Below are 114,514 nucleotides of genomic sequence, written 5' to 3'. Positions count from 1 at the left end.
TCCGGTGCTCTTTATGTACCAACGCTACAATTTGAATACGATCAGCTCCAGACTTTCCGGCTTTGTGATTTCTCCTTATAAATACTTCTCAGAGTCACTAAACGAAGTTCAAATTAACTAAAAATTTTTGATAATTTCACCAATTCGCAATATGCTCGGCGCTATGCTGAGCATATTGCTTGCATAAGAGGGGAGGAAATCATGAAGCAGCTCCTTATCCGCAGACTTATCCAAAGCATCCCGACCCTGATCGGCGCCTCTATTCTCGTCTTTCTCGTCTTTACCTTGGCACCTGGCGACTTTGTCACCCAGATGTCGGCTGACGCCAATATGACCCAGGAGCGGCTCGATGAGATACGCGCCCTGCACGGGCTTGACCAACCTCTCTACAAGCAGTATCTCACCTGGATGGGCAATCTGCTCACGGGCAATTTTGGCGAATCTGTCCTGCATCGCCAGCCCGTGACGAGCGTGATAAACACATTTATGTGGAATTCCTTTCTGATTGCCATCATCGTTCTGGTGCTGCAATGGATCATTGCATCCATCGTCGGCATTATGGCCGCGCTGAGACAATATTCGATTTACGATTCTGCAGTCACGCTGATTGTTTTTATGGCGATGTCTTTTCCATCCTTCTTTTTGGGATTGCTTATGCTGAAGTTCTTCGCCGTCGATTATCAGATATTCCCGCTGGGCGGCATGCGGTCGACAGGGAGCACCCTTACCGGCTGGGCCGATTTTTGGGACGTGATGAAACATCTGGCATTGCCGGTCATTGTTTTGACCTTGCTGAATATCGGCTCGCTGACCAGATACTTTCGGACCAATATGCTGGAAGTCATCAGGCAGGATTACGTTCGTACAGCCCGAGCCAAGGGATTGAAGGAGCGCGTCGTCATTTTCAAACACGCGCTGCGAAATGCATTGCTGCCTTTGATTACCCTGTTTGCCCTCGAAATTCCCGGTTTATTTTCCGGGGCGATCATTACCGAACGCATCTTTAACTGGCCAGGCATCGGCCGGGTTGTGCTGGACGGAATCTTCCAAAGGGATTACCCGCTCTTGATGGGCTTTACGATGCTGCTGGTTGTACTGACGATCGTTGCCAATATCCTGGCTGATCTGATGTACGGCGTAGCAGACCCGCGGGTCCGGAACAGGTAGGGGGGATAGAGATGAGCCACAATATTGCTGACGTCCAAGTCGAACTCAAAGCCAAAAAGATCAAACCCGATTCCCCGTGGCGCAGTGCCTTCCGCCGTCTGTTCAAAAACAAGATGGCTTTGGCCGGGATGATTGTCCTTACGCTGATGTTTCTGTTTTCGTTTATCGGTCCCTATTTTTCTTCTCATCTGGACGCGAAGATTTCGGTCAGAAACGCCAATCTTCCGCCGAACGAAACTCATTGGCTCGGGACGGACAAGCTCGGCCGGGATGTGCTTTTGAGGACAATGGAAGCTGGAAGAGTATCCTTGCTGGTGGGGATCGTCGCCGCTTCGATCATCGTCTTGGTCGGCGGGACGCTGGGAGCCATTGCGGGCTATTACGGCCGTTTTGTCGATTCGGTGATCATGCGCCTGGCAGACATTCTTTATGCGATTCCCACGCTGCCCATCCTCGTGGCGCTTGGCGCTATTCTGTCTGATTTGAAGTTTCCGCCGGACAAGCGGATTTATCTGGTCATGTTCATCGTCGGAATGATCGCCTGGATGAGTCTTTCGCGTCTCGTCAGAAGCCAGGTACTCAGCTTGAAGGAGCAGGAATTCATGCTGGCCAACGAAGTGCTCGGGCTGAGGGACAGACGGAAAATTTTCAGGCATTTGCTGCCCAATACGGTACCCATCATCATCGTTGCGGCGACGCTGGGTGTAGCAAACTCGATCCTTCTCGAATCTACGCTTAGCTTTCTCGGTCTTGGCGTAGTACCGCCTACCCCGTCCTGGGGACAGATGATCTCGGCAGCAAACAATATGATTGACTTCCAGAACAGGCCCTGGCTCTGGGTTCCGCCTGGGGTGTGCATATTGCTTACCGTCGTTTCGATCAACTTCATCGGTGACGGATTGAGGGACGCCTTTGATCCCAAACAGAAAAGGTAGGAGAAGCTGCATATGTCGAGTACACTTGTTGAATTTCGCAATTTGAAAACGTATTTCTACACAGAAGCCGGTGTCGTACAAGCTGTGAATGACGTCAGCTTTTCCATCCGAGCTGGAGAGACGGTTTGCATCGTCGGTGAATCCGGGTGCGGAAAAAGCATCACCGCCATGTCATTGATGCGGTTGATCGCTTCCCCTCCAGGGAAGATCGTGGGCGGAGAAATCTTGTTTGAAGGCCGGGACCTCCTGAAGATCAAGGAAAGCGAAATGAGAATGATCCGCGGCAATGAGATCGCCATGATTTTTCAGGAGCCGATGACGTCGCTGAATCCGGTTCTGACAGTAGGGGACCAGATCATGGAACCGCTGATCGAGCATACGCTTCTATCCAAAAGCGAGGCCCGGAAAAAAGCGATCCAGCTCATCGAACAGGTGGGAATTCCCCGTGCCGACCAGATTATTGACAGCTATCCGCATGAACTGAGCGGGGGGATGAGGCAGCGCATCATGATCGCAATCTCTCTTAGCTGCGATCCGAAGCTGCTGATTGCCGACGAGCCGACGACAGCCTTGGACGTCACGATCCAGGCGCAAATTCTCGATTTGCTCCGCCAATTGAAAAAGGACCGGAACATGTCGCTCATGCTCATCACCCACGATCTTGGAGTTGTTGCGGAAATGGCCGATTACGTGGTTGTGATGTACGCGGGCAAGGTCATCGAGGAAGGGCCGGTAAAGGAGATTTTCAAGAATCCGCGTCATCCTTATACAAAGGGCTTGTTGCTCGCCAAACCGGTAATCGGACAAAGAAAAGAGCGCTTGTTCACGATCCCGGGCCAGGTCCCCAATCCGATCGGTCTGGGTGAAAATTGCCACTACAGCGACCGCTGCGAACATGCGATGGACATTTGCCGTGCAAGTCAGCCTGCCTTACAGAAGGATGGGGCTGACAGCAAAGTGGCTTGCTGGCTGTACGAAGGTGAGGGATCGAAATGAGCGATGTCATCCTGGAAGTGAAAGACTTGAAAAAGTATTTCCCGATTCGCTCCGGAGTGTTTCAGCGGACGATCGGGCACGTAAAAGCGGTTGACCAGATCAGTTTTACCATGAAAAGAGGAGAAACCCTGGGGCTTGTCGGTGAGTCCGGTTGCGGAAAAAGCACAGCCGGCCGGACGATTATCAGGCTGTACGACAAGACCGAGGGCCATGTTCTGTATAATGGTCGGGATATCCATCAGCTGCCCCCTAAAGAGCTGCGCAAGTTGCGACCCAAGATGCAATATGTGTTCCAAGACCCGTTCAGCTCGTTAAATCCACGGGTGAAAGTCGGGGAGGCGATCGGCGAGGCTGTCGTCGATCACGGGCTGTGCTCGAAGGCAGAAATTCGCGAGAAGGTGTTGGAGGTGCTGAATATTTGCGGCTTGGCACCGTACCACTACGACCGCTACCCGCATGAATTTTCCGGCGGGCAAAGACAACGGATCGGGATTGCCAGAGCGCTCATCCTGCAGCCGGACTTTATTGTGCTGGACGAGCCTGTTTCTGCTCTCGACGTGTCGATTCAAGCGCAAATCATTAATTTGCTCTCTGATTTGCAGCAGCAGCAAAACCTGACCTACCTGTTTATTTCTCACGATTTAAGCGTGGTAGAGCACATCTGCTCATCGGTGGCCGTCATGTATCTGGGCTCGATAGTGGAGATGGCGCCTCGCGACGAGCTGTTCAAAAATCCTCTCCACCCCTATACCAAAGCGCTGCTGTCGGCTGTACCGATTCCAGACCCTACGATAACGAGAGAGCGAATCTTTCTAAAAGGAGATATTCCAAGCCCGGCTAATCCTCCACAAGGCTGCAAGTTTCATACCCGTTGTCCGGTTGCTGCGGATAGGTGCAGGACGGAAGTGCCGGTTTACCGCGAAGTCGGCCCGGAGCATCATGTGGCATGTCATTTGGTATAACCGAGCGAGACTCGCAGTCTTTTTGAGTCTTTCTGCACGCCCACGGTGAAAAGAAAGCAGGAAGCGCACGATCCAGCAGGGATTGCTGCGCTTTTTTGTCCGTCTGAAGCTTGGGACACTTTTACAATTATTACCCTTTTCGTATAATGTTGTTATTCAAAAATCAGACGGGAGAAGGGGGCATTTCATTGCGGGGAAAAAGGCATGCGGCACTGACTGGGGTACTTGTTCTGTCGCTCATGGTCGGCGGGCTGCCGACAGGAGCCAAGCAACAAGGTGAGCGCAGGGGAGATCTGGAGATTGAAGCGCGGGAAGGCTTTTCTCTGGATTCCCGATCCAAAGCGGGAGGAGAAACAGACCTGGTCGTCATTCAATTCGAGGGGCCCATCGAAGAAGAATGGAAAGAAGAAATAGAGGATATCGGTATAGAGCTGGGCGACTATTTGCCTGACTATTCCTTTATAGCCAAATTATCAGAACAGGGCGATGAGAAAAAATTGAAACGGCTCTCTTTTGTCAAAAGGGTCGTTCCTTTTTATCCGGTTAACAAGGTAGCGCCGACTCTTCGCAAGTCATTGGGAACAACCGATGAGGTAGAAGTAGCTGTGATCGGCTTTGATCAGCAAGTGGACATGAACCGCACCCTGTATCGGGCGGCGAGTGAAGAAAGCATCGGTGATGTGGACTCGCTGCAGAATGCGAGGCACATCTCGCTTGCACGCATGAGCGGAGAAGGATTGGAGGAGGTCATCCAGTCAGAAGATGTCATTGCCGTGATTCCTATGCCGGAGCGAAAACTGCATAATGATCGGGCTGCAAAAATCATCAAGGCAAACAAGCTGGAATCTGCCGGCTTTACCGGGAAAGGACAGATTATTGGCATCGCCGACAGTGGTTTGGATACAGGCGATCCAGACGATCTCCATCCCGATTTTACGGGGAGGATCAAAAGCTTGTATGCAATTGGCCGCAAAGGCGACGCGAGTGATCTGGATGGACACGGAACGCATGTAGCCGGATCGGCACTTGGCAGCGGAGAGGCTTCTGATGGACAGTATCAGGGAATGGCGCCGGAGGCGGAGCTGGTTTTCCATTCGATGCTGACGGAAAAGGGGTATTTGAAAGGAGAGGTCGAGGACATTCTCGGGGAAGCCTACGAGGACGGCGCACGTATTCACTCGGATTCATGGGGGACTGACGATAACGGCGATTACGGACTCGATTCTTTCTTGTTTGACCAGTTTCTCTGGGAACACAAGGATATGACTGCCCTGGTAGCTGCGGGCAATCAGGGAGAGTATGGCTACAAGACGATCGGCAGCCCGGCCACAGCCAAAAATGTCATCGCCGTAGGGGCTACCGAGAACGACCGACCGGATGTAGGCGGGGATGAGGCGGATGATCCGGATTCTGTAGCGGGATTCAGCAGCCGCGGAACGACGAAGGATGGAAGGCTGAAGCCCGATATTGTCGCACCCGGGAGCTATATTCTTTCCGCTCGCTCATCGGTCGCTCCTGAAGAGGAGTTTGAAGAGCTCTTCGACCAATACTATGCATACAACAGCGGGACAAGCATGGCCGCACCAATTCTGGCCGGAGGAGCGGCCCAGCTTCGCCAGTTTTTGCTCGAAGAAAAAGAACTGGATGAACCGAGTGCCGCCCTGATCAAAGCGATGCTGATCAGCGGAGCCGATGATCTCGATGAGGACATGCGCCTTCAGGGATTCGGGCGGGCCAACCTCCTGCAGGCGATCGAGACAGATTTCGTAGATGAAACAGATGGTCTGGTGACAGGAGAAGAGGCGACGTTTGCCGTCGAGGTGTACGACCGCTCCAAGCCGCTTGCCATCACATTGGCTTGGACAGACTATCCGGCTTCTCTGGCAGCGAAAAGAACCTTGGTGAACAACCTTGATCTGACTGTAACCGCTCCCAGCGGAGAGAAGTTCAACGGAAACGACTTTTTCCGTTACCCGTATGACGATGAAGTGGACAATTTGAACAATGTGGAACAAGTATGGATTTCCCGACCGGAAAAAGGCTTGTACACGGTGAGCGTAAAAGGCTTCAATGTCCCAAAAGGTCCACAGCCATTTGCGCTCGCCACAACGGGCAAAATCAAGGAAAAAGGCGGCGGACAGCATATCGAGCAAGGGAAGCTGCATGATGACAAAAGGTCGGACAGGTATGCCGATTACTCATTTCGGGCCAAGAGCGAAGGCCGGTTGAGAGTATATGTTGACTGGAACAATCATGCGTCGTTAAGCTTGACGTTGTATGACTCCCAAGGCGATATACTGGCAATCAAGGAGATAAAAAAGAGGAAAAGCCTCGTTCTGCCGCTCCCGGAGAAGGGGCGATACAAAATACGACTGGAGCTTGAAGACGGCCCGAAGGTATCCTATAAACTCTCGATGAGCTATCCTGAATAAACCGGAATGATCATACGGATGGAAACGGCGCAGCCCATCACGCTAACGTGGCGGACGCGCCGTTTTGTCTTGAGCCTTGTTCGGGGGCGTGTGGTATTTCAACCCGTGCTTCCACTCGTGAGCCCGCAAGGCTATTTCCAGACAGACCCGTTCATTGGGGTGCGTAAAGTCTACCGGGAGATGCTCCTGGATTTTTTCCAGCCGGTGGTACAAGGTCTGGCGGTGGATGAATAAATGATCAGCCGTTTCCTGCTTGGACAAGTTGTGATCCAGGTAGACACGCAATGTCTGGGCCAGTTGGGTCCCGTTCTCCGCATCGTATCGCAGGAGCGGCCCCAGGTAATCATCGATAAAATGCGTGAGCACGGGCTCCTGGGGGACATGAAACAGCAGACGGAACAAGCCCAGCTCGGCAAAATAGGGGCTGTGGGCGTCTTGCTGGAAGATCAGGGCCTGCTCGGATTCTGCCAGGTGCCGGCCCGCCTCTGAAAGCCTCTCGCCAGGCCGGCTTACACCAAACAGGACCTCGGTATCCGGTCCCATGGCCTGGCGGCACATCCGTTTCATCTCGGACATGGCCTTGTCCAGAGTTCGGCGAATATCCGTTTGATTGGTTGGTGCGATCAGGAGAAGGTAAAAGCGGTTTCCTTTGCAGCGGATGAAGGGACGAAAGCCGAGCCTCGTCAGCAAAGAACGGAATACGCCGGTAAGCTCATGCGGTGCGAGTGGCGAGGAAAGGTCCTCCGTGCTCCGATGGAGAGACAATAAGAGCGTGTAGTAGGCCGGTGTTTTGTTCTTGCCGGACAAACCGAGGAGAGAGCGTATTTGTTCCTCCGGCAAAGGTCTGTTGGCGATCAGATCGTCGAACAGCCGATTCTCTGCTGCGAGCATCTGCTCTTCGGCAAACATTTTTCGCATCAGAATTTGGGCCATCGAGCTAACGGTGTAATCGAGCGTCAATAGCAGGTATTCGTCGGCTTCCCGATCATACAGAATCAAGCCGACATAAGCGAGCAGATGTCCCATGACGATAATGGGCTGGTAGACCAGCTTCTTTTTGTCCGAGAGCGCGATGATCCCGCTGCTCGAGACGGAATCGTCCCCTTGCGGCAGGGCCGTACGCATCAAACCGGACAGCTCCGATTGAACAACCTGCGGCAGGGGAGGGACGTAGAGAGGATTTCCATCCAAGGGAAAAAAAAACACCTGTGTGTGTACACTTGCCTGAAAATGCTGCAAGAGTTTCGGAATTCCCTGTGTCTGCAGACTGAGCTGCTGCAAGCTGCGGGAATACGTCTCCAGGTTGCGAAGCGCCTGCATTTGACGGTTGATCAAATGCTCGTGCAGATCCAGTGTAATGTCAACGAAGCGAACAGGCTTATGAAAGACAATCAGTGGAAAGTCGTGATGGTCAGCGAGCTCAAGCATGTCCTGTGGCACTTGCGGGATGTAGTCGCCAAGCTCGATACATAACCCGACCGCCTTCCGTGAAATGAGCTCGGAGAGATAAGCCAGCCGCTTCTCTTTTGCCTCGCCAAATCCGAGTCCGGTCGAAAGGATCAGCTCATCGCCGTTCAGGTATTGAACAGTATGAGCCGCTTCCAATACATGCACCCATCGCACCGAGCGGGACAAGCCCCGACTGCCTGCGACCACTTCCGCGTGCTGAAACAAAGGACGTTTGACGACATCTGCCACGGTCAGGCGCCATTCATTGGTCATTCTTCTCCTCCTATAGACAGTCTGTAACATGAATACTACCGAACTCCTGTCAGTTTGTCTAGTGATGGCGCGTTGAATGTTCAGATAAGATAGAATTATCAATCATGCATGTGCGCAAAGGAGTTGAAAGGATGAGTACAACAACAGTTGGTCCTACTTTGAAAAACTACATCGCCGGAGAATGGGTGGAGTCCCAGACGGAGCGCTATGAGGATATCCCCAACCCGGCAACAGGCGAAGTGCTGTCGCGCGTACCACTCTCGACGAAGGATGACGTGGACAAGGCTGTGCAAGCGGCCAAGGCTGCCTTTCCGGCCTGGAGTCAGACCCCTGCGGTAGATCGTGCCCGGATCATGTTCCGCTTCCAAAACCTGCTCTGGGAGCACCAGGATGAGCTGGCGCAAATGATTACGCTGGAGAACGGGAAAAACCTGCCTGAGGCACACGCGGAATTGCTCCGCGGCATTGAAATGGTGGAGTTTGCGGCAGGAATGCCGACGCTGCTCATGGGTGAGACGCTCCCGAATATCGCCAGGAACATCGACTGCCAGGTAATACGGTTTCCGCTTGGCGTCGTTGGCGGAATTACGCCGTTCAATTTCCCCCTGATGGTGCCGATGTGGATGTACCCGATCGCGATTACGGCAGGCAATACATTTGTCTTGAAGCCGTCCGAGCGCACGCCGCTGTCCTGCATTCGGATCGCCGAGCTGTTAAAGGAAGCGGGATTGCCCGATGGCGTATTCAACGTCGTCAACGGCGCTCACGATGTGGTGAACGGGCTATTGGAGCACCCGGATGTGAAAGCGATCTCCTTCGTCGGTTCGCAGCCAGTCGCCGAGTACGTCTACAAGACAGCCGCAGCGCATGGAAAACGCGTCCAGGCGTTGGCCGGGGCCAAAAACCACCACCTCGTCATGCCGGACACGAATCTGCAGCGAGCAGCCAAAACCATCGTCAGCTCCGCCTTTGGCTGTGCAGGCGAGCGCTGTATGGCGGCGAGCGCGGTCGTGGCAGTAGAGGAGATCGTAGACGAGCTGATCCGCCATCTGATCGAAGAGTCCAACGCCTTGAAAATGGGGAATGGGCTAGAGCCGGGAGTTGACCTGGGACCGGTCATTCGCGCTTCGCATTTGGAAAAAGTGCACGGTTTCATCGAGCAGGGACTTTCCGCAGGCGCCGAGCTCGTTCGGGATGGACGGGAGGATGCGAAAGCAAACCCGGAGGGCTATTTCCTCGGGCCTACGATTTTTGACAAGGCGGATGCCGAGATGGTGATCGTCCGAGACGAGATTTTTGCGCCTGTGCTAAGCGTCATGCGGGTCAAGAATTTCGAGGAAGGACTTGAAACGATCAGCAAATCCCGCTTTGGAAACGGAGCCACCATTTACACAGAAAACGGCAAGTGGGGACGGGAGTTTGTACAGCGCGTGGAAGCCGGCATGGTCGGGGTCAACGTAGGCGTCCCTGCGCCAATGGGCTTCTTCGCCTTCACCGGATGGAAGAACTCGTTTTACGGAGACCTGCATGCCAACGGCAAAGACGGCGTCGACTTTTTCACGAAGAAAAAGACGATTACGTCGCGCTGGTTTGACGACGGCGATACCAGTATCGGTTCCCAAAAAGTATTCGTGAAATAACGAAAGGGAGGATCGAAAATGAGCCAGGAGCAACAAACTCATACGCTGGAAAAGGAATCCCTGCTGGAAAAAGACAGGGCGCACATGTGGCATCACATGTCGCCCTACAATCCCAATCCGATGATCGTCACGGAAGCGAGCGGCTCGTGGGTGACGGACATTGACGGAAACAAATACCTGGACGGCATGTCTGGCCTGTGGTGCGTCAATATCGGCTACGGCCGGCAAGAGCTTGCTGAGGCTGCCTATGAGCAATTGAAAACGATGGCCTACTTCCCGCTGACACAAAGCCATGTGCCAGCGATCAAGCTGTCGGAAAAGGTGAGCGAGTGGCTCGGTGAAGAGTATCGGGTCTTTTTCTCCAACAGCGGTTCGGAAGCGAATGAAGTAGCCTTCAAAATCGCCCGTCAATACCACCATCAGAACGGCGAGCCGGGCCGGTACAAGTTCATTTCCCGTCACCGGGCCTATCACGGCAATACGATGGGAGCTTTGGCTGCTACCGGACAATCGATCCGAAAACAAAAATACGAGCCGCTGGCGCCGGGCTTTCTCCACGTTTCCCCGCCGTATTGCTACCGCTGTCCATTCGGAAAGTCCTACGGGAGCTGCAGCCTCGAGTGTGCCCAGGTATTCGACGAGGTCATCAACTGGGAGGGAGCAAACAGCGTGGCGGCCGTCATTATGGAGCCGACGATCACAGGCGGCGGCGTCATCGTTCCTCCGCCGGAGTACATGCCGAAGGTGCGGGAAATCTGTGACAAGTACGGCGTCCTTTTGATCGTCGACGAAGTGATTTGTGGATTCGGCCGTTCCGGTCAAAAGTTTGGTCATCAAAACTTTGGCATCAAGCCTGACATTGTGACCATGGCCAAAGGGATCACAAGTGCGTACCTGCCGTTGTCGGCTACCGCGGTGCGGGCAGACATTGCCGACAAGTTTAACGAGCAAGGAGTCAACCTGCACTTCCGTCACGTCAATACGTTCGGCGGAAATCCGGCGGCTTGTGCGCTCGCGCTGAAAAACCTTGAGCTGATGGAAGAAGAGCAGATGATCGAGAGGGCTGGCCGTCTGGGAGAGGAGCTGCGGGAGAAGCTGTCGTTCTTAGAGGAGCATCCGCATGTAGGCGACATTCGGAGCTTCGGTTTTCTGATGGGCATCGAGATGGTGGAAAATCGGGAAACGAAGGAACCGGCAGCGCCTGACAAATTGACCAAAGTCATCGGAGCCTGTAAACAGCGCGGCCTGATCATCGGACGAAATGGCGATACGATACCGGGCTTCAATAACGTTCTCACCCTTTCGCCTCCTTTCTCGACTACAAGCGAAGACATTGACTTCATCGCTCGCGTACTGCGTGAAGCGTTTGCGGAATTAGCCTAAGCAATCAAATAACAAAAACGGCTTCCTATTCCTGACCTGCCCTAAGACGAGCAGAAAGGGAAAGGAGGCCGTTTGGTTTCATGGTTTCAGAATCAAGAATCTTTTCTCATGATGAAATAGACAATCAGACCCATGACCGGAAAAAGCAGTGTTCCAATGAGTACAAGCAAAGCGTATTCGTTGCTTTTGCCGCGTTTGCGAGCGTCCCGATAGGCCCAGATACTGGTGAGGATATTTAGCGCGTATAGAACCAGGAGGATCAGAAACGGAAAAAACATGATCAGTTGAATTGGTAAGTCGAAATGACTTTTGTATTCCACAAGTGTCCCTCCCAAAAGTGTATATCGAAAGGCATGACAAATCATGTCTATGTATGGCAAACAAGACTCTATCGGCAGTTGGTCGGCAGATCCAGGAAGATGTCCCAAGCAAAAGCGAAAGGTATTGACGCGGGTTGGGGATCATGATAAGGTACAACGTAATGAATACTAAGTAAATACATAGGAATTCTATGTTTTAATCATTTCGACAGGGGAGGAAAACCATGAACAAAGGACGTACAATCAAACAGGCAGCCGCGGGGGCAGTTTTACTAACCGCTTTAGCGGTGACCGCTGGCACGCAGGTGTATGCAGCGCCCGCATCCACTTCTTCTTTGGCGGTGCAAGCTACTGCGGTGCAAACATCAGCACCTCAGCCAACATCCGTCAAAGATGCCGCCGCCTACATCACAAAGCGGTACGGAATCACTTTGTCCGGGACTATTACCAAACAGCAGTTTGAAAAGGCTTTGGAAACGCTGCTAGCCTCTTCCAGTATAGCGGTTAACAGCGATGGGGCCAATCATTCTTTCTTCCCGAAAGGCTCGACGAGCAATAAGCTTTTGGCATGGGAGGCAATCAGCGCTTCCGTAAAGGCTGCTGACTTAAAGGAACTGGCGCATACGTATTCGGACGAAAAAATCTCCGCAGCCTGGGATGCAGCCGGCTTGACGTATAAAGCAGGCGAAGGGATTGCCAAGGAAGCGGCACAGGAGGTGGCGGTCGCCTTTGACACCGGGTTCCTTTCTGCAAAGGATTTGTCCGGAATAAAGCTGGAAGCAAATGTATCCGCCGAGCTCGCCTATCAGCTCTTGAACAAGGTGGCAGAATTTCACGGAGAGCAGCAAAACTTTCTCGGCACCATCAGCGACGACGACATCTTCGGAAAGCTCGTCCAGGCGTGGAATGAATCCCAGTTGATCAGGACAGAAGAATTGCAAAAGACCGTAGATGAAGGACTGAAACAAAACCTGATCACCGGTTACAATCTCAAGGACACGCAGTTTGATCCCCACTTTGATCCCGCACGGACGATCACCTACGGGCATAGCGATATCGTCCATGCGGTGCAATTGGTCGGCCTGCTCCGCAGCGAAGGCATTGCTGCGAAAGTACAGTTGGAGCCGAAAACGTCTGCTTTTGTTTATTTGAAAGAATGGGGCGAGCCGGTACAAACGGATGATTATCAAGTAGTCCCGATCGACAACGGCAATCACATTGCCTACGCCAAGGAATACGATCTGAGTCTGGAGTTTGCCACGGTCGAAGAAAAAGAGAAATTCCAACCGCTCGTACTGAAATACGCGAAGCGCAATCAAGAGGATATGACCGGTCTTCTCAAATCGTCCTGGTGGCAGCCTCTCTACTATTCCCTGACAAAGCTGGATGAGTATCCGGTGATCACAAACAATGTGCTGAAAAAAGGCCGCTATCTGGCCCAGACTTTTACCCTGAACGAAGATTCGGCCAAAGTCGTATCCGGATTGAAAAAAATCAACCCATCTGCCAGCGTGGAAACGTATCAGTTTTGGGTCGATCAACCGTTTTACAACTATTTAAAAGGGGACTATAAATAAGCTCATCCCCGCTCTTTTTTAGTGGTTGCGGGCTGGTCATCCTGTTCGGCTTGGTATGCGCGAAGTCCGCGAACGAACATTTCCAGGATGACGTCGTGCTGGGTCTTGCTCGCCACCTTCAGGCGTATTTGCTCCAGCTCGTTCACCAGTTCCGAATCCAGATGCAAATTAATCGTTTTTCCCTTGCTTCGCGGGTGAATTTCAAGATGATTGCCATTCTTCTTGACCACCCCTTCGACAACCGCTTCTTTTCCGAGTATGTTGCGATCGGGTACGTACAAGCAAGGGGCTTCCAGGATGATATGGGTCAGCTCTTCACTGAAACGGATAGTGAGGGGCTGCCCCTTTTTTTTATGAAAGTCGCGAATTTGGCGAGAATATTCCTGGTTTTCTACAGTATTGCCGAGCGTGATAACAGCTGTTTCCATAACTCCTCCTTACGACCGGGCAAGAGAAGTGGAGGTCTGATTGGCTTTCTGCAAAGCACCCTCCGTGACCCCGTCTATTACTTCGCCGTTTTCCTCGATCTGTACCTGGTAGACAAACAGGTCATCTGCAGGATCAGCCTTGCTTAAGGCGACAGCCGTGATGACCGCACAAACCCATTTCCCGTTCCGCTCCAGACGAACGCGATCCAGGACGTCAAATTTGGGAACGAGCAAACCTTTTCCGTGCAAAAAGCGCAGTACTTCTTTTCGCGGATACAGAAAACGCTTGTTTCCCTGTTTGCCTGCCAGCAAAGGAAATACCTCGCGCTCATCGATGACCGTGCCAAGCAGCCCATCGTCTGCCCACCTTTTAATCGAGGCCATGCTTCCCGTCCTTCCGCTCCGGGAGGCGAGCAGGTCCAAAATCTCGCGCGATGATACATAGTTTTTTCTCTCCGAGCGTTGTGCTTCAAAAGCAATCCGTTCGGCTTCCAATCTCTCCAACCGGTCCATCGCTTCTGCAATTTGCTGCTTGAGTCTGGCAATCAGCTGATCGTAATCCTTCATGCCATCCCCCTCAATTCTTGTTTTGGTATCAGCCTATTCTGCATTGAAATCAATCATGCCTGGGAAGTCGGTTTCATTTCAGGAACCTCCTATTTAAAAAAGGTGATGAAGGAATCATAAAACGCTTTTTTTCCACATTGATAATAGCAAGGAAGCAATTTTCAGAACGCCTGAGGAGGTTGTTGCATAATGAGCGTTCACCGCGAAGAAACAAAGACCGCATCTATGCTGCAGGCAAACTTTCAAGAAGTAGTTCCTGCCCTGAAGCCGAAAGAAGCGATAGACGAAGCAAACCGGTGCCTTTTCTGTTACGATGCCCCCTGTATCAAGGCCTGTCCCACCTCAATCGACATCCCGTCCTTTATTAAAAAAATTGCGACCGGCAATTTGCTCGGGTCGGCGAGGACGATTATGGAGGCAAACCCGGTCGGAGCTAGCTGTGCCAGGGTCTGTCCGACAGAGGAGCTGTGCGAAGGTGCCTGTGTGCTCAATCACGCCTCCAAGCCGATCATGATCGGGCTGCTTCAGCGTCATGCGACAGACTGGGCAATAAAAAATCAGAAAATTCTGTTTCATGCAGGAGAGCAAAATGGCAAGCGCGTCGCTATCGTCGGCGGCGGTCCAGCCGGTCTTTCGGCAGCGCGAGAGCTTGCCCGTCTCGGTTATGAAGTAACGGTTTTCGAAGCGCGAGAAAAGGCCGGCGGGCTAAACACCTATGGCATCGTTTCCTTCCGTTTGCCGCAGGAGGTTGCACTGTGGGAGGTTGAGCAAATCGAGCAGATGGGCGTGACCATCAAGACTGGAACCCGCGTCGGTGTAGACGTGACACCGGAGGAGCTTCTGCAGAGCTTTGAAGCTGTCTTGCTTGCGGCAGGCATGGGCGCTGTCCCGATGCTGAATATCGAGGGCGAAGACTTGATCGGCGTTCTCGATGCGATTTCCCTCGTGGAGGATACGAAAACGAAACCGCTTACGGATCTGATGCTCGGCAAGAAGGTGGTTGTGATCGGGGCGGGAAACACGGCGATAGACGGAGCCACTGCCTCCAAACGGCTGGGTGCCCAGCTCGTACAGATTCTTTACAGGCGTACAGAGAAAGAGATGACCTGCTACGAGTTCGAGTATGAATTTGCGAAACAAGATGGCGTGGAATTCCGTTGGCTGGTAGCGCCGACCCGGATTATCGGCGAAAACGGACGGGTGACCGGTATTGAGCTTATGCGGATGGAGCTTGGGGAGCCGGATGCAAAAGGACGAAGGCGTCCGGAGCCGGTCCCGGGCAGCGAGTTTGTAATGGAAGTGGATTTCGTTGTAAAGGCAATCGGGCAAACGCGGCACGTGGACTTGATCGAAATGTTCGGGCTTCAGCACAAAAACGGGATCGTGGAGATCGAGGAAGGCACGTATCGAACCTCTCATCCGCGTGTCTACGCCGCGGGCGATGTCATCTTTGGCGGAGGGAATACGGACGCGATGGTCGTGGATGCAGCCAATCACGGAAAGCGGGCGGCTCATGCGATCCACACGGCACTGGAAGCAAAGTCTCAGCCAGTTTTATAAGAAGGAGGCGTAGAAACAATGGCAGATTTACGCATTAATTTGGCGGGAATCGAGTCGCCCAATCCGTTTTGGCTGGCTTCAGCACCGCCTACCAATTCAGGCTATCAGGTGCAGCGGGCGTTTGATGCGGGGTGGGGAGGAGCAGTCTGGAAGACACTGGGGGAACCGATCATAAACGTGACGTCCCGGTTTGCCGGACTTCACTTCGGAGGACAGCGGGTGCTCGGCTTCAACAACATCGAGCTGATCACGGACAGACCGCTCGAGGAAAACCTGAAGGAAATGCTGGAGACCAAAAAGCTGTTTCCGAAGCACACGTTGATCGCTTCGCTCATGGTCGAGCACAAGCGCGAAGCGTGGCATGAAATCGTGAAGAAAGTGGAGGCCATAGGGGTAGACGGACTGGAGCTGAACTTTGGCTGTCCGCACGGCATGGCGGAACGCGGCATGGGCTCGGCAGTAGGTCAGCACCCCGACCTGATCCGGCAGCAGGTAGAGTGGGTCAAGGAAGTCGCCCAGACGCCTGTCATCGTCAAGCTGACGCCAAACATAACAGATATCCGCTTCACAGCCCGTGCAGCGTCAGAGGGGGGAGCCGATGCCGTCAGCATGATCAATACGATCAACAGCCTGATCGGGGTCGATCTGGACTCGTGGCTGCCGATCCCGCATGTGGATGGAAAAGGAGCGCACGGCGGTTATTGCGGACCAGCGGTGAAGCCGATCGCGCTCAACATGGTAGCGGAATGCGCTCGCGATCCGCAGGTGGGGATTCCGATCTCCGGGATTGGCGGCATTTCCACATGGCAGGATGCAGTCGAATTTTTGCTCATGGGAGCGAGCGGCGTCCAGGTATGCACCGCAGCCATGCATCACGGATTTCGGATTGTCGAGGACATGATCGACGGCCTGAACAACTACCTGGATGAACGGGGAATCGCTTCGGTCATGGACATCGTCGGCAAAGCTGTGCACACCTATTCCGATTGGGGCCATCTCAATTTGAATTACAAGGTCGTTGCCCGCATCCACGAGGAAACGTGCATCAATTGCAACAAGTGCCATATTGCATGCGAGGACACCTCTCACCAGTGCATCGATATTGTGACTGACGAAATGACCGGGAAAGAAAGGCTGGTCGTTCGTGAAGAAGACTGTGTCGGCTGCAATCTCTGCTCCATCGTATGTCCGGTCGAAGGGACGATAGAGATGGTAGAAATCCCGTCTGATCAGCCGCCGCTCTCTTGGAACCAGCGGCAAGCGGCACTGGCAGCAGACCGAAGCTGCGAAGCGGCCCAGGAGTAATGTTTTCACCTCTGAACGCATAGCTTGTACTGGCAAGAGACATACCGCCAGAGCATTTGCCCTGACGGGGCCGGGAAAAGAGGAGGGTATAAGATGAAAAAATGGATTCGCGGAGGTACAGTAGTGACGGCAGCCGATACGTATCAGGCTGACGTATTGATCGAGGGCGAACGGGTAGTCGCGATCGGTCATCAGCTGTCAGTTAACGGTGCGGAAGAAATCGACGCCACCGGATGCTATGTCATTCCAGGCGGGATCGATCCGCATACACACCTCGACATGCCGTTTGGAGGCACGGTGACGGCGGACGACTTCTTTACCGGCACCCGGGCAGCGGCATTTGGCGGAACGACCAGCATCGTCGATTTCTGTCTGACCAAAAAAGGAGAGTCGCTGAAATCGGCGATTGCGACCTGGCATGAAAAGGCACGCGGGAAAGCCGTCATTGATTACGGGTTTCACCTGATGATCGCGGAGGCAAACGATCAGGTGCTGGAGGAGCTGGAGAGTGTCATCTCGTCGGAAGGGATTACTTCGCTGAAAGTGTTTATGGCATATAAAAACGTCTTCCAGGCAGACGATGAGACTTTGTTCAAAACCTTGGTCAAGGCCAAGGAGCTGGGGGCGCTCGTACAGGTGCATGCGGAAAACGGCGATGTCCTCGATTATTTGACCAAGAAAGCACTGGCCGAGGGGAACACCGATCCGATCTATCACGCTTATACCAGGCCGCCCGAGGCGGAAGGAGAGGCGACGGGCAGAGCCATTGCTTTGACCGCGTTGGCGGGCTCGCAGCTTTACGTCGTCCATGTCTCTTGTGCATCGGCGGTACAGCGGATAGCGGAGGCGCGGGAGAAAGGCTGGAATGTCTACGGGGAGACATGTCCGCAATATTTGGCTTTGGATGTGAGTATCATGGATCAGCCCGACTTCGAGGGAGCCAAATACGTCTGGTCACCGCCGCTCCGGGAGAAATGGAATCAGGAAGTGCTGTGGAGCGCATTGAAGAACGGCATATTGCAGACCGTCGGCTCCGATCATTGTCCTTTCAACTTTCGGGGTCAAAAAGAACTGGGGAGAGGTGATTTCACCAAGATTCCCAACGGCGGTCCGTTGATAGAAGACCGCTTGACGATCCTCTATTCCGAGGGGGTACGCCAGGGACGCATCAGCCTGAACCAGTTCGTGGACATCTCTTCTACGAAGGCTGCGAAGCTATTTGGGATGTTCCCGAGAAAAGGAACGATTGCGGTAGGCTCGGATGCCGATATCGTCATTTTTGACCCGCATGTAAAGCGTACGCTTTCCGTCGAAACGCACCATATGAACGTTGACTACAACCCATTTGAAGGAATGGAAGTGTACGGCGAGGTCGTCTCGGTTCTATCGAGGGGCTCGTTCGTGGTGCGCGACAAGCAATTCGTCGGGCAGGCAGGAAGCGGCCAGTATATCAAACGCACTACTTTTGAACAGCCATAACCCCAAACCCATTGAAGGGAGGCAGACTTCCACTATGGCAAACAAGGTAACAATCGGCCTGATCCAGGCGAAAAACGACGTTCACGGCGATGAGCCGGTCCACGTCCATAAAGAAAAGGCAATCGAAAAACACGTCCGGCTGGTTCGCGAGGCAGCGGCCAAAGGCGCTCAAATAATCTGTTTGCAAGAAATCTTTTACGGTCCGTACTTCTGCGCCGAACAAAACACCAAATGGTATGAAGCGGCCGAGGAGGTCCCGGATGGGCCGACCGTCCAGCAATTTCAGTCGCTGGCCAAAGAGCTGGGGACGGTGCTCATTCTGCCGGTCTATGAGCGGGTAGGTATTGGTACCTACTACAATACTGCTGCTGTGATCGATGCGGACGGCCGTTACCTCGGCAAATACCGCAAGCAGCACATCCCCCACGTGGGAGTCGGCGACAACGGCTGCGGTTTTTGGGAGAAATACTATTTCAAACCGGGAAATTTTGGCTATCCCGTCTTTGAGACGGCCTTTGCAAAAGTGGGCGTCTACATCTGCTATGATCGTCATTTTCCGGAAGGGGCCAGGCTGCTTGGGCTGAATGGAGCCGAAATCGTCTTCAATCCGTCGGCGACTGTGGCCGGCCTCTCCGAATATCTCTGGAAGCTCGAACAGCCGGCTCATGCTGTAGCCAATGGATACTATGTCGCTGCGATTAACAGAGTGGGAGTGGAAGCGCCGTGGAACATGGGGGAATTTTACGGTCAATCGTATCTGGTAGACCCCCGGGGACAATTCGTAGCAGTCGGCAGCAGAAATCAGGATGAGGTGATCATCGCGGAAATGGATAAAAATCTGATCCATCAGGTGCGGGATACGTGGCAATTCTACCGCGACCGGCGACCTGAGACCTACGATGATATGGTCAAATTGCTCCCTTAAATCGCATGGCAATGGGAATGGCCCAGCAGCGAAAAGCAGGGTGGCGCGGTGTGGCGCCCCCTCTTTTCCCGTTTGGGATACGCCGCTGGAGTTGAATCGTGAAGAGGAGTTTTCTGCATGAAGAAGATCGTCTATCGGGGAGTTGAATACAGGGAAGCCGAGCGAGTCGTCAAGCTGCAAAGATATGAACGGCACGAACGCAGACAATTTGTCAACGGGGCTATCGCCAAAGCTGTGTTCGGTTCTGGCGTGTATCTTGTCAGCAATATGAAGGTAGCGGCTCAGTATGCCATTTGTCATGCGGAAACGACTTGGGACCAGGCGGCCATCCTCAGGCAGGAGTTGAGAACTGCGGGACTTTTTTCTCTGCATGAACAATACGGAGAGAATCAGCTGCGTCTGGATGCCCTGCAATCCCGGCATTCAGAGGACGACCTGAACCGGTTGTCAGCCGAAATGGACGACCAGGAATGGCTGGACTGGACCGGAGAACAAATCAGACTTTACTTGATCGAACAAGGCTACAACGGGATCTGTTATCGGATAAGCGACGAATTGACCTATTACATTTGTTATAGCCCCGACGAGCAAATTTCCAACATTTCATTGTTTTCAGTATTTGATGTAGGAGTTTCGTCGTAAAACTATCGACTTGTCCATCCTCCTTTGGTAGAATTAGACATTATTCGACCATTTTCAGCAATTATGATTATAAAATAAGGAGATGGCCTCAAGACATGAAACTTTTGCGCAACATGCAGACACGGACAAAGCTAATGAGTCTGGTTATTTTGATGAGTGTTTTCTTGGGAGGAGTAGGGGCTACTGGCTACTACAATTTAATGAAAGCGGAAACACGGATGTCCACGATGTACCAGGATCAGCTGTTGCCGATCAAGTGGGTGAACGAGCTCCGCACAGAGACAAGACAGATCGAGGCAATTATGTATAAAATGATGCTGGAAACGAGCCCTTCCAAACAAAGAGATTACAAACAGCAGTACCAGGACCTGGTGGCGGAGTCTGATGCGTTGCTGGCAAAGCTTCAGGAGTCTGCAACTTCAGAACAGGAGACAGAAATTCTGGAAACGCTGAAGACGCTGTTGGAAAAATACCGGGGCGATCAAAAAGTCGTGATCCATTTGGTAGAAGAAAAAAATCCGGACGAAGCCTTTGCTTTCTTCCGTGCGACGGAATCGACGCTGAACGGGATTAACCAAGAGCTAAAATCCTGGGCAGATTACAATTCCGCAAGAGCAGAAGAAACGAATAACGTAAATACCGCAGAGGCGAAAGCCGTAGAAATTACGATGCTCGGAATCGCGGTGCTTGCGATTGTCCTTGCGCTCAGCGTCGGATTTGCCATCGCCCGGATGATCGCCAACCCGCTTCGCGACGTCGCTTCCAAATTGGAAGAGCTCGCTAGCGGAAATTTGGCAGTGAAGTCAGTTGAGTATACAGGGAAAGACGAAGTCGGGACGCTGGGATTGGCCTTCAACCGACTTGTATCTGAGCTGCGTCTCCTGATCGATCAGGTAAAAGTGGCGAGTGAACAGGTAGCGGCTTCCTCCGAGGAGCTCCATGCGAGCGCAGAGCAGACAGCGAGAGCGTCAGAGCAGGCAGCTGCTGCCATCGAGGAGATCGCTTCCGGGTCAGAGGTACATACACTTCGCTCCCAGGAAGGTGTACGCGTCATGGAGGAGATGGCCCTGGCTGTACAACGTATCGCCGAAACCTCGGGCTCCGTCTCCGAATTCTCCGGACAAGCCGCCCAGGAAGCAGAGCAAGGCAATGAACGCATTCAGTCCGCAGTCGATCAGATGACCGCGATCAATGAAGCAGTAAGCCGCGCTGCCGAAATGGTGCAGCTGCTAGGTGTCCGCTCCGAGGCGATCGGAGAGATCGTTCAGGTCATTACGGGAATCGCTTCCCAAACCAACTTGCTCGCGCTGAACGCTGCCATCGAAGCGGCCCGTGCCGGCGAACAAGGCCGCGGCTTTGCCGTTGTGGCTGACGAGGTGCGAAAATTGGCTGAGCAATCGGAAGAGTCTGCCCGCGAGATTGAGAGATTGATCCAGGATATTCAAAATGAAACGGCACAGGTTGTGAATGCAATTAAACAAGGCACCCGGGAAGCGGAAACGGGCAGTGTGATCGTCCGTGAGGCAGGAGAAGCCTTCCAGCGCATCGTCTCTTCATCGCAAACGATCGCTGAACAGATTCAGGAGGTATCCGCGGCGACCGAACAAATGTCGGCAAGCATACAGCAAGTCGCCTCCTCGATGGATGAAATGAACCGGTTGGCGCAGGAGGCTTCCGACCATACGCGCGGTGTTGCCGCGACATCAGAGGAACAGCTGGCGTCCATGCAGGAAATCACCAACTCCAGTGAAAATCTGAGCAAGCTTTCCCATGAGCTGCAATTGTCCATTAGCCGGTTTAAAATGTAAAGATCAGCAAAAGAGAAGCTCCGCCAAATGAACGGCGGAGCTTTTATTACGTCACTTTTTACGCTAGCGCAGCAGTAGAATGCATTTCATCGGGAAGTATGCACATTTAATTAGGAAGCATGCGCCTCTGCCTTGGCGGTAATCTTCTCGTAATCCGCCTGGCTTATCAGGCTGGAGCTTCGTTTCATAAACCAGGTGTAGAAGATCAGGGAGACGAACAATCCGATCGTCCAGGCATTATCCCAGATGAACCCTAATCCGGGAATGAGCCTGCTGACAAAAGGAACAGCAATCCCGAGCAGCATGGCCCAGATGGCATTCCAGTTATAGCCGCCCCTGTACGAGTAAATTCCGTTTGTGCGATACAGCTCCGTCAAGTGAATTCGCTGTTTGCGGACCAGCCAGTAGTCTGCGATCGCGATGCCGTCTATCGGTCCCAGCAGAGCGGCATAAGTTCCGAGCCACAGGAAAATATAATTGCCGAAATTATCCAAAATATACCATGGCTGCATAACGAGTGCGACGACTCCGGTAATGATTGCACCAGCCCCAAAGCTCATTTTGCGCGGGGAAAGGTTTTCGATGGCCCGTGCAGGAGCTACGACGTTCGCGGCAACATTGGTCGTCAGCGTGGCCAGGATGATGCCAATTGTTCCAAAGAAGATGGCAAGCGGAGAGAACTTCGCGAGGACGGCCGCAGGGTCCCAGATCGCTTCCCCAAAAATGACGACGGTAGCAGAGGCAACAGCGACCCCGATAAAGGAGAAGCCTCCCATGGTCGTCGGCAGCGCTACGGATTGACCGACAATTTGAGCTCGCTGGCTCTTGGCGTATCGGCAAAAGTCGGGAATATTCAGCGCCATCGTTGCCCAGAAGGCAATGGCACCGGTAAGGGAAGGAAAGAAGACTTTAAAAAACTCGCCAGCGGTTGTAAATTTGGAGGGAGCCGAGAGCATCGGTCCCCAGCCGCCAGCTTTTGTCAACGCCCAAATGAGCAGGGCGAGGGACATGATGATCAACGTCGGAGCAGCCCAGAACTCCATCTTTTTAATCGCTTCAGGTCCTCTGTAGGCGATCCAGACGTTTAGCGCCCAGAACCCGAAAAAAGCAATCCAGGTATGGCCAGGCACATTGCCCCAACTGCTCATGGACATCAGCAGGGTATCGATAGCGGTCCCGCCAAACCAGCAGTTGATGCCAAACCAGCCCGCGCCGACAAGACCTCTCGCTACGGCAGGAATGTGTGCCCCTTTGGAGCCAAACCAGAGACGGGCGTAGACCGGATACGGAATCCCGAATTTTGTGCCCGCATGGGAATTAAGGAGAATAGGGATAAGGACGATACAGTTGCCCAGGATGATGGTGATGATCGCCTGCCACCAGTTCATGCCGAGGGCGATTAATCCGGCCGCGAGCGAGTAGGCGGGCAAGCAGATCGACATGCCGATCCACAAGCTGGCAAAGTTGTACGAAGTCCAGTTGTGCTCAGCCATCGTGGTTGGCCGCAGCCCATCGTTGAACAGAGGGCTGTCTTTGATCAGATTTTCGCCTTCCTTGGTCAGGGTGACGATGCCGTCCGAATCCACCTGGGTCTTCATGAATAACTCCCTCCTTTATAAAGAAAATAGGAACCGACCAACATAAGCGTTGCTCGGATACAAGATGCTACATTATATTGGACAGTCCGACAAGAAATGACAGAATTTTCTCACATAAAGAAACCAGAAAAGCACCCGGCATGATTGCTCCGGGTGCTGTGGTGCTTGTTATTTCGGAAAGTATTCCTTCCATCTTTGATCGACGAGCTTGGCAATATCCGGGTGAGTCTCTACTTCGTCAGGGTAAAATGGCTTCATTCGCGCATCGACTACCAGCGGACCTTCATAGCGAATCTTGTTGCGGGAAATGGTCGCTTTTGCATATAGATCATGAGCCGGATCAAAGCGGGTGAAGACGGTCCATAAAAACTGGCTTTGGTCATTTGCAATCGAGGCATCATCGACGATGCAGATCATCGGCCACTCTTTGCAATGCTCGTTTACGTACGGCAGAATTTCTTCGCCAAACTGCGGATTCTCCTCAAAGGACGGACCGGAGATGACGAGACATCCGCCGCAGAACGGTTGGATCCGGGAAGTATTCGGGATGCCTTCCCCCTTGTATTCTTTGGGCAGCTCCCGAACAGGGTCTCCGATCCCCAGCATGATCCCTTTTGAACCATGGTTGAATTTCCGGCCGGTATAATCCAGTGTATCGCCGGACGTATCGTTGACGATCAGCAGATCGCGCTCCGGCTGGAAGCGGGCAAGAACGATTTCCATAAAATTCCTAAAATTAGCCAAATCGCAAGGGACATCCGTGACCATCAAAAACTTGGTCAGCGTCAATTGTCCTTCGCCCATGATCCGGAAGGCATGAGCCATCGCTTCCTTATAATAGCTTTCCCGGACGATCGCCCCTGCGAGAGCGTGAACCCCGGTCTCACAGTAAGCCCAGATCGCTTTGACGCCAGGCATGACGACAGGGAACAGCGGAGAGAGCAGGCGCTGCAGGTACTCGCCGATATAGTAGTCCTCCTGACGCGGCTTCCCGACGACTGTAGCCGGGTAGATGGCATCCTTGCGGCGGAACATTTGTTTTACTTGAAATACCGGGAAATCATGCGTCAGCGAGTAATAGCCGAAGTGGTCTCCAAACGGCCCCTCCGGTCTGCGGACATGCGGTGGAACTTCTCCCGCAAAAACAAACTCGGCATCTGCAACGATGCGGTGCGGATGGTTGGGCACCTCCACCATCTTCAATTTATCTCCCATTACTAATGAAGCAAAGACAAGCTCCGGCACCATCTCGGGCAGAGGAGAGATCGCGGACAAAATGAGGGCGGGCGGTCCGCCGATCGTCAGCGAAACAGGCAGCGAGCGATTTTGTTTTTCCGCTTCGTAGTAATGAAAACCGCCGCCCTTGTGGATCTGCCAGTGCATGCCTGTCGTATTTTTGTCGTATATCTGGATGCGGTACATCCCCAGATTGTGCTGCTTTGTCTCTGGATGCTCGGTGTAAACGAGCGGAAGCGTAACGAATGGACCTCCGTCCAGATGCCAGCTTGTCAATGCAGGCAACGCTGTCATATCGACATCTGTTGTACTTACTTGGGTGACGGGAGCCTGTCCTTGGGATACCGTCTTCGTACCGGTACGCATCACTTCCAGCAGAGGCGACCGCAGCTCCCACAATCCGGAGAGCGAAGGCGGCATCAGCTTGTCCAACCCGTGAACCAGGTCTTTTACAATCGTTTCCGGTTTTGGACCGAATGCCATGTCCACACGCTCGGCTGTGCCGAACAGATTGGTCACGACCGGGAATGTTTTTCCTTTTACATTGGTGAACAGGAGTGCAGGTCCTTCCTCCTGGATGACCCTCCGGTGTATCTCAGCCAGCTCCAGATTTGGGTCCACTGGCGCGTCAATCTCGATTAACTGCCCGTGCTGGCGCAGTTGTTCCATAAACGAACGCAGATTTGCGTGCATCTTTCCTAACCTCCACATCCCCTTAATTCCTCTTCTAACTGTACACGAACGCCCCGTTTGAATCTACCTTTTTCCCACTTGGGTTGTGACGAATTCTTTTCTGACCGTGTTCTGCTGTGCCGCCCTTTTATTCTCGCATTCTAGCATCGTCTTGACAAAAGTGAGCGTCGCCATTATCCTTGGAAAAATTTAAAAGGACTGTTCTGTTATACGCAAAAGGCAGAACAGCAAAGGAGCGAGTTTGTATGCTGCAAATTAGTCCAATCACCTTCGAAGGAAAGCAGGTTCGTCTGGAACCGCTGGACACCAGGCATTGCGAAGGTGTATTTCAGGCAGGGAATTACGAGGAGATATGGAGCTATATGTCAACAGTGATACGACAGCCCGAAGACGCCCAGCGTTTTATCGAAACGGCGCTGGAGAACCAGGCGAGCGGAACAGAACTGCCTTTTGCGATCATCAGGAAGGAAGACGGACAAGTAATCGGCAGCACCCGATTTTTGAATATCTCGAAAAAAGACCGCGGGCTGGAGATCGGCTATACGTGGCTGACGCCCTCCGTCTGGAAGACGAAAGTAAATACGGAGTGCAAATGGCTGCTATTGCGTCATTGTTTCGAAGAGCTCGGTTGCATTCGCGTCCAGCTGAAAACGGATGCCCGCAATGCAAATTCCCAGCGGGCCATCAAAAGAATCGGTGGCGTTTACGAGGGAACCCTGCGCAATCATATGATTGTCCGCGACGGGTATATTCGCGATTCGGTCTATTTCAGCATTTTGGACAGGGAATGGCCGCAGGTGGATCAAAAGCTCCAAATGTTGCTGTTTGGTGAATAACGGGCAAAACGGATTGTGGATGGACGAGAGAGATGTGTACAATGAGCGTGTCACCATCTAAATAGGAAGAGTTGAGGATTGTTCATGAAACGGATACACGCTCCGGCCGGTTACGTCCTGCTCGCAGGCGATCTGGCCGCCTTTTTGCTGTTTACGTATTACGGAAAGCTGGCGCACGGACTTCCGGCCACTGCATCAGGGATCATGGAAACGCTGGCTCCGTTTCTCTTGGCCTGGATATTGGTCGCGCTGTTTTTGCATCCGTATCGACGCCGCTCATTGGAGAAGGCGGGCACGCAATTGCTCAACGTCCTGCTCATGTGGACGATTGCGGCACCCATCGGTCTGGTCATTCGTACACTCTGGCTGGGAACACCGCTCACCTGGCTGTTCGCCGCTGTTGCGTATTTTATCATGCTCGCCTTTTTGCTGGGCTGGCGGATTCCGTTTGCCATCGTCTACGCCCTCATTCGCCGGCCGTCCCGGACCCTTTGATTAAGCAAGTCCTGCCTCCTGATAAAAGCGCCTTTGACAGGGGACGCTACCAGTTGATGCTTGTAAAGGGAGGTGGGCACATGGGCAAGAACAACAACAGCAAGGATCTGGGCAAACACCGTGGAAAAACGCTGGATGAGCACGATAAAAACACCAACCTGCGTCAGTCCAACCACAACGACCGCAACAAACCGTAAATGAAAACCGTGCGAGCCGAACGAGTGTAAACGGCTCGCATTTTATTTGCTGAAAAGCGACACCGTGAAATTCTGTCTGACGAAAAGAATGTGCTATAATAACCAGAGTTTCGCTTTGTTTTTATGGAGGGGAAAATCGTGACCGAACCGTTGCAGGATGTACAACCTTTTACGCTGTCCACACAGGCCTTCCTCATTTTGTGCCGGTTGATGGACGGATGCTACGATGATCTGCGCGAGCAGGAAAATACGAGAGACTTGATAGAATCCATCGCCGATATACTGCTGGCCGGGGTGCAAAAGCTGGAAGAGCAGGAACAAAAACCGCGGACCGTGACGTTTCCGCTCAGCTTGCCGCAATCGTTCTTTTTGCGCAGACTGGTTGCCGAGATGGTCGCTCGCATGCCTGGAGAGCAAAATGAAAAAACAGCCAAATGGCTGCAGGAGTGTCTGACGGTGCTGTCTGGAGGCGGACATGGGCAAGCTGCACAAACCTGAGCTGCACGTCATAACGAGCGGACGACAGGAGCTCGAAGAGGTGCTGCGCATGGCCGAAGCCGCATACAGCGGAGGAATGGATCGGCTCCATATTCGGGAAAAGCACCGTACGGCTCGCGAAATCATGGAGTGGGCGGAGGCCTTGGCGGGAGTCATGCCGCGCGAAAGCATCCTGATCAATGACCGCGTCGACGTGGCAGCAGCCGTCCAATGCTGCGGGGCACATCTCGCTTACCACAGCTTGCCGGTCAAAGCGGCCAGAAGAGTACTGTCGCCCGGGCAAAAGGTCGGGTGCTCGGTGCACTCTATGACAGAAGCAATGGAAGCCGCCGAGCAAGGGGCGGACTACGTCTTGTACGGCCATATTTTTCCCAGTCGCTCCAAACCGGGTTTGGCTCCCAGAGGGACGGGGGAATTGAAAACCATCGTCGAAGCGCTCTCTATCCCGGTGATCGGGCTTGGCGGGATCAAGCCCGACAATGCAGGCCAGGTGCTCGCGGCGGGCTGTGCTGGCATTGCGGCGCTTTCAGGAATAACAGATGCAGCAGACGTGAAGCGAGCTGCCCGCTCATACAGGGAAGCGCTTGACAGGTGGAAGGGGGAAACGGGATGAGAAACACAGAGCGATTGCGTGACAAAATGGGTGTCTATTTTGTCGTTGGAACCCAGGATTGCGGATATTCGGCCGCGCGTACGCTGGAAATCGTCGAGCAAGCCCTGAAAGGGGGCGCGGGTACTTTGCAGCTCCGCGATAAAGGAAGCAAATTGACCCGCGAAGAGAAGGCTCGGCTTGGAGCCGAAATGAAGCGACTTGCCCATCAATATCAAGCCATTTTCTTCGTCAATGACGATGTTGACCTGGCGATTGACCTGCAAGCAGACGGCGTTCATGTGGGTCAGGATGACATGCATCTAAAAGACGTACGTGCCCTGGTGGGAGAATCGATGTACATTGGCGTATCTGCGGGTACAGTGGAAGAAGCCAGGGAAGCGATGGCAGGTGGAGCAGACTGTATCGGCGTTGGTGCCATGTATGCCACAGCGTCCAAGGCGGATGCAGGAGAACCGATCGGTCCTGCAGGACTGGGGCAAATACGCGAGGCGGTGGGAGGGTCGCTGCCGATCGTAGGAATTGGCGGGATTACGCTGGAAAATGCTGCTGCTGTTCTGGCTGCCGGAGCGGATGGCGTGGCCGTGATCAGTGCGATCAGCAAGGCCGCATCTCCCGAGCAAGCGGCTCGTGAACTGAATGAAGTCGTCAATCGTACGAGGAACGGACAGCCACGCTGACACATAACGTACCATAGACAGACCGGGAACTTGAACCTGGCGAGGGAGGTGGAACAGATGAAACATCGAATTTACCGGATTGGCTATGAATGGGTAAGCAAACGAGAGTTATTGGAGCGCCTCCAGCTGACGGATTGTGCGCTTGTGGAACATAAGCGGCTTGCCCCTGCCGAAGATCACCCCGATACAGAGAGCGTGACGCCTGAAGAAGAACGGCATGCCGCCCTGGTTCGGTATCAAAAGCGTCCTGGCGAGTGGATCACGTTCAACGGATTGTATGAGATTCTGAATCGAGAGCCTATTCCCTGGATTGATTCACCGCTGGAGTACCATCTGTTCGGCACTGAGCTGATCCCCGGCAATATTCGCAGGGAAAAGGCGCCCCAGGCTCGAATACCGGCAAGGACCAAGCTGCAGGTAGCGGCTATTCGTCAGGAGACGGTTTTTGTCACGGTTCCGGGCCATCCTTCGAGGCGCTATGAGATGTCGCTATCCCATGCCCGATTTGCGAAGGATACGCCCACGGAGCTGGAGCTGAAGCTGCAAGTGTTTGCATTTCCGCCCAGACAGGATATCCTCGTTGACTGGCTGCTGAAGGAAGGGCGAAAGTCGGGTATTATTACCAGACCCAATCAGGAGCGTGTTGAACGATCAGCCTTTCAGGTGTGGGATGAGCTACGCCAGGAATACGGAATCAGCGTAAGCGCGGCTCTGCTGGCGATCAAGCAGGCGCTGGTCGTACTTGATCGAGCAGGTGTCGAAACAGATTTTCCCTATCCGATACACGAGCTGTCCGACCTTTCCTTATCCAATGACGACGAGCGGGATGCATTCTACTCTTATCACGCCGTGCGCTGTTCGATTGCTGCGGTCGCATCGCTTTTGACCACAGATCCCAAGGACCCGCTTCAGGATATTCTTTTGGTCGATATCATGCTGGAGCAACAAATAAACCGCAGGCGCCCGTAAGCTGCCTGCGGCTTTTTGGTTCCTGGAGCGCTTTTTTGTATAATAGGTTTGATCAGGTTGGAAAGGGGTGCAAGTACATGTATGTATCGATGAATCGTTTGACCGTACCGTCCGACTATCGGGCTCACCTGGAAAAAGCCTTCAGTGAGGGCGGCGAGCGGATGAAAAATGTCCCGGGATTCCTGGAGTTCCTGTTTCTGGCGCCTACCCAGGGCGATGAGTATACCGTGTTTACCAAATGGGAAAGCGAGCAGGATTTCCTGAATTGGACACAGAGCGAGGCGTTCAAACGCTCGCATGCAGGCAGCAATCCGAACAGCCCGGTCAAGTCCGAGCTGCGCACCTATCAGGTAAAGGCATCTTCGTAAATGTACAGGCATTCGTTTGCGCATAAAGCAGGCGGATGCCTTTTTTCATTCAGATAAGTTTTGCAATAAACATTCTTTGCACAATTTGTAACCTGATCATGATATGATAAGGTGAGTCGAGAAAACGCTTACATGGTTACTATCCTGATAAAGGGGAAGTGAGTATGAGTCGCGTAGAACCTGATTTTTCTCTCGTTCAAGTACCTATTCACCTGAAGGAATTTGTAGTGGAGCAAGATTACGAACAGTACACGCCAATTGACCACGCTGTATGGCGCTATGTCATGCGGCAAAATCATCATTATCTCGGGCAGACTGCACACAGCGCCTACCTGGAGGGGCTGCGGCTCTCTGGAATCAGCGTAGAGCGAATCCCCAACATCCGTGAGATGAATGAATGCCTGGCAAAGATCGGCTGGGGGGCTGTCACGATTGACGGTTTCATTCCGGCTGTCGCTTTCTTTGATTTTCAAGCACATCGCATCCTGCCGATCGCGTGCGATATTCGGCAATACGATCATATTGCGTATACGCCGGCACCGGACATCATTCATGAGGCGGCAGGTCATGCTCCGATTATTTTGGATGAGACGTACCGTTCCTATTTGAAAATATTCGGGGAAATCGGGTCCCGCGCGCTTTCCTCCAAGGAAGATTACGAGTTGTACGAAGCGATCCGCTACCTTTCCATCGTAAAAGAAGACCCGGAATCCACTGAGGAAGTCATCAGACAAGCCGAAGAGGAGCTGGAGCGCAAAGCAAAGGCGGTCCAGAATGTTTCCGAAGCAAATGAGCTGGCGCGTCTGTACTGGTGGACAGTCGAGTACGGCTTGATTGGCGATTGTGAAAATCCGCGCATATACGGTGCCGGTCTGCTTTCCTCTGTCGGTGAGAGCATCAGCTGCTTGCAGGATGATGTAAAGAAAATTCCGTTTTCGCTGCAGGCGTGCATCGAGACCGATTATGACATCACAAAACCGCAGCCGCAGCTTTTTGTATGCCGCGATTTCCAGGAGCTGATTGACGCGATTTTGGAATATTCCAAGCGCATGGCGCTGAATGTCGGCGGGACGGAAAGCTTGATCAAGGCGAGAAACATGCCGCAAACGACGACGGCCGTTTACAGCTCAGGGCTGCAGGTTAGCGGCATCTTGGCGGAGCTGGAATTTGACAGCCAAGGAGAGGCGGTCTACCTGAAAACAACAGGGCCGTCCGCGTTGGCTGTCGGAAATAAAGAGCTGCCAGGCCACGACAAGCAATACCATGCCGAGGGCTTTGGCTCCCCAATCGGCCGGTTGGCGGGGGAGAGCACACCTTTGGAGTGCTTTACGGATGAACAATTGCAGGAAAAAGGAATCGTGCCCGGAAAACGTTCTATCCTGTCATTTGAGTCCGGTCTCCAAGTGGCGGGAGTAGTCCGTTACATTCTCCGGGAGGGAGGACGGCTTGTGCTCATCGGCTTCGATGAGTGCACTGTGACGTATCAGGACAAAACGCTTTTCCAAGCAGAGTGGGGGACGTTCGACATGGCGGTAGGGGAGCGGATCGTTTCGGTTTTTGCCGGGGCTGCCGACAGGGAAGCCTTTGCTACAGGTACACACAAGCCATCCGTGATATCGGCCAGACAGTCCAGCTACTCACCTGAGCAAATCAGACTGCATCAGCTGTATCAACAGGTCCGAAACATCCGGGAGAAGCAGCAAGCTTTTGATCGCGATACATTGCTCACGATCCTCGATGAGCTCGACGCCGACTATCCGGAAGACTGGCTGATTCGCTTGGAGCTCCTGGAAATCCTTTATCGTCAGGCCGGGACGGAGCATGAACAAAGCAGGCTGCATTCCGTCTTGGAGAAGTTGAAGGATGCAAATCCAGACCAAAAGCAACTCATCATGAACGGGCTTCAACTGCTCGGATTGTAAGAACCAAAAAAAGCGGCGTGAATTGTCCTGATTGGGTGGTCACGCCGCTTTACATTCCTTCATGTTTATGGAATAAATAGGGTATGAATGTTTTCTCAAATATAGAAACAAAAGACAAAGGAGCCGGTAGAGAGTGAAAAACCGGATAAGAAAGCACTTAACGAGACTGGCCCCTGAGTTGGCGGCCAAAACGTATGGGTTTCTGTCTGATCATAACCGAATCTCTGCATTAGTATTAGAAGACCGTTCGTATACGTTGTCTCGGTTGGAAACGTTCATTCTGAGCTTGATCGAATACATACATACAGGCGATCGCGTGAAGGTGGAAAAAGGAGCAAGAGAAATTGCGATCCATCGTTCCAAACAGGGAATTTCTCTGGCATGTGTATTGGAACGGATACGCATGTGCCGGGATACTTTGCTAGATCAAATGGAGCAAGATGCGCATTATTTCATATTTACAGAGGAAGAGCGACTGGAACTGTATCAGATTCGATTGGATCTCTATCAATTTGTAGACAGCTTGATTGATATGTTTATTCACATTTTTGAAACGGAAGAAAGTCAGCGTGAAAAGGAAATGCAGACCGGCACTGCGACGCGCGAGCGGTTTTCCGAAGTGGCGGAACAGGAATTGGTTCAGCTTGTTCTGCAGTCGACCGATATCGCGGTGCTGATTATCGATCGCAACCTAAGAATTGTTGAAGCCAACTACTCCTTTGCGGAATTGCAGCAAGTGGAACGTCAGCAGATTATCGGTACGCACATAGATGAGACGTTTCGTCCCAGAGAAAATGAAAGGTTTGTTCAATGGGTCATCGAACGCGGCCAATCCGGACATTACGTCGCGGAGATTAACGGTACACTGACAACCGTCAGTACAAGTCCGATTTATCACAGGGGTGAGTTGTGGGGAGCGATTTCAGTCCTTAGAAACATCACCGACGCCAAGCGCTACGAGGAGGAGCTGACCAAGCGGGAAGCACTCGCGGCGGTGGGGCAGCTCGCTGCCGGCATGGCCCATGAAATAAGAAATCCCCTGACATCAATCAAAGGGTTTATCCAGTTATTGCGCGAACAGACGGAGACACGGCAGAACACCTCGTATTTTTCGGTGATATTGACTGAAATTGAGCGAATTGACGGATTATTAAACGATGTCTTGGTTCTTGCACGCTACCGGGACGACAAAATTGCGGCTGAGCGATTTCTGATCATGGATGAGGTTCTCGGCGTCATCCGTTTGCTCGAGCCAGAGTCCAACAGACGGGGGATTCGACTGGAGCTGAATTGGTCCGGTGATGAATGGTACATTTACGGGTATAGGGCACGCATCAAGCAAGCGGTCCTCAACATCCTCAAGAACGCGATGGAGGCAATCGCGACCAAGGGGTCTATCGTGGAAGTCTCGGTGTACGCGTCGATTAACCAGGTCGTCTTGACCGTCGAAGATGACGGTCCCGGTCTGGAAGATAAGGTATTAAAAAATTTATTCGTTCCCTTTTACACGACCAAGCCTGACGGGACCGGACTTGGGCTGTCCACCACACAGCGAATCATCCTCGACCACGGAGGAGAAATTTTCGCGGAGAACTCCCTGCGTTTGGGAGGGGCACGCTTTGAAGTAAGGCTTCCAATTTCAAATGGGTAATAAAGACAAATGATTCATGTACAAATGAGGCATTTGTCTTTTTTTCCTTGCATTTGAAAGGGACAGCACTCATAAGGATTTACGCTTGTCAGTATTATATAGAAAACGAGCATGATTCAAACAGTTATTGTTTACGTAACATTTATTATGTAAAAGAAATGGTAACGTTTTAAGACAAAGTGCCCGTTTTGCTTTTGAGCGATGCCAAGTTTCGGTACAATAGAATTACCATTACCCCACGGAGGTATCTATGAGTGGAGATCTTTCCGTCTTTTTAGCATTTGGTGCGGGCTTTCTTTCTTTTGTTTCCCCTTGCTGTCTGCCCTTGTATCCTTCGTTCATTTCCTATATTACCGGCGTTACGATGGATGAGGTGAAAAAGGGAAGAGCTGTTTTCCAACGGCAGGCGCTATTGCACACCCTGTTCTTTATCTTTGGATTTTCGATTGTTTTCGTCGCCTTGGGACTGTCTACTTCCTGGTTGGGCAGCCTTTTTGCCTCCCAAAAGGATTTGATTCGCCAATTAGGGGGCATATTACTTGTGATCATCGGTTTGGTGATGCTTCAAGTCTTTAAGATGGACTGGATGATGAAGACGTGGAAAGTGGACCTGAAATCCCGGCCGATCGGGTATACCGGCTCCGTCCTGGTTGGAATTACGTACGCTGCTGGCTGGACGCCGTGTGTGGGACCGATTCTCTCCGGTATTATCGTTCTCGGCATGAATGATCCGGGGAGCGCCCTGTCTTATACCCTGGCCTATACTGCGGGCTTTGCGATTCCATTCTTTGTCATGACGTTTTTCATCAGCAAGGTCAAGGGAATCATGAAGTACTCTGACCGGCTGATGAAAGTGGGCGGTGCTCTGATGATCTTGTTTGGCGTGTTGCTGTATACGGACAAGATGACAGACATCACGAAAGTCCTGATTAAGATGTACGGAGGCTTCACCGGATTCTAACCCGGGGTGACCACATGAAAAGACTCATACTGGCAATGGTTATCGCTGTGCTTGTAGGCGCAGCAATCTGGCAGCCTTCTCAACAGACGGGTGCAGTGACGGTGGAACAAAGGCCGGAAGCAGGATTCGAAGCGCCGCATTTTTCGCTGCGAGGGCTTGACGATCAGACGTACGAGGTCGCAGGGAAGCGGGAGAAACCGCTTGTCATCAATTTTTGGGCGTCCTGGTGCGGCCCGTGCAAACTGGAAGCGCCGGACTTGCAAAAAGTTGCGGAGAAATACGGGCAGCAGGTGGACTTTTACGGTGTAAACGTAACTTCCAACGACAGTCTGGAGGGAGCGCAAGCATTTGTAAAGCAGTATAAGCTCACTTTCCCGATTCCGATGGACGTTACCGGTGATGTAGCCAACCGCTACTGGATTCAAGCATTTCCTACCACTTATCTGGTGGATAAGCAAGGGATCATCCGAAAGAAAATCATCGGAATGGTAGAGGGACACTATCTGGAAACGGAATTGAAAAGATTGCTGGAAGAAAAAACAGGACCGCTGCGGTAGGGGTGAACTGTGACCTTAAATGTAGACAGTTTAAAAAGTCCATTAGCTAGGCAGTCAAAAGATGGCTTCTGAATTCATCAGGAGTCATCTTTTTTAATGACCATTGGTAGCGACCCGAGTTGTAATATGTGATATAATCGTCGATTTGGTCCCGTAACTCTTGTATCGTCTGGCACTCCTTGTAATCCAGATCATCCTTCATATGACCGAAAAACGATTCCATCGAAGCATTATCCCAGCAGTTTCCCTTACGGGACATCGACTGCTTAAAACCTGCTTTCCTAACAAGGAGACGGAATTTAGGATGTGTATAATGCATGCCTTGATCAGAGTGGAGAATGGCATCTGGATGGATATTTCCATCAAGTCGTTCAAGCAGATTCTCTAGTGTACGCTCTACCAATGAAAGTTCTAAGGAAGAAGAAAGATAGTGAGCTAGGATCTGTTTTGTCGTCCCATCTTTGACTACCGAGAGGTAGGCACATTGACCATTACCGTAGTGCATATAAGTAATATCCGTGAGCAGTACTTTCTCTGGCTCCCCTTGGTCAAACCGGCGATTCAACAGATTAGGGCATGTCTGATGCTGTTGTGTTGCTTTCGCCATTTTGCGATAAGGATTAGCACGTCTAATTGTAGCTGTAAGATTATATTTACGCATTAATCGACGAATCTTTTTATGGTTCATGATTATGCCATCTACACGTTCAATCCGCATTTTAATCACAAGAGCTCCTGCCTTGCCACGCAGAGCATCAAAGTGCTCTTTGATAAGTCGGAAGTCGTGTTGATCAGCATCCTCACGGAGCTGGCGAACCTCTTCGGCAGTACACCAGCGATAATAACCGCTCGCGCTCACGCAAGCAAGCTTACACAGATAACGTGTCATTCGCTGCAAGTTGTGTTGACGGATGGTTTGGTTAATCAATTGGTAGCGCTCGGAAGGCGTCAATGTTTCCTCTGCATCTTCTGCGTTTCGAGCGCATCGAGCTTTTTTAGAAAGTCGTTCTCCGCCTCGAGCAGCTTGATACGAGCTTCGGCACGTTTTAGCTTTTCCTCCATAGACAGCCTTTCTCCTGTTGGTCTGCCAGTACTGCCTTTCCCTCGTTGTTCCTCTAAAAGCCCGTTCTCTCCAAGAGCTGAATACGTGTTGCGCCAACGTTTTAAGCACTGATGGGGTTTGTCATGACCAATGACATCTACGTTAAAACCTGCGTTACGAAAGATCTCCATAGGTGTTCGCCCGCTAATGTATGCTTTAACGGCAGCTAGTTTGAATGCTGGAGCATACGTAATACTTTTATCCGTTACATGCAAGACATTTGGATTCGACTCCAGTTGCTTTATTTCATGCTCCGAAAAAATCTTTGAACTGCTCCTTTTTTTGCCCATAAATTTTCCCCCGCTCTTTTCGAATTAGGTTGATTAAAACACAAAATGACCCACAAGAGGGTCACTTTTTTAAAGTGTCCATCTTATGGGTCACAGTTCAGGGAGGCAGCGGCCCTGTTTTATTTTAGTTCTCCGGATCAGCTTTTCTTTGAACGCTCCCGTCAGGCAAAATTTGCACATCTTTGGATAGCGATTCCATCCGCTGACGAAGCGCCTGGCTGTTTTCCTCATTCATCGGAACAGCTTGTCCCAGCTCGGCATGGTGGGGAAGCATTTTCAGCTGGCAATCGCCCGTTTTTGTACAGGAGGCCTGGAGAACCATTGTCTCCCATGTTTTAGGGTCGTTGGAACGGGTAAAGATAAAATTCCCAAGACTGTAGGCGATCCATTTCTCGTTGTACTGTTCAAAGCCCTGCAGCACATGCGGATGGCCGCCGATCACCAGGTCTGCACCCGCATCTATATATGCCCGGGACAGCTCCATCTGATGATCTACGGGATAGTCTTCCCGCTCTTTTCCCCAATGGGCGATGACAATGACCAGATCTGCTTGTCCTCTGGCCAGTTGAATGGCTTCCACGGCCTTTGCCGGATCATACGAGACCGCGATACCCGGCTTGTTTTTGCCTGCGTACCAGCTTACATTCGGGACGACGCGACTGAAGCCGAAAAACGCCATCCGAATGCCATTGCGCTCGACGTATGCCGGCGCATAGGCACGCTTTGCATCCGGGCCAGCCCCTACATACTCCAGACCGTTGTCTTCCAGCACCTGAAAAGTATCCAAAAGACCGCTTTCCCCCTGATCCATCGAGTGATTGTTGGCCAGATTCACCAGATCGATACCTGCTTCCTTCATAGCTGGAATTGCCTCCGGTGGAGACTTGTAGACGAACTCTTTGTTGGAGGCTGGTGTACCGTTTTTTGTAACAGGCGTCTCCAGATTGGCAACCGTAAAATCATCCTGTTGAAAGTATGGATGTACGTGGACATACGGAAAATCATATCCGTTTTCTTTCAACCTGGTTTCCACATGACCAGTCAAGATCACGTCGCCGACAAAAGTCAGGTTTACGGTAGCGGCTTGTTTGTTTTCACCTGCCTGCTCAGCAGGCTGGTCCGGCTGCTTTTCTTGGGAATGGTTCCAGAAGTTGTGCAGCAAATAAAAAACCAGACAGGCTCCCAGCAGGACAAACGTAAATAGAATCGTTCGCAATACAATCGTCAACAATTTTCTTTTTCTTCTGCGCTTCGCTTTTAAGCGGTCTATCCTTGTTTGATGCATCGCTCTCCCTCATATCAAAGCCTTCTGCCGCAAGGGGCGGCTTTCTTCAAAACATAAAGATAATTATAACATGCTGAAAAGCCAAAAGCCTAATCAAGCGGCCCTGGTTGCGGCTCTAGCAAGGGAGGAGACTGGGCTTCAAAGCCCGGCCCATTTTTGCTACTAGCGGTCTTTTTTTGTACCATTGCCTAAGGAGAACGGATTCCTTTGCCTCATATGATAAACGGACATGAGGCAGAGGAGGGATAGAGGTGTCCAAGCCAAAGAAGGGGAGAGGAAAGAAGGATTCCAAACAGCATCCCAATCAAGTGAATTTAAAGATTGTGACTTCCGGGACCTGCATGGTCTGCAAGGAGCCATGTACACGCGGTATGGAGTATGTAGAGAAGATGGCGCAGCCGGGAGCCGTTGGTTTTGGAGTGCCGTGTATTTTGACCAGGCCCCGTGCCTGATACGAGATCAGTTCCAGAGAAGGGAAACAGAAGTGTGAGGTCGGGGTAATCGCCTGCTTAAAGCTGTCAGGGCCGGGATTATCCCTTTATTTTTTGGTTTGAATATGTTTATTCGTTTGCTTATCAAGATTTTCATAACTGTATGGACTGAAGGAGGTTGACACGCCAAGTGCAATTCTAAGTGGAAAACGAGGAAACAGGGAAGCAGAGTAGAGAACAGAGAAGAATATTCCATAATAATAAAAAAGGGATACCCGATTTGGACATCTCTTAAATGATGGTAATATATGGAAGTTGCGTTTTGGAATCTATTATAAATTCTAATAAATATTGGATAAAAAGTCTATTTCTTTTTTTGGCACTATCAGATAATGACAGTAAGTCGAATCCAAAAAGGGTGCAAATCATGTTTGATCAAGAGCCATTTCTGGTAAAAGTGGAATGGGGAAAACGCGGGGCACGAGAAGCTGCCGAACGGGGGGATATTGCGATTGTCGTCGATGTTCTCAGCTTTTCTTCGACAATCGTTACTGCCATCCATCATCATGCGATTGTTTATCCATACCCCCCGCCGATTAATGAACAGGCTGCCGCCTATGCAGACGAGATCGGGGCAGAATTGCTGCTGGGAAGAGCAGAAGCGGCGAGAGCTGGAAGACCCTCTTTGTCCCCGGTATCGTTTGGGCCCAGGGATGCAGAGAAAAAATATGTCCTCTGCTCACTCAATGGAGCTGCTTGTTCCCGGCTTGCTGCCGGTGCCTCTGCTCTATTGGTCGGCAGTCTGTTGAATGCGACTGCTGCTGCTAAGTATGCGAATAGCCTTCAAAGAAAGACGGGAGCGTCCATCACTGTCGTTCCATGCGGAGAGTATTGGCAAGGCGGACGAGACGGCGAAAATGATCTTCGGCCAGGGATCGAGGATTATTTAGGAGCTGGTGCGATCATATCCGGTTTGGCGGGGAGTAAATCTCCGGAGGCCCTGGTCTGTGAGGGAGCATTTCGCGAGGGCAGGGACCGCATCGCAGATTTAATCTGGGATTGTGGCAGCGGGCGAGAGCTGCGTGAAAAGGGCTTTGCCGAAGACGTTCGCCACTGTGCCCGTCTGGATATGTATCAGGAGGTTCCCATTTTGGACCGGAACCACTTTCGAGATGCTCTTTAATGAAATGTAGTATGGATCATGGAAGACATCGCATCACCGACCTTGCGCGCGGCTCATACCGCGTATCTGGCAAGGCAAGCAGTGCTGTATTATACTAGGTGTACATAACGATGAAGGGAAGTGGTTGTCCATGAGACCACTCGCGATTTCGCCGGAAACGGCTGTGAAGCTGGCGGAAGCATTGCAGGTTCCTTTGGAGCGCCTGATGCACATGCCGCAACATATCTTGCTGCAAAAAATGATGGAGCTGGCAAAAGAAGAAGCGGAGAAAAAAGAGGCCGGGGAGTAAGGAGCTTTCCCTTTGATCTTCCACGAGCAAAGAGGCTTTATCAAAGAAGCTTCTCTTCGTACGACGTTCTCATGCAGATCCAACGCAGCATTTTCCTTTGCCTGCAACCGCCCGTCGATCGAGATGCTGTTGTACCGACAAACATACTCGCCATTGCGGTATCTGCAGCAATCCTCCCGATGTGCAAGCAGGCAAAGGATTTTCATAGGTCCTGGTGAATCATACCTACATAAGAACAAAAATTTGGAGGGGATCATATGGCAGTAAATGTAGCGCATAAATACGGAACTGGTGTAAAACCGCAGGATTTCATCCAGGGAATGACAAAAAATCAGGAAGCGTTCAACGATTGGTTCGAGAAGTTTGCTTGGGCCAGCGAGGAAGACCGCGAGTTTTTCGCATCGCTTCGCCATCGTGACGATCTGCGTTGCCTGATCATCGCAGCCGATTGGTGCGGCGATGTGGTTCGCAATGTGCCGGTTGTGCTCCGGGCTTTGGAAGAAACAGAAATCCCTACAGAAATCATGGTGATGGAAGACCACCTCGACCTCATGGATGAATTCCTCACCATGGGAGGCCGCGCGATTCCTGTCGTCATCTTTGCAGATACTGGCGGACATGTTCTCGCCAAATGGGGCCCGCGCCCGCAGCATGTGCAAGCAGTGATGACTGCTTTTAAACAACAGAATCCGGACCGGAATGCACCCGACTACGAAGAAAAGATTAAAGTCGCTCGTGCCGAGATGCTCGCCCAGTACGGAGAGGGCACCGGCTACCAGCAGGTGATCGTAAAAGAACTGCGGGACGTACTATCGGCTATTTAATTGCAGACAAGGAGCTGGAGCACCACCCGAGACCAGCCGAGATCCAGGGAAGCAGTTCGCTACCCCGGATTCGGGAGAGTGCTCATGTTGACAGAAAATCAGTTGTAAATAGAAGCAGGGATGGGAGCGCGGCTCAACGGTTCGCTCCTGTCCGCTTCTTTTGGAAGGAATGAAAAGCTTGCATTACTACGGAAATGAGACCATCATGTCATTGGAGCAGGTTCTGCGCCTTCGTCCAAATGAAGTCCGGATATTGGAATGGGTTCGTACATACGAGTTTCTTGAAAATCAGTATGGCCTCGATGATGCCGTCCCTCATTTTTTAGAGATAAAATGTGAGGCAGATGCAGTTAGGATCAGACGAAACAGAATCACCGATTTTCCCGAATACATTTGCGAAGAAGAGAAGACGTTTCCTGATGTGGAACAGGCCCTTGCTCTCTTTCATGAGTGGGCAAAGCAAATATTGGATCAGGTAGGGAACGACAAGTAAGAGGGTCTGAAGAAATTGAGTATGTATTGACAATATTAATTCTATTATGTTAGAGTTAAAAGCGTCGATTCGTTTTTCATAAAAGGAAAAACATCGATGTATGCCGGTGTAGCTCAATTGGTAGAGCACCTGACTTGTAATCAGGGGGTTGTGGGTTCAAGTCCTATCGCCGGCACCATTTTTCGGGGAGATAGCGAAGTGGCTAAACGCGGCAGACTGTAAATCTGCTCCCTATGGGTTCGGCGGTTCGAATCCGTCTCTCCCCACCATCTTTTCTGTCAGTTTATAATTCGAGCCGGTGTGGCGGAATTGGCAGACGCGACGGACTCAAAATCCGTTTCCAGCAATGGAGTGGGGGTTCAAGTCCCTTCACCGGCACCATCATAGAGCGACGATATTCTTCGGGTCGAGGCACCTGAAGAATTTTTTTTATGTGGACCATCAGTCCCAACGATTTGCAGACTCTGCGGTCGGTACATCATGGGCATATTTCCTTTTGTTGACAACAGCTCTATAGCTGCTATATACTTTTTTCTTGAGGTGGTAATCATCATGGACATGAATGAGTTGCGCCAAACTCAACTCAGTTATTACTTTTTGGATGCAGTAACAGCATATATGGATTTCGAGAAGACCACCCATTTTTTAAGAACAAAGGATGGCAAACAAATTTATTATGCGGAAATCCATACCGTATCGGCGATTAAAGAAAACGAAGGGATACATATTACCGCGCTGGCTGAAAAGCTCGGTGTGACCCTTGGTGCTGTGTCCCAGATTCTGATCAAGCTGGAAAAGAAAGGATTGATCAAAAAAGAAAGAGACCCTCGCAACCAGTCTCGATTTCTGCTCACGCTCACTTGCGAAGGGGAAATCGCGCATTTGAACCATCTGAGGTTTCACGAAGCGTTTGATGATCTGGTTTACAGCGTTTTGGAGGGAAAATCCGAGGAGCAGGTACGGTTTTTGAAACAATGTTTGATCGACCTGGCGGCAAAACTGCAGACCGCAACTGAGGAAGAGAAGAAGAAGCAAAAATGAGGAAAATTTTTACATAAAGACTATAGTAGCTATAGACATTCAAATTGTGAATTCCACCAGAAATGGTGGAATAAAAAACAACATTAATTGAGAATGATTATCTTGTTCATTCAAAAAACTTGCCGAAACGAGGTGAACATGCCGTGGTGTCCATGATTCGAAGGAGATTGACCGGGCTTGCCGTGGTACTGTTCGGGGTAACCCTCCTCTCTTTCCTGCTGGCCAGCATCTCGCCGGTCGATCCGGCCGAAGCGTATGCGCTCCGGGTCACCCAGCAGCCGACGCCAGAACAGATTGCCGCCATTCGCGTAGAGCTGGGCCTTCATCTGCCGTTACATCAGCAGTATTTCCGTTGGGTCGGCAATCTTCTGCAAGGAGATTTGGGCATCTCTTATTTGACGAAAAAGCCAGTCCTCTCCGACATTGCCGAAAAATTGCCCGTGACGCTGCAACTGGTTGGGCTCGCCCTCGTGTGGGTCGCGTTGGTTACGGTTCCGATCGGCATTCTGACTGCCTTGAAGCCGGGAACTCTATTCGATCAAGCAGTACGATGGGCGACCATCCTCGGCATCTCACTGCCGAGCTTTTGGCTCGGATTTCTCCTGCTGCTGCTGTTCACTTTGATCCTCCCTGTGTTCCAGGTGGTGAATGCGGGCACGCTCGGCAGTCTGATTCTCCCTTCGCTTACGCTGGCGGTACCGGCGGCGTCCGCCTTTATCCGCCTGTTCCGTGCGACACTGTTGTCCAATTTGAATAAAGATTATGTCGTTTACGCCAGAGCAAGAGGAATCCGCCAGAGCCGGATTGTGTGGGTACATGTGGTCAAAAACTCGTTACCGCCACTCATTACGCTCTTTTGTCAATACGTCGGGCTGCTGGTCGCCGGCAGTGTGGTCGTCGAGAGTCTATTCTCGCTGCCAGGCATCGGCATGCATCTGGTTAATGCAAGCATGGCCCGCGATTTGCCGACCGTCAACGGATGCGTGCTTGTCATCGCGCTCATCTTCGTTTTGACCCGAACGGCGGCGGAACTGATCAATGCGCGACTGAACCCGAAGCTGACGGACAAGGAGGAAAGGCTGTATGGGTAAAGCGATCCTGAACAACAAACAGGCCCTTGCCGGCCTTGCGCTGATCGCCATCGTCTCGATCATGGCTGTGCTCGCTCCTGTCATGGCACCCAACGATCCGAACAAGATTGATGTGATGAGCAGGTTTCTGGCTCCCAGCGCCCAATACCCGCTCGGGACCGATCAGTTGGGCCGGTGCGTGCTCTCCCGGCTGCTGTACGGAGCGATCTACTCACTCGGTATTGCCGTGCCGACACTGTTTGTGCTGGGCGGCATCGGGGCGGCGCTCGGAACGGCAGCGGCCTATATCGGCGGGAGATGGGAACGCGGCTTTTTGGTTGTGTGCGATATTGTAATGGCGTTTCCTTCTCTCGTTCTCATGCTGGCGCTGATTGGCATGCTCGGGCAAGGGCTCGTGAGCATTGTCGCGGCGACCGTCAGCACCATGTGGGCGTGGTTCGCCAAAGTAGTCTGGTCGTACGCCAGCCTGGAAAAAGGCAAGGACTACATTGTCGCTTCCTGTATCGCTGGATGCAGCGGCTGGCGAATCGTGTTTGGCCACATCATGCCCAACCTGCTGCCGCAATTTGCTGTATACCTGAGTACCGGCATCGCCGGGTTCATCCTGATGGTGTCCGGCCTATCGTATCTTGGGCTCGGCTTCGAAGCAGGGACGCCGGAGTGGGGGGCGATGCTCAGCGAGGCGAAAGCTCATTTCTTTTCCCATCCGACGCTGGTCGTCTATCCCGGCTTGTGTATCTTGCTCGCGGCGGCCGGGTTCAACCTGTTCGGCGAGGCGCTCCGGGACATTCTCTCTCCAGAGGAGGCAAGCGAATGAGCGAGTTGTTGCAAGTCGAAAGCCTGTGCATCGGGCTGAAGCAAACGGGCAAGCCCATCGTCAAGCAAGTGAGTTTCGCACTTCGCAAAGGGGCCGCGCTGGCCGTGGTCGGGGAGAGCGGCAGTGGGAAGACGCTGACTTGCAAGGCAATCTTGCGGTTGCTTCATGATCGGACATTTACTGTTTCTGGGAGCATCCGCTATCGCGGACAAGAGCTGCTTGCGGCAAGCGAGCGGGATATGCGAGCGCTGCGAGGCAACCGGATTGCGATGATCGTGCAGCATCCGATGATGGCGTTTGATCCGACCGCCACCATCGGCACTCAAATCACGGAGACGATCATGGCCCACCGCTGTATAAGCAAAAGGGACGCTTACTCGTCCGGTGTCCGGGCGCTGGAGCGGATGAATCTGCCCCGCTGCGAGCAACTGATGAACAGCTATCCGTCCGAATTGAGCGGCGGCATGCTGCAACGGATCGTCATCGCCCTGGCAATCATTCACGAGCCGGACGTAATTATTGCCGACGAGCCGACGACCGCTCTGGACGTCCGCAATCAAAGCATGGTCCTGCAGGAACTCAAACAGTTGAAGCAAAGCGGCATCGGGCTGCTGCTCGTCACCCACGACTTCGGCGTCGCCGCGGGTCTGGCGGACGAGATGCTCGTCATGCGGGAAGGGGAGGTGATCGAGCGCGGTACGGTACATGACGTCTTTGCAGCACCCAGAGAAGCATACACAAAGGAGCTTTTGGAGGCCAGAATACTCATGAGGAAGGAAGACCGACATGATCGAGATGAGGGATGTATCCAAACAGTATAGGGGCAAAGGCAGCCGTGGGCGTTCAGTTACGTTCGATGCAGTCAAGCAGGTCTCCCTCACACTTCGTTCGGATGTTCGTTACGCGTTAGTCGGCGAGAGCGGCAGCGGCAAAAGCACGCTCGCCCGACTGTTAATGGCGATTGATCCACCGACGAGCGGAGAGATTTTGTTTGATGGTGCCAGCGTATGGGAGATGCACCCACGGGAGCTTCGCAAGAAACGGGCAGAGTATCAGATGGTGCTGCAAAACGCGAGCGGCTCCCTCGATCCTCGGCGCAGCGTGTACGATTCGATCGCTGAGCCGATCCGCTGCCTAACGAACCTGGACCGGAGCGAAGAGCGCGAGAAAGTGCTGGCGCTGGCCGAACGGATGAAGCTGTCAGCGGCGCAGCTGGAGCGGCTGCCCCACGAACTAAGCGGCGGCCAGCTCAAGCGTGTCTGCATGGCGAGAGCAATGAGCGTGTCGCCGAAATTTATCGTATTCGACGAGGCTGTCAGCGGACTGGACGTGACGGTCCGAAAACAAATTCTCGATCTGATTCTGCAGCTGAAGGACGACGGCTTGGACGGTTACCTGTTCATCACTCACGACATCGATGCGGCGCTCTATTTGGCCGACCATATTTTCGTCATGAAAGACGGGGAAATCGTGGAGCGAATGGAACATGCTGCTTCGTATGCCGATTTCCGACACGACTATTCGCGGCTGCTGATCGAGTCTCTGCCGCCCAAATGGCCGGGTGCCTCCAGCAACGAAACAGGTTTTATCGGGTAATCATTCAGCCTGAGGAGAGGACGCTTCCATGAAAAAAAACATTGGCAGGATCCTGGCTGCATTGATGATGCTTGTAGCTGCCTTGTCCGGTTGCTCCCGCTCATCCGAAGAGCAAGCGCCTGACGAAATAACGCTCAGCGAGAGCTGGGATTTTGCCGGCGGCTTTTATCCGATCGAGACGCTGGTGGTCAATACCAATTTTGGCCCCGAGTTTTACATGTCCAATTTCTACGAAACGCTGGTCAACTACAGAAATGGAGAAATCGTTCCCGGACTCGCGGAATCATGGGACATCTCGGACGACGGGAAAGTGTACACATTCCATTTGCGCCAAAATGTAAAGTTTTCTGACGGGACCCCCTTTGATGCTGAGGCGGTGAAACGGAATCTGGAAGTCATTCCGATCAACCTCGGGAAATACAACGGCTATTTCGGAACGGTATCCACCCGGTTCGAGCAAATTGTCGTTGTCGATGCCAATACAGTCGAAGTACATTTGACCGCTCCTTATTATGGGGGGCTGAAAGATTTTTCGCTGCTCAATCCGATGGCCATGGTGTCGCCGAATGCCTTTCATGAGGATGGTTCCGTCAAGGACACGCTAAAAACTGTCACGCTCGGTACCGGCCCCTACATGTACAGGGGCGACAGGGACGGCAATATCTATACCTTCGTCCGAAACCCCCACTATTGGGGAGAGCCTCCCGAGGTTGAGCGGTTCCATGTGAAAGTGATTCCCGATAATCACGCCAGGCTGCTTGCTTTTCGCAACGGGGAGGTAGATCTCCTCGTGGGGACCCGCCAAATATCTTTTGACGGATTCAATGAGATGAAGGCTGCCGGGTATGGCGCGCTCGTCTCGGAGGGAGAAGCGAATTATTCCCGTTTTCTTGCCTTCGATGTATCCAAAGCGCCATTCGACGACTTGAATGTGCGGCTCGCAGTCAGCTATGCCATTGACAAAATGAGTATTGTTCAAAATATCTTTGCGGGGATTGAAACGAAAGCGGACAGCATTTTGGACCCCGCGTTGCCTTACTGCGACGTCCAACTGGTCCCGCGTATTTACGACAGGCAACAAGCAATAGCGCTGCTGGAAAATGCGGGTTGGGTGGATGCAGATGGCGATGGCGTACGGGAAAAAGACGGCGTTATGCTAAAGGGTGAGATTTTGTATATAAAAGGCGACCCCATGATTGACGATTTGATCCTCGTGCTGGCCGCGCAACTGAAAGAAATCGGCATGGAGATGAAAGGAAACGGCATGGAGAAGATGGCGTTTCATGCCGAGTACGCTAAAGGGGTGGCGATTACCCTTTATCAGACGTACGGCAATCCATGGGACCCGCATACCACGATCTCCAATATGAAACCCGATCTGAAGAACGACTATCCGGCCGCTCAGGCGCTCGCTCTTGTGAAAAACGGAAATGACATCATTCAACGGCTGAACGTCACGACGGATGAAAAGGAAATCCGGAAAACCTATCACTTTGTTTTAAGCGAAATTCACGACAAAGCGACTTTGCTTCCCATTTCCTACACGCGGGAGTTGGCACTGCATAACACCGATAAAATAAAAGGATATACGTTCTACGCCGGGCAGCCGTCCCATTTCAATGTTGCGGGGATCAAGTTAAAGTGAATTTTTTTACCCCTGGCCTATAGCTGCTATAGACTTTTAGGGGTACTCGTCTTCTCTATGGCCAGCCGAGCAGGAAGGTAACAGGCATAGCTGCACACGGCATCAGCCGGCAAAGCTATTCCTTATTTTGATATCCAATGAGGTGAATACAATGGTTGAACGAGATGGGGTAAAACATTCGGCCCACATAGAAGAACAGCACATGATCGGCTTCGGGGCACTCGCCCGGCTGTTGCGTCCAGTACGTCTGCATCTAATCGGCTGCGCCCTGCTCTCAGCGCTCGGGGCAGCGGCCGGACTCGCCCCTTATATCGCCGTCGCGGAGATCGCGCGCCACGTGCTCGTCGCCGCCAGTGCTGCAGACGCAGCCAGGGAAGTCTGGATGTGGGTGGGCATCGGAGCGGCCGGCGCAGCGCTCAGGCTCGTGCTCGTTTTCCTGTCATCGCGACTCGGCCACTATGCAGACGCCGAAACGTTGCACGACATCCGCAAGCGGCTCGTCCGCCATCTGGGTGTAGTGCCGCTTGGCTGGTTTCGGGCAACTGGCTCCGGTGCCATCAAGAAGGCGATGACGACCGATCTGGAAGTGATGCATCAGCTAATCGCCCATGCTCTCGGTGAAATGATCGGCGCTGTCGTAGCAATGACGGTCGGTTTCGCCTATTTGGCGATAATTGATTGGCGGATGACGCTGATCACGGCCGCCGTTCTCGCCGTGATGGCCACTTCCTTTCGCATCGCGATGCGTTCGATCACGACGCATATGGCCCGTCTGCAGGCGGCGGAAGAGCGCATCAGCGCCGCCGGTGTCGAATATGCCGATGGGATCACGGTCGTAAAAACGTTCGGTACGGGAGGGCGCATTCTGCAGCGTTTCGCCGAAGCCGTTCGCGATCATACCGAGGCGATGAGCGCGTGGGTGTCGGAGACCCGGTACAGCTCTGCTGTCTCCCGGCTGTTTTCTTCCGAAATGTCGGTACTGGCCGTGGTGATGGCAGCCGGTCTTGGTTTTGTCGCTAAGGATCAGCTCGCAGTCGCTGACTTGTTGCCCTTCCTGATCGTCGGTATTGGGTTGCCAACGTCGATCACCCCGGCGATTCACGGCTCACAAGGTTTGCGCCAGGGACGGATGGCGGCCAGCCATATCGAGCAGCTGCTGTCGCTTCAAGCGCTGTCCGAAGCGGAGCAGCCGCAGAAGCCGCGGGATCATCGCATCGAATTCGACCGTGTCTCCTTCTCTTACGACGGCAAGACCAACGCGCTTTCAGACATAAGTGCAGTATGCGAGCCCGGGACCGTAACCGCAATCGTAGGTCCTTCGGGTGCCGGGAAGACGACGATCGCGAGCCTGCTGCCGCGCTTTTACGACGTCACCGACGGCGCGATCCGCATCGGCGGCATTGACATCCGGTCCATCCCGACGCCGGAGCTGCTAAAGTTGATGTCGCTCGTATTCCAGGACGTCGTGCTGCTGAGGGACACGGTTAGGGAAAACATCCGCATCGGCCGCCCTGACGCTACGGACGAGGAGGTTCGTCGTGCCGCTGTCGCCGCCCAGATCCATCACGTGATTGAACAGCTTCCGAACGGTTACGATACGGTTTTGGGTGCTGGCACAGGCGGGCTGTCTGGGGGCGAGCGGCAGCGGTTGACGATTGCGAGGGCGATTCTGTCCGGTGCGCCGATCGTCATTTTGGACGAAGCCACGGCTTCGCTTGACCCGGACAGCGAAGCGGCCGTTCAGGACGCGTTGGCCGAGCTCGCCACCGGCAAAACCGTGATCGTCATCGCACACCGGCTGCACACAATCCGAAACGCCGACCAAATTCTCGTTCTGAACGATGGGCGGCTAACCGAACACGGAACCCATGAGGAACTGCTCGCCCACAAGGGGCTGTATGCCCGCATGTGGAAAGCTCAACAGCAGGGAGAATCTGTATGAGTCGCAGCGTCGGCTCCGACAAACTCCGGCACGGCACCGGCATCAGCTGAGTTGACGCCGTTCGGCTCACGCAGGCTGCCAGCGTTGCAGCGAGAGATCAGTTGCATCGGGGTGGCTGGCCTCGCCGGAGCCTTCGTACACAAGGCTGAATGACTGACTGCCTATCTGCCTGCAAACGAATGAACAAAAACAAACCTAGCCCAACGGATAAACGTGCCAGGAAGCCATGCCTTCACATGTTAAACCTTGTAAAAAGGAGAATGTCTATGATTCCTATGATCCGCAACCTGTATCGGTTATGGCCGGACCCGAAGCTGCTTTTGCGTCTCGGTTCGTTGCAAGTGATTCTGGCAGTATTGCAGGGAGTGCTGCTCGGCATGCTCGTTCCGATCTTGCGGGCGCTGCTGCGCCCGGAGCCGGACTTCGCCGCGGCTGGGCCGTGGCTATTCGCGGGCGGAATCGGCCTTGCCGTCTATGCTGTGCTCACCGTCATCGCCACGCCATTCGGCTTCGCCGCCAGTATGGAGCTCGCCGCTGAGCTCAGACACCATCTGATGGGGCACGTGACAACTCTCCCTCTCGGATGGTTCACGGCCGACCGCAAAGCCCGCCTCGCCCGGGCGGTCACCGCTGACGTCAACACGATCTCTCACCTGACCGTTACGATTGGATTCCCGGCGATCGTTTCCGTCCTTGTGCCGGCTACCGTCATCGTGGTCACGTTTGCGGTCGACTGGCGGATGGCGCTGCTGTTTCTCGCCATTGCCCCCATCGCTTTCCTGACCTTGCGGCGTGCCGGGCACATTGCCAGCATCGCCGAGGTTGAGCTGGAGGAGGCAGCCACGGAGATTGCCGGGCGGGCCATCGAGCTCGGGCAAGCGCAGACGGTGCTGCGAGCGGCCGGTCACGGTACGACCGGTACCGCCCGGCTGCGTGAGGCGCTAGAAGAGCATCGCCGAACCTACCGCCGCGGTTTGCGTCGCTCCATGGTGCCAGATCTGACATTCACCGCCGTTGTAATGATCGGGTTCGCGGCCGTGCTTGCCCTAGGAGCTTGGCTGCTGCTGGAACGATCGCTTCCCATCCCGGATGCGGTCGTGCTGTTCGTGCTGGCCGTCCGCTTTCTGGAGCCGATCGGCAATCTGATTGAACTGATTGGAGCTCTCCGCGCGATGGACAACTCGATCGGGCGCGTTCAGGCGATTCTGCACACCCGTCCGCTTCCGAAAGCACCAAAGCCTGTAACTCGTCTGGAGAATGCTGGCATCGAATTTGAAAGCGTAACCTATCATTATGAGCAGGAAACCGGCAAGGCGCCAGCCTTGTCCGATGTATCATTCCGTTGTCTCCCCGGAACGATGACAGCACTCGTTGGGCCGTCGGGCTCCGGCAAGACGACCGTCATCCGGCTCATCGCCCGATTCTTCGACGTCGACAAAGGCAGCGTACGCATCGGCGGCGTCGACGTCCGAAGCCTGAATGAAGAAGTGTTGATGAGTGATGTCGCTATCGTGTTCCAGGACGTGTATTTGTTCGACACGACGATTGAGGAAAACGTCCGGCTTGCCAAGCCGGACGCCACGGATGAGGAGCTTGCCGCCGCCGCGCGCGCTGCCCGCCTCGACGACGTCATCGCCCGTCTCCCGCAAGGCTGGCGCTCGCGTGTCGGCGAGGGAGGCGCCCAACTGTCCGGGGGTGAGCGGCAGCGGGTGTCTATTGCCCGGGCGTTCCTGAAGCGTGCACGGATCGTGCTGATCGACGAGGCGAGCTCCGCGCTTGATCCAGAGAACGAGATCGCGGTTAGCCAAGCGATCGCCAATCTGGCCGGCGATCCCGACCGGACAGTCATCGTTATCGCTCATCGTCCGTCGACGCTAGCCGCCGCCGATCAAGTTATCGTACTCGATGCGGGCCGTGTCGCCGAAATCGGGAAGCCGGAGGAACTCCGCCAGGGAGAGGGAATTTTTGCCCGTCTGTTCGACCAATACGAGCGCGCCCGGAGCTGGCACATCGTCAAACGGGCATAGTGCGGGCCGCCGGTACGAATCGATCATGGGAGGGACTTATGCCGTTCGAAGGGGAAAGGTTTCTCTCGATGAAGAACCAAGCATACAATATATCTCAAGGATGATTTGATTCCGGGCGCCTTTTCAAATTGATGACCGAAATAATGCCTGCTACAAAGCGTTTACACAATAGTTCACTTGGCGAAGGGAGAAAGCAATGGTATCAGATTACCTCCATAAACAGGTAAAAGTGAAAATAGACAGACCGTTAGGTTCGAAACATCCCAGACATCACTTCATCTACCTTCTCAATTACGGATATATTCCCGGCACAATCTCGGGGGATGGCATGGAGATAGATGCCTATGTCCTGGGTGAGTTTGAACCGCTGGAAACTTATGAAGGAAAAGTAATCGCAGTCGTTATTAGACATGATGATGTAGAAGATAAACTTGTCGTATCTAACAAGCATTATACCAGTGAACAGATTCGCGCATTGATTGAGTTCCAAGAACGATTCTTTCAAATCAATATCATCATGTAAAGCTCGGTGAAATACGTCCGTTGCGTGTACGAAGCGTATTTCCAGCCGCTGATGTTTTGATCCGCTTTTGATGGCATCTGTCTATGACAAAGTCGACCACACGGCCCGTCTTCCCGAATGATTCCACCCTCAGCTTCCGCTTGTTCATCGGATTTCTGGGACATGTACAAAATGCATTTCGAATCTCTCAAACGCTTCTGAACCCTGCAAAAAACAGAAGAACCTGCGAAATGGCCTTGGTTTCCAAGGTTTTTCGCAGGTTCTTAACATGTTTTCTTGACTTCATTTTCACGTGTGTTATAATAATATTCGCAAAACGAAATTCCTTTCTAGCTAGGGAGAGGGCGTACTTCCCTTCACCGGCACCATTCGTTGCGGATGTTTGGATACCTGCGGGTGTAGTTCAATGGTAGAACTCTAGCTTCCCAAGCTAGCGGCGTGGGTTCGATTCCCATCACCCGCTCCATAGAATCAGATCGTAAAAACCTTGAGAAATCAAGGTTTTTTTCTTTTTGTTTCTTTAGGTTGAAGGGGGGGAGGGATGCTATTTAGTGGCATATGGTGAGTGATTCTCCCCTCAAAGATAGCGAACTTTCTCGTTAACTCAAAAAGCCGTGTGAATACACACATACAACCAACGCCAAAAAAAGCGGTTGCCTAGTAAATAGCTCGTTCCTTATCTGAGAACAGGCTGGTTATATGGACAAGAACCTGCGATATGAAATGTAATACCGATTTTTTTGTCATTGTGTGCTATACACAGTTGTGGTCCAACATTTTGTGTTTAAGATCATATACCAATTGAAGTGGTTATAAAGGTTGCGTATAATGTAATTGATTCTTATTATTGGGGGAATTTGTAAAAGTGAATTTGGAACAAAAAGTCTTCCGATTAATTATTCCGTCAATCTTCTCTGTATATATAGTTGGCAGCTCAATGCTTGAAGGGTTTCTTTATTTTGTTATTGTTGACGATGTGAATCAAGGTTTCATTCCGTGGAAAGATTTTTGGGGCGTTTCAAAACTGACTGCAATTCGGTTCCTTGTAATGGCAGTGGTGATATTTATCATGTACCGACTTGGAAGCAGAACGTTGTTTATCTTGCTGTTTAGCATTGCTCTTTTTGAATTTATAGTATTTCTTGGGGCAAATCACTTTATCTTTTACCCGCCTTTAGTATCCAATCTCTTAATAACGATGATTTGTGGACTCATTATAAAAAAGGATAAAGGGTGTTTAGTTCCAAAGGGAGGATCAAACTAAAAAGTTTGGATATGAAATAACAAAATCCTAACCACAAACATAACCATCCCGTCTTCCCCTTGTGAAAAGTGAGACGGGATTTTTATATTTATAGTATGAATCATTTTGTCTATAAAGTAAAAAAGTCAGCTATATGGATTACTCTAGCTAGATTAATTGATGCTCGGAAACATGGACTGTACGATTTGAATTATTTTTTCAGCTAGTTTTACCGTCAATAGTAGTTTCATTCGTTTTAAACCTAACTCGGATCAAAGAACAACAGCGGCAATCCAGGACGAGAAAAGAAAGTCCTAGAATGCCGCTATTTCTGTCTGTACTGCTATTCCATGAACACAGTTTTGGTTTCTTTCTGAGGTTTATCGTCGCGAATGACTAGTAGCAGCCCAATAAAAATAAATACTGTGCCCATCCAAAAAGACAAACCAATCTGTTCGCCAAGTAATACCCAACCTAAAAAAGTACCCACTATCGGCTGTAAAAAGAAAAATAATCCGCCACTGGAAGCATTAAGCTTTTGCAAGCCTCGATTCCACAACAAAAAGCCACACGCTGTAGAAATGACCCCCAAATATAGCAAGCCACCCCAAATAGAAGGCTGCATAATCGCTTGAAAATCAAGCTTAGTCAATCTCCCAAGTGTAAAAGGCGTTAGAAGGGCAATGGCTACAAGGATACTGTAGCTTGTTACGACAATTTGCGAATATTGCCCTGGTACGCGCTTTACAAGGACAGACATAAGTGACCACGTTAGTGCTGCGATAATCAGAGATACGCCACCCAACTGATTTGAGGTATCGATTTGAGCAGTTCCGACAATTACACAGACACCAGTGGTTGCCAAAACAATAGAAATGGCTTTTTTTGCAGTAATTTTTTCTTTGAGGATCATTCTTGCAAACAGGACCATAAATGCAGGTGTCGTTGATGTAATAATGGCTCCCATTTGCGCAGAGGAGAGCATCGTTCCGACCTCTTGCGTAACGATAGAAATCGTATTTCCAATGAAACCAATCAAAATGATTAATGGCCAGTCACGTTTTGCGACACGCCATGATTGTTTTGTCAGGGCTCCGATAATGAGTAGTGCTAAAAGAGCAATTACATAGCGAAGCCATACTAATTCAAGTGGTGGTACAATATCGACCACAACTTTAACGACAACATACATTCCGCCCCAAATACTAGCAGCGAGTGATAAATATAAAGAACCAAGTATGGTATTTTTCATATTGTTGACCTCCGTTTTATAGACACTATTTATGTCCTTAACGGAGACGTAATTATTCTTCCGTTAAGGGAGAATAATTACAGGTACATCATTCTCAAAAAGTGGTGAATACAACATCGGCTTTCATCTCCTTTCAGTGATGTATCTTATTCTACAACAAAATAGCTTTATCAGGTCACAAAATTTATCAACCGACCCATAAATCAGAGTATAAAAACCTTGAGAAATCAAGCTTTAATTGTCTCTTCATAGCAGGTGGGGGTGATAGAATGCCGCTCGTCTTATCTCTACTATTCAACTATCGAACCCGTTCGTTCACTGATGAGAACTTTTTGTGCAAAAGTAGATTATGTTCAACAAAAATAAAAATTCAGTCTGATCCCACGCAGTTTTTTAAGCCGATCTACCGGTAAGAAGGCGTTCTTAAGTGGCAAATGTGTAATGTATTTTATAACCAAGCCTTTTTTAAGAGCTCCACACCAAGCTGGATTTCTTCACAGGACAAATTGCTGAAACCAAGTTTAATCATCGGTTTATCGGTTTTGTTTTTAATGAAGTAGAGTGAAGTAGGATAAACTTTAACCCCCTGCATGGATGCTTGTTGAATGAGCCATTCCTCTGAACGCTCCAAGTGTACTTTGACTAATACGTACAAGCCAGACTGCTCGCCAATAATCGATAGATTTTGCTCGAAATGATTCCTTAACCCAAAAACCAACTGCTGCATTTTTCGTTTGTAAACAAGACGCATGCGTTTAATATGGCGAGTCCATTCCCCTTCTTCCATAAATTTTGCCATAGCAAATTGGCTAAGTAGGGAAGTAGTGCTCTCGAAATGTTTGAATTGCTTTTTGTAACCGTGTAAAAGTGGCTCTGGCAACACCATGTAAGTTAAGCGAATTCCGGGAAGAAAGCACTTTGAGAAATTTCCAAGATAAATCACTCTCGTTGAGTCGATGGATGCGAGAGCGGGGAATGGTTGCTGGGTATAGCGAAATTCACTGTCGTAATCGTCTTCGATGATATAGCCTTGCTTCTTGTTTGCCCAATGGATGAGGGCGTGCCTTTGCTGAATGGGCATGCTTACCCCGTATGGACTGTGATGGGACGGCGCCACATAAATTAACCGTGATGTCAAATATTCCAGGTGTGAAAAATCAGCACCTGTCTCGTAAACGGGCAGTGTTTCAAGCGTAAAACCGTTTGCTCGAAAAGCTTCTCTGGCGCCATCATAGCCAGGATCCTCCACAATGATGCTGGAAAAATCACGTTTCAGGACAAGACCGAGATACACGAGCATTTGCCCGGTACTGCTTCCGATAATGATAGCATCTGGATCTGTTCTCACCCCACGAGACTGGAGTATATAGGCTGCGATTTGTTCACGCAGGCACATTTCGCCAAAAGGTTCCCCGTATCGAAAGCTGTCCTTTTCCGTTAATACTTGGTTCGAGATCCTTCTCCACGTTTTTAAAGGGAAGTGCGCTTGATCGACGACGCCTGCCCGGAAATCTACGCGAACGGGTGGGGCCGGTTCGGTTTGCTTATGATTGGAAGAACTGCGAGCTTCCTGAAATAAAAGGGGCTCCAACTCATTTACAAAATAACCTTTACGGCCCTCTCCACGAATATACCCTTCAGCAACAAGCTGTTCATATGCCATTAATGTTGTATTGCGGCTCACATGCAAGGAATCCGCAAGCTGGCGAATGGAGGGCAATGGCTCATTCGCCTTCAGGTCGCCTTGTTCAATGAATGATTTAAATTTCTCGTAGATTTGTTTGTATTTCGGAGAGTTATCTTGAAAGGAAAAAATGGCGTTTTTCATTTTCATCCCTCTGACATGTATATTTGTTTGTTATTGTATCTTTTTTTATGTCAGCTCGCATCATACGATATCTTTGTCACGATTTTTACTGCCAATTTTCCGAGTCATTCTATTGCGAGCTGAAAGGATGATGAATGTGTATATTCCTAAGCAATATCGGATGAATCATGATGAGGCCGTTCAAATGATGAAGTCCTACCCGTTTGCCTTATTGATTACGGTTGATGAACAGCGCCCGTTGGCTACACACATCCCTTTGGAAATTCGTGAAGAGGAAGGGAAAATTTATGCGACCGGGCACATTGCTTACGGAAACATCCAGAAGAAAACATTGGATCATAACCGTGATGTGTTGCTTATTTTCCAAGGACCGCACGCTTACATTTCGTCAAGCTGGTATGAGAGAGAAGAGGTTCCTACATGGGACTATCTCGCTGTACATGCGTATGGAACATCGCGTGTGCTTGAGAAGGATGAGCTGAAATCGGCTTTGGACTCTATGCTGAAACGCTATGAATCTCACCGAGAAAATGGCCGGCTCTGGGAGACGTTTGATCCTGAGCTGCTTGAGAGAGAAATGAAAGGGATCGTCGGTTTTGAAATTGAGATCACCTCCATTGAAGCTGCGGCCAAAATGAGCCAGAATCGAAGCGATACCGATTATAAATCGATTGTTGCAGAGCTTGAAAAATCAGAGGATCAAGAGGAAATTCAGGTTGCTCAGTGGATGCGCGAGAAACGGAAAGGGTTATTTGAATAATCGGCCCGGTTATGACAGATTGTTATCGTGCAGCCCCAGGGGCCAGTCAGCACTTTTATCACTTTTCCACTCACTGACATGCGCAATTTTTCAATACTGTACCTTTTTTACATGTCAGCTTGAGTTATATCATACTGGATAATGGAAATCCGTTGTATGTCAAAAAGAGGATTAGGAGAATTGCAAATGTATATCCCGGAGCATTTTACAATGAAAGAAGAAGCTGCCTACAAGGTCATACAGGAGAACAGTTTTGCAACATTGTTTTCCATTCATAAAGGAATGCCCTTTGCAACACATTTGCCTCTGATCTTGAACAAGGAGAAAACCCATTTGTACGGTCATTTTGCCCGTCCGAACCGGCAGTGGCACGATATTCGAAATCAGACGGTCTTAACCGTTTTCCATGGTCCTCATTGCTATATCTCTCCATCTTGGTACGAGACCAATAAAGCAGTGCCCACGTGGAATTATGTGACTGTCCATGTTTACGGAGAAGTTGAGCTAATCGAGGATGAAGAGGAATTAATGAGTTCCATGAATGATATGGTAGCGAAGTATGAAGCTCCTGACAGCCCTTACAGACTGCAGGATGTAGATACTGAGTTTCTTTCTGGTATGAACAAAGGCGTTCAAGGATTCAAAATCAAAATCGATCGGGTGGAAGGAAAGGCAAAGCTAAGTCAAAACCATTCCTTGCACAGACAGGAGCTCGTTATAAATCAGTTGGAACGGATTCCATTTTCAAACGAGCAGCAAATTGCTTCCTTGATGAAAGCGAACCTTACAAATAAAGTCTGACTTTGCTTTCACCAATCAAGGAGGAGCTGGTTACAGCTTGGGCAAAAATACAACAAGGAGTTGCATCCTATGGAGTTTTCAACGATTTGGCTATTTGTAATGGCTGCCGCTGCATTGTTAATCATACCTGGACCTGCTGTGTTCTACATTATGGCAAGAAGTATCGATCAAGGCAAGAGAGCGGGGCTCGTGTCCGTTCTTGGTGTATCACTCGGTGGTTCTGTTCACGTTCTGGCAGGAGCAATCGGAGTTTCTGCGATCCTGATGACATCGGCAACAGCCTTTGCTATCGTAAAATACTTGGGCGCTGCTTATCTTATCTATCTGGGGTGCAAAACTTTATTTTCTGCATCCGCTGGAACAACTTCCGAAATTCCAACAGCCCCTCGCAAAAGGTTACGTAAGATTTTTTACGAATCGGCACTCGTAGAAGTAATGAATCCGAAGACAGCACTCTTTTTTTTATCCTTCTTTCCGCAATTCATTTCACCTTCGGCTGGATCAGTCACAACACAATTTTTGCTTTTAGGAACGATATTTCTTATCCTAGCTTTTATCAGTGATGGTCTGTATGCTGTTCTTGCAGCAAGTATAAGAAAGCGGATTGTGGGTAGGAAAGCGAGTACAAAGTTAATGAATCGGATGACTGGTTATTTTTATATTGCTCTAGGGGTATTCTCCGCCTTTGCGAGCCCGTCCAAAACATAAGCGTGTGATGATGGCATGTCGGGTTGTGACACAACAAATCGTGATTTTACACAAACAATATAGCAAAAAGAAATGGAGAGATATTCGATGCCAAGATTTATCATTGAAGATGATTTTTGGTCGCTATTTCCTCACGCAAAAATTGGAACCGTTATTTGCCAAGGGATCGATAATTCCATAAGGGATGTTGAAATCTACGAGAAACTGCTGCAGGAGGCTGAGAAAGAAGCACACACATTCTTGAGTCTGGAGGAATTCAGCGGCAATCCAGTCATATCCGTTTGGCGGGAAGCCTTTCAGAAATTCAAGACAAAGAAAGGGGCAAGGTGCTCCATCGAAGCTTTATTAAAAAGAGTGAAAAACGGCAATCATATCGGAACCATAAACCCGCTTGTCGACATCTATAATTCCATTTCATTGCGTTATGGACTTCCGTGTGGCGGAGAAGATATCGACACTTTTGCAGGCGATATTCGGCTCACACAAGCAATTGGCAACGAACCGTTTATTCCATTGGGAAGTGATGAAAATGCTCCGCCTTATGAAGGTGAAATTGTTTATAAAGACGATGCGGGCGCCATATGCAGATGCTGGAATTGGCGTGAAGCTCAGAGAACGATGCTAACAGAAAAGACGAAAAACGCATTCCTCTGTATTGAATTAGTAGATGAAACCAGAAGCGATGAGTTTCACATGGCGCTGAAAGAATTGGCTGATTTGGTGTCCCGTCATCTCGGGGGAACTGTGAAGATTGAAGTGTTGGATATGAATAATCGGGAAATGGCAATTTTTGGTTAAGGTCAAATAGCGTTTAAGAGAGGGGCCCTGTCAGTTGATATGGACGAAAATACGTTTCTGTCCATATCAATGCTTGTCAGCACTCATACATGAAACCCGCTGCGGCGGGTTTTTTTATAGGCTTTTTATCCTCATCATATCATGAGAGTAATGCTCCCCGTTTAAATGTATGAGTAGGAAACAATGATTGGGATGATTCAAGAGAGCAATCTGAAAGAAAACGGTTCAGTATGTATTTGCTATGATTGAAAAAGGAGCTGAACAATGATGACGGTTTCCCCGTGTCATATGGAAAGGAATGCAAGGGAAGCTGCTTCGTGCTATAGGTTTAGCAAGTCGAAGTCAATTTCATTTTGGAGGGATTGACATGAACCAAAACAACGAAAGCGGAGCGCAAGTAGGCGAACGCGAGATTGTGATCACTCGCGTATTGGATGCTCCACGCGATCTTGTGTTTGATGCCTGGACGAAAGAGGAGTACCTGTCAAAGTGGTGGGGACCTCAAGGCTTTACGTTGACTCTTCAGAAGTTTGAGATGAAACCGGGCGGTACATGGCAATTTATCATGCACGGTCCAGATGGCGTTGACTATCCCAACACCAATGTTTTTGTCGAGGTCGTTAAACCCGAGCGAATCGTCATCAAACACGATGTTTTTCCTCATTTTCTGGCCACAGCCATTTTTGAGGATCTGGATGGTAAGACCAGACTTACGTACAGCACCGTTTTCGAAGAAACTGCCGCTATATTCGAAAAGGTGAAAGTATATGCCGTCCCAGGTGCCGAACAGACCATGGATCGCCTGGAGGAGCTTTTGGCAAGCATATCGTAAAAGGAAGAGGCAAGCCTGGTATTTCGGACCTTTTCATGGATTTAAAAATTTGTAAGGGCGGCCAAACAGGTTTCCTTTCAGATCAATAACAGTGAGGGAGTACCTACTATTGATTCCTTATCGGGCAAATCTAACAGAAATAGAAATGACCTTCCTTTATTGTTGATTGCATCTCCCTTGATTTACAAGGGTTTTTAGATAAGTACGGGTTTGCAGGGATACTGTTTTTCCTTCTTTTCAGGCTAGCGGCGAGGGTTCGAGCACCATCACCCGCTACATCGAATCAGAGTGTTGAAACCTTGAAAAATCAAGGTTTTTTCTTTTTGTCTGAGGGTTGCAGGGGAAGTGAAAATGAAGCCAAAGAAGGAGCGCTGAAGGATTGTTGGACGAAATTTCTTCGGACATTCCTGGTGAGGGAACCTAGTTTTTCCTATCATTGCAATCCAGACAACCAGGATTTACAAGCGTGCGGGTGACAGGGTGAGGTGAACGTGATCTGTACGATAGCAGCCATTGAATTAACATAATCATGATTATGTTAAAAAGCAGCTCAATTATGTAAAGATTATATCGAGGAAAAGTAGCTAAACGATGAACCATATGCAGAAACCATTGCTACTCTTTGGGAGGCGGTGTGAGGACCCGGATTAGAATTCAGAGTTTGCGTGATCGGCAACTCCGACCGCCTCCAATTACAGAAACTTTTGTCAGGACAGGTCGGAGAGATGGCGCTCACGGATTAGCATCTAGACGCACCACCATTCATTTGGTTTTGGTATGCATGTAATACTTGTGGCTTGAGCATTATGCAAAGGAACTGCGAGCAAAGCAAGAGCAAATGCAAGAGACAAAGAAGCAGCAAGGAACTTATTCATGGGATCACCTCCTTACTGAAAGTTGTTAATATTCTATCATTATTTGGGTTTATTGTAAAATGGTAGGCGGATGATATATGAGCTTTCAAACCTGCTCAAAATGCTAAATGCCGTGGTGAACGATGATGTAGTTTTCGTGAAAAGCCCGATCCGCAATAGCTGCCAAAGTTGTTAGGATTTTAGTTCTCATCCATAACAAAGTCGCCAGTGAGTTGGCGTGTTGAAGGCGCCAGAGAAAACAGGTGTGACCAACCTAAGCAAATGTCTTTGAGAAGTCTTGCACCTTCGTGACGAATGAACGTTATACCGTGGTAATTGAAACCGATGTGGTTTTCTTTCGTTGAGGGATTAAAAGGAAGGGATCTAACGAAGAGAGTCCCATATGTAGATAACAAGATTATCACTTATAACTACCTGCTCAACTTTCACTCCGCACTAAGAAAAACTCATGTGTAAGGCCCATTTTTTGATCACCTAGAGTTTGCTAAGAGGCTTTTTACTAAGCAGTGATTTTGTAACTCATTTCCGCTCGGATACAGGGGTTTCATTTGGGCCGACATGAAAAACCGGATAACAGAAATGACAAAAATACTGATCCCAAAGAGTGAATGAAGTAAGTGCCACAATGGATACAAGTATCGCCGCAAGAAACGAGTGGCGGCCTTTTGAGTAAGCTTTAATTAGATAACAGTATGAGAAGAAAATGATAGTGATTAGTATGAACAAGAAAAATGCGAATGATTTTACGATCGCAGCACCAATCAGGAATCCGGAGGGTGAAGGTTTGGCTGCGATTACAGCCAGGACTGGAGACAAAACCAGTATGTAAATAATAAGCCCGATAAAATAAGGGAGTCGCATTCAAAATCATCCTTATTTGAACAAGAGTCGAGTAAATTATAACTCTATTCGTTGCTAATGGATCATGAGATTGGTGTCTTCACAAAAAAACACATCTCACCTATTCTTTTACATCAATTTCCCAAACTTCTGAACCAGTAATAGTTCCTTTCTCTACAGAAAATCGAAGGGTATATTTTCCTGATTCTTGGAAGAAAACGGTCCCTTCATATCCATCCTCGTAAGGTTGCATGACAATACTCACGTGTTGGTTATTGTCAAAGTAGGTTACTTTTACCAGTGCGTTCCGTAACGGCCTATCGTTGTAATACAAATTGCTCGCTACATCAATTGGAGTTTTGGCTACAATTCCATTGGCAGAACCGGCTTGTAAGTTCCAATCAAATTTATTTCTTTGGGCTGGTGATGAGTCAAGTAAGAATCTTGCAGGTATTAAAAGCGCAAATAAGAGAGGAAGAACAACTATTAAGTTCCCCGATGTAAAAAGTTTTTTGTTCAAAATGAAATACCTCCGATTCAAGTGTTGGTATTGTTTCCACTATAAGGACGAAGGTAGTGGTAATTTGTTACAATTCGATTCGATTTTTCAAATCACTCAATTTGTAAAGAAGGGGTAAAGGCATGGAACAGGAAAAGGAAAAGCAATCCTTTTTAAAGATGGTCCGCATTCTTCATAAAGGAGTTCAAATCATTCCAGGAACGGTTCCTGAAAAAATACGGAATGACTGATGAGGAAATCGAACAAGCAGCAAGGTATGAAGTCCGGGTGTGTAGGGGCGATTTTTTCTTACCGAGGATTTGCAACAGGAGGAACGGCTTAGATTTTACAAAACATATCGGGAACAAAGGAAAACGTAATCGTCCCAGAAAGAAAAGATATCAATCCCATCACACCATTTTTTGTAATCGAAAAGCTCAGGGTTTTGAATAAGTTGAAACGACCGAGAAACCCATTGTTGGATGTAATAATTTCGATTGGATGATGCTTGCTCTACAAAAAGTCGGACTTCCTCAAGGTAGTTTTTATCTTTTACTATTCCAACTGCATCACCTACAAATAGGTATAGGCAAGCTAGAAAGACTTTTCGTTTAGCCTTCGCTACTTTCGGATTCATTGATAGTGATAGTAGTAAAGGAGCGGTACTTAAATCAGTAAGAAAAAGGTCCCAATCTTAATGAGGGAATTCTGTGTCATTAGAGAAGGCCCAGTCATTGATGGCATAAACCATCGTATCAACCACTTTCTATAGAATCCCCAATTGAGGGAGATTTGGGTAATAACTCGGCCAAAAATTATACCACGGAGGTCTAACCGTGAGGGGAAGGGAAGATCAGCGCACAAGAGTAACTGTCATTTCTGGAACCAGTAGATGCCGCAAGCAGTGAGCTTCGGATTTTTCAAAGCAAAAGGAGCTGTCATTTACTAAAAGAGAAATTGTGATAAGGAGGAAGCCAATAAACAGAAAAGGGTACATAAAGTACCCTTAAGCTCCAGTCCCGTTATGGAAAGATCTACACAAGTTCAATTAATAAATTTCTTGGCAAACACGTTGTGCATAACACCCTTGTGTTTCAGCAGCTGTAGCACCAGCAGTTACAGACATAACCATTACCACAGAAAAAACAACAGCAAGCAACTTTTTCATCGGATCACCTCCTCACAGAAAGTTCTGACAATAACGTATCATTTTAGGGAGATTCTGTAAACAGCATTTTTTCATGAGATATCGAAGCTTAACACAATATTTCGATGGAAATACGGAGCTGGTGCCCCTCATTCGAGGAAACACCAGCTGCTGGGTTAGTCTTGTTGTGACACACCATCTGTACCAAACAAACGCCTCAAGACGACCTGTGTAACTTCTGACACACGTTCAAAAACAAAAGCGACTTCCAAATCGTGTGGCTGTACATGGTAACGACTTACACCGAGTTGTGAAAGTTCATTACTGATTCGCAGCGCGTCATGGAGACTTACAAAAAAGTACAGACGCTTGGTCATAGTTCTCACCCCCTTCCGCAACTAACGGTAGCAGAAGAGGTATGAGGCAGAAAAAGAAAAGTCCCCATGCTGGAGATCGAAAGTATATACGCTACCAACGTTATACCATGGCAAAACGCGAGGGGGTACGGAAGATGAGCGCACAGATGTCTTTTCTGCCGAAGCTAAACCGTAAAGAGACACGGAGAAGGGGAGAGGAAGCCCAGGAAACGGCTCGAATTTACAACCAGATCGGATTCGCTCGTCGGCAAAATCCCTCCTTTTAAACTTGCGAGAACATCTGAAAAAATAAGAGATATGTTATAATGAAGCCAGGAAACAAAAATATCTGAAAATTACCGAATGTAAGAATTCTGAGAGAGAACACCTCCAAAGAATGGCAAATATGAGAGAAAACATCCCTATATATTCTATTTGCTTGGCAAAGGTTCATAAATATGCTTGGCAAAATATTTGGCCTCAGTCATTCATTGATATAACCAATGGGTAAAGGAGGCAGGTTTGACGGCGGATGAACCCTGTATAGATGGATAAATAAAAGAAAATGAGAATACTCCAAGGGAGAAGAGCGATGATTGATATTATAAAGCTTTTGGCAGCCTTAATTTTGGGCTACCTTTTGGGCAGCCTGAATACCGCAGTAATTGTAGGGAACATATACGGCACGGACATAAGAAGCCATGGAAGCAAAAGCGCCGGACTTACCAATACGCTGAGGGTACTTGGGAAATCTGCTGCGGTGTTAGTTCTTGCGGGAGATATATTAAAAGGGATCATTGCCTGTATGATAGGCTTGTACATTGGCGTTTACTTTTATTCGGGAGAGGCTAGAGAATGCGTAAGCCTTTTAGCGGCAGGCGCAGGAGCGGTTATTGGGCATAACTGGCCGGTATATTTTGGCTTTAAAGGGGGCAAGGGAGCACTTACAGCAGTGGCTGTGCTGTTCATGGTTGACTGGGTGATGGCCCTTTTATGCCTTGGCTTTTTTGTGATAATAGTAGCTTTGACCCGTTATGTTTCTTTAGGCACAATATGTGCAACAGTGCTTTTTGCGGTTATTTCATTTATTCCTGTTTTTGGGAATACCTTGTATTTTTATATATTTGCGTGCCTAATGGCGCTTATGGTTGTTTTCAGGCATACGGCAAATATACAAAGGCTGCTCTCAGGAACAGAAAATAAGCTTCTTTTTTGATGTTTTTACCGTGTTGAGCGTGTTGATGATTGGTGCTATGCGCCATGGTGGTTTTCTTTCTTGGGACGACGATCTGGATATAGCGTTTAATGAGGCCTGAATAAAAAATTCAGGGTTGCTTACAAGCGGGATAGGGGACTCCAGAAGTTTTTCATTCAATGTATCTTTGCGGAGGGAGAGTACCCGAGGCAATAGCCATTTTTACAAAAAAAAGTAAATAAGCTAGCGTCACGGGTAATTGATTATTCATAGTGAGGGGATGAAGGGGCAAGGTAGTCTATCAATTCAACAATCCCCCAAAACATGACGAATGTTATCAGTACATAAATCCATTTTTTACGAAGCGAATGGGAGTTTACGATAAAACCCCAACTAACGAGGAGAACTGTAATCAAAATGATTGATACGATATCGATCATGCGGAATCCACTCCTTCACGCTCCTTTCCGTATGGAATGGTAGACATGATGACAGGTTTTCAAAAAAAGAAAGAGCGGACACCTGTAAGTAAGGTGCCAGCCCAGATAGAACCCCCACATTTTGTCGGGGTTTTCTTCAGTCCAAAGGGCACATGAAGCCCCCCTCATAAGAGTCCTGTAAGTTCTTAATTCATAATCACACACCATGGAACCATCGCACACGATGGACGAACTTCCGCTGGCTTGGCAGCAAGCGCAGCACTCGATACAGACAGAACCAGCATGACAGAAAAAACAATCGCAGCGATCTTCTTCATCATTCCACACCCCAAATTTGTAATTTTATGTTAATTTTATCCCAAGTTACATCTGGTTTCAACCGTAAAAGGTAATAATTTCCTCGTTTTCATCCGCCAATCGTTTGAAGTAAATAATTTCCGGATCACCTTCATCCAGGTTCTCAATAATACCTGTTTTTAAATAACCGAGCCGATCACATAGGTTGTGCATGGGAAGATTGGACTGGTTGGTTGAGGTAAATAATTTCGATGTAGGGCATAGCTTCTCGAGATGTTTGATAAGAGCTGTTGCAATCCCTTTTTGGCGGTAAGCAGGGTCCACGATAACGAGAGAAATAAACCAATACCCAAAAAAGTTCGTATCAAAAGTCAGAAAACCGGATATCGAAGCGTTTTGTTCAGCAACGAGACAGCGATGATGATCAATCATTTCCGATAAATATCCAGATCTGCTCGAAGAATGGATGACCTTCTCATCCATCCGTAATATTTCAATGGTGTCATTTATATTTGCATATCTCGTGATCATTTGTATCACCCTAATTTTTCGAATTTGCCAGCCAGAGTAAACCAAAATAACAAATAGTGGGAAAGAAATCAAGTCGGACTGAAGTAAATGCCAAAAAACCCTCCAAACAGAGGGTTTTAGTGAAAATCAACATCAATCCTTTTTTTAGAGCTTGGTTGAATCTTTGGCATACAAGCAAATAGAGAGAACGAGCAAGCCGAGCAATGTTGAGAGTTGAAAGAAAGAAATCCCTGTAAGGAATGCAAATATCCCGATTATCATAACGATAACGAAAATAAATTTGAACCAGAATGGTTGATTTTTCATTAGATGCACAACCTTCTTTTTGGTAAATTTTACCATACAAATGAACGGTTGTAACATATTCAAACGCACTATGTAATTGGGGCATTGTTTCTTTGCCAATGCGAGTCATTACGAATTTTGATGAAACATTTGTTCAACTTTTTGCGTTATACTTATATAAAAATCGACACAGAGGAGAGTACAGCATGTTTCATATATCGAAAAAGGTAATAATTGGAGGAGTGGCGGGAGCATTGTTGTTTACCGGGGGAATGCTCGCCGGAAGCAATAGCGCCATCGCCAAAAAGGGAACGCAATCCATTAAGGCTAACTTTGCGAATATCAAGCTCATGATCAACGGGAAGGAAATTCAGACCAAAGCGGAGCCCTTCACTTACAACGGCAACGTGTATGTGCCTGCTGCCACTATCGCGAACATGTTTGGTATTGGTCAAAAGTGGGATAATAGCGTTCCTGCGGTTCGTTTCGAAGGCCCTGACCGGGTGACTAGCGACCCGATCTTTGGAGGAATGCAGGGACAGCAGACGTACCCCTTCCCCTTGGACTATGTGTACGCATTGCGTCCAGGTTTTGAAAAAGTCGTTAACATCGTAAATAATAAAGAACTTGTTATTCCGAAGATGGAGAGTACCGGAAAGTTAAGTGAGATTTCTCGTATGGTCCACGGAAACATGTTCTATATGCTGGAAACCAATTCCCAAGGGTCATTTATCAACGGGTATGAGATCGACAAGGTAAATACTGGTATTACGAAACTGTTTTCCCGCCAGATCGAGCCTGTTAAAGGAAAGCTTACTTTCAATGAATCAACGAGGGAATTTACCGAGAAAATTCACGAATATGTTGACGGGAAGCTTAAACTCGTCGGGGTTAAGGTGTATCTCATCAATTGGGATAACATGATCACCAAAACAGATGAATTGCTTATGAAATAATATAGAACCTTACTGGCACGAATGATCGGCCAGCAGGCCGCAGTTCAACATACGTACGGAAAAGCCAGCCTAGAAGGTAAAGCGACGTCTCAAGCTCGGAGGCCGCCATTCACCAGGGCTGGCTTTTTGTATTTTTTCGAGGTGGCAACAAGACGCAACAGGGAGGATCAACGTGTCGGTGCCGTCAACCCACGCAAGCCCAAACATCGCTACCAAGAAGCGAGGCAAGACGAATTCATGGGTAGGGTACCTGCGGGAATCAAAGTCCGATAATGCCGCGATATCGATGCCCGTCAAAGGCCCGAGCCAAGCGCTCATACAGAAGGAGGAGGGGAGAAGTCGAGAGATGCGATCCGATTGCGGACAATGATTGCAACGATCAATGAACCGATTACAGCTTTGAGCGGTTCCGGGGCTGCAGCACTGATAAGGAGCAGGAAATCCAGCCGTTGGATGCATCTTACTCAGAACAAAAGGCTGTACTGGCTCCAACGGAGGAAGATATGCCCGCTGCTCTCTTGGACATAAACAAATTGGTACAATCAATCCGAGGGCTTCCTGATCAAGCGGGCGGAGTAGAGGAACTGCTCGGAAAACCGCTCAAAACAGAGCAAGGTGAATGGACGTTATATGGTTCGGGAGCAAAGACCCCGTTTATCAGGCATTATTATGAACATGCCGTAGGAACGGTATCTGTTATGTACATTGACGGCAATATTGCCCATATAAACGTAGAATTTGTGGAACCATTGCATGATTCGGGTGACGAGATGAAAGCGTTGGAACTGATAGGGATCGTGAAAGACGATTTCCTTAAGAAAATTGCGGAAGAATCGAATTATACACGCTTTATTTTGAGGGATTTCTATTACGCGGACGTGATTCATGGAAAACCGGATAAGCCAGCTTTCATTCTCGGGATAAAGGTTGTGACAGATGAAACGTATGAATAGCCGAAGGCATTGAACCGAAATAGTGAGCAGGGCACCCTTACCAAAGAAACCTCACCCAAACAGGTGAGGTTTTTTCTGTTGAAGCATTTGCAATACGGTTATGCATTTCAAAAACTACTCCATGAATTGAAGGATGATCTTCCCGATATTGCGGTTCTCTTCCATATACACATGAGCTTTATCTACCATTTCAATCGGAAATACGGTGTCGATGACAGGATGTACTTCTTTTCTTTCCAGATATGCCCCAACATTTTCCATGAATTCTTTCGTTAAAAGAGCTTTGTATTCATCGCTTCTTGGCGTCAGCAATGTCCCTGTCAATTGGACGCATTTCGCCATCAAGGAAAACAAATGTACGCTTTCCACTTCACTTCCGCCTAAAATGCCGATGAGGACCCAGCGCCCTTCCTTTTTTATACTCGCCAGGTTTTTCTCCCAATACGCAGCGCCAATAAAGTCCAGAATCAAATCGGCACCGCGCCCGTTTGTAGACTTCAGAACCTCTTCTTCAAATGCCTGCTCTTTGTAATTGATCGTGACGTCGGCTCCCAACTCCCGGCAGAAATCCAGTTTTCTCTGGGAACCGGCAGTCACGATTACTTTTGCGTTACACAGTTTTTTTGCCAACTGAATGGCGGCTGTCCCAACTCCGCTGGCACCAGCATGGATTAAGACGGTTTCATTTTTTTGCAGCTTGCCGATCCAAAATAACGTTTGATAGGCAGTGAGGAACACTTCGGGAATGGATGCCGCTTCTTCAAACGATAAAGACTCGGGGATTTTCATTGCCCGATCGGCTGGCATGATGGCAAACTCGGCATAGCCGCCGCCATTGACCAATCCCATCACTCTGTCACCTGCGGAAAGGGAGCTGTATCCGTTCGTTTCTACAACTGTACCGGCTATTTCAACACCTAAAACAGGGTTTGCGGCATACCCTGCCTTTCCTTCGCGTGTAATGATATCGGTTCGATTTACTGCCGCTGCATGTACGCGTACAAGCAATTCTCCTTGCTTTGGTTCGGGGATTGGCAAATTGGCAATCTCAAGTTGATCGGGACCGCCTGGCTTTTTGACGATAACTGCTTTCATCATGAACCACTTCCTATAACGTATATGGTGATGAAGGTACATACCTTGTGGATGCAAAAACAAAAATGGAAAGCGAAGGCAACCATCTCTTTCATATGGAACAACTTTCCTGGTTCTTACCATAACATATTTGCCTGGAAATGAAAGCTATGGTCTTCTTACTGTTTCCCAAAAGTCTTGCACAGACTCGTCACGGCGTATAAACCAGTGACAGGCATGCAGATGGGGTCAGCTTTTTGCAATTGGAGACAATAAGGCGAGGGGAGGTGAAGGAAATGTCTCTAGGCAATGAAGACAAAAGTCAGCAGCAGGAGATGGGACATGACGGTAGCAATATGCATGGCTATTCCCTGACAAAAAAGGAGCATAGTCTGGCTGAAAACGCAGGCAAAGGAACTGTAGAGCCCGAAAAACAGGGTGAAAAGGTAAATGAATTAGCCTAGCGTGCTGCTAAGTTAACACATGAATAGCGAAAAACAAAAACAGGCCCTCCGGCGGTGAGTTTATGGCTGTGACCAAGGAGGGTCCTTTGCTTTGAACGGCATAAAAAACACCTTCACAGCATTAGGTGAAGGCGCGAATCATGTTGCAGAGTTAGAGATCTACTTTTGTTATTCCCCTAGCTGCTGGCGTTGCTTCATCTTCGTCTGGTGTCGGGAACATCTGGTATTGATGACGCCTGACGATTTCACTTTCATCCAGGGTAGAGGTTACGGTGTTTGTTTCAGTTTGGTTTGCTTCCTGTTTGCCTTTTTCAACGCGGTCTGCCATCCAAGTCACCCCCTCAAAAAGCTAGTCTCTTCAGGAAGTTTGGACGTTATACAGGGACACTTGAGTGTCATGGAAAGGGGGCCCATTTCTATCCCGCATACATATCAGAGAGATGCATACTAAAAAACGCGCCCGAGAGAGCGCGCAGACATTAGAAATGGTGATGATTGTTGTACATCTGACTTAGTGTCTGGTGAGCGATTGAATCGTCCATTGAGTGCTTTTGAGCGTATTCATCCCGCTTTTTCATACTAATTGATCCGCTTAGACACCATGCTAAACCAACCAAAACAAGTAATCCGCCGAAAACATACAGCACTGGCATCACCCCTTAATCAGGTTACTTTTAGTTTAGCAAATATTACCACATAAGTCATTACCCAATCAAATTCGACGATCAAGGTGCAAATCCATAAAACAGCAAGATAAAAATGAAATTCAAAACAAAACCGGCTCCAATCGCAAGCGGAATATATAAGAGGCTCAGAAGTACGCCGAGAAACAGGGGAAGCTCTTTACTTTTCGCAAAGCGGATCAGTCCAACAAATCCAGCTACCAACAGCGGGACGATATACAAAAAGGCGAACAGGCTGACCCATTCGATTAATGTGTGAAAAGCTTCTTGCGGAACAGGACCCTGTTTCATATGATAGGCCTCGATGATATACAACCTTCCGAACCAAAAGACAGCCGAAAGAACGATATAGTAATAAACGAATAGTCTTGATTGACGCATATCTGTTCACTCCGATTCGGGATGCTTTCTATAAACATTAAACCGAAGAGAACATGAATGAAAAAAGTACCAACTTTTTTTGGTACCTTTGCTTGACGTCCACTTGATGTCATTACTGCTCTTTTTATATACAAAAAAACAACAGGCTGTCATAAGCCTGCTGCCAGGAACTGAACTTTTTCATCATTTTACTTTGGCAAACACACAGGTATCCCTCAATTCCTTTCCGTCTACAGAAAGCAAGTCGTTGCGTAAAATCCCTTCCAGTACAAATCCTAATCTTTCCGGAATGGCACGACTTTTCACGTTCTGGGGATCACACCGAATTTCCACACGCCGTGCTTTTAATTCCTCAAAGGCAAAGGCGGTAATTCCTTGGACAGCTTCTGTCATGTATCCGTTTCCGCTAAAGCGGGTGTCGATCCAGTAGCCGATCTCAAACTTGGGGATGGCCCAATTGATGCGATGGAGTCCAGATGAGGCGATAAAATCGCCGGACTCTTTATGAAATACCAGAAGTCGCAAGTCCTCCCGTTTCAAAAAATCCAAATGAGATTTACGGATGCTGATTTCTACATCCTGTTCTGTCTGTTCATGATGGGCGAAAGGCATCACAGGCTTTAGCTCTTCGAGAGAAGCGGTGATCGCTTGGAAAACAGCTTTGCCGTCTCCTGGTTTTGGCATTCGGATTAACAGCCGATCCGTGCAAAATTCACTCGGGAAATCAAGCAGCAGTGGATTCATTTTCATTTCTCTCCCATTCCATTTCTCATTGTAGTGTAGGTGCCTGACTTTTCAGACGCGATCAAGCGGTCGGTACGGTTCCGGCGGGAGCTCTACGCAGATTGGATCGCCAGGCTTAACTTCTCCGTCCGCCAGCACGATTCCCATGATTCCCGCCTTGCGGATCAGGTTGCCATGCTCGTCGTGATCCAAAAGTGCTGCCATCAGACCTGGCAGGAAGCGGTCCAACTGAGCACAAGGATTGCGTAATCCGGTAATCTCTACAAGCGCCGTTTCGCCCAGCCGGAGCCTGGTACCTACTGGCAGCCCAAGCAGGTTAATGCCGCGTGTTGTGATATTCTCTCCCAACTGCCCGGCAGAGACAGTAAACCCGGCCCCCTTTAATTCATCAAATGCTGACCGCTACTACCTCCGTTGTCTGTTTCATTCTATACGACACCTCCTGTTGTCATTGTAACCGGAAGAAGCTGGGAGAGCGAGTCATTTGCCGCACATCATACACAGAACTTTATGGAGGGGAACAAAAAAGCCAAAAGATCAGGGGTTCGTTTGTTCACCCGGATCTTTTGGCCAAATGGCTGTTGATTCACTGCCGAAATAATACTGTGTCTGAAGCGAAGCTTACGTACCTTGTCTTTCCTGCTCGTCGACTCTTCCCAGAAAGCGGTGGTAAAAAAACTCGGCAACACCAAGCACTACTACCGTAAAAAGCATTTCACCAAAACTGAAGTTCCAATTCATGAAGGCGGAAACAGCCCATAAGTAGACAGCTGCCAGGATTGCATCGGAAACAGTTGCGATCAGGTTATTCGAAGCGCGCAAGATAAGCTGGTCGCCGATCAGGTAGGCGATGATCGATAAACCTACCGATGTGACAATGCTGGCCCATATGGTTGCTTCCGTAAACCAGTAAATAAAAGGGACCAAGATGATACCATTTATTACCAGCTTGACTATAAAGCGATACAATGCCATCCACTCCATTCAAAATATCATTGGGAATATTATTTCTTTCTGGCGGCAGTGTTATTCGTCCATCAAGGAAGAATTATCAATGAAAAACCCCCATGCTTTGAGGGGACGAAAAGGGGAGGGCAGAGGCAGGGCTGCGGTCAAGCTTTTGGCATCCATAGGCTATCTGTTTGGGTCGCAGAAGCTATTTTGATAATACAAGTACATCATCATTGCTTTTCTGCCCGCTGCGGTGTCCGCATTCCTTTTGTGTTTTAGACATTTCAGCATTTTTTGGTCACAGCTGCAGGCAAAATATCCTCGTTTCTTGTAGCACAAGTCATGCTTCCTGCAGCAGGCATCCACGTCATCAATCGGCGGTTCAGGGCCACTGCATCCGGGGCCGCACCAGTTTCCGTAAAAACAAGGAAACTTTCTTGATTTCCTGTCCCTGTACATTCCCATACGGATTCACCACGTTTGCGTGTTTTTTATCATCATATGGGGGAAACGGCTGGTTGATTGGATGCATCGCGAGGAAGAAGCGGAGCGGACTACTCGTCTTGAACTGCAAGTTCGTCATATGGCCAAAGAGCGGCCATTCATACGCAATGCTTCAAAGGCAGAATCTCTAGACACAGACGGAGAAAGCAGGGGGCGGCGGCGAGTAATGTGCGATGATTCATGTGCGCTCTATATATTCTGCCTGATAGGAATTGGCCCCTGCGTGAACGGAAAGCAATGTGTCGGCGTAGCCAACCAGACGATTGACCAATTCTTCGGATATTTGGTAGACCAGAGGATGGAGCTCCGGCTGATGGAGTGACGGATCATCGTAAATGATGGTTGTGTTTATAAAGACATCCCTGTTACCGTACAGATCGTAGTGGATGATCACTTTGCCTGCGGCACCTTCCGTCAACGGGTCTTTAAAGCCAGGCAGAAATACATACCACTCTTCCGCTGTTGCAGAGCGAAAGTTTTTCGTAAAAGTGAGACCGTTGATTTCCTCTTCAATTCGTTGTTTGATTTCCGGGGGGATGAGCGGTGTTATTTTTTCCATACCTGTAGGATGATCAACGAGGTACACGGTATATTCACCAAGTCGTGTGATCCTGACAGTACCTGTCATGGCGATCAGGCAGCCGAATTGTCGAACCACAGGACTCAGAGCTGTTATTGCGTGAAAGCGCTACTTATTCCTCCAGCTTATTTGAGGGTGTTTTGGTACAAAAAGTAAAAAGCAGTCTTGGCGATTTCGTTTGAAAACCCATGTCAGAGTCGAAAGTCACAATGATGTTCCGCTTGATAGAAGAAATGCTCTATGCAAATTTTTTTCACTGTAGTTATATCTTCCTGATTTCTTTTGCAAACGCAACCTTGGACAAGTATATGGCTGTCAAAAAGGGTACCTCTTTTATTCACGTCTATCTCTCTTTTGCCGTCAGGTTTCTCAGCGAGAACTGGCGGCTATTTGTTTGCCCGTGATCAGGAAAACCGCCGAGCTATTGTATCGAGAGCCGCAAACCAAACATTCGACGAATAGTGAGTAGGGTGAAATTTTTGAAACTTATGAAATCTGTTGTCGTATTACATAGCATAAAGCCAGTCATAAAGGAGATGCGAATGGAAAATCAGAAAGTGACACAGCTCAATCCCAAATTGGGCGCCCCTAAGACGATTGTGACCATCATTGTCGCTCTCATTATCGGTTTCCTCATTTTTCAATCGGTAACGATAATCCAGGCGGGGCATCGTGGCGTTGTATTGCAGTTGGGAGCCGTTCAACCGCAAGTTTTTGACGAGGGTCTTCATTTCCGTATTCCCTTTATTCAAACGGTCATTCCGATGGAGGTACGGGTCCAAAAATCAGAGACCAGTCAAACTTCGGCCTCCCGGGATTTGCAGACCGTGGCAACAACCATCGCTGTCAACCATCATCTGGATGGCAATAATGTCAACAGGCTTTATCAGGAGGTGGGGATGGATTACGCTGCCAGGATAGTCGATCCTGCAATCGCCGAAGCGTTGAAAGCGGTAACAGCACAATATACGGCAGAAGAATTGATCTCCAAGCGCTCTGAAGTAAGTGCAAAAGTAAAAGAAGTGCTGAAGGAGAAGCTTGCTTCTTATTACATCGTCCTGGACGAAATCAACATCCGCGAGTTTAAATTCAGTGAAGAATTTGACCGTGCGATTGAAGCAAAGCAAGTCGCCGAGCAGCAAGCGCTCAAGTCAAAGCTTGATTTGGAACGGATCAAAATCGAGAAGGAGCAGGAAATTACGAAGGCTCAGGCACAGGCCGAAGCGCTCCGCCTGCAAAAACAGGAAGTTACACCTGAGTTGATTCAATTGAGGCAAATCGAAGCCCAACTGGAAGCGATTCGCCGCTGGGATGGGAAATTGCCAAATGTTACAGGGGGAGCCACTCCTTTTATTAACGTTGACAACAAGTAGTGTCAAAACCAGTGCCCTTTGGCGTAAGAATTGCTGAAGGGCTTTTCTGTCGTTTCGCAATAGGGGGTGGATTACTGCGGATAAGCCGTTCCATCCCCGCGAAAAAGCTTTCGCACCATCTCATAGAGCCTTCCAGACATATGGGGAAAAACGATTGCGTACTGATCTGCACCATTTCGCAAAAGAGCAACCGGTACCTCGACGAAATACGGGATTTTCATCAGATCGAGAATTTTTTTGTATTCTTCCAGTTGATTGTGATCCACCGTGTAATAAAAGGCTTTGTCCATAGCTATCACGCTCCTCTTCTTCATATTACCAAAGATGCGGTTTTGATAAAAACATCAGTTTCTTGCATCTATGTAACCAAAAAGCCCTTCTTGCACCAAGAAGAGCAATTTTAGCCGCAGGAGAGTAGGCCGTGCCCCTGTTATAAAGCATCATCTGGATCAACGGATTGGGCCGTCAGAGGAAAATCATCCGGGACAGAATCGATGTCTTCCGCGAGAGAATCTTCCGACTGAGCATCAACGCCTTCCGCGAGAGAATCTTCCGACTGAGCATCAATGCCTTCCGGGATAGAAGCAAAATCTTCTGACCGAGCATCAATGCCTTCCGGGATAGAAGCAAAATCTTCTGACCGAGCATCAATGCCTTCCGGGATAGAAGCAAAATCTTCTGACCGAGCATCAAATCCTTCCGGAAGAGAGCCAAAATACGATTCAGTGCTCGCCGTGAGGTCATTTGTGACGAGAAGCCCATCAGTTGACAAGTCGTTCGTTGCAACCGGTTGATTCTTCTTATGGACCGCTCGTTTACGCCTGTCGTAGGTTATCGAATGGTTATTGTCATCGTCCTCGACGTGGTCACCGTCTCCGGCATCATCCTCAACCTCATCCGTCTTTTCAGGTTCAGTATCCTGCTCCTCATCCGGTTCAAATTGTGAATGGTCGTCACCTTCTTCAACCTGTGAGTCCATTTCGAACGCTGATTCAACCTCCGATCCTGCTGTTTCCTGTTCAAAGTCTTCTTCCAGTAGAGAATCCTCCCTTACACGATCTTTTTCCTTTAGAAGATCATTGTCGCTTCGCATGGCGATCTTTCTTTTCTTTGGCCGCACTTCAACCGACACGTTTGCTTTGCTTTTGGCCAATCTGCGCAAATAGGCACAAGTCCTGCTTATTTTTGCTTTGTTTGAACCTATTACGAGAATGGTCGTGCCGGGCAAGAGCCTCTTTTTTAAAGCGCGGTGCAGCTTTATCCTGCTTGTAAAGTGGCGTGCGCGTTTTTGGGGAAAACCGGAGCGAGTGGCTGCCCGGGAGATGCACCTGGCGTACGGACCGAGCGTGTAGAGGTAATCCACTTTCTTCATTGCCACATATCGGCCGATCCGTGCATATTCTTTTCGTGTGTATTTTCCCTGCATAGTGCCGAATACCGCGATGTTGGTTCCTTTTTCATTCTGGACCAGAATGTCGAGAGCGGCTTTTACAGCCGAAGGGCGTGCGATGGAGGTACCCTCTATGACGCGAATATCGTTTTGGACGTGAGATACTCCCGGCCGCCGCTGGGACAAACCGGCCTGGATCTCATGTGGAGCATATCCGGATGTGTGACTGGCTGCGATCGCCTTGAGCGCGTCCACAATGTTTTGGAACCCTTGACGAATATCTCTTTTTGCTAACCTATCCAAAACAACAATAGCTCTGCGGTATTGCGGCTGTTTCTGGCGTGTACGGATACGGGCATTGCTTGTCAGCACGTGTTTGCCTGATGCATAGACTCTCCGGCGTTTCTTGAGAATGGGTGCGGGCATTACTTTGATGGGCGCTTCACCCGTTTTGCCAGTTACAGCGATGATGACGTTTCCGTTTCTGCTCGACTTTTTGACAGCTCCAGACCGGATGGAACGAACCCGAAGCGATTTGACCACTTTTTTCTGCGATGTCCTGCCCTTATCTTTCTGCGGCGAATTGATCTTTGTCGCTGTTCTTTTTGGGAAGCCATTTTTTTTCGATCGTTCTTGTCTCAATCTGTTTAGTTTCCCTCCCTACAAACAATGTGGGCAGCGCTGACATATACTATGTCTGGATGAGACAGCCCGTATAGACGAAAAGCTTTCAAATATTTGCCGAGGATAGACGGGTCAAGTTCTTTTTTTCGTAAAAAAAGAGCCAATCCCGGTTGGGTGGCTCCAAATGAAAATGTAGTAGCTAACGTAAAAACGATTCACGAGTATGAAAGCGATCTTGCACGACTATTTGGCCGGATTGTTGAAGAGGCTCAGTATCTTCTATCTCTGTCTCGACGACGGCGGCAGCATTCAGGTGGACACCAACGACAGTGATCGGGGCAATATCTGCGTCTGGATGGGGGACGATATTGATCCCGTTGAGTTGGCCATTGCGGACTTTGTGGTGACCAATACGGGCTCTGTGAGGACCATTGCGGACTTTGTGGTGACCATTGAGAACTTTGACCTGACCCTCGCCAAGGATAAGAATACATGAACTTCATCCTCTCCATTTTTTCTTGGATTACCATACCTGTATATTCTCGTTCACGTAATTGTGGATAGACAGGTGACCTGAAGGCAGGGGAAACAGGCTGAAATCCATCGGCTTATCGCCTGCGGGCGGGGGAAAGAGAGGGAAATGTTTCATTGTCAAGTGAATCATTGCGGTTATTTCTGGTTTATGTAACAGAGCAGATATGATGAAAAGAAAAGGCCGTACATCATGACTGCAATGCTTGTCCTTTCTTACGAGTGGATCAGCTGCTGCTTCGCTTTCGGAAGACCTTTGAAAACCAAATGATAGGAAAGGTCAATTTGGCTCAACAGTTCTTGCTCCGGGACGGTGCCATCCACTTCAACTGTATTCCAGTGACGTTTATTGAGATGGTATCCCGGTTTGATTGCTTGATACTGGAAACGCAAAGTCTCGGCAAGATCCGGTTCGCACTTTAAGCTTATCTGCAGTCCGTTTTCTCCAGTTGCAAGCAAGGCAAACATTTTTCCCCCGACCTTCATGACGTGTATATCCTCACCAAACGGAAAATCCTCTGCTGCTCCTTTTTTGTCAAGACAGTATTGTCTCAGCTCCAGCATATTCATAGGGATCCCTCAGCTTTCGAGAAAATGGGTAAACAAGGTGATACTCTGTTCATGATAGTTGGAACATGCTGGCATTGGCAACAGAATCCCGGATATTTTGACCAGAAGCGGCACATAGTAACAGAGTGCAATCGTTTGAAATCGGGCGAAGCCCAGCGCTTCGTAGCCTACATAGAAGAGGAGAATGGGAATGCCCAAGGATGAACGTAATGACCAACAGCCGCAAATCAATCTGTTGATCACCAAGCAAAACATGGATACTCCATATATTACCGAGCAGGAAGTTGATTCCGATGTAAATGAAGACCCGAAGAGGGAGTACATGTTGGATGAATCAGCGGAGGCGTTTATCCGGCAGCATGTGGAGTCATCTGAGGATGAGTAAAGTGGCGGGAGGGGGAAGTGCGTCTATGCACACGAACGTGCCCCTCCCCGATTTACCATCAGTCTTCTCGCAATGCATGCAGTATTTCACTTCGATCACTCCATTATCAGAATGATGGGGGAAATACAAGAAATCAACCAAGCGAGTTTTTTTGAACGAAATGCTCTACACGATCAAGCCAGTCGCCGCAAAGCGTTTGAACCAATTGCCGCTTTTCAATCTCCAGCATATGACCAACGCTGTCAAGAATCGAAAAAGTGGCATGCGGAAAATGTTCGAGCATTGACCAATGATCGCTGTAGCCGCAAATGGCATCCTGCCGTCCGAGAAGAAACAAGGTAGGAGCGGTGAAGAGACTCGTGCTGTCTAAGGGATCAAGTGAGAAAAAATAGCCTTTGGTACGCCATTCGGATGTGAGAAAGTCTCGGTCTGCCAGCAGACGGCCCGGCTGCACCTCTTCCAGGAATCGAGTGAGATTCTCCCTGGTTTGGACAACCATCAGCGTTTCGAATGCTGTTCGTATATCCGGATGGAGATCATGGAGCATCTCCTCATCTTGTCGTAGAATTGTCTTGTCAGGCAGGGTGCGTTTCTGTAAGTGAAGAGCGGGTGCGAGGAGGAAAAAACCGTCCAGAAGCTCTTTTCTTTTTGCATAAATGCCTTGGGCGATATAACCGCCGTAGGACTTGCCTGCCAGGGTAAAACGCTTCTCGGGTATGAAGTCGTCCAAAAAGCCCAGAATGACATGGAGAATATCCTCTGAGGTCGTTACCCATTCTTTTACATGGCTGTGTCCGTGCGCCGGCAGATCGATATAGATGCGCTGCCAGCCTGGCCGATTGGCAAAAAGGGGCTCCATCCATGCCTGCATGGCCCGGTGGTCTGTTCCGAGAGCATGCAAGACGACAAGCGGTTTTCCTTCCCCGTAGCTAGCGTAAGAGATGGTATCCTTCCAGTTGGAGGCCACAGTTCATCACCTGATCCCATGTTTCGTTTGATTACCGGATTCCGGTATAAAAGCGGAGTTGGATAGCTGCTGTCGATTCAAAGAAGCAGGTTTTCGTATTTGAAATCATGTTTTTCCGTGCGCCGTTTTCGGTAGCGGACGAACGATTCTTCAAACAATTGAGTACCTACAAGAACAGGAAGTATATCCCCCCGCTGATCGCCAACAGGACGAGGAAAAACAACAAGCGTTCTCTTTTCTTCGATGCACATGGCGTAAAGAAAAATTCCGCAAATGTCCAAACCAATAGCAAGGCCCCCAGAAAGAGCTTCCCAATCACTTCTCATACCTCCGTTCTAAAAGCCCGTTGACAGCAATCTTTTGGACCTCTACGATTCATAGAAAAGACTGCTCCAAACTTCGCAAAATCGCAGTTTGCCTATTTCGGAAATCTGTGGAATCGTCGGACGGATAGTGCTTGTTTTGTATGCAGTACATCAAGGCTTCCTGAAAAACTGAGTGTCATACACAAGAAGGGAATTGAAAGGTGATTGAAGATTCTCCCCAAAACGTGTAGGCTAAGCTCATCTTGTTAAACGGTCAAGGCTGGGGGCAGAGGCGAGTCAAGATGATCGAAGCGCTTTTGATCGTTTTCCTTTCATGGGAGTCTCACGTAATCAGAAAGGCGATGAGGAGAAGCAGGCTGCCTGTCAAGAGAATGCCAAAGACAATATAGCCAAACCATTTAAGCGGCTTCGGCATGCTTTCCATGTCGATAGGTTTCGAAGGTGTTCCGACAATGTTTCGGTAGTGGTCGACAACGCTGTTGAAGGACTCATTTTCCCGTTGAGGAGGATCATCGGCTGGTCGTTTTTCATTCTTCAAATGAAAACACCTCCTTGTGGTTCATTTTACCACAAAACAGGATCGGACATGGTAGCCCCTCGTTGGCGGTTGTCGAATGAACCAAAAAAAGCGTACTCGTGAAAGGAGAAGAAGATGGCATGGACAAGCATAAACAGGTGGAAACGCCAGCGGGACTTGCGCTTTTGGAGCGTCTACGAACGATTTGCACGCAATTTCCCGAGTTGCAGGAAAAAGTAGACTTCTTTGGACATACAACCTTCCGTGTGGGAGACAAGCCTTTTGTCATGCTCGGTGAGCGCGGGCTAGAGGCTTCTTTTTCGCTCAAGACAACTCCCCATACACAGGAGCTGCTGCTGCATAAGGGCGGCTACACCAAGACACCGTATATCGGGCAGCACGGATGGGTATCGGTAAGCGGATCTACCACTCCAGACTGGGAGGAAATCGAAGGCTTGATCCAAGAAGGCTACCTGCGGACCGCGCCGAAGCGTCTGGCGAAGCTTTACCGAGAACAGCAGGGACAACGCAGATGACACAAAAAAGGGACTACACAGAAGCCCCTGGCTGCGACGGCTTCCGGTCCCTTTTGCTCTGAGCATAAAACGGCAGGTAAAGCAGAAAAAAGAGCAAGGCAGCCACACCTTCAAGCGAAAGGATATACCAGGGATAGGGACCGAGGTAATCCAGGAGGCTCGGATTGGCAGGCTTTTGCGAGACGAACATGTAATTGCCTCCGGTCACGCTGTTAGCAAGCAGTACGATGGGCAAAAGGAGATTCAAAACACCGAGAGCCTTCCAATAAGAGCGAATGGTGGGACGATAATCCGCCACCCACGTCATGTACAGGCAAGCAAGTATGATGGCTGCGTGAGCCAGAAAAAAGTGAAAAAAACGAAAATGTGGAAACGGGTAGAACAGCTCAGGCGTCAGCATCGCCTGAAGGGCTCCTCCGAGACCGAGGAAATAGGTGAACTCATAAATCCGGTAGCTCCGGAACATCAGCATCGCGATGGAAAACAACAAGGAAATGCTGCAGAGCTGCAAAGGCAGCGTATAAGCGGCAGACCAACTCCCTGTATAGACGTGCCACAGCTGAAAGGTTACTTCGGTGAAGAGCAGCAGCCCTGCCAGAGAATACCGGACCCGTTTTTCTGTATCAGATGTCCGCAATCGATCGCGAAGCAAATAGAGAGCAAGTACGGAAAGCACGAATAGAGCAAGTGCAACAAGGTGGGAGACCGAAAACAGCATAAAGGGCTCGCCTTGAATCGTATAGGACAAGAGATCGGACATGATGGATTTTCCCCCAAGCGAATCTGTTAGATAGGCTGCTTGCATGCTTTCGAGCAAATCAGCGAATAGAAGTATTATAGAAAGTTTTTCCTCTGTTTCCAATAGTAGATCATACGAAATGCTCAAATGGGAAGTGTGAAAAGCAGTAAAACAAACACTGCCTTGGCAAGCGGAAAAAAGATTGGCAGAATAGATACGAGAAAAAAGAAACGCCACATGTACACACCGGGAGGCTCAATGAAAACCGCTCTGTATCATATCGCGTATCAAATCGGAATGCATCCGGCCGAGATGGCCAAGCTGGTACGGGAAGGAGAAATAACGGGAGAAGTTCCCGGGAACAACCCGCAAGCCAGGGATGCATGGGTTGATCTGCATTCATTGCGAAATTATATTCAATGGCGACATGATCAAAACAGGCTCGATGAGATGGCCTATCTAAAGGCAATTCGTCACATTGACAAGGCGCTTCGGGGCTGATGGCCGACGGGGGGCCTTCTGGCGCTTGCGTATACAGAAGGTTCCCATAGAGAATCGTCGGGACACGCTGCCTATCGTGCAAACAGAAAGGGGAATATGCAAGTGGATATCATCTATTGTCTGGTACCTAAATCCTATTGGGAAACATGGGAGGGAAAGGAGACATACCTCCCGCGTGATTATGAGCAGGAAGGCTTTATCCATGCGACCAAGAGTGAGGAGCTCCTGGGTAAAGTCGCCAATCGCGTATACAAGGATTTTACGGATAAGCTGTACGTATTGGTCATACAGGAGCAAAAGATTGCCTCGCCGGTCAAGTATGAACAAGCGAAGGACGGTCTGTTGTATCCGCATATATACGGCCCTCTGAACAAGGACGCGATCCTGGAAATTCGCGAAATGAAAAGGACAGACGGGAACTGGGGAGTAGCGGGGGTGGTTGGATAAGTGTTTCGGCAGATGCTGCGGTGAAGCCGTTGATGACTGTTTCGGAATCCGGCATGGACGCTGGACCGAGGCCCGCTGAATAGTCAGGAGACTGCATGGAAAGGGACACATGTATCTGTACATAAAGTGTCCCGTCCGGGCGCAAAATGGTAAGGACATGGAATCATACCTGCAAAGGAGTGTGCCGTATGGCCAAACCAGACAACCGCTCGGATAATGTTGAAAAGCTGCAAGAAATGATTCAAAACAGCATGGAGAACATGCGCGAGACACGCGATTATCTCAACGCGCACGGCGATGAGATTTCCGCGGAGGAAAAAGCGAACCTGCAGCAAAAAAACGAACGCAGGGAAGAGAGCATTGAAGACTTCCGCTCCGAAATAAAAGACGAGGCTTCGCAAATGGAATAAAAAACTTGCGCCTGCCGGACACTTCGGCAGGCGTTTTCGCGCAAGAATACATGAATTGTTTTGTGAAACATGATAATCTGTAGAGGAACAAATTCACAGTGAGGAGAACGACCATGAAAAGACCAGAAGATACACGTGTCGTCGTCGGCATGTCTGGAGGGGTCGATTCTTCCGTGACAGCATACCTGTTAAAGCAACAGGGGTATGATGTGATCGGCATCTTCATGAAAAACTGGGACGATACCGATGAATTCGGCCACTGCACAGCGGAAGAAGACTTTCAGGACGTGCGACGCGTTTGCGACCAGATCGGAATTCCGTACTATACGGTCAATTTCGAAAAAGAGTATATGGAAAAAGTCTTCCAGTATTTTCTCGATGAATACCGCCGCGGGCGGACACCCAATCCGGATGTCATGTGCAACAGGGAAATCAAATTCGGCGAGCTGTTGACCAAGGTTATGGACTTGGGGGCAGATTACATTGCGACCGGGCATTACGCCCAGGTCAAATTCCAGGACGGCGAATACAAGCTGATCCGCGGAAAGGACACCAATAAGGATCAGACGTATTTTCTCAATGCGCTCAATCAGAAGCAGCTTTCCAAAACGATGTTTCCGATCGGCCATATGAGCAAGCCCGAGGTTCGGGAAATCGCCGTGAAGGCTGGCCTTGCGACAGCAAAGAAAAAAGACAGCACCGGTATCTGCTTTATCGGCGAGCGCAACTTCCGGGAATTTCTGCAAAACTACCTGCCGGCAAAGCCAGGCAATATCGAATCGGTTGACGGCGATGTTGTCGGGCGCCATGACGGGTTGATGTACTATACCCTCGGACAACGGCAAGGTCTTGGGATTGGCGGCGGCCATGGCAAGACAGGAGAACCGTGGTTTGTGGTGGATAAAGATTTGGAGCGGAATGTGCTGATCGTTGCAGAAGGGGCAGACCATCCGAGAATGTTCTCGACCAGTCTTGTTTCTACGGATGTGAACTGGATCAGCGATCGGAAGCCGATCTCGACATTCACCTGTACGGCAAAATTCCGTTACAGACAGCCTGATCAGCAGGTTACGGTGCACATCCGCGATGATCATACAGTAGAAGTTGTGTTTGACAAGCCGCAAAAAGCGGTTACTCCCGGACAAGCTGTGGTCTTTTACAACGGAGAAGAATGTTTGGGTGGAGGGACAATCGACAAGGTCACTCCGCTGGACACAGGGAAATAATTGAGGGATTGGGGAATCGGACGTGGAAGCGACAAAGAAATCAAAAGTCATGATCTTGATTTTTTTGGGAGGAGCAGTTTTGCTGGCCTTGCTCGCCTATTTCGGCATGTACTCCCTGGGCAAGGAGCATGTCGCTGTCATCAATGATGTCATCGAGGCAAAAGGCGGAAAGGTGCAGCACATTACGGTCGTTCCCAAGGATGAAAGTCCTTTTACGGAGAGCGGCAAGGGGAATACCATTTACAAAATTGATTTTGAAATAGAGGGAAAGACCCAAACGGCATGGTACCGCTCCGACAATCAATCCTCTATAATAAAAGAGAAAGAAGAGTGGATTTTTCCTGAGTAATGATGAGAGTAGGACGTGATAAGGACCATGTCGAACAGAGAAGACTTGCTTGAATTAGCCCGCCTGATACGCAGACTGGAAGCAGAGACGGAGAATGCGTCTATCTCCATTTTGTCCCACGAAAACAGGGACGAGATCGGGGGGGCCCTCACAGAAGGATTGGGAGGCTCGGCTGCTGTCCAGACAAGCTCTGGGGAATACGCAAATCACCTGGCGATTATCCGAATGGGCGCCAATAAGTATACGATTGCCCAGGATTGGCGAGAGGTGTACATCAGCGAGATCAATTATTGTCCCTGCCGGATACCTCCCGGCTCCCACGGCCTGCTGGTGTACCATATCGACTACCCGGGAGTCATCTACGACGTTTCGCGGATTTTGGCCGATAATCAAATCAACATCTCGAAGCTGAACGTCTCACGGGAACAAAAGGGGAAAAATGCTCTGCTCGTTTCCATAACCGATGAAGAGATCTCCTCGGAAGTAGCAGCGGCGATCGAAACACTGCCGCAGATCGCAAAAGTGTTTTCGCTGAAATAATTGAATGTTGGCCCTGTCGTGGTATGGCAGGGCCTTTGTTTTTCTTAAAATAGCGCCGCGGAAGTTACGACTGCCAACGACCGCCAATGACCGATAAAAGAACCGTCTGGAGATGTGGGTGGTTTTCCCTCCTTTGTGATAAAATGGGTGCAGCAAGGAGGGGTCGGGTTGTTTTTTATAGGAGTAATGGCCGCCTTAATCTGCCTGATTACGGGTGTCGGGCTGCTCGTAAATCATGTTGTCGCGTGGGGAGTCGTTTTCATCGTTGCCGGGATTGGACTGATCGTTTTTCTGCTGGTGGCCTATCCGGCCAAACGCAAAAAGTGTTCGTCCTGGGATTGCGGCTTTGTCGACTGCGGGGCGGGCTCCATACCGGATTGTGACTGTTTGCCGGACTGCGGCTGCGGAGCGGGGACGCCATGAAGGAAGGGTTGTTCGCCAGGATCAGATCCCTGTCCTTTATTCCATGCCATCGGATGCCTTCCCGGTCGCTGGTTGTCAGAGGGAAGCGGCTTCCGCTATGTGCCCGCTGCAGCGCCATATTGACTGGGTATTCAGCATTGCCGCTGTTATTGCTCCTTCCTTTGACAATTCCTTGGTTCGCAGGCGTCCTGCTGCAGGTGCCAATGCTGATCGACGGCTGTACACAGTATTGGAAGTGGCGGGAGAGCAACAATGTTCTGCGAGTGGTCACCGGATTACTCAGTGGAATGGGCCAGTCCGTATTTGTGGCAGGAGTCTCGCGCATCTTGCTGGAGTGGCTGCTGCTGAGGCTGTCCTAACTGGTGGGAAGCTTCTACTCCGACCGCAGATGACAGGCAAGCTGAATCTTTAGTTTATCTTCGGGCTGCTTGAGATCAATGACAAGCAGCTCTTCAATTTTTCTCAGCCGCTGATACAGCGTATTGATATGGATATGGAGCTGCTTGGCCGTGAGATGGGCGGACTGCCCGCAATGGACATAGACGAGCAAGGTTTTCTCAAGATCACTATATTTTTCCTTTTTCTCCCACAATGGTTGAAAGACACTGCGGACAAAAGCTTCCTGGTCCTCCGGCGACTGGTGAATCAGCAGCTGGTTTACGCCCAAATCCCCATAGCGAACGACTCCATGGCGGTTCCGGTTCTGCAAATACCGGACCGCTTTTTTGGCTTCCCCGAAGCTAAGCGGCGGATAGATGCGGCTGAGCTGGCGAATCGTCGTCATCTCCCTCGTGGTGTACACAGGAACATTTCTGTTCGCCATGCTTTTTGCCGAAATCATTTTCCGGATTCAAGGGAAGTTTTGAGCGGTTCGGTCCCCTGGACTCCATTCTCCGCACTTGACATCGCTCTCGCCCAAATTCTAGGATAGTACTACCGAATGAAGAAGAAACGGGGAAGAGCATGTGCAAGAGCTGACAGTAAACGACATCGCGGATTTGGAAGACCCCGGCAAGGGCAATCCGGCAGTGGTTTTCATCTACACCCCTTTTTGCGGAACGTGCAAGCTGGGGGAGAAAATGCTTGAAATTGTCGAGCAGACGATTCCCGGATTGCTGATCTATCGCTTTAACATAAATACCGGGCCCCAGTTTGCGCAAAAGTGGGAGATTGCCAGTGTCCCGGGGCTCCTCATTTTTCGCCACGGACGTATTGTTGAGAAGCATTTCGCCTTTCAATCTGTCGATTTTTTATATCGGACCCTGAAAAGGTTCTTCTAGACATACACCTATTTCCTTCACGTTGAATACATGAAAGAGAGAGACAAAACGTGAAGGAGGAGAAGCATGCAGATCCATGTAGTAGAGCGGGGACAAACCTTGAATGCGATCGCGGAGAGGTATGATTCGACTGCGCAAGCCATTGCCAGTGCCAATCAAATACCCGAGCCGGATCGGCTGGTCGTCGGACAGGCGCTGGTCATCCCCATTGTGGGCAGTTACTACTGGGTACGGCCGGGGGATACACTGTATACGATCGGGCAGCGTTTTGGAATCAGTGCAGCCCAACTGGCGCGTATAAACCGGATTTCCCTGTACCGCCCGATAGAAGTGGGGCTCCGCTTGTACATCCCTCCGCGGCCTCGGCGTGCGGCCGATTTTAACGCCTATGCAGAGCCGAGAAGAACGGTGACTCCGGCCCTGGAGGCAGATATACGGACAGCTGCCCCCCATTTGACGTATCTGGCGCCCTTCAGCTTCAGGATAAATCGGGACGGCACTTTGACACCGCCCCCTCTGGGTGATTTGCGTCAGATCGCCCAGGAAAATGAGGTCGTCCTCATGATGGTGATTACCAACCTGGAGAGAGGTCAGTTCAGCTCCGAGCTGGGAAGCCTGGTGTTAAACGATATGAACGTCCAAAATCGCCTGTTGGACAACATTATCACAACTGCCACTGACCTCGGGTTTGGCGATATCCATTTTGACATGGAGGCGTTGCCCGCAGCCGACAGAGAAGCATATGCGCGTTTTCTCCGCCGTGCCCGTGAGCGGGCAAGAAGAAACGGCCTGATGATGTCAGTCGCGGTAGCGCCCAAGACAAGCGCCGAACAGCAAGGCAAATGGTATGCGGCTCACGACTACCGGGCGATCGGGGAAATTGCTGACTTCGTGGTTATCATGACGTATGAATGGGGATACAGCGGCGGTCCTCCGATGGCTGTATCGCCGATCGGCCCAGTCCGGCGAGTGCTCGAATACGCGATCACAGAGATGCCTGCCAGCAAAATTATGATGGGGCAAAATCTTTACGGGTACGACTGGACATTGCCTTATGAGCCCGGAACGACTGCTCGTGCCCTGAGTCCGCAAGCTGCTGTCGCGCTCGCCCAGCGGGAGCAGGTGCCGATCCAATACGACAGCAGAGCGCAGGCGCCGTTTTTTGAGTACACAGATGACCAAGGAAGGCGTCATCGCGTCTGGTTTGAAGATGCCCGTTCGATTCAGGCCAAGTTCAACCTGGTCAAGGAGCTCGGTCTGCGAGGCGTCAGCTATTGGAGACTGGGACTGCCTTTCCCGCAAAACTGGCTGCTGATCGAGGAGAACTTCCGCGTCAGAAAGCGTCGATAACCATAGGAAAGCGTACAGTCCGGTAAGCCTGTACGCTTTTTTTCTGCTCGCCAAACATGGTATGATGAAGCAAAAAGAACGAGGAGGGAGATCATGGGAGAGTGCAGACTGGATCATAGTACAGAAGACGTCCGCAACAAGCTGGCCGAGCAAACGCCTTTTTTGCCGCCGGCACTGGCCGCGCAGCTGAACGGGCTTTTGACGGAGACGCTTTCTCAGGAAACCTTGAACGAGCTGTTTCACCTTTTAAAGAAATACGATTTGGCGACGCCCGAAGAGCGTATTCAACGTGAGGAAAAAATGGCAAAGCTGGTAAGGGAATAGCAAAAAAAGGGAATCGCAAGCAGCCTATTCGATTGGTTTGCGACCGGCAAACCCTTCTGTGATGCCGTGATAATACGCAATGCTTGGCTCTCCCTGCTTCCAGCAGAGGAGAACTTCTTTTCCGTCGATGACAGCGGGGAAATCGAACAGCCCGATGTCGATGTCCTTTACCTCTATGCCTTTCTCCATGAGCTGGTTGATATGCATCTGCGCCTCCAGCTCCATAAACTCCAGGCGGCATTCCAGCGTAAAGACTTCTTGCTCATCGGGAGGCTGCCGCTTTTTGGCCTGCTGCAGTTCTTGGTAGGTTTGATAAAAGAGGCGCTTCGTTTCTTGCAAAAAGGAGAGCTCTTCGCGTACATATGGCAGCAGTTGATTCGCCTGTTCGACCGTGAACAATTTTTTAGCCAAGTGTAACACCTCCAGGACCCATTATACAGGGAACCAGTCAGGGAGGAAATGGATGGATCGGCTGTTTATTGCAGGTGATTGGAAAGGGGTACCTATGAACGACAGGTTGTACTATCAAGATGTTGATTTGCAGACGTTTGAGGCAGATGTCATCAAGCGCGGCGTGGAAGCGGACGGAACAGCATACGTAGTGTTGAACCAAACGGCGTTTTATCCGACAGGCGGAGGACAGCCTTGTGATACGGGAACCATTGAAGGGGTTGCCGTCACGGATGTAGAGGAAGTCGATGGGGAGATCAGGCATCGCCTCGATGCGCCGCTTCCGGAAAAGACGCAGCGGGTAACGGGCAGGATCGATTGGGATCGGCGTTTTGACCATATGCAGCAGCATACGGGACAGCATATTCTCTCCGCGACGTTCATCAAGCTCGCAGATGCTCAGACAGTAGCCTTCCACCTCGGACGCGATCACGTGACGATTGATGTTGCACTGAGCGAGCTTACGCCGGAGCTGATTGAAAAAGCGGAGCGTCAGGCAAACCAGGTGGTACTGGAAAATCGTCCGATCGACGCTCGTTTTGTCACGGCCGAAGAGCTGGAAAAGCTGCCGCTCACCAAGCAGCCTACTGTATCCGAGAATATCCGGGTCGTCATCATCCCGGATTACGACTACAATCCGTGCGGAGGGACACATCCGAAAACTACGGGAGAAGTAGGTCCGATCAAAATCATCGGTTGGGAACGCCACCGAGGCAACATACGTATTCAATTTCTCTGCGGCTGGCGGGCACTCGCGGACTACACGCGCAAGCAGCACTTGCTGCAGGACCTCACCCGGATGATGACGACGAGCGAAGCGGAAATCGCCGATATGCTGCAGCGTCTGCTGGCTGAAAAAGAGGCCTTGAAGGATTCGCTTCAGCAAAAAGAAACAGAGCTATTGACATATGAAGCAGCCAGGTATTTGAAAGAAGCAGCCGAGCTGGGGAACGCCCGTGTCGTCCAGGCCTCTTTCACGGGCAGAAGCATGCAGGAATTGCAGCAGCTTGCCCGTACGCTCACCTCGCAGGATGAGCATGTCATCGCGCTTTTGGCGACAACAACGGACAAGCTGCAGCTCGTTTTTGCCCGGGGCGGACAGGTGGCGGCTCCGATGAACCAGCTGCTGAAGGAGACGCTGCCGTTGATCGATGGAAAGGGCGGCGGCAACCCGGCGATGGCCCAGGGCGGAGGGGCTCCGACGATGGCTGCTGACACCGTGCTGGATCATGCGCGCGGTTTGCTTCAGGTGTAAAACATGACCCGTGGCAGTCGCAGTCAGTCTGTCCAATCAGGCTGCGACCGCCCTTATGGAAACGAAGGAGGAGAGTCAGATGAATGCATGGAATCCGGGAGATCTGGTCCGGGTCGGATACAAGACGGGAGAATATCTGACAGAGGTTGTAGAAAATCACGGCGATAAATTGCTGGTCAAAATTATGGCCGTTACGAAATACCCGACGCAGGGCGATTTGCACAATCCGCTTGAGGTGGACGTTCCCTTGTTTCACCAAAGACCGGCTCTCTCCTACCTGGAAAAAATCATGGTTCCGGCTGCGAGCGTGATCCGGTTCAACGGCACTTTGCCCGACTACAAGGAATCGCTCAAAGCCGCTTTGGAGAGGGAAATGGAAAAGCTGCGCAAAACGTCAAAATGGGCGGAGCGCTGCCTGGTCGAACTGGAGATTCTGTACAAGGAAAGCTTTACAAACCCGAAATAGAGTGATACTGTAATAATCGAATTGAATAACCACGCGCAATACCAAACGGGGGTCGAGCAAAATCGGCTGAGATTGTAACGAATGCGTTACTGACCGTTGAACCTGACCTGGGTCATGCCAGCGGAGGAAGAGGTATCAGCTCATCAGCGTGAACGCCGATGCTGTTTCCAAATGGTTTGGAACGACATTTAGGCATATGCAGATAAGCACAACCACAACCATCCGAGGCGGATGGTTTTTTTACTGTCTGCCCCTGATGCACCGTATTCAAACGGCTTCTTCCGTCTGTTCTCTCCATGACACAGGCGAAATGAAGCCGTTTTTTTTCTGGGACCGGCCAGAACATGCTGCGCCGAAGAAGGAGGGGGAACATGCTGGTACAGTTGAATGGCAAGAATGTAGAGCTCGCTGCCGAAATCACGACTGTCCGTGAACTGCTGCAGTCCTACCAGCTGCAGGAGAAGATCGTGATCGTGGAGCGTAACGGAGAGATTGTGGATCGCACCCGTTATGAAGAGACACCGGTCGCAGATGGGGACCGGATTGAAATTGTACATTTTGTCGGTGGAGGATGAATAAGATGGACACTTTGAAAATCGGACCGTATGAATTTCGTTCGCGGCTGCTTCTGGGGACGGGAAAATTCCCTGATCTGGACATACAAGACAAAGCGGTGGCAGCATCAGAGGCAGAAATTCTGACTTTTGCCATTCGCCGCCTAAATCTGGAAAACCCGCATGAACCGAATTTTCTGGAGAAATTGGATCTGAAAAAGTTTACGCTGCTTCCGAATACGGCGGGTGCCTATACGGCTGAGGAGGCTGTGCGAATTGCCCGCCTGGCGAAAGCATCCGGCTTGTGCGACATGATCAAGGTGGAAGTCATCGGCGATCCGAAAACGCTGCTGCCAGATCCGATCGGTACGCTGGAAGCCTCCCGCATTTTGGTAGAGGAAGGCTTTATCGTGCTTACCTATACGAATGACGACCCGATTTTGGCCAAACATCTGCAGGAGGCCGGCGTTCACGCTGTCATGCCGGGAGCTTCTCCGATCGGATCGGGCCAGGGCATCATCAACGAAAACAATCTGCGGTTCATCATCGAAGACGCCAAAGTACCGGTCATTGTTGACGCCGGCATCGGTTCTCCCGCTGACTGTGCGAAGGCGATGGAGCTGGGAGCGGACGGTGTCCTGCTCAATACAGCGGTCGCGCTGGCGGACAATCCGGTGTTGATGGCGGAGGCGATGAAGCTGGGCGTGGAAGCGGGAAGGAAAGGCTTCCTTGCCGGACGGATCGCGAAAAAACGGTATGCATCGGCGAGCAGTCCGACTGAAGGGATGATCGAGTAGGTGGAGCACGTACTAGCAGCGATTGAGGAGCGTAGAGAGGAGCTGTTTTCGCTTCTCTCCGAGCTGATCGCCCAGCCGACGGTAAGCCCTCCCGCCCGAAACAGCGACAAGGCGCAGACGCTGGTGGCAGAGAAGCTGCAAGCGCTCGGCTTCGAGGTCGACCGCTGGACCGTTTTTCCAGGCGATGACAACGTCGTGGGGGTAAAGAAGGGAACGGACTTTAGAAACTACAAAAGCTTGATCATCAACGGCCATATCGACGTAGCTGAGGTCGGAGACGACAGCGCCTGGACGTATCCGCCTTTTGCCTTGACCAAAGGCGGGGACGGCAGATGGTACGGGCGCGGCGTCGCCGATATGAAAGGGGCGCTCGCTGCCAGCCTGTTTGCGATCCAGATGCTGCATGAGCACGGCATAGAGCTGAAGGGCGATCTCGCCTTTCAGTCCGTGATCGGTGAAGAAGCTGGGGAAGCCGGCACGCTTGCTGCGATTGAGCGCGGCTACTCGGCCGATTACGCGCTTGTCGTAGACACAAGCGATCTGCAGATGCAAGGCCAGGGCGGAGTGATCACTGGCTGGATTACGATTGAAAGCCCGGTTACGCTCCATGACGGGATGCGCAGCAGGATCATTCACGCAGGCGGTAAAGTCCACGGGGCATCTGCGATTGAGAAAATGATGAAGGTGATTGCCTCGCTGCAGGATTTGGAACGGCACTGGGCCGTGATGAAATCATACCCCGGTTTTCCGCCAGGGATGAGCACGATCAATCCTGCGGTCATCGAAGGCGGACGCCATGCGGCTTTTCTCGCGGATCGCTGCGCCCTCTGGATTACCGTTCACTTTTATCCGGACGAGACGCATGAGGATATCATACGGGAAGTAGAGGACCATGTCCGCAGAGCCGCCGCCGCTGATCCGTGGCTGCGGGATCATCCGCCCGTTTTTCGCTGGGGAGGCCGCTCCATGATCGAGGAGCGGGGAGAGATCTTTCCGTCATTGGAGCTGGACAAGGAGCATCCGGCCCTGCTCAAGCTGCAGGCTGCATTTGAAAAGCAAACGGGACGCCCGGCGGTGGTAAACATGTCTCCTTCGGTCACGGATGCAGGATGGTTTGCCCACGCCGGCATACCAGCCGTCATCTTTGGCCCGGGTGAGCTGAGTCATGCTCATGCTGTGAATGAATCCGTTGATCCGAAGCAGTTGGTTGTCTTTGCACAAACAGTTGCCCGGTTCCTCGTGGACTGGTGCAACACGAAAAGGGAGTGAGTGGACTTGTCGACATTTACGCATCGTTTGCGGGAAAAGGTTGCTCCGATCTGGGAGCGGACCCATCGTCACCCGTTTGTCACAGGCTTGGGAGATGGAAGTCTGCCTGTGGAGTCCTTCCGTTTTTACATGAAGCAGGACTACGTCTATTTGATCGAATACGCCAAAATGTTTGCCATCGCCAGTACAAAAGCCCATGATCTGGCGACGAGCGCGCGGTTTGCTTCGCTGCAGGAAGCGACGCTCAATTTCGAAATGGCCTTGCATCGTCAGTATGCCGAACGCTTTGGCATCACGCGCGAGGAGCTGGAGCAGACCAAACCGTCGTTTGTGATGCTTGCCTACACGAGCTATATGCTGAAGGTAGCTCATCAGGGCTCGCTAGCCGAGCTGGTCAGCGCGGTACTGCCGTGCGCCTGGAGCTACTGGGAAATCGGCAAGCGGCTCGCCGAGGTAGAGGGAGCGCTTGAGCATGAATGGTACGGGGAGTGGGTGCGTACGTACAGCTCCGACGAGTTTGGACAGCTGGCGCAGTGGCTGATCGACCTGATGGATGAGCTCGCTGAAGGAAAATCAGAGAAAGAGCTGGCGATTCTGGAGGAGCATTTCCTGAACACGTCCCGCATGGAGTATTTGTTCTGGGAAATGGCTTACACGGAGGAAATGTGGCCGTGCGAGAAAAACTAGCCTTTTCGGGCGTCGGCTTTTCGTATGGGGAAAAACCGATACTGGACGGATTCGATCTGCAGCTAAGCAAGGGCGAGCTGGTCAGTCTGATCGGGCCGAGCGGGATTGGGAAAAGCACCTTGTTTCAATTGGCGGCGGGACTGCTGCAGCCAGACACAGGGACGATCCGTCTGGATGGAAAATCAACGGCAGAACGTCTCGGGCGTGTAGGCTACATGCCGCAGCGAGATTTGCTGATGCCGTGGCGGACTGTAGCTGAAAATGCCGGTTTGCCGCTCGAAATACAAGGTTTTTCCAAAAGTGAAATACGCGAGCGTATTGCGGAAGAGCTTCCCCGCTTTGGCCTGGCCGAATGGAAGGACGCCTATCCAGATGAGCTCTCTGGCGGGATGCGTCAGCGCGTTTCTTTCCTGAGAGCCCTGATGACCGGAGCGGACCTGCTGCTCCTGGACGAGCCGTTTAGCGCACTGGATGGGATTACGCGGATGGAAATGCAGGAATGGCTGCTCTCGATGTGGCAGCAGACCGGGAGCACGATGCTCCTTATTACCCATGATATCGATGAGGCGATTTTGCTGGCGGACCGGGTAGTCGTTCTCCTGGGCAGTCCGATCCGGCAGCCGGTAGAGCTGCAGGTTTCTGTTCCCCGTCCGCGAACGTTGGCCAGTCGCAATGATCCGGAATTTCACGCTCTGCGGGGAGAAATCTGGGAGCTGCTGCGAGGCCATGGTGCCGCGAATGGGGAGGTGAGCGAAGCGTGAAGGAGTCTTTGAAAAAGGGGCTATGGTTTTTCGTCTCCGTCATCTCGCTTCTCATCGCCTGGGAGGCTGCTTGCCGACTGCTTGCCGTTCCAGCCTTCATTTTGCCGCCGCCGAGCACGGTTCTCCTCTCTCTGTGGGATTTGCGGGAACAGCTGCTAGGACAGCATCTGTGGGCGACGCTCAGGGAAGTAGGACTGGGACTTTTCATCTCCATCCTGTTCGGGGTCTCGCTTGCACTGGTCATGACGCTCAGCAAAACAGTCGAGCGTCTGGTGTATCCCTACATTGTCATTTCGCAAACGATACCCATCATCGCGCTGTCACCCGTTTTCATTTTGTGGTTTGGCTATGATTTGACGGGAAAAATCGCGGTGACGATCCTGTTTACCTTCTTTCCTATCGTCGTTAGCACGTACGATGGTCTGAAGGCCTGCGACCGGGAAATGATGAATTTGCTGCGTACGATGGGAGCGAACAAATGGCAGTTGTTCAGCAAGCTTCAGCTCCCGGCCAGTCTGCCCCATTTCTTTAGCGGCTTAAAGGTGGCGGCTACCTACAGCGTGTCGGGTGCCACCATCGGTGAATGGCTTGGGGCGAGCGAAGGTCTCGGCTATTTCGGCCGGCGGGCATCGGGAAACTTCCAGGCGCCAGCCTTGTTTGCTTCCGTTCTTTTGTTATCCATACTTGGTATGCTGCTCTTCTGGCTGGCAGGAAGGCTGGAGCTGTGGGCTTCCCCTCAGACGCGAAACAGAAAAGATAAAAAACGATAGGATAGGTAGGAGAGAATCATGAACAAATGGACGAAAACGCTTTTGACGCTTTCTCTGGCTGCGAGTCTGGCAGCGTGTGGCGCACAGAGCGAAAATCAGGAGAAGCCAGATGCTGCTAAATCGGCTGCGGGCACTGAGCCGACAGAGTTGACCATTGCGCTCGACTGGTACCCCAACGCTGTACACTCGTTTCTCTACGCTGCAGAAGAACAAGGCTATTTCAAGGAAGAAAATCTGAAGGTCAATCTGCAAATGCCTTCCGATACCAATGATCCACTGCGGATGGCTGCTGCCGGGAAGGTCGATATGGCAATCAGCTATCAGCCCCAGGTTGTGCAAGCCCGCTCGGAAGACATAAAGGTCGTCTCCATTGCTGCGCTGGTCCGTCACCCGCTGAACGTGATCATGACGCGAAAAGACAGCGGTCTGGATTCACCAGAAAAGCTTGTCGGGAAAAATATCGGCTATCCTTCCGTTCCGCTGGACGAGTCGATCGTCCGTACAGTGGTGAAGCAAGCGGGGGCAGACGACTCCGGCCTGTCCTTTACCGACATCGGATTTGACATCATACCCGCATTGACCGCGAAAAAGGTGGATGCTGTAGTCGGCGGCTACATCAATCACGAGCAAGTCCTCTTGGAAAAGCACGGTGTTCCCGTTAACGTGATCAAGCCGAGTGACTTTGGAGTGCCTGATTATTATGAGCTGGTCTTGGCTGCCAGCGATGAAACGGCAGCCAAGAAGAAGGATGCGCTGGCGGCATTCCTCCGTGCAGCCGCCAAAGGCCAGGCGTACGTAAAGGAAAACAAGGAGAAGGCGTTGAAATCTCTGTTGGCCAAGCAAGCACAGGAGTTCCCGTTGGAGGAGGATGTGGAAACGAAAAGTCTGGACATCCTGCTGCCTTTGATGGATGCAGGCAGTGAACCGTTTGGCACACAGACGGCTGAATCCTGGCAGACACTGATCGATTGGATGAAACAGGAAAAACTGATCACAAAAGATGTCAAACCGGAAGAAGTCATGATCAATCTGAATAAATAATGACAAATGCCAAAACTCTCCTCGGGAGAGTTTTGTTTTTATACAAGGGGTTTTATAATAGAAAGGGAATTCAGGCTAAGGAGACGACTTATGAGCAATCGTGAAGATCGGAATAATAAGCTGGTCATCTGGGTCTTTGTTGGCAGTGTTCTCGTTTGTACGCTGTCGGTAGCGATTTATATGTATCTGGTTGTAACCAAATAATAGCGGATCGCTCCCTTCCCCCGCTGTTGAAAATAAAGCCACTGAACGCATCATGCGCAGTGGCTTTTTGCTTTCCGCTCTTATGCTACCGGCGGACGAGACGGTAATGCTTCTTTAGCTTCTGCACGGTTTGGTGCCAGCTAAAAGAGGTCGAGACTCTCCGTCGCGCGTTGAGAACGATCCGCTTACGCAATTCCGGGTCGCTGTACAGGAGATCAATCGCGGTTGCAAATGCCTCGGGACTTTGGAAGCGATCCACCAAAAGACCGCTATGCCCGTCCCTGATTACTTCCCGAATTCCCCCGCGGTTGGACGCTACTACGGGTATACCGGAGGCCATCGCTTCCGAGTTGACCGTGGCGAAGCCCTCCCGGAACAGCGTAGGGCAGACAAAAACATCGCCAAGCTGAAACATTTCATGGATGCGCGAGGGTGGAATGTAACCGGTAAAACGGATCGGAACCCCAAGGAGCTCTGACAATTGCCGAACCTGGCGCATATAGGGCGTTTGGCTGCTGACTCCCGGCCAGGAAGCCCCTACAGCGACGAGCTTGGCGTGAGGAATCCGTTCTTTCAGGAGGGAAACGGCACGGACAAGCGTATGCAATCCTTTTCCACGGACAATGCGGCCGACAAAGAGGATGTTGTAGGTATCGGCAAGTTCCCAGCGGCTGCGCAGCTCCATTTTGGCAGAGGCCGACCATGGGCGAAATTTGGAGGTGTCCACCCCCAGTATGGCTGTTCGAAATTTGCGGGCATGGCGAGGATAACGGTGCTGCATGGTCCTTGTGACAAAGGAGACAACCGAAGTCACACCGTTTACTTGGCGAAGAATCCGGTCCGCTTGGCTGCGGGAGAGGCTGGACATGAATGTGAGTGAATGAAGCGACAGGATGATTGCAGTTCGTGGAAACTGGCGGCGGACATGTGAAACGAAACGAGGACGATTTTCGATTTGGATAATGTCAAACGATTGGCCGGCTACCTTTTTCAAGGCAGAATGTATATAGCGCCGCCTGTCCCCGTGGGGAATGCGAATAATGGTAAGCCGACCGTTCTGGTAGCGGCTGACAGAGGGCAGCCTCGGATGGGCACGGCTGATCATGACCACCTGATCGGTACGTGCCATCCGCTTGAAAATGTTGTACGTGCAGGTTTCAACAGAGCCGCCTTTGATTGGCGGTACAGGCAGCTGCTCTGGCAAGATCACCAATATGCGCAAGCCCTGCATACCTCCCCGATTCGGATATATCAATAACAGCCGTATATCCTATTCGGAGCACACGGAACAACTCACGGACATATCACCCGTTTTTGAAGGGGAGACAGCCTATTTGGCAAGAGGAGGTCTGGTGGTGTCCTATCCCCAAGTCCATAATTACAGCAACAATGGGCGGAAATTCATCTGCCGGATGATCTGCGGACACTTCTGATTTTATCCGCTACATCGCGGATCGATAACTGATTCAGTTCCGGAAACCCTTGCCCGCGCAAACTGACGGTCTTGCCATCGTAAAGCGGATAGACTCCCTGCCACAGCCCCACAATGCTGTACATGTCAGTCCGGTTCACTTTTTTCAGAAACAAAAGGTACTGTCCCTCTCCAAGCGGACCAGGGTATTGAAGGTTTGCGGGATCAGAGGCATCAGGGAGAGGCTCGACGCCGGTACTGAGGAGCTTCACCCGACGAGATGCGGAACCGTGGAGCGTGCGTTCAATCTGGACGTCTTGCACATAATTCACCAATTGACCAGCGGAAATGCGCTTGGCTGTCGGGTACTTTTGGTGGCGGGCATCTGTCAGTCCAACCACGATCAGATCACAGTGCAGGATCAATTCCTTCCAGTCTTTCATCCGGGTTTGATCTACCTGCAAGTCGGCAATTTCCGGGGTTGCCGACACAGGCATGGCAATGAAGATGAAGACCAGCAGGAGCAGGGTTCCTTTTTTCCACATAGAAGAAACCTCCTAAATTATGTAAAAATCCTTTTTAGTATGATCGACAAGCCAGCCCTTATTCTGGAGAAAAAGAAAAAACGGGGCTTCTTTCATACATATTATTGTGGTAATATTCCGAAAATGGATGCAAAGTGATAAGATAATGGGGACTGCTTCTAGAATCGGCACCATGGCAACAGAATAGGACAAGGAGGGTATTATGAAACGACTGCTCAAACGCACTGGCTGCTGGATTATGCTCATGCTGCTCGTCTTTCAGTTGGCAGCGGTTCCCGCCCTGGCTCAGGACACGACAGGTACCTCGGAAGCGCTTGCAGCAAATATCGAGCAGGCGATATCCGAGCTGGACAAAGACCCCAACAGCATCGGCTTGCACGCGGGAATAGCGGTATATGATTTGACAGATGAAAAAGCCTTGTACGGGCATAACGCGGACAGAACGTATGTGCCTGCCTCCAACATGAAGCTGTTTACCACTATTGCCGGTTTAGACAAGCTGGGACCGGATTATCAGTGGAAAACAGAGGTGTACGCCACAGGTAAGGTAAGTGGCGGCGGGGTTTTAAACGGAGATTTGATCCTGAAGGGCTTCGGTGATCCCAGTCTCACTGTCGCAGATCTGCAAGCCATCGCGGCTGCCCTGAAAGAAAAAGGGATCAAGCAGGTAAACGGAAAATTGCTGGTGGATGAAAGCTATTTTGACCCGACTCGGCTTGGCTACGGCTGGATGTGGGATGATGAGGTGTATGGGTACAGCGCCCAGCTAAGCGCCTTGGCAGTACATAAAAACATGCTGACGATCACGGTGGAGCCAGGGAAAAAAGCGGGAGACACGCCGGTCCTCACCATGGAGCCAGCCACCGAGTATGTGCAGGTCGTAAATCAATTGCAGACGGTTGCCGGCAAGGACAGTGATATTTCCGTCCAGCGTCCGCGCGGCAAAAACACGATCATCTTCAGCGGAACGATTGGTGTAGAGGCAGCTCCTTATCAAGAGGATGTCACGATGGAGGACCCTGCCCTGTACGTTGCGGACATTTGGAAGCAGCGTTTGACCGCGAGCGGCATCAAGCTTCACCCGCAGGCAAGCGTGGAGAAAACGACGCTTTCCACTGGCACTCCTTTGTATACGCATCTGTCCAAGCCTTTCTCCGAGATTTTGGTGGAGCTAAACAAGGACAGCGACAATTTTTATGCCGAAATGCTCCTCAAGACACTTGGAGCAACAGAAAAGGGGGAGGGATCGGCGGAAGCGGGAAGCGAGGTGGTCGCGGACGTATTGAAACGAGCCGGTGTCGAGGCCGGGTATGTGCAAAAGGACGGCTCCGGACTTTCCCGTTTTAACTGGATCACGGCAAATCAAATGGTGAAATTGCTTACGTTTGTGCAGGATCAGGAATACAGGGATGCACTGGAGAAGTCACTGCCAATAGCAGGTGTCGACGGAACCTTGAAAAATCGCTTGAAAGGCACACCGGCAGAAAAGATGGTCATCGCGAAAACGGGCTCCATGGGCGGCGTAAACAGCTTGTCCGGATACGCCACTGCGAAAAATGGAAACAAGCTCGCTTTCTCCATCTTGATCAACGGGATTTACAAATCCAAATATGCGCGGGATTTGCAGGACAAGGTAGCGGTACTGCTGGCCTCCTATCCGGACATCAAGGCTCCTGACGGGTACAAACCGGCAGTGCCTGACGCCTACAAGCTTTCCGCATTGCTTGACCCGATCGCCGAGGAAGCGGATGCATCCGGGATTACTGCAGGGATTGTCGTCAAGGCTTTGGATCAGGAGCAGGGGGAAGCGATCTGGTATGAGCACGAGGCAGACACGCTGTTGACCCCGGCTTCCAATCTCAAGCTGCTGACGACAGCGACAGCACTGGCACAGCTTGGCAAAGACTATCAGTTCAAAACAGAAATGTACGGATCCACTCCGCTTCCGAAAAACGGGGTGTACCAAGGCGATCTCTACCTCAAGGGCTACGGCGATCCGACTCTTCATACAGAAGACAATCTGAAGGTGCAAGAGGGCGTATCGATGGAGGAAATCGCTGCCTGGCTGAAGGAACAGGGAATCAAACGGATCAACGGCAATCTCATTCTCGACGAGAGCTACTTTGATCAAGAGCGCCTTGGCCTTGGCTGGTCGTGGGACGATGAAAGCTACTACTACAATCCGCTGTTGGGTGCGTTGGCATTGAACCGCGGAACAGTCATGATCGAATTCCAGCCAGCCGTTCGCGCGGGTGACCCGGTACCAATCAACCTGCTGCCCAAAACGAAGTATGTAAATGTGATAAACGAGGCAAAAACGGTGAACTCCGGTCAGGAAAACACCTTTGCCATCGAAAGGGACCGCGGGACCAACACGATCCGGGTGACGGGCAATCTTCCTTTGGGGACGGCTCCCGATTACGAGCGCGTTCCTGTTGAAGATCCGGCATTGTATGCAGGGACTGTGCTTCGAGAGACACTCGAAAACGCGGGAATCTCCTTCTCGGGGAACAGCACGGTCAGCGTCGGAACAGTGCCCCAACAGGCAGTCAAATGGACCGAGTTCACTTCCGAGCCGTTATCGGAGATCGTTTCCTATCTGAACAAGAAGAGCGACAACTTTTATGCGGAAATGCTGTTGAAGACACTGGGAGCGGTGAAACGGGGGGAAGGAAGCTCGTCAGCAGGCGTGGAGGTCGTACAGGAGACTCTTTCGACATTGGGGGTTGAAACGAACTTTGACATGGTTGACGGCTCCGGTTTGACACGCTACAATCTGATCTCCGCCCGCCATATCGCAGATGTTCTGGAGGGGATGACGAAGCATGCTGCCTATCAGGAATACCTCGACTCTCTCCCGATAGCCGGCGTAGATGGTACGCTGAAAAATCGCATGAAGGGAACGGCCGCCGAAAACAATGCCCGTGCAAAAACGGGAACACTGACTGGAGTGAGCAGTCTGTCCGGCTATGTCCAAACGAAGGACGGACAAAAGCTCGTCTTCTCCATCGTGATAAACGGATACGCACCCAAGAGCGAGTATATGACGGCGATCCAGGATCGGATCGTGTCAGCACTTGCCTCCTATGAGGACAAATAAGCTCCAAACCAGCCCGTTCATGGGCTGGTTTTTTGCTGTTTCGCAAATAGGCCTATGCCGTGCCGGGCTGCTTTCGGTTGTCATATCTATATTCAGACTGGGCAGGGCCAGAATGAAACCGAAGCAAAGAGAGGGCGTGGGAGTGGTGTGTCCGAATCGATACGATTGGAAACGGTTAGAGCAGTTTGCAACAGCGATTTTTGTTCGGGCGGGAGTTTCCACGCGGGATGCGGAGACTGTCGCCCGTTCGCTCGTCCACGCCGACCTGCGCGGTGTCCACTCTCACGGACTTGCGCGCATGCCTGTTTATGTGGAACGGATTTCAGCCGGATTGATCGATGTCAGCAAGGCTCCCGTCATTTTGAGAAAAGCGGGGGCCACGGCTGTCGTCGACGGAATGAACCATTTGGGAGCGGTTGTCGGAGAGGCCGCTTTGCAGACAGCTATCGAAATAGCCGGGAAGAATGGAACGGCCATCGTCGGGGTCAGGTGTTCCAACCACTTTGGAGCCTGTTCTTACTATGCTGAACAAGCGATTCAAAAAGGGATGATTCTCTTCGTCATGTCCAACGCTCCACAGACGATGGCTCCGACTGGAGGAATTCGCCCTTTTTTTGGCTCCAATCCGATTGCAGCAGGCATTCCGGCGGGTTCAGCCCCTCCATTCCTGCTCGATATGGCGACAACGGTAGCTGCTCGCGGGAAAATTGCTCTGGCGCGGAAAAAGGGCGAAGCCATTCCCAAGGGCTGGGCGATCGATGAACGTGGACGGGATACGACAGACCCGGCAGAGGCCTTGCGCGGAGCGCTTCTTCCCATCGGTGGCGCCAAGGGTTATGGCATCGCCATGTTCGTTGATATTTTATGCGGCCTTTTGGCGGGGGCGGGATATGGTCCGGGTGTGCACAGCTTGTACGATAACGATGAGCATCCGCAAAATGTAGGGCATTTTTTTTGGGCCCTTCAAATTGAGAGCTTCATGCCGCTGCCCCTCTTTCAACAAAGGATGGATCAGTATATTCAGCAGATCAAAGCGGAGCCCAAGGCGGAAGGAAGAGAGGAGATTCTGATTCCCGGCGAATGGGAGTGGCGAACGGCAAAAGAAAGGCAGGTCAGCGGAGTTCCGCTCCCCGACACAGTCGTTTGTGAGCTTGCGGCGCTTGGCAGTACATGGGGTGTCGAGCTGGAAGACGCACGCATCCAATAACAAGGACAAAAGGTCCCTCATAGACTGGTGTCAGTGGTGTTTGGAAAGGAGATGCCGGATGCAAAGACATATGTGCAAAGGAAAGATTCATAGGGCAACCGTTACACAGGCAGAGCTTGATTATGTCGGGAGCATTACGATTGACAGCTTGCTCATGAAGGAAGCAAACATCCTGCCTTACGAGATCGTGCAAATCACGAGCCTACGCAACGCTACCCGCTGGAAAACCTACGCACTCCCTGCACCTGAAGGCTCCGGGAAAATATGCCTGAACGGTCCGCCTGCCCATTTATTTCAGCCGGGGGACATTGTCATCATACTGAGCATGGGCATGTATACGGAAGAAGAAGCCAGCCAGCTAATTCCTCGTGTCGTGTTTGTCGATTCGGAAAATCGCATTACCAGGATCGAGGAACATCATCTTATTACGAATGGAGAGAATGCCACATAAAAGCGCCGAATGTTGGAAAATGGAGCAAACACCTGGTGATGAGACAGGATGAGCGTCTGTGGGAATTCCTCCCAGATACGGTCCTGTTTGAACCGGAGGCCCTTTGGAGGCATTTGGAAAAATATCGATCTGTCATATTAAAGCCTTCAGGTGGCGGCGGTGGAGCTGGGATAATCAAGGTTACATCTCTGGGCGATTCTCGTTACCAGGTTCATGCCGGAAACGGGCGCAGGGTTGTCAAAGGGGAGGAGGCAACGGTCAAGTATGTACGTTCCTTGTTCAGGCCGAAGCCATACTTGATCCAGCCGTATCTTCGCCTGGGGAGGATCAACGGACGTCCCTTTGATATAAGGGTGATGATCCAACGAACCAAAGGAAGGCCCTGGGTCGTGACCGGGTTTCTCGCCAAGCTGGCAGGCCCGGGATTTATCGTCACAAACATCGCCCGAAGCAGAGGCAAAGTTTTGCCGCTGACGGTCGCTCTCGCCCAATCAAATGTCGATGTGTCCCCGGATTTGTTAGAGGAGATCAAATACGTGGCCCAGATGACTGGCGAATGCTTGGGAAAAAAATACCCCACTCTCAGGAAAGTTGGGCTCGACTTGGGGATTGATACAACTGGGAAACCGTGGATCATCGAAGCGAACTTTCGACCGTCGCTGTCGCTGTTCCGAAAGCTTCCAGACCTCCGGGCCTATCGACGAATCGTCAAGTTCAGCAGGTAGAAGCCGACCACTTGTCACTGCCACGGACAAGTGGTCGGCCTCTTTATTTAAGAAATAAACAGAACATTCAAGATTGTCATTTTAAAGAGGTCTTGGTTATAATGAGGAGTACATACAAAAACGGAATGCAATTCCGATATTCGGAACGGAGAGATCGCTTTGTCCGAAACCAATAAAACGGTTCTGAAAGCACTAGAGCTGCTTCAATTGTTTCTTGATCACCCACAGTTGACGCTGCAGGAGGCAGTCCATCTGTCCGGACAGCCCAAAACCTCTGTATACCGGATGCTGATGTCTCTGGAAGAGGGAGGCCTGCTGAAGCGGACGGATGTGGGAGCGTATGAATTGGGACTTGGGTTTCTGCAATACGGACAAGCTGTTTCAGAACGGATGGATATCCGCCGGGAAGCCCTGCCTGTCATGGTACGGTTAAACGAAGAAATTGGCGAAGCCGTCAACCTGATTATCCGGGACGGCGAAGAAGCAACTTATGTGGAAAAGGTAGACACCAAAGAGCCGATCCGGGTATACACAGCGATCGGACGGCGGGCTCCGCTGTACGCAGGGGCCTGTCCCCGAGTTCTGCTCGCTTTTTTGCCCGACGAAGAGCAGGAAAAATACTTGTCGCGTGTAAAGCTGCAGCCGGTCGCGGATTGTACGATTACCGACATCGACGTGCTTCGCCGTGTGCTGTCTGAGTCAAGGCAAAACGGTTATACTGTCAGCCACTCCGAACTGTACAACGATACGTCAGCGGTAGCCGCACCGATTTACGACCATAGCGGCAGTGTGATCGCAGGGATCAGTATTGTCGGGCCGACCAGCCGGTACAAGGAAGGACAGATACAGCTGTTGGCCCAAAAAGTAATCGAAGCCGCACAAGCCATATCAAGGAAGCTGGGCTGGAATGACAGAAGGTGCGGGAGGGGAGCCATGCAATGAAAGACATTCAAATGGAACCGATGGGAGATCAAGCCCTCATCATTCGCTTTGGCACAGTGATTGACCGGACAACTCACGAAAAGGTGAGACAATTTGCCGCATGGCTGGACCAGCATCCTGTTCCGGGAATGGTCGAATACATCCCTGCTTTTACGACCGTGACAATCTTTTACGATCCGGTATCGCTTTACGAACAGCGAAAAACGGATTTCTCCGCGAACGAACCGATCATTTCACCGTATGAAAAGCTGCGTTTGTTCCTCGAAGCCGCCTTGAAGCAATTATCGGATCAGCCGCCTGCCGCCGGAAATACCGTGGAGATACCTGTTCTCTACGGAGGTGAAATGGGTCCCGATCTTTCCGAGGTAGCCGCTTATCACCAGATGAGCGAGGAAGAAGTGATCCGGATTCATTCGGAGGGAGACTATCATGTATTCATGATCGGGTTTGCTCCGGGCTTCCCTTATATCGGCGGGTTGTCGGAAAAAATCGCTACCCCGCGCAAGACGAGCCCGCGGCTAAAAATCCCGAAAGGCTCGGTCGGCATCGCAGGCGAACAAACGGGAGTTTACTCGCTGGAAACGCCGGGAGGCTGGCAGATAATCGGGCGGACACCGATAAGCTTGTTCCGTCCGGAGCACAATCCCCCGAGTTATTTGAAGGCAGGAGATCGCGTGCGCTTTGTTCCGATCACGGCAGAAGAGTACGAAGCGTATAAGGAGGGGGAGGCATGAGTCTCAGAGTGATTCGTCCCGGACTGCTTACCACGGTGCAGGATGGAGGGAGAGTCGGCTTTCAGAAGCATGGCGTGATCGTCGGGGGCGTAATGGACACGTTTGCACACAGGATGGCAAATTTGCTGGTTGGCAATGAAGGGTCAGAGGCCACCTTGGAGATGACGATGAAGGGCGATACGTGGGAAGTGACAGAAGATACGCTGCTCGCGATTTGCGGAGCAGACATGAAAGCGATTGCTGACGGCCAACCGCTGCCGCGATGGAAGCCTGTATGGGTCAAGGCTGGGACGGTCATACAGTTTGGCGTCAGCCAGCACGGGGCCAGAACATATGTAGCGATAGCAGGAGGCTTTCAAATCCCGCTCGTAATGAACAGCCGGTCTACGTATGTCAGAGCAGGAATAGGCGGTTATGAAGGGCGGGCATTGCAAAAGGGAGACGAACTGAAAGCAGATAAGCCCGGACCGCAAGCCAAGAAGCTGTACGATTTTTTGCGAAAACAAGCCCGGGTGGCTTCCTTTTATGCGCCGGATTGGGGGATTGCCTCGGAACTCATGCCCCGCTACCACGAGCAGCCTATCGTCCGCGTCGTGAAAGGGAATCAATTTGACTGGTTTACCAGGGAGAGCCGGGAAGCGTTTTTCCAGCAAGCTTATCGCGTAAGTCCCCAATCGGATCGCATGGGCTATCGCCTGGATGGTCCCCTTCTGGAGCGGATTGACAAGAGCAGAGAGCTCGTTTCCGAAGCAGTTACGTTCGGTACTGTGCAGGTTCCGGCTGAAGGCAATCCGATCGTTCTGTTGGCAGACAGGCAAACGACCGGGGGCTACCCCAAGATTGCCCAGATTATCAGTGTCGATCTGCCGTTGATCGTTCAAACAAAGCCCGGGGATGCGATCCGTTTCCGGGAGGTTGGCCATCAGGAGGCCGAGCGGCTTTTGATTGAGCGGGAACAGCTAATCCGCCAGGCGCGGCTGGGCATGCAACTGAAATATGAGTAGGAGGCTGGAGGAAATGACGTTTCGCATTGACTTGAACTGTGACATGGGAGAGGGCTTCGGCGCGTATAGCATCGGGAACGATGAGCAGATCTTGCCCTACATCACTTCGGCCAATATCGCTTGCGGCTTTCATGCCGGCGATCCGGCAACCATGCGAAAAACCGTGATAGCAGCGCTGGACAAAAAGGTGGCAGTAGGGGCCCATCCCGGTTTGCCGGATCTGATCGGCTTTGGCAGAAGGAATATGTCCATTACCCCTGCAGAAGCTTATGAGTACGTTGTCTATCAAGTCGGCGCCCTGGAGGCATTTATCCGTGCAGAAGGCGGTAGCATGCAGCATGTAAAGCCGCACGGCGCACTGTACAATATGGCTGCCGTCGATCCGGAGCTGGCAGAGGCGATCGCGGAAGCAGTCTACCGGGTCAATCCCGAGCTGTTTTTGGTCGGACTGGCGGGAAGCCATCTCATCGAAAAAGGTCTCCAAGCGGGATTGCGCGTAAAAAATGAAGTGTTTGCCGACCGGACGTACCAGCACGATGGAACCCTCACTCCCCGGTCGCAGCCGGATGCGCTCATCACAGATGAAGAAAAGGCGGTTTCCCAGGTGATCCGGATGATCAAAGAAGGGAAGGTAGCCACGAGACAAGCCGTGGACAAAGAAATCGTTGCGGAAACCGTCTGTATACACGGGGACGGCCAGCATGCCGTGGAATTTGCAAAGCGCATCCGTGCGACTCTGGAAGAATCGGGCATCGCGGTCATGGCAATGGGCTTCGAGACTTAGCAGCCTTCCTGCAAATGTCTTTCTTCCGTTTTGCTTTCCGCGTAATAGGCTTGTTTGGATTTCTTGAACACATTCAGCAGCAAAACAACGGAAAGAACGACGGATATATAAGAAAAGAGCAGGGACACCGATTGCAGGTCGAACGTTTCGGAGGCGATGCCTAAAAGAAATGTGCATACAATCTGGACAATGCTTTGAAACATCCCTGCCAAGCTGCCGAATCGTCCCATCATGTCTGCCGGAACGTTGTTTTGGTAAAACGTTTGATAGCCTGCATTTGCAAAAGACATAAAAAAACCTAAAATCAAAAAGCTGATCGCGGCAGTCAAAAAGCTGAAGGACCCGTAAAACATGGTGTAGCCGATCGTGGTGAGCAGCATGCCGACGGCTAAGTACGCTTGCAGCGAAAATTTTTTCGTTGTAGCTGTGGCTGTTATCGCTCCTGCAATCGAACCAACGCCAGCGATGCTCACGATCACACCATACAGCTTGTCGGTTAAGGACAATTGCTGCTTCAGAAAGGTGACCTCCTGAGAATCAAGGGCAAACGCAATCATCATGGCCATCTGGAAAAGCAGATAAATCCGCAAGAAATAACGATCATGCAAAACAAACGCTTAAACGATACGCCAGTCATTTACGATCATGTTCCATGAAAGAGGCTGGCGTCGTTGCAAAGCCTCGTCGGAAACATCAGGCAGAAGGGCAATCAAAGCCGCACAAAAAAAGAACGTAATGCCGTTTATGAAAATGCACAAACTCGTTCCTGTGGTAGAAATCAGGACTCCGGCAATGGCGGGCCCGATGAGGAAGGCGCCGGCATTCAGCATGCTCATGATTGAGTTAAAACGCCTGCGCTCTTCGGGTGTAACCAGCTTTGTCACGTAATACGTCGAGCTTGGGCCAAAGAAGGAGCCCGCCACATTCGCAATGAACAGAATGGCGTAAACAACCCAAACAGAGGACAGCAATGGAATCAAAAGAACGAGAGCGCCCCGAGCCACATCCGAATAGATCATGAGCTTCCGTCTATTGACCCGATCAATCAGAGAGCCCGCCCAGAATTGAGTCAGCAGCCTTGCCACCGGTCCAACGATATATATACCTGCTACCGCTGAAGCTGAACCCGTCATGTCCAAGATGAAAATATTCAAGGCAACCAAATAAATCCAATTGCCCAAATAAGATACACCAATACCGCAAAGCAACAACGAATAGGTCCGCCAATTCCCCATACATCCACCCTGTTTCAAAATCTCCAAAAGCAAAGTCCTCAGGCTGACTGTCTTTTGGGTAAAGCCTAAGGAGCGAACGTGTCCCCCAAATTCGGCAATGTCTTGTAAATAGCCATGCCGATCAGAAACAGCACGAGCAGCTTCAGGATTGTGGCAGTGAGGATGCTTTCAACATGACGCTCAATGCTGCTCTCTACCACGATGTAAACGACCACCGCAATACATGCAAGCAAGAAAAATCCGATAATAGGCCACATTCCTGCATATCACCCCGGATACGTCATGTTGGGCTGCAATCGAAAGGCTTTCTATAAGGATAACAGAACTGGATACAATTGGAAGCTGGTGATTCCTCTTTGGACGGGAAGGGACGAGTATGGAGATGCGATCTGCTCCTGGTACCTTTCCTTTATGAAAGTTCAAAATATAGTGAAACAGCATACTTTATTTAACATTACGAATACCTCCCTGTCACTAGATTCGCTTTGAAAAAGCTGATACAATCCCTCCATTACAGCTAGGAGGGAACAACCGAAAAGATGAATGCGCTGTCCAAAAAAGAAATCGTCCTCATAAGTCTCATGTTGTTTTCCATGTTTTTTGGTGCGGGCAACCTCATCTTTCCGCCATTTCTGGGTCAGTCTGCCGGTGATCAGGTAGGGCTTTCTCTTGCCGGCTTTATTTTGTCAGCAGTCGGACTGCCGATTCTGGGCGTGGCAGCCATCGCCAAGGCGGGGAGCTTTTACGAGTTGGCCAAACGGGTTCACCCTGCTTTTGCAAGCTTGTTTCCACTGCTTATTTACGTCTCGATTGGACCGGGACTGGCCATTCCGCGGGCGGGAAGTCTGGCTTATGAGATGGGCATGCTGCCTTTTTTGCCGCAAACCGCAGCGACACAGCCCGTGGGACTTGCCCTGTATACCCTTGTATTTTTCGGGCTGGTCTTTTGGTTTAGTCTGTCTCCGTCCAAACTGGTTGACCGGTTTGGCAAGCTGATGACACCAGCGCTCTTGATTCTGCTCTCGTTGATCTTCGTAAAAAGTCTCTTTGGTCCAAAAGGGGGGCTTGTGCAAGCGGAAGGGGCGTACGCTGCTCACCCTGTGATGCAAGGCTTTCTCGACGGATATTTGACGATGGACGCACTGGCGGCGCTTGTATTCGGCATTGTCGTATCCAATACGCTTCGGTCCAAGGGAGTCACAGAGCCTGGCCGACTGTCCGGTTACATGATGGCCGCAGGCACGGGGGCGGGAATTTTGCTGGCCGTCATCTATTTGATGCTGGGTGCTATCGGCTCTACTCACGCATTTTTGGGCAAGGCAGAGAACGGCGCACAGCTTCTGACCAATGTGATGGGGCATTTATTTGGCTCCTCCGGCATTCTCCTGCTTGGGGTCATCTTTACGGTCGCTTGTCTCTGCGTTTCCATTGGACTCGTGACCTCGTGCAGCCAGTACTTTTCCGGGCTGTTTCCGCGCATTTCCTATCGCGGGTGGGTTGGCCTGCTCTGTATCGTGAGCATGCTGATCGCGAACATGGGGTTGACGCTGATCCTGAAGATTTCAGTGCCGATTCTGGGCGCAATCTATCCGGTCGCGATCGTGTTGATCCTCTTCGCGCTTGCCGAACCGCTGCTTTCTCCGCGATCTCATCTGTATGTAACGGCAGTCGGACTCGTTGTAGTCTACGGGCTTCTCGATCTGGTCAATACGATGCTTTTGCCGCGCAGTATGGACTTCTTGCTGGCCAGCCTTCCCCTGTATTCGGAGGGAGCCGGTTGGGTGGTGCCTGCATTTGTCGGCAGCATTCTCGGTTTCGGAGTAGATCTGCTGCGCAAGCGGGCTTATTGAAAATGACTTGTGCTCCCAATCCTTCCTTGTTAAGATGGAGAAAATATTGACTCAATTTGGAAGTGATTGGATGTACAGGAAAAAGGCAATCCTCCCTGCAGCGCTTTTGCTTTTTCTCACCGGCTGCGAGGAGAAGCCGCCTTTTACAGTTTCGGTCGGGCAAGAATCGGTTGAGCCGCAGCATCGGATAGAAGTAAATGAATGGCTGAAGCGTTTGGATCGCTCATCCGATGCGGTGCAGATGTATGACATGGAAGGGTATATATACTATTCTGTAAAGGGGTACAAGGATGTCTCTGTATCCTATATTTTCGAGGAAAGTCGCGGCAATACGAAAAGGACGCTGAAAACGACCTTTATCCGGGGAAATGATACGGATACGCTGTTTGTCAAAGTGAAGTACGATGCCAAAAAATGCTGTGATCTGAAAGTGATCGATGAACAGCCATAATGGCACGACGGGTGTGGTTGGAACATGAGGATGCAAGGAACCGAACCGAGATATCGGCAATTGTTAGTTGAATAAGCCCCGTTTGTTGAATAATCCCGTTTCCTTTATGAGGAGGCGGGGTTTTTGCTTGCTTGCATAGGCGGTACGAGAAGATGCGGAGATTGTGGAAGAAAATAGTTCGTTACTTTTTACTTGGATCAGTCGTATTAAACAATGGGGGATTATGGAAGTGCACGAGAGAAAGGTTGAGATGCATGCAAACAACACCTACCCCATTGACCGAGAGAATCAATGAACTGGACGTCATCAGGGGATTTGCGCTCTTCGGGATTTTTTTGGTGAATATGCCGGGATACATGCAGCCGGAGCTTTTTCTCAGCATGCAGCGCATTCCCGAACACGCAGGCGCCGTTGATTTGTGGCTGCGGATGATGCTGGACATGCTTGTTCAGACCAAGTTTTACACGATCTTCTCTTTTTTGTTCGGCGCAGGGTTCTACCTCTTCATGAGCCGCCTGGAGCAAAAAGGGGTGCCGGTTGGCAGCAAGTATTTCAGGCGGTTGACCGTGTTGTTTTTGTTTGGCATCGTACACTTGTTGTTCTGGTTCGGGGATATTTTGCACACGTATGCGTTGGCTGGCATCCTGCTCTATTTGTTCTACAAAAGGCGGGAGGTTGTCATCAAAAGATGGGCGATCGCGTTGCTCGCTCTTTTACAGATACCGATGGGACTGGCGCTGCTCATCCCCGATGACGGACACGCAACAGGCGCCCAAGAGGAGCATCTGGCCAGACAAGCGGTCGACGCCTATCAAAACGGGAGCTTGGGGGAGTGGCTCTCCTTTCGCTGGAACTATGAATTCCCGGTGCTCTTTCAAAATGAATGGCTGATGATTCTGACCGTATTGCCGCTCTTTTTATTTGGACTGTATGTCGCCAAAAAAGGGGTGTTTCACCAGCTCGGCCAATACGAATCGGCAATCAGACGATACTGGGTGATTTCGCTTTTGACCGGATTTCCGCTGGCAGTGCTGATTCCCTTGGTTCACTTTGGGATCGTCCCGATTCCGGGTTCGCTGGAAATGACTCGTCTTGTGCTGATTCAGTGGAGCGGATTGGCTCTGTGCGTTTTTTACCTCACATCGATTTTGCTGATGATGAGAAAAGAACAAGGCAGCGAAAGGCTTGCCTTCCTGGCACCTGTGGGGCGAATGGCGCTGACCAATTACATCGCCCAAACTGTGCTTTGCATAAGTACCGTCAAGCTTTTTCACTTATACGGTTCAACCCCGCTCTGGGTTGGCTTCATGCTGTGTCTGCTGATTTTCCCGATTCAGGTGGCGTGGAGCAAATGGTGGCTATCGCGTTATCGTTACGGACCGCTGGAATGGGTATGGCGAAGCCTGACTTACGGGTCTGTTCAGCAGTTAAAAAAGTGAGAAGACAAGGACTTTGGAGGAAATGTATGAGACCAGATACTTTGATGGCGATCATTGCCGTCTCCATTCTAACGACCGGCTATTGGGCCTTGTGCAAATGGTTGCAATCGCGCTAGCGTAAACATTCCTATTGCCTCTTGCCAAGCTGACAGGTAAGATGGTGAGTGTTGTTTTCCATGTCTATGGCGGAAAGGTATGACGTTTAAAAAATGGCCCGAAAAGAACGAATCGTCGAATTGGATTATGTCCGATCATTTGCTTTTTTGGCTGTCGTGTATCAGCATGTCATCGGCGTATACATTCGCAAGCCGGGAGTTGGGGAAGAGACGGCGTTTCTTTTTGGGATGTTGTTTCATCTGTTGAAATTTGCGGTTCCTGCATTCGTATTCGTCACGGGACTCGTGCTGTTTTACAACTATTACGACCGCTTGCAGTATCCGCGGTTTATACAAAAGAGGTTTACGGAGATCGTGGTGCCTTACGCGGTCTGGTCGATCGTCTATATGGCGATGCATCACGACCTGACTGGATTCAATCCGGAGACGCTGTGGCTGGTGCTGAAAAAATGGATGACAGGAACCGCTTCCTATCATCTGTGGTTTGTCGTGATGATTTTCCAGTTTTATCTCTTATACCCGATCCTGCTAAAGCTGTTCAAGTGGACAAGACATGCTGTACGGGGAAGAGCGGGCAGGACGTTTGCCGTTGGAGCTGCTGCTCTTGCCTACGCCGCTCTGATGTGGTTCTCCGTCCGCTATATCCCGGCTCATTCGTTTCGGTTTGATCTGGCCTGGCTCGATGCTTACTTGATCAAATACCGCGATCGCAACTTCCTGTATTACTCTTTTTATTTTTTCATGGGCGGTCTGGCTGCACTGGCATTGCCGCAGTTTCGCGTCTTTTTGCAGAAAAGGTGGCTGTGGCTGTTCGCCGCTTTCGGTGTCACCTACGCCTATATCGGGTATGAGCTGGTCAAACATTCGGCCGGCCCGATTGTCAATTTGAATGTGGCAACCTCGCTGAAGCCTTCGATGTTTCTCTATACCGTAGCCCAGCTCCTCGTCGTCTACCTCGTAGCCGTGTGGGTGGGCAAGTCGGGTTCGCAATGGAAAAAATGGCTGACGATGCTTGGGCATTATTCATATGGCGCTTATCTCATCCACGCGCTCGTCCTGACGTATGTGATGAAATTGCTCAATCACTGGGAGTGGACGGCAAGCGGGATCGGGGGCAGTCTGATCGCGTTTGTTCTCTGTTCTGCGTTTTCCTTCGGGTTGTCTTACGGCTTGGCTAAATTGCCTTTTGGCGCTTTGCTCGTGGGAGCTGCCGAGAAGAAGAAAAACAGCTCGGCTCCATCGACACCGAAGGAGTATAAACAAGCGATATGAAGGCTTTCAATTGCAACAAACACGGCTTCCCTTGATTATCAAAGGGGAGCTTTTTTTGTGCGGAAATGTTCCGAATTTTCGTAATTAAAGCAGGAGTTAAACGGGCAAAAATGGTATATGTTATGTCAAGATAGATAAAGGGGTGGAGCGTACAGGATGATCGCTTCCTATGTGCAGTTGGCATTATCGATGGCATTTGTCGGCATTAATATTTCGGTGGGAAAAGCCATCGTCGAGCACGTACCTGTTTTCTTGTTTTTGGAATTTCGCTTTATCCTTGCCGTGATTATTCTCCTTCCTTTGCTGTCCATGCGTGGAGAGTGGAAAAGCTCGTGGCGGAAAGAAGAGGGGAAGACGCTGTTCTGGCAGTCTTTCTTTGGGGTGTTTTTATTTAGCATTTGCATGCTTTACGGGGTGCAGTGGACTACAGCCACTTCGGCAGGCATCATTACGAGCACCGTACCGGCTTGCATCGCTTTGTTTTCTTTTCTGCTCCTCAAGGAAAAAATAC

The 114,514-nt window shown here is 50.5% G+C and carries 120 protein-coding genes, 4 tRNA genes, 3 pseudogenes and 1 riboswitch (2 of these 128 running past the window's edge); of the genes and pseudogenes, 92 read left to right on the top strand and 35 right to left on the bottom strand.

From position 1 onward, the window contains the following. The 6 genes from NST37_RS14060 to NST37_RS14035 all read left to right on the top strand — a co-directional run. Positions 1-121, top strand: the 3' end of a protein-coding gene (locus tag NST37_RS14060) for an ABC transporter substrate-binding protein (RefSeq protein ID WP_003385657.1). It extends 1,640 nt beyond the left edge of the window; the window shows 121 of its 1,761 coding nt (coding positions 1,641-1,761); the start codon falls outside the window, past its left edge; it ends in the stop codon at positions 119-121. Positions 122-201: 80 nt separating this feature from the next. Beyond that, positions 202-1,167 (top strand): ABC transporter permease, encoded by a 966-nt coding sequence (locus tag NST37_RS14055; protein WP_003385656.1) that lies wholly within the window; start codon positions 202-204, stop codon positions 1,165-1,167. Positions 1,168-1,178: 11 nt separating this feature from the next. Continuing rightward, on the top strand, positions 1,179-2,102 hold the full coding sequence (opp4C, locus tag NST37_RS14050; protein ID WP_003385654.1) for an oligopeptide ABC transporter permease: 924 nt from the start codon (positions 1,179-1,181) through the stop codon (positions 2,100-2,102). Positions 2,103-2,114: 12 nt separating this feature from the next. Next, a complete protein-coding gene (locus tag NST37_RS14045; protein WP_003385653.1) occupies positions 2,115-3,098 on the top strand; it encodes an ABC transporter ATP-binding protein in 984 nt (327 codons plus the stop codon). Next, complete coding sequence (locus NST37_RS14040; protein ID WP_003385652.1) at positions 3,095-4,060, top strand: dipeptide ABC transporter ATP-binding protein; 966 nt, start codon at positions 3,095-3,097, stop codon at positions 4,058-4,060. Before NST37_RS14045 ends, NST37_RS14040 begins: the two co-directional genes overlap by 4 nt. 188 nt (positions 4,061-4,248) lie before the next feature. Then, entirely contained in the window at positions 4,249-6,492 is a 2,244-nt protein-coding gene (locus tag NST37_RS14035; RefSeq protein ID WP_172920492.1) for a S8 family serine peptidase, read from the top strand. 42 nt (positions 6,493-6,534) lie between these two features. On the opposite strand, the gene NST37_RS14030 is transcribed toward NST37_RS14035, so the two are convergent. After that, positions 6,535-8,214, bottom strand: coding sequence for a PucR family transcriptional regulator (locus NST37_RS14030; RefSeq protein ID WP_172920491.1), 1,680 nt, complete (start codon positions 8,212-8,214; stop codon positions 6,535-6,537). Positions 8,215-8,345: 131 nt separating this feature from the next. Between NST37_RS14030 and NST37_RS14025 the strand changes: the two genes are divergently transcribed. Then, positions 8,346-9,854, top strand: coding sequence for a CoA-acylating methylmalonate-semialdehyde dehydrogenase (locus NST37_RS14025; protein WP_172920490.1), 1,509 nt, complete (start codon positions 8,346-8,348; stop codon positions 9,852-9,854). A gap of 18 nt (positions 9,855-9,872) precedes the next feature. Then, a complete protein-coding gene (locus NST37_RS14020; protein ID WP_024984172.1) occupies positions 9,873-11,237 on the top strand; it encodes an aspartate aminotransferase family protein in 1,365 nt (454 codons plus the stop codon). A 92-nt stretch (positions 11,238-11,329) separates the two neighbouring features. Here the strand turns inward: NST37_RS14020 and NST37_RS14015 are convergent, their stop codons facing one another. After that, positions 11,330-11,557 (bottom strand): PLDc N-terminal domain-containing protein, encoded by a 228-nt coding sequence (locus NST37_RS14015; protein ID WP_003385646.1) that lies wholly within the window; start codon positions 11,555-11,557, stop codon positions 11,330-11,332. Positions 11,558-11,781: 224 nt separating this feature from the next. Here NST37_RS14015 and NST37_RS14010 point away from each other — a divergent pair, with 224 nt between their 5' ends. After that, positions 11,782-13,134 carry a hypothetical protein gene (locus NST37_RS14010; RefSeq protein ID WP_172920489.1) on the top strand — a complete coding sequence of 451 codons (1,353 nt, stop codon included), beginning with the start codon at positions 11,782-11,784 and terminating at the stop codon, positions 13,132-13,134. A gap of 2 nt (positions 13,135-13,136) precedes the next feature. On the opposite strand, the gene NST37_RS14005 is transcribed toward NST37_RS14010, so the two are convergent. Then, positions 13,137-13,562 carry a hypothetical protein gene (locus NST37_RS14005; protein WP_003385644.1) on the bottom strand — a complete coding sequence of 142 codons (426 nt, stop codon included), beginning with the start codon at positions 13,560-13,562 and terminating at the stop codon, positions 13,137-13,139. Positions 13,563-13,571: 9 nt separating this feature from the next. Further along, positions 13,572-14,129, bottom strand: coding sequence for a hypothetical protein (locus NST37_RS14000; protein ID WP_039070300.1), 558 nt, complete (start codon positions 14,127-14,129; stop codon positions 13,572-13,574). A gap of 189 nt (positions 14,130-14,318) precedes the next feature. On the opposite strand from NST37_RS14000, the gene NST37_RS13995 reads away from it, so the two are divergent. From NST37_RS13995 to NST37_RS13970, 6 genes are all read left to right on the top strand, one after another. Then, entirely contained in the window at positions 14,319-15,689 is a 1,371-nt protein-coding gene (locus NST37_RS13995) for an NAD(P)-dependent oxidoreductase (protein ID WP_339185525.1), read from the top strand. 18 nt (positions 15,690-15,707) lie between these two features. Further along, entirely contained in the window at positions 15,708-16,994 is a 1,287-nt protein-coding gene (gene preA / locus NST37_RS13990) for an NAD-dependent dihydropyrimidine dehydrogenase subunit PreA (protein ID WP_031932857.1), read from the top strand. A 93-nt stretch (positions 16,995-17,087) separates the two neighbouring features. Next, positions 17,088-18,473, top strand: coding sequence for a dihydropyrimidinase (gene hydA / locus NST37_RS13985; protein ID WP_172920487.1), 1,386 nt, complete (start codon positions 17,088-17,090; stop codon positions 18,471-18,473). Between the two features lie 34 nt (positions 18,474-18,507). Beyond that, a complete protein-coding gene (locus tag NST37_RS13980) occupies positions 18,508-19,398 on the top strand; it encodes a nitrilase-related carbon-nitrogen hydrolase (RefSeq protein WP_039070304.1) in 891 nt (296 codons plus the stop codon). Positions 19,399-19,515: 117 nt separating this feature from the next. After that, positions 19,516-20,040 (top strand): hypothetical protein, encoded by a 525-nt coding sequence (locus tag NST37_RS13975; protein ID WP_024984177.1) that lies wholly within the window; start codon positions 19,516-19,518, stop codon positions 20,038-20,040. A gap of 95 nt (positions 20,041-20,135) precedes the next feature. Beyond that, positions 20,136-21,848 carry a methyl-accepting chemotaxis protein gene (locus tag NST37_RS13970; RefSeq protein WP_003385637.1) on the top strand — a complete coding sequence of 571 codons (1,713 nt, stop codon included), beginning with the start codon at positions 20,136-20,138 and terminating at the stop codon, positions 21,846-21,848. Positions 21,849-21,958: 110 nt separating this feature from the next. Here NST37_RS13970 and NST37_RS13965 read toward each other — a convergent pair whose 3' ends face one another. Both NST37_RS13965 and NST37_RS13960 read right to left on the bottom strand, forming a co-directional pair. Continuing rightward, positions 21,959-23,446: an NCS1 family nucleobase:cation symporter-1 gene (locus NST37_RS13965; protein ID WP_003385635.1), complete on the bottom strand. Its 1,488-nt coding sequence runs from the start codon at positions 23,444-23,446 to the stop codon at positions 21,959-21,961. 168 nt (positions 23,447-23,614) lie between these two features. Then, the gene (locus tag NST37_RS13960; protein WP_003385634.1) at positions 23,615-25,375 is read right to left on the bottom strand and encodes a UbiD family decarboxylase; all 1,761 of its coding nucleotides are present in this window, start codon (positions 25,373-25,375) and stop codon (positions 23,615-23,617) included. Between the two features lie 245 nt (positions 25,376-25,620). On the opposite strand from NST37_RS13960, the gene NST37_RS13955 reads away from it, so the two are divergent. The 11 genes from NST37_RS13955 to NST37_RS13905 all read left to right on the top strand — a co-directional run bounded on the left by NST37_RS13955 (position 25,621) and on the right by NST37_RS13905 (position 35,119). Then, the gene (locus NST37_RS13955; RefSeq protein WP_172920486.1) at positions 25,621-26,211 is read left to right on the top strand and encodes a GNAT family N-acetyltransferase; all 591 of its coding nucleotides are present in this window, start codon (positions 25,621-25,623) and stop codon (positions 26,209-26,211) included. Between the two features lie 84 nt (positions 26,212-26,295). Beyond that, positions 26,296-26,706, top strand: a complete 411-nt coding sequence (locus NST37_RS13950) for a DUF3054 domain-containing protein (RefSeq protein WP_039070351.1) — start codon at positions 26,296-26,298, stop codon at positions 26,704-26,706. A 335-nt stretch (positions 26,707-27,041) separates the two neighbouring features. Further along, a complete protein-coding gene (locus tag NST37_RS13945) occupies positions 27,042-27,401 on the top strand; it encodes a hypothetical protein (protein ID WP_172920485.1) in 360 nt (119 codons plus the stop codon). After that, positions 27,379-28,014, top strand: a complete 636-nt coding sequence (locus NST37_RS13940) for a thiamine phosphate synthase (protein WP_172920484.1) — start codon at positions 27,379-27,381, stop codon at positions 28,012-28,014. Before NST37_RS13945 ends, NST37_RS13940 begins: the two co-directional genes overlap by 23 nt. Then, positions 28,011-28,691, top strand: a complete 681-nt coding sequence (gene thiE / locus NST37_RS13935; RefSeq protein ID WP_171506736.1) for a thiamine phosphate synthase — start codon at positions 28,011-28,013, stop codon at positions 28,689-28,691. The genes NST37_RS13940 and thiE overlap by 4 nt, the downstream gene beginning before the upstream one ends. Before the next feature lie 57 nt (positions 28,692-28,748). After that, entirely contained in the window at positions 28,749-29,660 is a 912-nt protein-coding gene (locus NST37_RS13930; protein WP_003385628.1) for a hypothetical protein, read from the top strand. A 77-nt stretch (positions 29,661-29,737) separates the two neighbouring features. Beyond that, positions 29,738-30,028: an antibiotic biosynthesis monooxygenase family protein gene (locus NST37_RS13925; protein WP_003385627.1), complete on the top strand. Its 291-nt coding sequence runs from the start codon at positions 29,738-29,740 to the stop codon at positions 30,026-30,028. 164 nt (positions 30,029-30,192) lie between these two features. Further along, positions 30,193-31,950, top strand: coding sequence for an aromatic amino acid hydroxylase (locus tag NST37_RS13920; protein WP_311068419.1), 1,758 nt, complete (start codon positions 30,193-30,195; stop codon positions 31,948-31,950). Between the two features lie 133 nt (positions 31,951-32,083). Then, positions 32,084-33,601 (top strand): ATP-binding protein, encoded by a 1,518-nt coding sequence (locus tag NST37_RS13915; protein ID WP_031932847.1) that lies wholly within the window; start codon positions 32,084-32,086, stop codon positions 33,599-33,601. Between the two features lie 250 nt (positions 33,602-33,851). After that, positions 33,852-34,562: a cytochrome c biogenesis protein CcdA gene (locus tag NST37_RS13910; protein WP_003385623.1), complete on the top strand. Its 711-nt coding sequence runs from the start codon at positions 33,852-33,854 to the stop codon at positions 34,560-34,562. Positions 34,563-34,576: 14 nt separating this feature from the next. Beyond that, positions 34,577-35,119, top strand: a complete 543-nt coding sequence (locus NST37_RS13905) for a TlpA disulfide reductase family protein (RefSeq protein ID WP_339185524.1) — start codon at positions 34,577-34,579, stop codon at positions 35,117-35,119. Positions 35,120-35,165: 46 nt separating this feature from the next. Here NST37_RS13905 and NST37_RS13900 read toward each other — a convergent pair. The 3 genes and pseudogenes from NST37_RS13900 to NST37_RS13890 all read right to left on the bottom strand — a co-directional run. Further along, positions 35,166-36,203 (bottom strand): annotated as a pseudogene (locus NST37_RS13900) (IS3 family transposase); the annotation flags it as partial. Further along, positions 36,152-36,511: pseudogene (locus NST37_RS13895) on the bottom strand (helix-turn-helix domain-containing protein); the annotation flags it as partial. The pseudogenes NST37_RS13895 and NST37_RS13900, both read right to left, overlap by 52 nt. Positions 36,512-36,635: 124 nt before the next feature. Beyond that, a complete protein-coding gene (locus NST37_RS13890; protein ID WP_003385620.1) occupies positions 36,636-37,796 on the bottom strand; it encodes a CapA family protein in 1,161 nt (386 codons plus the stop codon). A gap of 251 nt (positions 37,797-38,047) precedes the next feature. On the opposite strand from NST37_RS13890, the gene NST37_RS13885 reads away from it, so the two are divergent. The 19 genes from NST37_RS13885 to NST37_RS13795 all read left to right on the top strand — a co-directional run bounded on the left by NST37_RS13885 (position 38,048) and on the right by NST37_RS13795 (position 52,962). Continuing rightward, positions 38,048-38,248, top strand: coding sequence for a hypothetical protein (locus tag NST37_RS13885; protein ID WP_003385619.1), 201 nt, complete (start codon positions 38,048-38,050; stop codon positions 38,246-38,248). A 406-nt stretch (positions 38,249-38,654) separates the two neighbouring features. Continuing rightward, on the top strand, positions 38,655-39,410 hold the full coding sequence (locus NST37_RS13880; protein ID WP_003385618.1) for a 2-phosphosulfolactate phosphatase: 756 nt from the start codon (positions 38,655-38,657) through the stop codon (positions 39,408-39,410). Positions 39,411-39,540: 130 nt separating this feature from the next. Then, positions 39,541-39,699, top strand: coding sequence for a YycC family protein (locus tag NST37_RS13875; RefSeq protein WP_003385617.1), 159 nt, complete (start codon positions 39,541-39,543; stop codon positions 39,697-39,699). Between the two features lie 257 nt (positions 39,700-39,956). Beyond that, positions 39,957-40,523, top strand: coding sequence for a thioredoxin family protein (locus NST37_RS13870; protein ID WP_003385616.1), 567 nt, complete (start codon positions 39,957-39,959; stop codon positions 40,521-40,523). A 178-nt stretch (positions 40,524-40,701) separates the two neighbouring features. Continuing rightward, the gene (locus tag NST37_RS13865; protein ID WP_024984085.1) at positions 40,702-41,016 is read left to right on the top strand and encodes a hypothetical protein; all 315 of its coding nucleotides are present in this window, start codon (positions 40,702-40,704) and stop codon (positions 41,014-41,016) included. Positions 41,017-41,118: 102 nt separating this feature from the next. Further along, positions 41,119-41,194: transfer RNA gene (locus NST37_RS13860), tRNA-Thr, on the top strand. Between the two features lie 6 nt (positions 41,195-41,200). Then, a tRNA-Tyr gene (locus NST37_RS13855) sits at positions 41,201-41,285 on the top strand. A 25-nt stretch (positions 41,286-41,310) separates the two neighbouring features. Then, positions 41,311-41,397: transfer RNA gene (locus NST37_RS13850), tRNA-Leu, on the top strand. A 171-nt stretch (positions 41,398-41,568) separates the two neighbouring features. Continuing rightward, positions 41,569-42,057 carry a MarR family transcriptional regulator gene (locus NST37_RS13845; protein ID WP_003385614.1) on the top strand — a complete coding sequence of 163 codons (489 nt, stop codon included), beginning with the start codon at positions 41,569-41,571 and terminating at the stop codon, positions 42,055-42,057. A 152-nt stretch (positions 42,058-42,209) separates the two neighbouring features. Then, positions 42,210-43,148: an ABC transporter permease gene (locus tag NST37_RS13840; RefSeq protein WP_339186792.1), complete on the top strand. Its 939-nt coding sequence runs from the start codon at positions 42,210-42,212 to the stop codon at positions 43,146-43,148. After that, entirely contained in the window at positions 43,141-43,965 is an 825-nt protein-coding gene (locus NST37_RS13835; RefSeq protein ID WP_327955561.1) for an ABC transporter permease subunit, read from the top strand. The genes NST37_RS13840 and NST37_RS13835 overlap by 8 nt, the downstream gene beginning before the upstream one ends. Further along, positions 43,962-44,786 carry an ABC transporter ATP-binding protein gene (locus NST37_RS13830; RefSeq protein WP_327955560.1) on the top strand — a complete coding sequence of 275 codons (825 nt, stop codon included), beginning with the start codon at positions 43,962-43,964 and terminating at the stop codon, positions 44,784-44,786. The genes NST37_RS13835 and NST37_RS13830 overlap by 4 nt, the downstream gene beginning before the upstream one ends. Continuing rightward, a complete protein-coding gene (locus tag NST37_RS13825) occupies positions 44,752-45,561 on the top strand; it encodes a dipeptide/oligopeptide/nickel ABC transporter ATP-binding protein (protein ID WP_003385607.1) in 810 nt (269 codons plus the stop codon). Before NST37_RS13830 ends, NST37_RS13825 begins: the two co-directional genes overlap by 35 nt. 28 nt (positions 45,562-45,589) lie before the next feature. After that, complete coding sequence (locus NST37_RS13820) at positions 45,590-47,206, top strand: ABC transporter substrate-binding protein (protein ID WP_339185523.1); 1,617 nt, start codon at positions 45,590-45,592, stop codon at positions 47,204-47,206. Positions 47,207-47,357: 151 nt separating this feature from the next. Then, positions 47,358-49,148, top strand: a complete 1,791-nt coding sequence (locus tag NST37_RS13815) for an ABC transporter ATP-binding protein (protein WP_031932006.1) — start codon at positions 47,358-47,360, stop codon at positions 49,146-49,148. Between the two features lie 266 nt (positions 49,149-49,414). Next, positions 49,415-51,175: an ABC transporter ATP-binding protein gene (locus tag NST37_RS13810; RefSeq protein WP_339185522.1), complete on the top strand. Its 1,761-nt coding sequence runs from the start codon at positions 49,415-49,417 to the stop codon at positions 51,173-51,175. 196 nt (positions 51,176-51,371) lie between these two features. After that, positions 51,372-51,698 carry an inorganic diphosphatase gene (locus NST37_RS13805; protein WP_003385603.1) on the top strand — a complete coding sequence of 109 codons (327 nt, stop codon included), beginning with the start codon at positions 51,372-51,374 and terminating at the stop codon, positions 51,696-51,698. Between the two features lie 392 nt (positions 51,699-52,090). Then, a tRNA-Gly gene (locus tag NST37_RS13800) sits at positions 52,091-52,164 on the top strand. A gap of 399 nt (positions 52,165-52,563) precedes the next feature. After that, entirely contained in the window at positions 52,564-52,962 is a 399-nt protein-coding gene (locus tag NST37_RS13795) for a hypothetical protein (protein WP_172920479.1), read from the top strand. Between the two features lie 322 nt (positions 52,963-53,284). Here the strand turns inward: NST37_RS13795 and NST37_RS13790 are convergent, their stop codons facing one another. Together NST37_RS13790 and NST37_RS13785 are read right to left on the bottom strand one after the other, a co-directional pair. Further along, positions 53,285-54,193, bottom strand: a complete 909-nt coding sequence (locus NST37_RS13790) for an EamA family transporter (RefSeq protein ID WP_003385600.1) — start codon at positions 54,191-54,193, stop codon at positions 53,285-53,287. Between the two features lie 448 nt (positions 54,194-54,641). Then, a complete protein-coding gene (locus NST37_RS13785; protein ID WP_031933356.1) occupies positions 54,642-56,021 on the bottom strand; it encodes a PLP-dependent aminotransferase family protein in 1,380 nt (459 codons plus the stop codon). 127 nt (positions 56,022-56,148) lie between these two features. Here NST37_RS13785 and NST37_RS13780 point away from each other — a divergent pair, with 127 nt between their 5' ends. The 5 genes from NST37_RS13780 to NST37_RS13760 all read left to right on the top strand — a co-directional run bounded on the left by NST37_RS13780 (position 56,149) and on the right by NST37_RS13760 (position 59,920). Next, positions 56,149-56,781 (top strand): FMN-binding negative transcriptional regulator, encoded by a 633-nt coding sequence (locus tag NST37_RS13780; RefSeq protein WP_216621053.1) that lies wholly within the window; start codon positions 56,149-56,151, stop codon positions 56,779-56,781. A gap of 186 nt (positions 56,782-56,967) precedes the next feature. Then, complete coding sequence (locus tag NST37_RS13775) at positions 56,968-57,582, top strand: FMN-binding negative transcriptional regulator (RefSeq protein WP_031933357.1); 615 nt, start codon at positions 56,968-56,970, stop codon at positions 57,580-57,582. A 69-nt stretch (positions 57,583-57,651) separates the two neighbouring features. Beyond that, complete coding sequence (locus NST37_RS13770) at positions 57,652-58,290, top strand: LysE family translocator (RefSeq protein WP_031933358.1); 639 nt, start codon at positions 57,652-57,654, stop codon at positions 58,288-58,290. An 87-nt stretch (positions 58,291-58,377) separates the two neighbouring features. After that, on the top strand, positions 58,378-59,088 hold the full coding sequence (locus tag NST37_RS13765) for a B3/4 domain-containing protein (RefSeq protein WP_003385595.1): 711 nt from the start codon (positions 58,378-58,380) through the stop codon (positions 59,086-59,088). Positions 59,089-59,455: 367 nt separating this feature from the next. Further along, positions 59,456-59,920, top strand: coding sequence for an SRPBCC family protein (locus tag NST37_RS13760; RefSeq protein WP_003385594.1), 465 nt, complete (start codon positions 59,456-59,458; stop codon positions 59,918-59,920). A gap of 1,836 nt (positions 59,921-61,756) precedes the next feature. On the opposite strand, the gene NST37_RS13755 is transcribed toward NST37_RS13760, so the two are convergent. Beyond that, positions 61,757-62,155, bottom strand: a complete 399-nt coding sequence (locus NST37_RS13755; protein ID WP_003390545.1) for a hypothetical protein — start codon at positions 62,153-62,155, stop codon at positions 61,757-61,759. Between the two features lie 1,302 nt (positions 62,156-63,457). Next, positions 63,458-63,658, bottom strand: coding sequence for a hypothetical protein (locus NST37_RS13750; RefSeq protein ID WP_003390542.1), 201 nt, complete (start codon positions 63,656-63,658; stop codon positions 63,458-63,460). Between the two features lie 134 nt (positions 63,659-63,792). On the opposite strand from NST37_RS13750, the gene NST37_RS13745 reads away from it, so the two are divergent. Next, a complete protein-coding gene (locus NST37_RS13745; protein WP_327956631.1) occupies positions 63,793-63,924 on the top strand; it encodes a hypothetical protein in 132 nt (43 codons plus the stop codon). Positions 63,925-64,229: 305 nt separating this feature from the next. After that, positions 64,230-64,853, top strand: coding sequence for a glycerol-3-phosphate 1-O-acyltransferase PlsY (gene plsY, locus NST37_RS13740; protein ID WP_227278558.1), 624 nt, complete (start codon positions 64,230-64,232; stop codon positions 64,851-64,853). 794 nt (positions 64,854-65,647) lie between these two features. On the opposite strand, the gene NST37_RS13735 is transcribed toward plsY, so the two are convergent. Beyond that, complete coding sequence (locus NST37_RS13735) at positions 65,648-66,100, bottom strand: GNAT family N-acetyltransferase (protein WP_003390539.1); 453 nt, start codon at positions 66,098-66,100, stop codon at positions 65,648-65,650. A 491-nt stretch (positions 66,101-66,591) separates the two neighbouring features. On the opposite strand from NST37_RS13735, the gene NST37_RS13730 reads away from it, so the two are divergent. Together NST37_RS13730 and NST37_RS13725 are read left to right on the top strand one after the other, a co-directional pair. Next, positions 66,592-67,341, top strand: a complete 750-nt coding sequence (locus NST37_RS13730) for a stalk domain-containing protein (RefSeq protein ID WP_003390536.1) — start codon at positions 66,592-66,594, stop codon at positions 67,339-67,341. A 449-nt stretch (positions 67,342-67,790) separates the two neighbouring features. Continuing rightward, positions 67,791-68,294: a hypothetical protein gene (locus NST37_RS13725; RefSeq protein WP_327956629.1), complete on the top strand. Its 504-nt coding sequence runs from the start codon at positions 67,791-67,793 to the stop codon at positions 68,292-68,294. Between the two features lie 114 nt (positions 68,295-68,408). On the opposite strand, the gene NST37_RS13720 is transcribed toward NST37_RS13725, so the two are convergent. Further along, the gene (locus NST37_RS13720; RefSeq protein WP_003390534.1) at positions 68,409-69,389 is read right to left on the bottom strand and encodes an NAD(P)H-quinone oxidoreductase; all 981 of its coding nucleotides are present in this window, start codon (positions 69,387-69,389) and stop codon (positions 68,409-68,411) included. 275 nt (positions 69,390-69,664) lie between these two features. Here NST37_RS13720 and NST37_RS13715 point away from each other — a divergent pair, with 275 nt between their 5' ends. Next, a complete protein-coding gene (locus NST37_RS13715) occupies positions 69,665-69,832 on the top strand; it encodes a hypothetical protein (protein WP_197029776.1) in 168 nt (55 codons plus the stop codon). A gap of 151 nt (positions 69,833-69,983) precedes the next feature. On the opposite strand, the gene NST37_RS13710 is transcribed toward NST37_RS13715, so the two are convergent. The 6 genes and pseudogenes from NST37_RS13710 to NST37_RS13685 form a co-directional block, all read right to left on the bottom strand. Further along, on the bottom strand, positions 69,984-70,160 hold the full coding sequence (locus NST37_RS13710; protein ID WP_170208387.1) for a hypothetical protein: 177 nt from the start codon (positions 70,158-70,160) through the stop codon (positions 69,984-69,986). 397 nt (positions 70,161-70,557) lie between these two features. Beyond that, a complete protein-coding gene (locus tag NST37_RS13705; RefSeq protein ID WP_003390533.1) occupies positions 70,558-70,896 on the bottom strand; it encodes a hypothetical protein in 339 nt (112 codons plus the stop codon). 183 nt (positions 70,897-71,079) lie between these two features. Beyond that, positions 71,080-71,640, bottom strand: a complete 561-nt coding sequence (locus NST37_RS13700; protein WP_003390532.1) for a GNAT family N-acetyltransferase — start codon at positions 71,638-71,640, stop codon at positions 71,080-71,082. A gap of 51 nt (positions 71,641-71,691) precedes the next feature. Then, positions 71,692-72,015, bottom strand: a pseudogene (locus NST37_RS13695) (MOSC domain-containing protein); the annotation flags it as partial. A 246-nt stretch (positions 72,016-72,261) separates the two neighbouring features. Next, complete coding sequence (locus NST37_RS13690; protein WP_024983646.1) at positions 72,262-72,609, bottom strand: DUF2512 family protein; 348 nt, start codon at positions 72,607-72,609, stop codon at positions 72,262-72,264. A gap of 664 nt (positions 72,610-73,273) precedes the next feature. After that, positions 73,274-73,654, bottom strand: a complete 381-nt coding sequence (locus NST37_RS13685) for a hypothetical protein (RefSeq protein WP_024983645.1) — start codon at positions 73,652-73,654, stop codon at positions 73,274-73,276. Positions 73,655-74,217: 563 nt separating this feature from the next. Here NST37_RS13685 and NST37_RS13680 point away from each other — a divergent pair. Further along, the gene (locus tag NST37_RS13680) at positions 74,218-75,048 is read left to right on the top strand and encodes a prohibitin family protein (RefSeq protein ID WP_024983643.1); all 831 of its coding nucleotides are present in this window, start codon (positions 74,218-74,220) and stop codon (positions 75,046-75,048) included. Between the two features lie 71 nt (positions 75,049-75,119). On the opposite strand, the gene NST37_RS13675 is transcribed toward NST37_RS13680, so the two are convergent. Further along, positions 75,120-75,338, bottom strand: a complete 219-nt coding sequence (locus NST37_RS13675) for a hypothetical protein (RefSeq protein WP_003390524.1) — start codon at positions 75,336-75,338, stop codon at positions 75,120-75,122. 140 nt (positions 75,339-75,478) lie between these two features. Beyond that, a complete protein-coding gene (locus NST37_RS13670; RefSeq protein WP_339185518.1) occupies positions 75,479-77,080 on the bottom strand; it encodes a hypothetical protein in 1,602 nt (533 codons plus the stop codon). Positions 77,081-77,285: 205 nt separating this feature from the next. Between NST37_RS13670 and NST37_RS13665 the strand changes: the two genes are divergently transcribed. Beyond that, positions 77,286-77,558 (top strand): hypothetical protein, encoded by a 273-nt coding sequence (locus tag NST37_RS13665; RefSeq protein ID WP_339185516.1) that lies wholly within the window; start codon positions 77,286-77,288, stop codon positions 77,556-77,558. Positions 77,559-77,809: 251 nt separating this feature from the next. Here NST37_RS13665 and NST37_RS13660 read toward each other — a convergent pair whose 3' ends face one another. Next, positions 77,810-78,157, bottom strand: a complete 348-nt coding sequence (locus NST37_RS13660) for an MmcQ/YjbR family DNA-binding protein (RefSeq protein ID WP_003390521.1) — start codon at positions 78,155-78,157, stop codon at positions 77,810-77,812. Positions 78,158-78,353: 196 nt separating this feature from the next. On the opposite strand from NST37_RS13660, the gene NST37_RS13655 reads away from it, so the two are divergent. Further along, on the top strand, positions 78,354-78,548 hold the full coding sequence (locus NST37_RS13655; RefSeq protein ID WP_003390520.1) for a hypothetical protein: 195 nt from the start codon (positions 78,354-78,356) through the stop codon (positions 78,546-78,548). A 133-nt stretch (positions 78,549-78,681) separates the two neighbouring features. Here the strand turns inward: NST37_RS13655 and NST37_RS13650 are convergent, their stop codons facing one another. The 3 genes from NST37_RS13650 to NST37_RS13640 form a co-directional block, all read right to left on the bottom strand. Beyond that, positions 78,682-79,515 (bottom strand): alpha/beta hydrolase, encoded by an 834-nt coding sequence (locus NST37_RS13650; RefSeq protein WP_339185515.1) that lies wholly within the window; start codon positions 79,513-79,515, stop codon positions 78,682-78,684. Between the two features lie 77 nt (positions 79,516-79,592). Then, positions 79,593-79,841 (bottom strand): hypothetical protein, encoded by a 249-nt coding sequence (locus NST37_RS13645; RefSeq protein ID WP_035979385.1) that lies wholly within the window; start codon positions 79,839-79,841, stop codon positions 79,593-79,595. A gap of 322 nt (positions 79,842-80,163) precedes the next feature. Then, positions 80,164-80,379: a hypothetical protein gene (locus NST37_RS13640; protein WP_122959027.1), complete on the bottom strand. Its 216-nt coding sequence runs from the start codon at positions 80,377-80,379 to the stop codon at positions 80,164-80,166. A 119-nt stretch (positions 80,380-80,498) separates the two neighbouring features. Here NST37_RS13640 and NST37_RS13635 point away from each other — a divergent pair, with 119 nt between their 5' ends. Continuing rightward, on the top strand, positions 80,499-80,894 hold the full coding sequence (locus NST37_RS13635; protein ID WP_122959028.1) for an MmcQ/YjbR family DNA-binding protein: 396 nt from the start codon (positions 80,499-80,501) through the stop codon (positions 80,892-80,894). Positions 80,895-80,907: 13 nt separating this feature from the next. Here NST37_RS13635 and NST37_RS13630 read toward each other — a convergent pair whose 3' ends face one another. After that, positions 80,908-81,654 carry a TIGR02206 family membrane protein gene (locus NST37_RS13630; RefSeq protein WP_339185513.1) on the bottom strand — a complete coding sequence of 249 codons (747 nt, stop codon included), beginning with the start codon at positions 81,652-81,654 and terminating at the stop codon, positions 80,908-80,910. A 237-nt stretch (positions 81,655-81,891) separates the two neighbouring features. Here NST37_RS13630 and NST37_RS13625 point away from each other — a divergent pair, with 237 nt between their 5' ends. The 8 genes from NST37_RS13625 (at position 81,892) to NST37_RS13590 (ending at position 85,888) form a co-directional block, all read left to right on the top strand. Beyond that, positions 81,892-82,134 carry a hypothetical protein gene (locus NST37_RS13625; protein ID WP_003390513.1) on the top strand — a complete coding sequence of 81 codons (243 nt, stop codon included), beginning with the start codon at positions 81,892-81,894 and terminating at the stop codon, positions 82,132-82,134. A 96-nt stretch (positions 82,135-82,230) separates the two neighbouring features. After that, complete coding sequence (locus tag NST37_RS13620; RefSeq protein ID WP_039070319.1) at positions 82,231-82,581, top strand: DUF952 domain-containing protein; 351 nt, start codon at positions 82,231-82,233, stop codon at positions 82,579-82,581. Between the two features lie 188 nt (positions 82,582-82,769). Next, positions 82,770-82,991, top strand: coding sequence for a small acid-soluble spore protein Tlp (gene tlp, locus NST37_RS13615; protein WP_003390511.1), 222 nt, complete (start codon positions 82,770-82,772; stop codon positions 82,989-82,991). Positions 82,992-83,104: 113 nt separating this feature from the next. After that, on the top strand, positions 83,105-84,217 hold the full coding sequence (gene mnmA, locus NST37_RS13610) for a tRNA 2-thiouridine(34) synthase MnmA (RefSeq protein WP_003390510.1): 1,113 nt from the start codon (positions 83,105-83,107) through the stop codon (positions 84,215-84,217). Positions 84,218-84,239: 22 nt separating this feature from the next. After that, positions 84,240-84,566: a hypothetical protein gene (locus NST37_RS13605; RefSeq protein ID WP_003390509.1), complete on the top strand. Its 327-nt coding sequence runs from the start codon at positions 84,240-84,242 to the stop codon at positions 84,564-84,566. 27 nt (positions 84,567-84,593) lie between these two features. Further along, positions 84,594-85,106, top strand: coding sequence for an ACT domain-containing protein (locus NST37_RS13600; RefSeq protein ID WP_039070320.1), 513 nt, complete (start codon positions 84,594-84,596; stop codon positions 85,104-85,106). 168 nt (positions 85,107-85,274) lie between these two features. Further along, positions 85,275-85,529 carry a hypothetical protein gene (locus tag NST37_RS13595; protein WP_003390507.1) on the top strand — a complete coding sequence of 85 codons (255 nt, stop codon included), beginning with the start codon at positions 85,275-85,277 and terminating at the stop codon, positions 85,527-85,529. Continuing rightward, positions 85,526-85,888: a DUF2085 domain-containing protein gene (locus NST37_RS13590; RefSeq protein ID WP_003390505.1), complete on the top strand. Its 363-nt coding sequence runs from the start codon at positions 85,526-85,528 to the stop codon at positions 85,886-85,888. Before NST37_RS13595 ends, NST37_RS13590 begins: the two co-directional genes overlap by 4 nt. 14 nt (positions 85,889-85,902) lie before the next feature. Here the strand turns inward: NST37_RS13590 and NST37_RS13585 are convergent, their stop codons facing one another. Continuing rightward, positions 85,903-86,352 (bottom strand): helix-turn-helix domain-containing protein, encoded by a 450-nt coding sequence (locus tag NST37_RS13585; RefSeq protein ID WP_238986232.1) that lies wholly within the window; start codon positions 86,350-86,352, stop codon positions 85,903-85,905. A gap of 142 nt (positions 86,353-86,494) precedes the next feature. On the opposite strand from NST37_RS13585, the gene NST37_RS13580 reads away from it, so the two are divergent. From NST37_RS13580 to NST37_RS13570, 3 genes are all read left to right on the top strand, one after another. Beyond that, positions 86,495-86,809 carry a thioredoxin family protein gene (locus NST37_RS13580; protein ID WP_003390503.1) on the top strand — a complete coding sequence of 105 codons (315 nt, stop codon included), beginning with the start codon at positions 86,495-86,497 and terminating at the stop codon, positions 86,807-86,809. Between the two features lie 66 nt (positions 86,810-86,875). Continuing rightward, a complete protein-coding gene (locus NST37_RS13575) occupies positions 86,876-88,159 on the top strand; it encodes a glycoside hydrolase family 18 protein (protein WP_024983636.1) in 1,284 nt (427 codons plus the stop codon). A gap of 93 nt (positions 88,160-88,252) precedes the next feature. After that, positions 88,253-88,483: a hypothetical protein gene (locus tag NST37_RS13570; RefSeq protein ID WP_003390501.1), complete on the top strand. Its 231-nt coding sequence runs from the start codon at positions 88,253-88,255 to the stop codon at positions 88,481-88,483. A 24-nt stretch (positions 88,484-88,507) separates the two neighbouring features. On the opposite strand, the gene NST37_RS13565 is transcribed toward NST37_RS13570, so the two are convergent. Then, the gene (locus NST37_RS13565) at positions 88,508-88,894 is read right to left on the bottom strand and encodes a DUF2203 domain-containing protein (protein ID WP_003390500.1); all 387 of its coding nucleotides are present in this window, start codon (positions 88,892-88,894) and stop codon (positions 88,508-88,510) included. A gap of 52 nt (positions 88,895-88,946) precedes the next feature. On the opposite strand from NST37_RS13565, the gene NST37_RS13560 reads away from it, so the two are divergent. From NST37_RS13560 to NST37_RS13520, 9 genes are all read left to right on the top strand, one after another. Beyond that, complete coding sequence (locus NST37_RS13560) at positions 88,947-90,188, top strand: serine-tRNA(Ala) deacylase AlaX (RefSeq protein WP_024983634.1); 1,242 nt, start codon at positions 88,947-88,949, stop codon at positions 90,186-90,188. A 79-nt stretch (positions 90,189-90,267) separates the two neighbouring features. Next, positions 90,268-90,654, top strand: a complete 387-nt coding sequence (locus NST37_RS13555) for a kinase-associated lipoprotein B (protein WP_003390497.1) — start codon at positions 90,268-90,270, stop codon at positions 90,652-90,654. 35 nt (positions 90,655-90,689) lie between these two features. Further along, positions 90,690-90,800: riboswitch (TPP riboswitch) on the top strand. 225 nt (positions 90,801-91,025) lie between these two features. Then, positions 91,026-91,229: a sulfur carrier protein ThiS gene (gene thiS, locus NST37_RS13550; protein ID WP_003390495.1), complete on the top strand. Its 204-nt coding sequence runs from the start codon at positions 91,026-91,028 to the stop codon at positions 91,227-91,229. A gap of 5 nt (positions 91,230-91,234) precedes the next feature. Continuing rightward, complete coding sequence (locus tag NST37_RS13545; protein ID WP_024983633.1) at positions 91,235-92,005, top strand: thiazole synthase; 771 nt, start codon at positions 91,235-91,237, stop codon at positions 92,003-92,005. Then, positions 92,006-93,274 (top strand): acetylornithine deacetylase, encoded by a 1,269-nt coding sequence (locus tag NST37_RS13540; protein ID WP_171506365.1) that lies wholly within the window; start codon positions 92,006-92,008, stop codon positions 93,272-93,274. A gap of 6 nt (positions 93,275-93,280) precedes the next feature. Further along, a complete protein-coding gene (gene tenA, locus NST37_RS13535; protein ID WP_003390492.1) occupies positions 93,281-93,961 on the top strand; it encodes a thiaminase II in 681 nt (226 codons plus the stop codon). After that, positions 93,946-94,722 carry an ABC transporter ATP-binding protein gene (locus NST37_RS13530; RefSeq protein WP_003390491.1) on the top strand — a complete coding sequence of 259 codons (777 nt, stop codon included), beginning with the start codon at positions 93,946-93,948 and terminating at the stop codon, positions 94,720-94,722. The genes tenA and NST37_RS13530 overlap by 16 nt, the downstream gene beginning before the upstream one ends. Before the next feature lie 8 nt (positions 94,723-94,730). Continuing rightward, a complete protein-coding gene (locus NST37_RS13525; protein WP_024983630.1) occupies positions 94,731-95,492 on the top strand; it encodes an ABC transporter permease in 762 nt (253 codons plus the stop codon). Between the two features lie 18 nt (positions 95,493-95,510). Then, the gene (locus NST37_RS13520) at positions 95,511-96,533 is read left to right on the top strand and encodes an ABC transporter substrate-binding protein (RefSeq protein WP_031933063.1); all 1,023 of its coding nucleotides are present in this window, start codon (positions 95,511-95,513) and stop codon (positions 96,531-96,533) included. Positions 96,534-96,822: 289 nt separating this feature from the next. Here NST37_RS13520 and NST37_RS13515 read toward each other — a convergent pair whose 3' ends face one another. Beyond that, positions 96,823-97,968, bottom strand: coding sequence for a glycosyltransferase family 4 protein (locus tag NST37_RS13515; protein WP_024983628.1), 1,146 nt, complete (start codon positions 97,966-97,968; stop codon positions 96,823-96,825). 170 nt (positions 97,969-98,138) lie between these two features. Next, positions 98,139-98,693, bottom strand: a complete 555-nt coding sequence (locus tag NST37_RS13510) for a hypothetical protein (RefSeq protein ID WP_003390487.1) — start codon at positions 98,691-98,693, stop codon at positions 98,139-98,141. A gap of 202 nt (positions 98,694-98,895) precedes the next feature. Here NST37_RS13510 and dacB point away from each other — a divergent pair, with 202 nt between their 5' ends. From dacB to NST37_RS13470, 8 genes are all read left to right on the top strand, one after another. Beyond that, positions 98,896-101,793, top strand: a complete 2,898-nt coding sequence (gene dacB / locus NST37_RS13505; protein ID WP_251237732.1) for a D-alanyl-D-alanine carboxypeptidase/D-alanyl-D-alanine-endopeptidase — start codon at positions 98,896-98,898, stop codon at positions 101,791-101,793. 112 nt (positions 101,794-101,905) lie between these two features. Beyond that, the gene (locus tag NST37_RS13500) at positions 101,906-103,000 is read left to right on the top strand and encodes an Ldh family oxidoreductase (RefSeq protein ID WP_194246886.1); all 1,095 of its coding nucleotides are present in this window, start codon (positions 101,906-101,908) and stop codon (positions 102,998-103,000) included. Positions 103,001-103,058: 58 nt separating this feature from the next. Next, positions 103,059-103,451: an aspartate 1-decarboxylase gene (panD, locus tag NST37_RS13495; RefSeq protein WP_003390483.1), complete on the top strand. Its 393-nt coding sequence runs from the start codon at positions 103,059-103,061 to the stop codon at positions 103,449-103,451. Next, on the top strand, positions 103,448-104,176 hold the full coding sequence (locus tag NST37_RS13490) for a YheC/YheD family protein (protein ID WP_227277719.1): 729 nt from the start codon (positions 103,448-103,450) through the stop codon (positions 104,174-104,176). The genes panD and NST37_RS13490 overlap by 4 nt, the downstream gene beginning before the upstream one ends. Before the next feature lie 159 nt (positions 104,177-104,335). Continuing rightward, the gene (locus NST37_RS13485; RefSeq protein ID WP_003390480.1) at positions 104,336-105,118 is read left to right on the top strand and encodes an IclR family transcriptional regulator; all 783 of its coding nucleotides are present in this window, start codon (positions 104,336-104,338) and stop codon (positions 105,116-105,118) included. Beyond that, positions 105,115-105,852: a 5-oxoprolinase subunit PxpB gene (gene pxpB, locus NST37_RS13480; RefSeq protein WP_003390479.1), complete on the top strand. Its 738-nt coding sequence runs from the start codon at positions 105,115-105,117 to the stop codon at positions 105,850-105,852. The genes NST37_RS13485 and pxpB overlap by 4 nt, the downstream gene beginning before the upstream one ends. After that, positions 105,849-106,856: a biotin-dependent carboxyltransferase family protein gene (locus NST37_RS13475; protein WP_003390478.1), complete on the top strand. Its 1,008-nt coding sequence runs from the start codon at positions 105,849-105,851 to the stop codon at positions 106,854-106,856. Before pxpB ends, NST37_RS13475 begins: the two co-directional genes overlap by 4 nt. Positions 106,857-106,869: 13 nt before the next feature. Further along, complete coding sequence (locus NST37_RS13470; RefSeq protein ID WP_172920339.1) at positions 106,870-107,640, top strand: 5-oxoprolinase subunit PxpA; 771 nt, start codon at positions 106,870-106,872, stop codon at positions 107,638-107,640. Here NST37_RS13470 and NST37_RS13465 read toward each other — a convergent pair. The 3 genes from NST37_RS13465 to NST37_RS13455 all read right to left on the bottom strand — a co-directional run bounded on the left by NST37_RS13465 (position 107,637) and on the right by NST37_RS13455 (position 109,132). Continuing rightward, positions 107,637-108,230 carry an MFS transporter gene (locus NST37_RS13465; RefSeq protein ID WP_081924422.1) on the bottom strand — a complete coding sequence of 198 codons (594 nt, stop codon included), beginning with the start codon at positions 108,228-108,230 and terminating at the stop codon, positions 107,637-107,639. The two genes, NST37_RS13470 and NST37_RS13465, sit on opposite strands and share 4 nt — an antisense overlap. A 27-nt stretch (positions 108,231-108,257) precedes the next feature. Continuing rightward, positions 108,258-108,875, bottom strand: coding sequence for an MFS transporter (locus NST37_RS13460; RefSeq protein ID WP_081924424.1), 618 nt, complete (start codon positions 108,873-108,875; stop codon positions 108,258-108,260). Between the two features lie 65 nt (positions 108,876-108,940). Then, positions 108,941-109,132 (bottom strand): hypothetical protein, encoded by a 192-nt coding sequence (locus NST37_RS13455; RefSeq protein ID WP_031933067.1) that lies wholly within the window; start codon positions 109,130-109,132, stop codon positions 108,941-108,943. Between the two features lie 282 nt (positions 109,133-109,414). Here NST37_RS13455 and brnQ point away from each other — a divergent pair, with 282 nt between their 5' ends. From brnQ to NST37_RS13430, 5 genes are all read left to right on the top strand, one after another. Then, entirely contained in the window at positions 109,415-110,725 is a 1,311-nt protein-coding gene (gene brnQ / locus NST37_RS13450) for a branched-chain amino acid transport system II carrier protein (RefSeq protein ID WP_003390473.1), read from the top strand. A 70-nt stretch (positions 110,726-110,795) separates the two neighbouring features. Continuing rightward, positions 110,796-111,176: a hypothetical protein gene (locus NST37_RS13445; RefSeq protein WP_024983621.1), complete on the top strand. Its 381-nt coding sequence runs from the start codon at positions 110,796-110,798 to the stop codon at positions 111,174-111,176. Positions 111,177-111,430: 254 nt separating this feature from the next. Further along, positions 111,431-112,615, top strand: a complete 1,185-nt coding sequence (locus NST37_RS13440) for a DUF418 domain-containing protein (protein ID WP_122959040.1) — start codon at positions 111,431-111,433, stop codon at positions 112,613-112,615. Positions 112,616-112,824: 209 nt separating this feature from the next. Then, the gene (locus NST37_RS13435; RefSeq protein WP_003390467.1) at positions 112,825-114,003 is read left to right on the top strand and encodes an acyltransferase; all 1,179 of its coding nucleotides are present in this window, start codon (positions 112,825-112,827) and stop codon (positions 114,001-114,003) included. Positions 114,004-114,159: 156 nt separating this feature from the next. Further along, on the top strand, positions 114,160-114,514 hold the start of the coding sequence (locus tag NST37_RS13430; RefSeq protein ID WP_311068431.1) for a DMT family transporter. 545 nt of this gene lie beyond the right edge of the window; the window shows 355 of its 900 coding nt (coding positions 1-355); its start codon is at positions 114,160-114,162; the stop codon falls past the right edge of the window.

The sequence above is a fragment of the Brevibacillus sp. FSL K6-6036 genome (assembly GCF_037964015.1).
GTDB lineage: Bacteria > Bacillota > Bacilli > Brevibacillales > Brevibacillaceae > Brevibacillus > Brevibacillus borstelensis.
This window is presented reverse-complemented; position numbering and strand designations above follow the sequence as displayed.

Coding starts and splice junctions, on each gene's coding strand:
- NST37_RS13520 (WP_031933063.1), top strand. CDS start 95,511: ATGAACAAATGGACGAAAACGCTTTTGACGCTTTCTCTGGCTGCGAGT.
- NST37_RS13980 (WP_039070304.1), top strand. CDS start 18,508: ATGGCAAACAAGGTAACAATCGGCCTGATCCAGGCGAAAAACGACGTT.
- NST37_RS14030 (WP_172920491.1), bottom strand. CDS start 8,214: ATGACCAATGAATGGCGCCTGACCGTGGCAGATGTCGTCAAACGTCCT.
- NST37_RS14040 (WP_003385652.1), top strand. CDS start 3,095: ATGAGCGATGTCATCCTGGAAGTGAAAGACTTGAAAAAGTATTTCCCG.
- NST37_RS14010 (WP_172920489.1), top strand. CDS start 11,782: ATGAACAAAGGACGTACAATCAAACAGGCAGCCGCGGGGGCAGTTTTA.
- NST37_RS13770 (WP_031933358.1), top strand. CDS start 57,652: ATGGAGTTTTCAACGATTTGGCTATTTGTAATGGCTGCCGCTGCATTG.
- NST37_RS13905 (WP_339185524.1), top strand. CDS start 34,577: ATGAAAAGACTCATACTGGCAATGGTTATCGCTGTGCTTGTAGGCGCA.
- NST37_RS13675 (WP_003390524.1), bottom strand. CDS start 75,338: ATGGACAAAGCCTTTTATTACACGGTGGATCACAATCAACTGGAAGAA.
- NST37_RS13960 (WP_003385634.1), bottom strand. CDS start 25,375: ATGCACGCAAATCTGCGTTCGTTTATGGAACAACTGCGCCAGCACGGG.
- NST37_RS13785 (WP_031933356.1), bottom strand. CDS start 56,021: ATGAAAAACGCCATTTTTTCCTTTCAAGATAACTCTCCGAAATACAAA.
- panD (WP_003390483.1), top strand. CDS start 103,059: ATGCAAAGACATATGTGCAAAGGAAAGATTCATAGGGCAACCGTTACA.
- mnmA (WP_003390510.1), top strand. CDS start 83,105: ATGAAAAGACCAGAAGATACACGTGTCGTCGTCGGCATGTCTGGAGGG.
- NST37_RS13635 (WP_122959028.1), top strand. CDS start 80,499: ATGGACAAGCATAAACAGGTGGAAACGCCAGCGGGACTTGCGCTTTTG.
- NST37_RS13840 (WP_339186792.1), top strand. CDS start 42,210: ATGATTCGAAGGAGATTGACCGGGCTTGCCGTGGTACTGTTCGGGGTA.
- NST37_RS13975 (WP_024984177.1), top strand. CDS start 19,516: ATGAAGAAGATCGTCTATCGGGGAGTTGAATACAGGGAAGCCGAGCGA.
- NST37_RS13680 (WP_024983643.1), top strand. CDS start 74,218: ATGGAAAATCAGAAAGTGACACAGCTCAATCCCAAATTGGGCGCCCCT.
- NST37_RS13630 (WP_339185513.1), bottom strand. CDS start 81,654: ATGTCCGATCTCTTGTCCTATACGATTCAAGGCGAGCCCTTTATGCTG.
- NST37_RS13625 (WP_003390513.1), top strand. CDS start 81,892: ATGAAAACCGCTCTGTATCATATCGCGTATCAAATCGGAATGCATCCG.
- NST37_RS13555 (WP_003390497.1), top strand. CDS start 90,268: ATGAATGCATGGAATCCGGGAGATCTGGTCCGGGTCGGATACAAGACG.
- NST37_RS13720 (WP_003390534.1), bottom strand. CDS start 69,389: ATGAAAGCAGTTATCGTCAAAAAGCCAGGCGGTCCCGATCAACTTGAG.
- NST37_RS13835 (WP_327955561.1), top strand. CDS start 43,141: ATGGGTAAAGCGATCCTGAACAACAAACAGGCCCTTGCCGGCCTTGCG.
- NST37_RS13570 (WP_003390501.1), top strand. CDS start 88,253: ATGGGAGAGTGCAGACTGGATCATAGTACAGAAGACGTCCGCAACAAG.
- NST37_RS13965 (WP_003385635.1), bottom strand. CDS start 23,446: ATGAAGACCCAGGTGGATTCGGACGGCATCGTCACCCTGACCAAGGAA.
- NST37_RS13745 (WP_327956631.1), top strand. CDS start 63,793: ATGAGCGCACAGATGTCTTTTCTGCCGAAGCTAAACCGTAAAGAGACA.
- thiE (WP_171506736.1), top strand. CDS start 28,011: ATGAGAAACACAGAGCGATTGCGTGACAAAATGGGTGTCTATTTTGTC.
- NST37_RS13950 (WP_039070351.1), top strand. CDS start 26,296: ATGAAACGGATACACGCTCCGGCCGGTTACGTCCTGCTCGCAGGCGAT.
- brnQ (WP_003390473.1), top strand. CDS start 109,415: ATGAATGCGCTGTCCAAAAAAGAAATCGTCCTCATAAGTCTCATGTTG.
- NST37_RS14025 (WP_172920490.1), top strand. CDS start 8,346: ATGAGTACAACAACAGTTGGTCCTACTTTGAAAAACTACATCGCCGGA.
- NST37_RS13890 (WP_003385620.1), bottom strand. CDS start 37,796: ATGCATCAAACAAGGATAGACCGCTTAAAAGCGAAGCGCAGAAGAAAA.
- NST37_RS13940 (WP_172920484.1), top strand. CDS start 27,379: ATGGGCAAGCTGCACAAACCTGAGCTGCACGTCATAACGAGCGGACGA.
- NST37_RS13560 (WP_024983634.1), top strand. CDS start 88,947: ATGGATCGGCTGTTTATTGCAGGTGATTGGAAAGGGGTACCTATGAAC.
- NST37_RS13470 (WP_172920339.1), top strand. CDS start 106,870: ATGACGTTTCGCATTGACTTGAACTGTGACATGGGAGAGGGCTTCGGC.
- NST37_RS13760 (WP_003385594.1), top strand. CDS start 59,456: ATGAACCAAAACAACGAAAGCGGAGCGCAAGTAGGCGAACGCGAGATT.
- NST37_RS13705 (WP_003390533.1), bottom strand. CDS start 70,896: ATGCGTCAATCAAGACTATTCGTTTATTACTATATCGTTCTTTCGGCT.
- NST37_RS13910 (WP_003385623.1), top strand. CDS start 33,852: ATGAGTGGAGATCTTTCCGTCTTTTTAGCATTTGGTGCGGGCTTTCTT.
- NST37_RS13510 (WP_003390487.1), bottom strand. CDS start 98,693: ATGTGGAAAAAAGGAACCCTGCTCCTGCTGGTCTTCATCTTCATTGCC.
- NST37_RS13810 (WP_339185522.1), top strand. CDS start 49,415: ATGATTCCTATGATCCGCAACCTGTATCGGTTATGGCCGGACCCGAAG.
- NST37_RS13920 (WP_311068419.1), top strand. CDS start 30,193: ATGAGTCGCGTAGAACCTGATTTTTCTCTCGTTCAAGTACCTATTCAC.
- NST37_RS13930 (WP_003385628.1), top strand. CDS start 28,749: ATGAAACATCGAATTTACCGGATTGGCTATGAATGGGTAAGCAAACGA.
- NST37_RS13500 (WP_194246886.1), top strand. CDS start 101,906: ATGAAACCGAAGCAAAGAGAGGGCGTGGGAGTGGTGTGTCCGAATCGA.
- NST37_RS13710 (WP_170208387.1), bottom strand. CDS start 70,160: ATGGCAGACCGCGTTGAAAAAGGCAAACAGGAAGCAAACCAAACTGAA.
- NST37_RS13445 (WP_024983621.1), top strand. CDS start 110,796: ATGTACAGGAAAAAGGCAATCCTCCCTGCAGCGCTTTTGCTTTTTCTC.
- NST37_RS13665 (WP_339185516.1), top strand. CDS start 77,286: ATGAAAGCGATCTTGCACGACTATTTGGCCGGATTGTTGAAGAGGCTC.
- NST37_RS13790 (WP_003385600.1), bottom strand. CDS start 54,193: ATGAAAAATACCATACTTGGTTCTTTATATTTATCACTCGCTGCTAGT.
- NST37_RS13515 (WP_024983628.1), bottom strand. CDS start 97,968: ATGCAGGGCTTGCGCATATTGGTGATCTTGCCAGAGCAGCTGCCTGTA.
- NST37_RS13660 (WP_003390521.1), bottom strand. CDS start 78,157: ATGCTGGAGCTGAGACAATACTGTCTTGACAAAAAAGGAGCAGCAGAG.
- NST37_RS13780 (WP_216621053.1), top strand. CDS start 56,149: ATGATGAATGTGTATATTCCTAAGCAATATCGGATGAATCATGATGAG.
- NST37_RS14020 (WP_024984172.1), top strand. CDS start 9,873: ATGAGCCAGGAGCAACAAACTCATACGCTGGAAAAGGAATCCCTGCTG.
- NST37_RS13685 (WP_024983645.1), bottom strand. CDS start 73,654: ATGGAAAAAATAACACCGCTCATCCCCCCGGAAATCAAACAACGAATT.
- NST37_RS14045 (WP_003385653.1), top strand. CDS start 2,115: ATGTCGAGTACACTTGTTGAATTTCGCAATTTGAAAACGTATTTCTAC.
- NST37_RS13805 (WP_003385603.1), top strand. CDS start 51,372: ATGGTATCAGATTACCTCCATAAACAGGTAAAAGTGAAAATAGACAGA.
- NST37_RS13700 (WP_003390532.1), bottom strand. CDS start 71,640: ATGAATCCACTGCTGCTTGATTTCCCGAGTGAATTTTGCACGGATCGG.
- NST37_RS13820 (WP_339185523.1), top strand. CDS start 45,590: ATGAAAAAAAACATTGGCAGGATCCTGGCTGCATTGATGATGCTTGTA.
- NST37_RS13735 (WP_003390539.1), bottom strand. CDS start 66,100: ATGATCACGAGATATGCAAATATAAATGACACCATTGAAATATTACGG.
- NST37_RS13655 (WP_003390520.1), top strand. CDS start 78,354: ATGCCCAAGGATGAACGTAATGACCAACAGCCGCAAATCAATCTGTTG.
- pxpB (WP_003390479.1), top strand. CDS start 105,115: ATGAAAGACATTCAAATGGAACCGATGGGAGATCAAGCCCTCATCATT.
- preA (WP_031932857.1), top strand. CDS start 15,708: ATGGCAGATTTACGCATTAATTTGGCGGGAATCGAGTCGCCCAATCCG.
- tlp (WP_003390511.1), top strand. CDS start 82,770: ATGGCCAAACCAGACAACCGCTCGGATAATGTTGAAAAGCTGCAAGAA.
- NST37_RS14000 (WP_039070300.1), bottom strand. CDS start 14,129: ATGAAGGATTACGATCAGCTGATTGCCAGACTCAAGCAGCAAATTGCA.
- NST37_RS13970 (WP_003385637.1), top strand. CDS start 20,136: ATGAAACTTTTGCGCAACATGCAGACACGGACAAAGCTAATGAGTCTG.
- NST37_RS13590 (WP_003390505.1), top strand. CDS start 85,526: ATGAAGGAAGGGTTGTTCGCCAGGATCAGATCCCTGTCCTTTATTCCA.
- thiS (WP_003390495.1), top strand. CDS start 91,026: ATGCTGGTACAGTTGAATGGCAAGAATGTAGAGCTCGCTGCCGAAATC.
- NST37_RS13620 (WP_039070319.1), top strand. CDS start 82,231: ATGCAAGTGGATATCATCTATTGTCTGGTACCTAAATCCTATTGGGAA.
- NST37_RS13775 (WP_031933357.1), top strand. CDS start 56,968: ATGTATATCCCGGAGCATTTTACAATGAAAGAAGAAGCTGCCTACAAG.
- NST37_RS13730 (WP_003390536.1), top strand. CDS start 66,592: ATGTTTCATATATCGAAAAAGGTAATAATTGGAGGAGTGGCGGGAGCA.
- dacB (WP_251237732.1), top strand. CDS start 98,896: ATGAAACGACTGCTCAAACGCACTGGCTGCTGGATTATGCTCATGCTG.
- NST37_RS13765 (WP_003385595.1), top strand. CDS start 58,378: ATGCCAAGATTTATCATTGAAGATGATTTTTGGTCGCTATTTCCTCAC.
- NST37_RS13435 (WP_003390467.1), top strand. CDS start 112,825: ATGGCCCGAAAAGAACGAATCGTCGAATTGGATTATGTCCGATCATTT.
- NST37_RS13870 (WP_003385616.1), top strand. CDS start 39,957: ATGGCAGTAAATGTAGCGCATAAATACGGAACTGGTGTAAAACCGCAG.
- NST37_RS13875 (WP_003385617.1), top strand. CDS start 39,541: ATGAGACCACTCGCGATTTCGCCGGAAACGGCTGTGAAGCTGGCGGAA.
- NST37_RS13575 (WP_024983636.1), top strand. CDS start 86,876: ATGCAGATCCATGTAGTAGAGCGGGGACAAACCTTGAATGCGATCGCG.
- NST37_RS13600 (WP_039070320.1), top strand. CDS start 84,594: ATGTCGAACAGAGAAGACTTGCTTGAATTAGCCCGCCTGATACGCAGA.
- NST37_RS13645 (WP_035979385.1), bottom strand. CDS start 79,841: ATGAGAAGTGATTGGGAAGCTCTTTCTGGGGGCCTTGCTATTGGTTTG.
- NST37_RS13880 (WP_003385618.1), top strand. CDS start 38,655: ATGTTTGATCAAGAGCCATTTCTGGTAAAAGTGGAATGGGGAAAACGC.
- opp4C (WP_003385654.1), top strand. CDS start 1,179: ATGAGCCACAATATTGCTGACGTCCAAGTCGAACTCAAAGCCAAAAAG.
- NST37_RS14055 (WP_003385656.1), top strand. CDS start 202: ATGAAGCAGCTCCTTATCCGCAGACTTATCCAAAGCATCCCGACCCTG.
- NST37_RS13715 (WP_197029776.1), top strand. CDS start 69,665: ATGTCTCTAGGCAATGAAGACAAAAGTCAGCAGCAGGAGATGGGACAT.
- NST37_RS13585 (WP_238986232.1), bottom strand. CDS start 86,352: ATGGCGAACAGAAATGTTCCTGTGTACACCACGAGGGAGATGACGACG.
- NST37_RS13845 (WP_003385614.1), top strand. CDS start 41,569: ATGGACATGAATGAGTTGCGCCAAACTCAACTCAGTTATTACTTTTTG.
- NST37_RS13830 (WP_327955560.1), top strand. CDS start 43,962: ATGAGCGAGTTGTTGCAAGTCGAAAGCCTGTGCATCGGGCTGAAGCAA.
- hydA (WP_172920487.1), top strand. CDS start 17,088: ATGAAAAAATGGATTCGCGGAGGTACAGTAGTGACGGCAGCCGATACG.
- NST37_RS13925 (WP_003385627.1), top strand. CDS start 29,738: ATGTATGTATCGATGAATCGTTTGACCGTACCGTCCGACTATCGGGCT.
- NST37_RS13440 (WP_122959040.1), top strand. CDS start 111,431: ATGCAAACAACACCTACCCCATTGACCGAGAGAATCAATGAACTGGAC.
- NST37_RS13815 (WP_031932006.1), top strand. CDS start 47,358: ATGGTTGAACGAGATGGGGTAAAACATTCGGCCCACATAGAAGAACAG.
- NST37_RS13460 (WP_081924424.1), bottom strand. CDS start 108,875: ATGGGGAATTGGCGGACCTATTCGTTGTTGCTTTGCGGTATTGGTGTA.
- plsY (WP_227278558.1), top strand. CDS start 64,230: ATGATTGATATTATAAAGCTTTTGGCAGCCTTAATTTTGGGCTACCTT.
- NST37_RS13455 (WP_031933067.1), bottom strand. CDS start 109,132: ATGTGGCCTATTATCGGATTTTTCTTGCTTGCATGTATTGCGGTGGTC.
- NST37_RS13825 (WP_003385607.1), top strand. CDS start 44,752: ATGATCGAGATGAGGGATGTATCCAAACAGTATAGGGGCAAAGGCAGC.
- NST37_RS13545 (WP_024983633.1), top strand. CDS start 91,235: ATGGACACTTTGAAAATCGGACCGTATGAATTTCGTTCGCGGCTGCTT.
- NST37_RS13475 (WP_003390478.1), top strand. CDS start 105,849: ATGAGTCTCAGAGTGATTCGTCCCGGACTGCTTACCACGGTGCAGGAT.
- NST37_RS13750 (WP_003390542.1), bottom strand. CDS start 63,658: ATGACCAAGCGTCTGTACTTTTTTGTAAGTCTCCATGACGCGCTGCGA.
- NST37_RS13955 (WP_172920486.1), top strand. CDS start 25,621: ATGCTGCAAATTAGTCCAATCACCTTCGAAGGAAAGCAGGTTCGTCTG.
- NST37_RS13995 (WP_339185525.1), top strand. CDS start 14,319: ATGAGCGTTCACCGCGAAGAAACAAAGACCGCATCTATGCTGCAGGCA.
- NST37_RS14005 (WP_003385644.1), bottom strand. CDS start 13,562: ATGGAAACAGCTGTTATCACGCTCGGCAATACTGTAGAAAACCAGGAA.